The organism is Flavobacterium sangjuense, assembly GCF_004797125.1.
GTDB lineage: Bacteria > Bacteroidota > Bacteroidia > Flavobacteriales > Flavobacteriaceae > Flavobacterium > Flavobacterium sangjuense.
Genome location: NZ_CP038810.1, coordinates 1326445 through 1441787 on the forward strand (window position 1 = coordinate 1326445; position 115343 = coordinate 1441787).

Here is a 115343-nt window from a genome sequence, read left to right on the forward strand (position 1 = left end):
CATTAGGATATTTTATCGAAACATAGCTTGGAGTATAAACAATATCAGGGTCAACAATAGAAACAGCAGCTGCCGAAAGTTTGTCCTCAAATGTTTTGGGTGTTGTGTTAAAGGTTTCAGCATCTTTTTGGCTACAAGTAGAAAGAGCCAATAAAGTAAGCAAAAAGTGTACTGTTTTCATATTTTAAGGGTTTAAATTTATAACGAAAAATCCTTACTTATAGTATTTTAATTTGGAACAAAATTTTTCCATAAAGAATTGGGCAGAAGACGATAAGCCACGTGAAAAGCTAATGCTGAAAGGCAAAGCTTCATTGAGTGATGCTGAATTGGTTGCTATTCTCATTGGTTCGGGAAGCCGGAATGAAAGCGCAGTAAGTCTGAGCAAACGAATCTTGTCAAGCGTTGATAATAACTTAAATGCTTTAGGTAAATTATCCTTAAAGCAACTAATGGAATTCAAAGGAATAGGAGAGGCGAAAGCGATTTCTATAGCTGCCGCTTTAGAATTGGGAAGACGTCGCAGAGCAGAAGAAGTTGTAGAGTTTCAAAAAATAACCTCAAGCAAAGCCGTTTTCGAAATCATGCAGCCCATAATCGGTGAGTTGCCACACGAAGAATTTTGGGTTTTGTATCTTAACAATTCCAACAAAGTAATTCATAAATCACAGCTTTCAAAAGGCGGGATTACAGGAACGGTGGTTGATGTGCGATTAATATTCAAAACTGCTTTGGAACAAGGAGCAATTTCCATAATTTTGACACACAATCATCCTTCGGGCAAACTGCTGGCCAGTGATGCTGATAAGGATATTACCAAAAAACTAAAAGTGGCCGGAGAACAATTGGATATCAAAGTGCTCGACCATATTATAATTACTGAAACTGGTTATTTCAGTTTTCAGGATGAAGGGATTTTTTAAATGAAAAACATAACAGACATTTTCTTCGATTTAGATCACACGCTTTGGGATTTTGATGCCAATTCCGTTTTGGCTTTTGATAAGATCTTTACAGCACATCATCCAACTATTGATACCAATGCGTTTATTGAAATTTACGCACCCATAAATCAAGCGTGTTGGAAGTTGTATCAGGTTGATAAAATTACGCATCAGGAACTGCGTTATAATCGCTTGCGCCAATCGTTTGATGTTTTGAATTATAGTATTTCTGATGGAGAAATCAATAAAATCTCAGATGATTATATTGCCTTTTTGCCAGATAATAATCAGTTGTTTGAAGGTGCCATTGAAGTATTGGAATATTTGACTCCAAAGTATAATCTGCATATTATTACCAATGGTTTTGCCGAAGTTCAGGGAAAGAAAATTAATAATTCTGGTTTGGCAGATTATTTCAAAACCATTACCAATTCGGAAATGGCAGGCATGAAAAAACCACACGCTACTATATTTGAATATGCACTATCTTTGGCTAATACCAAAAAAGAAAATGCTATCATGATTGGTGATTGTATCGATGCCGATGTGCGTGGCGCGATAGATTTTGGAATGAAAGCTATACTGTTTGATGAAAAAGGAATCTATACTGACCAAGGATTACATACTATAAATCACTTATTAGAATTAAAAAAAATATTGTAAAATGAGAAAGATTGTATTGCTGTTTATTTTAATCTCGAGCTATGCCTTTTCGCAAAGCGTTAATGATTATCAATATGTGATTGTGCCTGTAAAGTTTGATATTTTTAAAAAAGATGATCAGTACGGGCTGAATACATTAACCAAATTATTGCTGCAGAAATATGGTTTTAAAGCGTATTTAAGCAATGAAGAAATCCCGCTAAATGTAGAGCGATGTAATTTTTTATATGCTAATGTTCTAGAAAAAAATGGTGTATTTAGTACTAAAGTTAAAGTAGTTTTGAAAGATTGTCAAGAGAAAGTAATTTTTGAAACTCAATTTGGCGAAAGTCGTGAGAAAGAGTTTGCAAAAGCTTATAATCTGGCATTGCGTGATACCGGAAAATCGTTTGATAAACTTGATTATAAATATAATGGAGGAAACAGGAATGTTGCACAGGCAGCTCCAGTCATAAATCAAGTGGAGGCTGAAACTCCAGTCAATTCAGATTCAATCGCAAGTACCGATGTGTTCTACTTTGCTCAACCAACTGCAAATGGTTTCCAAGTTGTAAATAACGAGCCAAAAGTCATACTTCGTCTGTTCAATACATCACAAAAAAGCGTCTTTATTGCTGAAAAAGAAACAATAAAAGGTGTAGTGATTTTTAAAAACGGACAATGGTTTTTTGAATATTATGAAAATGGCAAGTTGATTTCAGAATCATGGAATCTTAAATTCTAATAACCATACTTGTCTTTCCAGCGATTCTTTAAGAAGTTGCGCAATTCGTTCTCACGGGCATTGTTTCCGGGTTTGTAGAAAGCTGTGTTTTTGATTTCATCGGGTAAATATTCCTGTGCCGAAAAATTGTTTTCATAACTGTGTGAATATTGATATTCTTCACCATAACCCAATTCCTTCATTAGTTTTGTTGGTGCATTTCGCAAATGAATTGGCACCGATAAATCTCCGGTTTGTTTTACCAATTGCTGTGCTTCGCCGATTGCCATATAACTCGCATTGCTTTTAGCAGAAGTGGCCAAATAAACCGCACACTGACTTAAAATAATTCTACTTTCAGGATAACCAATGGTTGAAACCGCCTGAAACGTATTATTCGCCATGATAAAAGCCGTTGGATTGGCATTACCAATATCTTCGCTGGATAGAATCAGCATTCGTCGCGCAATGAACTTTACATCTTCGCCACCTTCAATCATTCGGGCCAACCAATACACCGCACCATTTGGATCACTCCCACGAATGGATTTTATAAAAGCCGAAACAATATCGTAATGCTGCTCTCCAGTTTTGTCATAAAGTACCGTGTTTTGTTGTACTAACTCTAAAACTTTATCGTTGGTAATCGTAATTGGGCCTTCAGGGCTTGCGTTTACGACCAGTTCAAAAATATTTAATAGCTTTCGTCCATCGCCGCCTGAAAGTCGGAGTAGTGCTTCGGTTTCTTTTAGTTTTATTTTTTTGGATGCTAAAATGCTGTCTTCTTTCATTGCCCGGTTTAATAAAGCCAATAAATCGTCTTTTGAAAACGGATTTAAAATATATACCTGACAACGTGACAAAAGAGCGGGAATAACTTCAAAACTTGGGTTTTCGGTTGTTGCTCCAATTAGGGTTATCCAACCTTTTTCTACAGCAGCCAAAAGCGAATCCTGTTGTGATTTGCTAAAGCGGTGAATCTCATCAATAAACAGAATTGGATTTTTTGCAGTGAATAAACCGCCACTTAGTTTGGCTTTGTCAATCACATCACGAATATCCTTTACACCGCTATTGATAGCACTTAACTCATAAAACGGACGATTACTTTGTTTGGCAATAATCTGTGCCAAAGTTGTTTTTCCTGTTCCCGGTGAACCCCAAAATATCATTGAAGGAATTACACCATGGGCAATTTGTTGGGTCAATGAACCGCTTTCACCAACAAGGTGTAATTGGCTAATATAATCGGCTAATTGTTGTGGCCTGATGCGTTCGGCAAGTGGTGCTTCCATGTTGTAAAAGTAAATATTTCTGCCAAAATATCATTGTTTTAAATTTGGCTGTATTTTTGACAATAGCAAAAAACAATTTTAGCTTTAGCAATGAACGATTATCATCATTTTAAGTTTACACCTTCGGTTTGGTTAGTGCCTGCATTGCTGCTTATTCTGATCTGGTCGGTTTTCTTTTTGGAGCATGGTTATAATGTTGATTTGTCTTCACACGGAATTTTGCCAAGAACAGTTTCGGGTTTGCAAGGCGTAATTTTCAGTCCGTTTCTTCACGGAAGTTTGAATCATATAGCCAACAATTCCATTCCGCTATTTATATTGACCACAGCGTTGATTTATTTCTACAGAGATATATCATTAAAAGTATTGTTCTATGGTGTTTTGCTTTCGGGTCTTATAACTTGGGTAATTGGTAGAGAATCGCATCACATTGGCGCCAGTAGTTTGATATATGTTCTGGTTTCCTTTATTTTCTTTAAAGGAATGATGACACAATATTATCGCTTGATGGCTTTGTCAATGGCGGTTGTTATGTTTTATGGCGGAATGATTTGGTATGTTTTTCCGGATATAGACAAAACCATTTCCTGGGAAGGACATTTGGCAGGATTGATTACAGGTTTCTTTTTTGCCATCAAATTTAAAACACCCGATTATAAAAAGGACATACAATACAATTGGGAAAAACCGGATTTCAATCCGGAAGAAGATGCTTTTATGAAGCACTTTGACGAAAACGGAAATTTTGTCAATACGCCAAAACCTGAGGAGGAAATTCAGGAAGAAGATGTTGTAAAATATATTTATCAGTTTAAGGAAACTCCCAAAGAATAATTACTGTCTTTGTCTTACAGTTTCATAAAGAAAAGCACCACAAGCCACAGAAACATTCAGCGAACCTATACTTCCAAACATAGGAAGTTTGGCTTTTTCATCTACGATTTTTAAAACTGACGGATTGATTCCTCTGTCTTCGCTTCCCATGATAATAGCCACGGGTTCGTTTAGCGAAATATCGTAAATGTTTTGGTCTGTTTTTTCGGTGGCAGCAACAGTTTTTATTCCGCTTCCCTGAAGGTGGAAAATTGCATCTTTGATATGTTCCACTTTGCAAATAGGCACATTGAATACTGCACCTGCAGAAGTTTTTACGGTATCACCATTAACTGGAGCAGAACCCGCTTTTTGAACAATGATTCCGTCAACTCCGGTACATTCAGCCGTACGGATAATGGCACCAAAGTTTCGGGCATCACTCAGTTGGTCCAAAATTAAAAACAACGGAGTTTTACCTGATTCCAGGACTTTTTCAATCAAAGTTTCTAAATCATGAAAGGCGATTGGAGAAATTGTAGCAACGGCACCTTGATGATTATTAGAAGTTAATCGGTTTAGTTTTTCAACGGGAACGTATGAGAAGTTGATGCTTTTTTGTTTCATCACTTTCATTAATTCCTTCATTAAATCACCTTGTGTGTCTGATTGAATAAATACTTTGTCAATAGCTGCACCCGATTGAATTCCTTCTATAATTGCTCTAATTCCGAAGATTTGATGTTCTTTTTCCATGGCGCAAAGATATAAAAAAACCACCCCGTTTTTGGAACGAGATGGTTTTATAAAAAATTTAGAATTAAAGTTTTCCTAGAAGATGTCCCAAAACAATTTAGTTTCTACAGCATCTCCACCAATTGCAGTACTAGCATTTTGATAGCTGGCTGCATTTAGTGTTTGTTCTATAATTGGATAAGTATAACGCACCGGAATTCCAGAAACCGCATCAGGTGGAGCGATTAATGTTGGAAAATCCAACCTTCTCCATGATGTCCATCCTTCAAAGCCGTTGTTGTAAAGAGCAACCCAGCTTTGAATTCCGATTTTTTGTCTCCAAGTTCCAGTTGCTGTTGTGTAAGCTACATCTGTACGAGCAAGATAAGTTGCTGCTTCTGCAACACTTCCGCCCCAATCTAGGATAGAAGCAGTTATGCCAGCATTGTAATGAGCTTCTGCATTTGCAGGAGTTCCATACATAGATCTTTCAGCTGCTTCCGCTAATAAAAATTCCGCTTCAGAATAATCTAAAATAGCTCCCGGATAATCTGGCACTTGAATCGTACTTGTGATGTGAGTTAGATTTGGAAAAGAATTTTCCAGACCATTATCTCCACCAATATATTCTACATCAGGAGTTGACGGATCGTCCATGTTATCATCAAAATAACGAGCGCGTCTTGGATCGTTTTGAGAATTCATAAAATCTACAAGAGTATTTGCAGGAACAAAGTCGGAACGACCACTGGCTACTAAATCTACATACAAAGGATTAGTATTTGGAGTAGCAGTTAAGTATGTCATTTTTGCACTATCTGCATTAGAAGCAAAAACAAATGGCGCAGCACTTGATACTGTTGCTGTTGCTAATGCGGTTTCAGTAGGAATATCAGCAATAACTAACCCCATTTTTAGTTTTAAGGTATTAGCAAATTTTATCCATTTGCTTACATCTCCAAAGTACATTCTATCGCTTTGATCAAAACTACCGGCTGAGTCGTCTAAATTAGAAATCGCAGTATTTAATCGGCTAATTAAATCCTTATAAATAGTTAAACCATCGTCGTATTTTGGTTTTTTAATGTTGATGTCCAAAGCTTCAGAATAAGGAACATCTCCAAAAGTTTCTACCAAAATAGAATACGTATAAACGTTTAATACTTCGATAATCGCAAGTTTGTTTTGTTTTACAAGTGGATTGTCGGTTGGAAGCTCAGGAGCATTTTCTATATTAATGGCACCTTGATCCAAATCTTTCAAAACATCTTTATAAAGAAATTGCCAATGTTGTTCCGGAATTGTTCTAGTGGTTAAATCATAGTTACTTTCATCTGTATAGGTTACTTCTGTCCAATGTTGGTTGATTAACCTAAAGATGTTATTGTTTACATTAGTATTAACCATTTGGTCAACTAATGCTTTTTGAGCACTCGTAAACAGCGCTTCGCCGGGAACGTCTGAAGGATCTTTTACGTTCACATTTAATGAATCAAGGTTATCACAAGAAATAATAAACGATGATGCAACTAAAATTAAAAATATTTTTTTCATAATTTATTTTTTAAAATTGTAATTTAACGTTGAAAGCTATATCTCTTGTTGACGGTAAAGAGCCTGTTGAATATCCTTGTAAATTACCTGCACCTAAACCAGATTCCGGATCTGCATCGGGTAAATTTTTACTGATAATCCAAAGATTTGTTCCGATGATACTAAACGTTACTCCATTGATAAAAGTGTTTTTTAACACTTTTTCACTTAGGGAATAAGAAATAGAAGCTTGTCTTAATTTTACATAACTAGCGTCATATACAAATGCTCTATCCGGCAAACCTCTTCTGTATCCAAATGCACCAAATCTGTCGGCGCGAATTCTGGTTTCGTTAACACTGCCATCAGGATTAACACCAGGATTAATAAATCCACCACCGTCAGCAAGGCTGTTTCTTACCGGATTGCCTAAATCGTTGGTGAAAACAGTATCGTCATAAAGTCCGGTTGCTAAACCATAATATCTATCAAGTGAAAAAATATCTCCACCTTTTTGAACATCAATTAAAAATTCAAAAGAAAGATTTTTATAAGTAAATCTATTGTTAAGTCCACCAATCCAATCTGGATTTGCATCCCCAATAACATGGTCTGAAGTATCTGTTTTTATATATTGACCATTGCTGTCATCTACCACCCTTTGACCATCAATATAAGTATAATCTGTGCCATATATTACTCCGTAAGGCTGACCTACTTGTGCATTGATAGTTACACCACCTTGAAAAGAACCTAACTGTAAATTGTCAATTCCATCCAAAAGGGATATTACTTCACTTTTGTTTTTTGACCAGTTAAGATTTACATCCCAAGAGAAATTTGCTGTTTTTACAGGAGTACCATTAAGAGAAACTTCAATACCTTTATTTTGAATTTCCCCAGCGTTTATAAGTTGGTATAAATAACCTGTTGAAGAAGTAACACGCAGTGGTATAATTTGGTCTAGAGATTTTGAATTGTAATAAGAAAGATCAAAACCTAGTCTCTTTTTAAACATTGAGACTTCTAAACCAGCTTCAATACTTTGGGTTTTTTCTGGTTTTAAGTTTGGATTGTTTTTAGTGTCTTTAATAGAAGCAGATGCTGATCCAAAGGCGGTATTCACAGCATAAGTATCTAAAACTCTATCAAAACCTGGGCTATTTCCAACCTCAGCATAATTTAATCTAACTTTTCCAAAAGATAACCAACTAGGTTTTACAAATTCTGAAAACACAAAACTGGTTGAAACAGAAGGATAATAGTATGTGCTATTATTAGAAGGCAAAGTTGATGAATGATCTCTTCTAAGAGTTCCTTCTAAAAAAAGATAATTGTCATATCCAAATGAAGCACTTCCATAAAGTCCATCAACTCCAATAGTTTCATCTCTTTCAACTGGAGCTAAAAGTGGACTGGCAGTATTTTGCAATGAATATAATCCAGGAATTGAAATACCTCCATTTGTAGCTGCCCAAATAGATTGATAATAGCTTCTACGAACGTTTAATCCAACAACACCTTTCAGATTTATTTTTGTGGTTAAATCTTTATTATAATTTAACATTAAATCATAATTATATTCACCGAAAGAAATGTTTTTTCTTGAATAACCGGAACCAGCAGGATTTCTATTTGAACTATAGTCACTACCTTCTCCAATTCCAAAGTCCGTAGGGACACTTCCAACAGCACGTCTCTCTTCTTGTAATTCATCGTAGGTGTCAACCGATATTCTTCCATAAATATCTAACCAGCTGTTTAATTTGTAATTTAGAGAGGCATTTCCAATAAATCTATTTCTTTCATCATTTTGAAAATTTTCATAACGTTGAAAATATGGATTGTCCCAAAAAATAGGAGTTGGGTTTTGATAAGAATTTGGATTCCAAGTAACGTTTCTACCAGTATCAAAATAGGCGTTTGCTAATGATTTAATATCAACATTGGTTTGCCACCATTGACGGAAGTTACCAGCTATGTTATCATTGTAACCAGTATTGTTTCTTCCAATAGTATTTGTTTTTGTAAAATTGGCATATCCTGCTACAGTTAATTTTTCATTTATTAAAATAGAGGAGTTTAAAGTGAATGTGTTTCTTTTTAAACTACTGTTTGGTAACAATCCACTTTGATCAAGATTAGTTGCTCCGAATCTCAAATATCCTCCATCAAAACCTTTGTCAACGGAGAATGAATTAGTATAAGTTTTTGGTTTTTCAAAAAAACTAATAGGGCCTTTTTTAGCATTTACCCATGGTGTAGCTTGAAGATAATTCGGTGATTCCGGATAAAAAGCGTCCCATTGATATACCAATAAATTTGGATCGAAAGCTTGACCATAAGAAGCATCTTCGGTTAAAGGAGTTACCAAGTCTAAATTCCCATCACCATCAATATCGATTTGATCTAAATAAGAATCTCCGTCAGGTCCATAATACGGACCATAACCACCACCATATTTATTTTGATATTTTACAAAAGTACTTTTGTCAATAGAGCCCGTAGTTAAACTAGAATTAACTGTGATAGAATATCCTTTTGCTTTTTTACTTCCTTTTTTTGTGGTAATCATAATGACTCCATTAGCGGCTCTTGAACCATATAAAGCACTTGCAGCTGAACCTTTTAAAACGTTTACAGATTCTATGTCTTCAGGATTTATATCAGAAGCAGCGTTTCCATAATCAAAGCCATTACCAGTTTGCTGTTGATCTCTACTGTTCGAATTATTGTTGCTTACAGGTACTCCGTCAATTACAAAAAGAGCTTGATTGTTTCCAGTTAAAGAAGCATTACCTCTAATGACAACATTTGTAGAACCACCAAAATTTGTAGTTCTTTTTATTTGTAACCCAGAAACTTTACCAGAGAGAGCATTTGCAAAATTGTCGCTTTTTACAGCGGCAATACTACTGCCGTCTACTTTCTGAGTAGCATATCCTAAGGATTTTTTTTCCCTTGAGATACCTAAAGCAGTTACAACTACGCCTTCGAGTTCAACAGCATCTTCACTCATCTTTACATTAATTGTTGTTGATGAAGCCACAATTTCCTGCGATTTCATCCCAACAAAATTAAAGACTAGTGTTTGTGTTGGGGTCGCATTAACGGCATACTTTCCGTCAATGTCGGTTTGAGTACCCAACGTTGTTCCTTTTACAAGAACATTTACCCCAGGAATCGGTAATCCGCCATTGTCAGAAACAACTCCGGAAACAACCCTGTCTTGTGCAAAAGAGATTTGCACCAATAACGCTATGAATAGCGTCAAGAATCCATTTAACTTTGTTTTCATTTTGTAATTTGGTTATAATTAGTCTTTCAAAATTCTTAAAAATTTCCCAAAAAACCTAATGGAAAGTTAAAATTCATTGTTAAAGTTTATAAATAACTGGCAGTTAGTTTGAAATAGCTAAAAAAAGGGTAAATCATTTAATAATCAGCAATTAAGAATCGATGAACTACGTGTTTTATTAACAAATAACGCGGGATTTTATGCATTAAAAATTAGCTTTGAAACTAATATGAACTATTGAGTTCGATAATTTGATGGCTTGATTGTTATTGCTACCATTGGCATAAACAAAATTGAAAAGTCCGTTTTTAGAAAGTAGACCAAAACCGAATCCAAAACCAAATAGATTTTCGTTGCTTTCTGAAGTTTTGTCTTGAAGATATCCGTAGTCAATAATCGAATGAACATACAAATTTGAAGTAAGTACGTATCGGTATTCGGATAGAATTGAACCAAATAAATTTCCTTGTAAACTATTTTCGTTAAAACCACGAATCGAATTTATTCCGCCAAAGCGTTGTAGCTCGTTTACGATGTAGTTACCGCTTTGTAAATAGAAATTTTGAGATTTGATGTTTACGATGTTTTTCTGATTCAGATAGAAATTGTGCTTTGCGAACAAGCTTCCAAAAAATTGATTATCAGAAATGAGTTTTGTATTTCTTTTCCCAGTGCCTATCTTTAAATCAAAAGAAGTTTTCTCGGGAAAAAGAAAATCATCATTTTTGAAATCAACATATTCTAACGCTGTTGTTATGTATGAATTGTCAAAATCACTCAAGGTTAAAGAATTCACATTTTGAATGTCGCTCGATTCCGTTGATTGATAACCAAGATACAGGCGGGTATTATAATTAAAATAATACCCCAGGTTTATGGCTGTTTTTGTGTTTTGAAAAGTACTGTCCTGTTTGAATATGTTTAATTCTGCTTTTATTCCCAATGGGCTTTTAAAAATATACGGCAGTTCAACGCCAAGATTAAATGTTTTTTGATCCTGACCATCGCTTTTCCAATACAAGGATAATTTTTCTCCGGAATTCAGAATGTTGTTCAGAACCAAATCCACATAACCGCTAAAAATTACTTTCTTGGTTTCGTCGTTAGTGAAGCCTACATAGCCATCAAAAGTATTGGGTTTTGTTTTTTCTAAATAGACATAAATTTTGGTCGAGTCTTTTGTGAAAAGAATTTCGGGATATTTTGTTTGCTTAACAAATCTGAACTTTTCAAAATCATTGTATAGCTTATCTAAATTCTTTTGATTAAAAATTTTATTCCGATACAATCGGATGAGATTCTTTTTATGTCCTTCGGGAAATTTATCATAGCCGTTAATCACAATATCGTTTACCTGTCTTTTGATTTCTGTTGTAATTGACAAGTCAGCGGTCAGGAAGTCTTTTGATTTTTGAATATTGACCAGTTTTACTTTCGCCATGGAAAAACCATTGGTTTCCAATTTTTTTAAAGTTGTATTTAAAAAGGGCTCGGTTTCTTCGTAAGGAATGGTTAAAGTGTCGTTTTTGATAGTGTAATTTGCAGCGATATTTTCTTGTGATTTTATACCTATATATATGCGCGCATAATTTATTTTTTTTCCGAGGCTGTATTTGAAGCAAAAAGTGGAGTCGTTTAGCTTGAAATTTTCGGCAAGCTGACATTCCAAAAATCCTTTTTTGGTAAGCTTTTCGTAAAACAAATTATTTTCATCCAAGACTGATTTGGCATTTTTATGTTCCAAAACATAGCCAATACTGTCAACAATTTTAGTTTCTTTTTCGTTTTGCCCGATAATTTTCAGATGGAATTCCTGAGCGGAAATGTTTCCGCTGACGATAATTATGAAAAAAAAGAGAAGAATCTTTTTCAAATGTGCTGATTATTTGCTTCAAAATAACGCAAAAAATCTGTTTTTATTGTTGTTAATCGTCGCGAATAATTATTTGTTTGAAATCGCCATTTGCGGGGCTTCAGTTTTTAAAGGGATGTGCAATTTAATGGCGATTCTTTATCTCATTAAAAGACAAATATTTAATTGATAAAAAAATTAATTAATTACGATTTGTTTCATTGAAAATAATTACTACATTTGCAACCCCTAAAAAAGCGGGAATTTAATAAATAAAAGAAAAATTAGTATTTAATTATGCCAACAATTCAACAATTAGTAAGAACAGGAAGAACTCAGATCACTAAGAAGAGTAAATCGGTTGCTTTAGATTCTTGTCCTCAAAGAAGAGGTGTTTGTACGCGTGTTTACACTACTACTCCAAAAAAACCAAACTCTGCAATGCGTAAAGTTGCGCGTGTACGTTTGACTAATGGAAATGAGGTGAATGCTTACATCCCAGGAGAAGGACACAATCTACAAGAGCACTCGATAGTATTAGTGCGAGGCGGAAGGGTAAAAGATTTACCAGGAGTTAGATACCACATTGTGCGTGGTGCGCTTGACACATCAGGTGTAGCAGGAAGAACACAAAGAAGATCTAAGTACGGTGCTAAACGCCCAAAAGAAGCAAAAAAGTAATTTAAAAACTTTTAAAGTAAAGACATGAGAAAAAGAGCGGCAAAGAAAAGACCACTTTTACCAGATCCAAAATTTAACGATCAGTTAGTAACACGTTTTGTGAACAACCTAATGTGGGACGGTAAGAAATCGACAGCTTTCAAAGTATTTTATGATGCTATGGAAATTGTAGAAACAAAAAAGAACAATGATGAAAAATCATCATTAGAAGTATGGAAAGATGCTTTAACAAACGTTATGCCTCACGTAGAAGTACGTAGCCGTAGAGTTGGTGGAGCTACATTCCAAATCCCAATGCAAATTCGTCCGGACAGAAAAATCTCTATGGCCATGAAGTGGATGATACTTTATGCACGTAGAAGAAACGAGAAATCGATGTCAGGTAAATTAGCTTCTGAAATTTTGGCTGCGGCTAAAGAAGAAGGTGCTGCTGTTAAAAAGAGAATGGATACTCACAAAATGGCAGAAGCAAATAAAGCATTCTCTCACTTCAGATTTTAATATTTAAGAAATGGCAAGAGATTTAAAATTTACAAGAAATATCGGAATTGCGGCTCACATTGATGCTGGTAAAACAACAACAACGGAGCGTATATTATTCTATACAGGAAAATCACATAAAATTGGTGAAGTACACGATGGTGCTGCAACAATGGACTGGATGGCACAAGAGCAGGAAAGAGGTATTACCATTACTTCTGCTGCAACAACTTGTGAATGGAGTTTCCCAACTGAGCAAGGTAAACCATTACCAACTTCTCAGGATTACCACTTTAATATTATTGATACACCGGGACACGTTGACTTTACCGTAGAGGTAAACCGTTCATTACGTGTATTGGATGGATTAGTTTTCTTATTTTCTGCTGTTGATGGTGTTGAGCCACAATCAGAAACTAACTGGAGACTTGCTGATCAATATAGAGTTCCACGTATGGGATTCGTAAACAAAATGGACCGTCAAGGTTCTAACTTCTTAATGGTTTGTCAACAAGTTAGAGACATGTTAAAATCTAACGCTGTTGCTATTACTTTGCCAATCGGTGAAGAAAATGACTTTAAAGGAGTTGTAGATTTAGTAAAAAACCAAGCTATCGTTTGGCATGATGCAACTCAAGGGGCAACTTTTGATATCGTTGACATTCCTGCTGATATGTTAGCTGAAGTGAAACAATACAGAGATATCCTTATCGAAGCAGTTGCTGATTATGATGAAAACTTGCTTGATAAATACATGGAAGATCCGGATTCTATCACTGAAGACGAAATCAACACAGCTTTAAGAGCAGCTACAATTGACATGGCTATCATTCCTATGATTGCCGGTTCTTCTTTCAAAAACAAAGGAGTTCAGTTCATGTTAGATGCTGTATGTAAATATTTACCATCTCCTTTAGATAAAGAAGGTATTGAAGGGATTCACCCTGATGATGCTGAATTATTAGAAGAAGATCAAACTAAAATCTTACGTCGTCCTGATGTAAAAGAGCCGTTCGCAGCTTTAGCATTTAAAATCGCTACTGACCCTTATGTTGGTCGTTTAGCTTTCTTTCGTGCGTATTCAGGTCGTTTAGATGCTGGTTCATACATCTTGAACACTCGTTCAGGAAACAAAGAAAGAATTTCTCGTATCTACCAAATGCACGCTAACAAACAAAACCCAATCGATTATATCGAAGCAGGTGATATTGGAGCGGCAGTTGGATTTAAAGATATCAAGACTGGAGATACAATGTGTGATGAAAAACACCCAATCATTCTTGAGTCAATGAAATTCCCGGCACCGGTAATTGGTATCGCTATCGAACCAAAAACTAAAGCTGACGTTGATAAAATGGGTATGGCTTTAGCAAAATTAGCTGAAGAAGATCCAACGTTTACAGTTAGAACTGATGAAGCTTCAGGTCAAACGATTATTTCAGGTATGGGTGAGTTACACTTAGACATCCTTGTAGATCGTATGAAACGTGAATTCAAAGTTGAAGTTAACCAAGGTGAGCCTCAAGTTGAGTACAAAGAAGCATTTACTAAAACGGCACAACACAGAGAAGTTTACAAAAAACAATCTGGAGGTCGTGGTAAATTTGGTGATATCGTATTTAGATTGGAGCCAGCTGACGAAGTTGACGGAAAAGTGCCTGTAGGTTTACAATTCGTTAACGAAGTTAAAGGTGGTAACGTTCCTAAAGAATATATTCCTTCTGTTGAAAAAGGTTTCAGAGAAGCTATGAAAACTGGTCCATTAGCTGGATACCAAGTTGATAGTTTAAAAGTTACTTTATTAGACGGATCTTTCCACCCAGTGGATTCTGATGCTCTTTCTTTCGAATTAGCAGCTAGAATGGGTTATAGAGAAGTAGCAAAAGCTGCTGGAGCTGTTATTCTTGAGCCTATCATGAAAATGGAAGTTATTACACCGGAAGAAAACATGGGAGATATCGTTGGTGATATCAACCGTCGTAGAGGTCAGGTAAATGACATGGGTGACAGAAATGGTGCGAAAACTATTAAGGCTGATGTGCCTTTATCTGAAATGTTTGGTTATGTAACTACATTAAGAACATTGTCTTCAGGTAGAGCAACTTCTACAATGGAATTCTCTCACTACGAACAAACTCCTTCTAACATTTCAGAAGAAGTAATCAAAAAAGCAAAAGGTAACGCTTAATTCTTATCAAGATGAGTCAAAAAATTAGAATAAAATTGAAATCTTACGATCACATGTTGGTTGATAAATCAGCAGAGAAAATCGTAAAAACTGTGAAAAGCACAGGTGCTGTTGTAACAGGTCCAATTCCGTTGCCTACGCACAAAAAAATATTTACTGTATTACGTTCTCCGCACGTTAACAAAAAAGCAAGAGAGCAGTTCCAGGTAAGTTCATACAAAAGATTGCTAGATATCTATAGTTCTTCTTCGAAAACTATCGATGCTTTAATGAAACTTGAATTGCCAAGTGGAGTTGAAGTAGAAATCAAAGTATAATTATACTTGAATACAAAACAAGGATTAAGTGTTGGATTCTGTCTGACACTTAATTCTTTTTAAAAAGAAAAAATAAATTTATTAATTAATAATTAGTTTAATATGTCTGGGTTAATAGGAAGAAAAATCGGCATGACTAGCTTATTCGATGAGAACGGGAAGAACATTCCTTGTACTGTAATCGAAGCTGGACCTTGTGTCGTTACCCAAGTCAGAACCAATGAGGTTGACGGGTATGAAGCACTTCAACTTGGTTTCGATGACAAATCAGAAAAACACGCCACTAAAGCTGACTTAGGTCACTTTAAAAAAGCGGGAACTTCTGCTAAAAGAAAAGTCGTTGAATTCCAAGGTTTCGAAAGTGATTTTAAATTAGGTGACAATGTTACCGTGGAAGTATTCAGCGAAGGAGAATTTGTTGATGTACAAGGTGTATCAAAAGGAAAAGGTTTCCAAGGGGTTGTTAAACGTCACGGTTTTGGTGGTGTTGGACAAGCAACTCACGGACAACACAACCGTTTGAGAGCGCCAGGTTCTGTAGGAGCATCTTCTTATCCATCACGTGTATTCAAAGGAATGCGTATGGCAGGAAGAATGGGAGGAGACAATGTGAAAGTACAAAATCTTAGAGTTTTAAAAGTAGTAGCTGAAAAGAACCTACTTGTTGTTAAAGGAGCTATTCCTGGATGCAAAAACTCTTATGTAATCATTCAGAAGTAATGGAAGTAAAAGTTTTAGATATCAACGGAAAAGAAACTGGAAGAAAAGTTCAACTTTCTGATTCAGTTTTCGCAATTGAGCCAAATAATCATGCGGTTTATCTTGATGTTAAACAATATTTAGCAAATCAAAGACAAGGAACGCACAAAGCTAAAGAAAGAGCTGAAGTTGCAGGTTCTACTCGTAAGATTAAAAAGCAAAAAGGTACTGGTACAGCTCGTGCCGGTAGTGCAAAAAACCCTTTGTTCAAAGGTGGAGGAACTGTTTTTGGACCACGTCCAAGAAGTTATTCTTTCAAATTGAATAAAAGTTTGAAGAGATTAGCAAGAAAATCTGCTTTCTCTATTAAAGCACAAGAGTCAAATATAGTAGTTGTTGAAGACTTCAATTTTGAAACGCCAAACACTAAAAATTTCATCAATGTTTTGAAAGCTTTAGGGTTAGAAAACAAAAAATCTTTGTTTGTGTTGGGTGAATCAAATAAAAATGTATATTTGTCGTCACGTAATTTAAAAGCATCTAGCGTAGTAACTAACTCAGAATTAAGCACTTACGCAATTTTAAATGCAAATAATTTGATTCTTTCTGAAGGTTCTTTAGAAGGAATTGTTGAAAATTTAAACAAATAACAGGTCATGAGTATCATAATTAAACCTATCATAACAGAAAAAATTACCAAAGAAGGTGAAGTTTTCAATCGTTTTGGTTTTGTTGTTGACAAAAAAGCCAACAAGGTTCAAATTAAGAAAGCTATCGAAGCTGCTTATGGAATTTCTGTTGTTGATGTAAACACGATGAACTATAGAGCTGACAGAACTACTAAATATACAAAAAGTGGTTTAATCAGTGGAAAAACGAATAGCTACAAAAAAGCTATCGTACAAGTAAAAGAAGGAGAAACAATAGATTTTTACAATAATATCTAATAGAAAATGTCAGTTAGAAAATTAAAACCTATTACCCCTGGTCAGCGTTTTAGAGTTGTGAATGGTTTTGACGCCATCACGACTGATAAGCCGGAGCGTTCATTGATCGCACCGATAAAAAACTCAGGTGGTAGAAATAGTCAAGGAAAAATGACCATGCGTTATACAGGCGGTGGTCACAAGCAAAGGTATCGTATGATTGATTTCAAGAGAACTAAAGACGGAATTCCGGCTTCAGTGAAATCAATTGAATATGATCCAAACAGAACGGCGTTTATTGCTTTATTAGCTTATGCTGATGGACAAAAAACGTATATCGTTGCTCAAAACGGATTGCAGGTTGGTCAGACAGTTGTTTCTGGTCCAGACGCATCTCCGGAAATTGGGAACACGTTGCCATTAAGTAAAATTCCTTTGGGAACAGTTATTTCTTGTATTGAGTTACGTCCGGGTCAGGGAGCAGTTATTGCTCGTTCGGCAGGAACATTTGCTCAATTAATGGCGAGAGACGGAAAATACGCTACAATCAAAATGCCATCAGGTGAAACAAGATTAATCTTGTTAACTTGTTCAGCAACTATTGGAGCTGTATCAAATTCTGATCATCAACTTATTGTATCTGGTAAAGCAGGTAGAACAAGATGGTTAGGAAGAAGACCAAGAACAAGACCTGTTGCGATGAACCCTGTTGATCACCCAATGGGTGGTGGAGAAGGACGTTCTTCTGGAGGTCACCCACGTTCTAGAAAAGGACTACCAGCTAAAGGTTACAGAACTCGTTCTAAAGTTAACCCTAGTAATAAGTATATTGTAGAACGTAGAAAGAAATAATTTAAGATATGGCACGTTCATTAAAAAAAGGACCTTTTGTTCATTACAAATTAGATAAAAAAGTTCAGGAAAACATCGCAGGTGGAAACAAAGGAGTAGTAAAGACTTGGTCTAGAGCTTCTATGATTACTCCGGATTTTGTTGGACAAACAATCGCAGTACACAATGGTCGTCAGTTTGTACCAGTTTACGTAACAGAAAACATGGTAGGTCACAAATTAGGAGAGTTTTCACCAACAAGATCTTTTAGAGGTCACGCTGGAGCAAAAAATAAAGGTAAAAAATAAGAAGCAATGGGAGTTCGTAAAAGAGAAACAGCAGATGCGAGAAAAGAGGCTAATAAGTCGATTGCTTTCGCGAAATTGAATAACTGCCCTACTTCACCTAGAAAAATGCGCTTAGTTGCGGACTTGGTAAGAGGTCAGAAAGTTGAAAGAGCGTTGAATATTTTAAGATTCAGCACTAAAGAAGCTTCAAGAAAATTAGAGAAACTATTATTATCTGCAATCAATAACTGGGAGCAAAAAAATAGTGAAGGTAATGTAGCTGAAGCAGGCTTATTTGTAAAAACAATCACTGTAGATGGTGGAATGATGTTGAAAAGACTTCGTCCGGCTCCACAGGGAAGAGCACACAGAATTAGAAAACGTTCTAACCACGTTACAATAGTATTAGGACAATTAGATAACACACAAGCAAATTAATTAAGATGGGACAAAAGACAAATCCAATAGGAAACAGACTTGGGATCATCAGAGGATGGGATTCAAACTGGTATGGTGGAAATGATTACGGTGACAAAATCGCTGAAGATTATAAAATCAGAAAGTATATCCACGCTCGTTTATCAAAAGCTAGTGTATCAAAAGTAATCATCGAGAGAACTTTGAAACTTGTAACCGTTACTATCACAACTGCCCGTCCTGGTATCATTATCGGAAAAGGTGGTCAAGAGGTAGACAAGTTGAAAGAAGAACTTAAGAAAGTTACTGACAAAGAGGTTCAAATCAACATCTTTGAAATTAAAAGACCTGAGTTAGATGCATATTTAGTTGGAACTAGTATTGCACGTCAAATCGAAAGCCGTATTTCATACAGAAGAGCTATTAAAATGGCTATCGCAGCAGCAATGCGTATGAATGCAGAAGGTATTAAAGTTTTGATTTCTGGTCGTTTGAACGGAGCTGAAATGGCACGTTCTGAGCAATTCAAAGAAGGTAGAATTCCTCTATCAACTTTCAGAGCCGATATTGATTATGCTTTGGCTGAAGCACATACTACTTATGGTAGAATGGGTATCAAAGTATGGATCATGAAAGGTGAAGTTTATGGAAAAAGAGATCTTTCTCCACTTGTAGGCATGGATAAAAAACAAGCTGGTCAAGGTGGTGGAAAAGGAGATTCTCCAAGAGGTGACAGAAAACCTTTCAACAAGGACAGAAAACCTGCGGGAGACCGTAAAAGAAAGTAATTTTTTAAAAAGTAAAAGAAAATGTTACAGCCTAAAAGAACAAAATACCGTAAGGTACAGAAGGGTAAAATGAAAGGGAATGCTCAAAGAGGGCACGAACTTTCAAGTGGAATGTTTGGAATTAAATCTGTACATGAAAATGGAATGTTTTTAACTTCACGTCAAATCGAAGCTGCACGTATCGCTGCAACAAGATATATGAAAAGAGAAGGACAATTATGGATCAATATTTTCCCGGACAAACCAATTACCAAAAAACCTCTTGAGGTACGTATGGGTAAAGGTAAAGGTGCGGTCGAATATTGGGCTGCAGTTGTAAAACCAGGAAGAATCATGTTTGAAGTTGGTGGAGTTCCGCTATCAGTTGCTAAAGAAGCTTTGCGTCTTGCAGCTCAAAAACTTCCAGTAAAAACTAAGTTTGTCGTTGCTAGAGATTTCGAAGCATAATCTAAAATTAATTATGAAACAATCAGAAATTATAAATCTATCCGCAGCTGAGTTACAAGAAAAACTTAGTCAATTAAGAAAAGCGTATGCTGACCTAAAGAATGCTCATGCTATTTCTCCGATTGCAAATCCACTTCAAATTAGAAGTGCTAGAAGAGCGGTTGCCAGAGTGGCAACAGAGCTAACTAAAAGAGAGTTACAATAATTGTATTCTGCTAAAATGGAAGATAAAAGAAATTTAAGAAAAGAAAGAATTGGTGTGGTTACATCAAACAAAATGGACAAGTCTATTGTTGTTGCACAAGTAACTAGAGTAAAACACCCATTATACGGTAAGTTCGTATTGAAAACTAAAAAGTTTCATGCACACGACGAAACAAATGACTGTAACATTGGTGATACAGTAAAGATCATGGAAACAAGACCTTTATCAAAAACTAAATGTTGGAGATTAGTTGAAATCATTGAAAGAGCTAAATAATTATGGTACAACAAGAATCAAGACTAAAAGTCGCAGATAACACAGGAGCAAAAGAAGTTTTGACTATCCGTGTATTAGGAGGAACGAAACGTCGTTATGCCTCTGTTGGAGATAAAATTGTAGTTTCAATCAAAGACGCAACACCAAACGGTAACGTTAAGAAAGGTGCTGTTTCAACTGCAGTTGTAGTACGTACTAAAAAAGAAGTGAGAAGAGCCGATGGTTCTTATATCCGTTTCGATGACAATGCATGTGTTCTTTTGAATGCTGCAGGAGAAATGAGAGGAACTCGTGTTTTTGGTCCGGTTGCAAGAGAACTTCGTGAAAAACAATTCATGAAAATTGTATCATTAGCACCTGAAGTGCTTTAATTCGTAGTAAGATGATAAAGCTAAAAGTAAAATCAGGAGACACTGTAAAAGTTATCGCTGGAGACCACAAAGGGTTAACAGGTAAAATTACACGTGTATACAGAGAGAAAAATAAAGCGATCGTTGAAGGCGTTAACATGGTATCGAAACATACGAAACCAAGTGCTAAAAACCCTCAAGGCGGAATCGTTAAGAAAGAAGCTCCTATCCACATCTCAAACCTTTCTTTGGTAAGCGGTGCTGATACAGCTAAAAGCGGAGCGAAAAAAGATTCAAAAAAAGCTAATAAAGCATAGTTATGGCATATACACCTAGACTTAAGCAAGAGTATAAGGACAGAGTAATCGCTGCCCTTAAGGAAGAATTCGGTTATAAAAACGTAATGCAGGTCCCTAAATTGGAGAAAATCGTTTTAAGCCGTGGAGTTGGAGCAGCAGTATCTGATAAAAAACTTGTTGACTATGCAGTTGATGAGTTGACAAAAGTTACTGGACAAAAAGCAGTATCTACAATCTCTAAGAAAGACGTTGCGTCTTTCAAATTGAGAAAAGGTATGCCAATTGGAGCAAAAGTAACTCTTAGAGGAGAGAGAATGTATGAGTTTTTAGATAGACTTATCACATCATCTTTACCACGTGTTAGAGATTTTAATGGTATCAAAGCTACTGGTTTTGACGGAAGAGGTAACTACAACCTTGGTGTTACTGAGCAAATCATTTTCCCTGAAATTGATATTGACAAAGTAAACAAAATATCAGGTTTGGATATTACATTCGTAACGTCTGCAAACACAGATAAAGAAGCAAAATCATTATTAGCAGAATTAGGTTTACCTTTTAAAAAGAATTAAGACATGGCTAAAGAATCAATGAAAGCCCGTGAGGTTAAGAGAGAAAAAACGGTAGCAAAGTATGCTGAGAAAAGAAAAGCTTTATTAGAAGCTGGAGATTACGAAGCGTTGCAAAAATTACCTAAAAATGCTTCACCGGTTCGTTTACACAATCGTTGTAAATTAACAGGTAGACCAAGAGGTTATATGCGTCAATTCGGTATTTCACGTGTTACATTCCGTGAAATGGCCAACCAAGGATTAATACCGGGAGTTAGAAAAGCTAGCTGGTAATTAGTTTATTTCAGCAGATAATTGTACATTTGCCCGCTTTTAGCAGGTAACGTACAATTATCTGCTGTTAAAATAGAGTTTAATGGCTTCAGGTTCAGTAGAATAGTTCTATTTGAAAACCGTTGCCGCAATTTAATAAATATGTATACAGATCCTATTGCGGATTATCTTACGAGAGTTAGAAATGCAGTGATGGCAAACCACAAAGTGGTTGAGATTCCGGCATCTAACCTTAAAAAAGAAATCACAAAAATTTTATTCGATCAAGGGTATATTTTAAGTTACAAGTTTGATGACACTACCGTTCAAGGTACCATCAAAATCGCTCTTAAGTATGATAAAGATACTAAAGACTCTGTAATTAAAGATATCCAAAGAATTAGTAAACCAGGTTTACGTAAGTACGCAGGTGCTTCAAAATTACCTAGAATCCTTAACGGTTTAGGAATTGCTATTGTTTCAACTTCAAAAGGTTTAATGACCGGGAAACAAGCTAAGCAATTAAATGTTGGTGGAGAAGTAATTTGTTACGTATACTAATTAAAAACAGAAAACATGTCAAGAATAGGTAAAAATCCAATTTCGATTCCTGCTGGTGTTACTGTTGAAGTTAGTGATACAGTAATTACAGTTAAAGGAAAATTAGGTCAACTTACACAAGATTACGCAGACGTAACTGTAAAAGTTGAAGAAGGTCAATTAACAGTTGAAAGACCATCTGATAGTAAAGATCACAGAGCAAAACACGGATTATACAGATCATTAATCAGTAATATGGTTACAGGTGTATCTGAAGGTTTTACTAAAGAATTAGAATTGGTTGGAGTTGGTTACAGAGCTTCGAATCAAGGTCAAAAATTAGATTTAGCTTTAGGTTTTTCTCATAATATCGTTTTAGAAGTTGCTCCTGAAGTAAAACTAGAAACAATCTCTGAGAAAGGTAAAAACCCAATCGTGAAGTTAACATCTTTCGACAAACAATTAGTAGGTCAAATCGCTGCGAAAATCAGAGGTTTCCGTAAACCAGAGCCTTACAAAGGTAAAGGAGTTAAGTTTGTTGGTGAAGTATTAAGAAGAAAAGCAGGTAAATCAGCTTAAAAAATAGCGTTATGTCATTAACAAAATCTGAAAGAAGACAAAGGATACAATACAGAATCAGAAAGATTGTAAGCGGAACCGCTGCAAGACCAAGATTATCTGTATTCAGAAGTAATAAAGAAATCTATACACAACTAATTGATGATGTGAATGGAGTTACTTTATTAGCTGCTTCATCAAAAGATAAAGGAGCGGATACTAAAGGTACCAGCATTGAAGTAGCAGCTGCAGTTGGAAAACTAGTTGCAGAGAAAGCGTTAAAAGCCGGAATTACAGAAGTAACATTCGATAGAGGAGGTTATTTATATCACGGTCGTATTAAATCATTAGCAGAAGGCGCAAGAGCGGCTGGGCTTAAATTCTAATATATTATGTCTAAATACAAAAATGTAGAATTAGTAAAACCTAGTGGTCTTGAATTAAAAGATCGTCTGGTAAGTGTAAATCGTGTTACCAAAGTAACAAAAGGAGGAAGAGCATTTGGTTTTTCTGCGATTGTTGTTGTAGGTGATGAAAACGGAGTAGTTGGTCACGGATTAGGAAAATCTAAAGATGTTTCTGAAGCTATTGCAAAAGCAGTAGAAGATGCAAAGAAAAACTTAGTTAGAATTCCTTTGAGTGGACAATCAGTTCCTCACGAACAAAAAGGAAAATTTGGTGGAGCTGCAGTATTTTTGATGCCGGCATCTCATGGTACCGGAGTAATTGCAGGTGGAGCTGTTCGTTCAGTTCTTGAGTCAGTTGGTATTCATGATGTATTATCAAAATCACAAGGTTCATCAAACCCTCACAACGTGGTAAAAGCAACTTTTGATGCTTTATTACAAATGAGAAGTGCTGTTACTGTTGCAAAACAAAGAGGTATTTCTTTAGAGAAAGTTTTTAAAGGTTAATTCAAGGAAATTATGGCTAAATTATTAGTAAAACAAGTTAGAAGCAAAATCAACTGTCCACTTACACAAAAAAGAGGATTAGAGGCTTTGGGTCTTCGTAAAATGGGACAAACTGTGGAGCATGATTCAAATCCTGCTATCCTTGGAATGATAAATAAAGTTAAACACTTAGTTTCCGTAGAGGAAGTTAAATAACAAATACAGTTATGAATTTAAGTAACTTACAACCTGCTGAAGGTTCTACACACAATCAAAACAAAAGATTAGGTAGAGGAGAAGGTTCTGGAAAAGGTGGTACTTCTGCAAGAGGTCACAAAGGGGCTAAGTCTCGTTCTGGTTATTCTAAAAAGATTGGTTTTGAAGGAGGTCAAATGCCACTTCAAAGACGTGTACCTAAGTTTGGTTTTACAAACATCAATCGTAAAGAATACCAAGGAGTAAATCTTGATGCACTTCAATTATTAGTTGATAACGGAATTGTTACCGATACTGTAGATTTTACAGTATTTGTTGAAAACCGTTTGGCTACTAAAAACGAAACTGTAAAGATTCTTGGTAGAGGTGAACTAAAAGCAAAATTAAAAGTAACAGCACATAAATTTACTGCTACTGCAAAAGCTGCTATCGAAGCTGCTGGTGGAGAAGCCGTAACCTTATAATTATAGAACAATGAAGAAATTTTTTGAATCATTTATAAATGTTTGGAAAATAGAAGAACTAAAGAACAGAATTGTTTTAACGCTGCTGTTACTTTTAGTTTACAGATTTGGTGCGCACGTTACGCTTCCGGGTATTGATGCTACTCAATTGCAGGACTTAGCTGGGCAAACAGATAAAGGTATCGGATCGATACTTGACATGTTTACCGGTGGAGCTTTCTCAAAAGCGTCAGTATTTGCGTTAGGTATCATGCCATACATTTCTGCTTCAATTGTTGTTCAGTTAATGGGTATTGCCATTCCGTATTTGCAAAAACTGCAAAAAGATGGTGAAAGTGGCAGAAAGAAATTAAATCAAATTACAAGATGGTTAACCATCGCGATTACTTTAGTTCAAGGTCCTGGTTATATCTATAACCTATACAGAACTTTACCAAGTAGCGCTTTCCTTTTAGGATTTGATTCGTTCTCTTTCTTATTTTCATCGGTTTTAATTTTGACTACAGGTACTGTTTTCGCTATGTGGTTAGGAGAAAAAATTACAGATAAAGGAATTGGAAATGGTATTTCATTATTAATTATGGTAGGTATTCTTGCTAGATTACCACAAGCATTATTTCAAGAGTTTACTTCAAAAGTTACCAATAATAATGGTGGACCAATGTTGTTAGTAATTGAAGTTATCGTGTGGCTATTAGTAATTGTTGCCTGTGTGCTATTAGTTATGGCGGTTAGAAAAATCCCGGTTCAGTATGCGCGTCGTACAACAACAGGAGATTTCGAACAGGACATGATGGGTGGAAACAGACAATGGATTCCGTTAAAACTGAATTCTGCTGGGGTAATGCCAATCATCTTTGCTCAGGCAATTATGTTTATCCCTGCTGCAGTAGCCGGACTTTCAAAATCTGAAACGTCTCAGTCTATTGCAGGAACATTCAGTGATATGTTCGGTCTTTGGTACAATATTGTTTTTGCATCGTTGATTGTAATTTTTACATTCTTTTACACGGCAATTACTGTCCCAACAAATAAAATGGCAGATGATTTAAAAAGAAGTGGTGGATTTATTCCCGGTGTTAAGCCTGGAGTTGAAACAGCAGACTTCTTAGATAAAATCATGTCTCTAATAACATTCCCTGGTTCATTATTTCTTGCTTTAATTGCTGTGTTCCCAGCGATTGTTGTTAGTGCTAGTGTTCAACAATCTTGGGCAATGTTCTATGGTGGAACTTCGCTTATAATTATGGTCGGAGTTGCCATTGACACTATCCAACAAGTAAATTCTTATTTGTTGAATAAACACTATGATGGATTGATGAAAAGTGGTAAAAATAGAAAAGCAGTAGCTTAGTTTTTATGGCAAAACAATCAGCAATAGAACAAGACGGATCAATAATTGAAGCATTGTCAAATGCAATGTTCCGTGTGGAATTAGAAAACGGACATGTTGTAATTGCTCATATTTCTGGAAAAATGCGTATGCATTACATTAAATTGTTACCTGGTGACAAAGTAAAACTAGAAATGAGTCCTTACGATTTGTCAAAAGCAAGAATTACTTATAGATACTAAAGATATTCAAAATGAAAGTAAGAACATCAGTTAAGAAACGTAGTGCCGAGTGCATCATCGTTCGCAGAAAAGGAAGATTATACGTAATCAACAAAAAGAATCCTAGATTTAAACAAAGACAAGGATAATTATGGCAAGAATAGCAGGGGTAGACATCCCAAAAAACAAAAGAGGAGTTATCGCTTTAACCTACATCTTCGGAGTTGGTAAAAGTCGTGCAAGCGAAATATTAGCAAAAGCTAATGTTAGTGAAGACATTAAAGTTCAAGATTGGAATGACGAGCAAATCGGAGCAATCCGTGATGCTGTATCATACTACAAAATTGAAGGTGAGCTTCGTTCAGAAGTTTCATTACACATTAAGCGTCTAATGGATATTGGATGTTACAGAGGAATCCGTCACAGATCTGGTCTTCCGTTAAGAGGACAAAGAACTAAGAACAACTCTAGAACAAGAAAAGGGAAAAGAAAAACTGTTGCTAACAAGAAAAAAGCAACTAAATAATAAGTAATATGGCTAAAGCAACAACAAAAAAACGTAAAGTTATCGTTGAATCAACAGGTGAAGCTCATATTAGTGCAACCTTTAACAACATCATCATTTCTTTGACTAACAAAAAAGGTGAGGTTATTTCTTGGTCTTCAGCAGGTAAAATGGGTTTCAGAGGTTCTAAAAAGAATACTCCGTATGCAGCTCAAATGGCAGCAGAAGATTGCGGTAAAATTGCATTAGAAGCTGGACTTAAAAAAGTAAAAGTATATGTAAAAGGACCAGGTAACGGGCGTGAGTCTGCTATCAGATCTATACATAATGCAGGAATTGAAGTAACTGAAATCATTGACGTTACTCCAATGCCACACAACGGATGTCGTCCTCCTAAAAGACGTAGAGTATAATTATAGTATAATCAAGATAGATTAAAGATTATCGGAGGATTCGACCTGAATTCATAATCTCTATCTTAAAACAATTTAAAATGGCAAGATATACTGGTCCAAGTACAAGAATTGCTCGTAAATTTGGCGAAGCAATATTCGGAGAAGACAAAGCCTTCGAAAAAAGAAATTATCCTCCTGGACAACACGGGATGGCTAAAAAAAGAGGTAAAAAATCTGAGTACGCTGTCCAATTGATGGAAAAGCAAAAAGCTAAATATTCTTATGGAATTTTAGAAAAACAATTCAGAAATTTATTCGAAAAAGCAGCAGCTTCTAAAGGTGTAACTGGTGAAATCCTTTTACAATTATGCGAAGCAAGATTAGATAACGTAGTTTTCAGAATGGGAATTGCTCCATCAAGAAGAGCAGCTCGTCAAATCGTTTCTCACCGTCACATCACTGTGAACGGAGAATTGGTTAACATTCCTTCTTATCACTTAAAACCAGGCGACAAAGTTGCCGTTCGTGAAAAATCTAAATCTGTTGAAGCAATCAATAGTTCATTAGCGAATTCTTCTCACGTATATGAGTGGATTACATGGAATAATGACACTAAAGAAGGAACTTTCGTTTCTGTTCCGCAAAGACTTCAAATTCCAGAAAATATTAAAGAGCAGTTAATCGTCGAATTGTACAACAAATAATAATTGACATTAGTCTAAATTATGGCAATATTTAATTTTCAGAAGCCCGATAAAGTTATCATGATCGATTCAACCGATTTTGAAGGTAAGTTTGAATTCAGACCTTTAGAACCAGGATACGGATTGACAGTTGGTAATGCACTTAGAAGAGTTTTACTTTCTGCGTTGGAAGGTTATGCAATTACATCTATCAGAATTGATGGTGTTGAGCATGAGTTTTCTACTATTTCAGGAGTTGTAGAAGATGTTACTGAAATTATCCTAAATCTAAAACAAGTACGTTTCAAACGTCAGATTGAAGATGTAGATAATGAAACAGTTTCTATCTCAATTTCAGGAAAAGATCAAATTACAGCTGGTGATTTCCAAAAATTCATTTCTGGTTTCCAGGTATTGAATCCGGAATTGGTTATCTGTAACTTAGATAGCAAAGTAAATCTTAATATGGAATTAACTATCGAGAAAGGTCGTGGTTATGTTCCTGCAGAAGAGAACAAAAAACAAAACGCAGCAATCGGAACAATATTTACTGACTCAATTTTTACTCCGGTAAAAAATGTAAAGTATGCTATTGAAAACTTCCGTGTGGAGCAAAAAACAGATTATGAAAAATTAGTTTTCGAAATCAAAACTGATGGTTCAATCAATCCAAAAGATGCTTTAACAGAAGCTGCCAAAGTTTTAATTCACCACTTTATGTTGTTCTCTGATGAGAGAATCACGCTTGAAGCTGATGAAATTGCTCAAACTGAGTCTTATGATGAGGAATCATTACACATGAGACAATTGCTTAAAACAAAACTTGTTGATATGGATTTATCTGTAAGAGCATTGAATTGTTTGAAAGCTGCAGAAGTTGATACACTTGGAGATCTTGTATCTTTCAACAAAAATGACTTAATGAAGTTCCGTAACTTCGGTAAAAAATCACTAACTGAGTTAGATGAATTGGTTGCCAACAAGAATTTAACATTCGGAATGGATTTAGGTAAATACAAATTAGATAAAGAATAAATTACTTCATATTTTGCTCTCCGGCATCGGATTGTAGCAAGATGAAGGCTAAAAAAACACGTCATGAGACACGGAAAAAAAGTAAATCATTTAAGCAGACAGACTGGACATAGAAAAGCTATGTTGGCAAATATGGCTTGTTCTCTAATCGAGCACAAACGTATTATCACTACTGTTGCTAAAGCTAAAGCGCTTAAACAATTCGTTGAGCCATTAGTAACAAAATCAAAAGAAGATACAACTCACAATCGTCGTGTATGTTTCGCTTACTTACGTAGCAAATATGCAGTAACTGACTTGTTCAGAGATGTAGCTGCAAAAGTTGGTGATCGTCCGGGAGGTTATACTCGTATCATTAAAATGGGTAACCGTTTAGGTGATAATGCTGATATGGCAATGATTGAATTAGTTGACTTTAATGAACTATACAACGGAGGTAAAAAAGAGGAGAAAAAAGGTAGAACACGTCGTCCTAAGAAAACGGCTGCGCCTGTTGCAACTCCTGCTGCTGCACCAGTTGTAGAAGAAGTAGCTCCAATCGTAGAAGAGGCTGCACCAATCGTAGAAGAAGTTGTTGAAACTCCTGCTGCAGAGGTTGTAGAAACTCCAGTTGCTGAAGTGGAAACTCCAGAGGTTGTTGAAGAGGCTCCTGCAGTTGCAGAAGTTGAAGAGACTCCAGCTGACGAGGCGCCAGAAGCACCAGCTACTGATGAAGAATCAAAAGAAGAGCAAGCATAATAAATGTAGCTTTATAAATTAAAAGAGGATAAACAAACGTTTATCCTCTTTTTTTATGGGTGAAATCAATTCACAGATTCTTATTTATATTAAAAAATAATTCATGAATTATTTTTTAATAGTTCTTATATCGTCAGAATGATAACAAGATGTTAAAGTGAGGGAAATCTCTAATTTTGAGGGAATTATTTTATAACTTGCTCCCTGTTTGAATTCATTTTTGATTTAATTCACTTCGCTTATCAAAGTAAAATATTCATGAGTAACCAAAAACTACTTTATTTTTTTAATAGACATAATTTAACCTTGCTGGTTGTTTTGATGTCTGTTTTTTGCTTCTCTCAAAATGAAACAAATAATTGGTCTTTTGGTGTAAATGCCGGATTGGATTTTAGCAATGGAGATGTAGCAGTTCTAAATGACAGGGCTATGGTTACACCTGCCGGATGTGCTAGTATTTCAGACAATGACGGTAATTTGTTGTTTTATACCAATGGACAGACAGTTTGGAATAAAAATCATCAAATAATGCTAAATGGAGAAGGTTTGTCCGGAGAAATAGATGGGATTCAATCTCCTTTAATTGTCCCAAAACCAAATGACACTTCCACGTATTTCATTTTTTATACAAGACAGGCTGTGCTGACAAGTCCGGTGTATTATTTACCCGGAATATATTATGCAGAAGTTAAGTTTGATGAGGCAAATCCCTTTGGTTATGTTACAGTGAACAAGGATGTCAGGATTGCTGAAATAGAAGCGACAAACAGAATTGCAGCAATTCATCATCCTCAGAGTGATACCATAAGGGTAATTTGCATGACAAAACCAGATCCGGTATTTGGAGTCATGATTCCTGATGGAGAATTTATATTCAGAATATTTAATGTAACGCCAACCGGTGTGAATTTAACTCCTGTAAAAAGACCAATAGATCGAAGTATAACCAGACTTGGAGCAATGAAAATTGCGCCCGATGGAAGTTATTTAGCTTTCGCCGATAGTGCCAGTCAAAAAGTATACTTCTATAGCTATAATAATGAAACCATTAGTTTCGAACCATATTTTACACTGCCAACAGTTCCTGCATTTGGCGTGTTTATCAATCCTTATGGCATTGAATTTTCACAAGATTCTAAAATGTTTTATTATTCAGGAGATGGTTATGTAGTGCAGTTTCAATATAGAAATATAGGAGGAGTGGATCCGGCAGAATATTATTTGATGCCTATAGAAAATCCGGGATCAATTCAGCTGTCCAGAAATGGTAAAATATACATTGCTCAGGGAAATTCAAGTAATCCTAATGGAAAGATATCGGTAATAAATAAGCCCGAAAAAATAGGGGAGGAATGTCTTTTTATCGCAGAATCAGTCGAGTTTGGAGATGCAGCTTCTACCAAAGGATTGCCAATGTTTGTAGCTTCCTATTTGAGAAGCCGAATTATTCCGTCTAAAGACGATTGTGTTGATGTTGCCTTTAGTTTTGAATTGGATGCCTACAGACAAATACTATCTGTTGAATGGGATTTTGGAGACGGAGCAACTTCAACCGATTTTAATCCAACTCACCTTTTCAGCACACCGGGAATCCATAAAGTGAAAGCAAGAATAATAATGGATAATAATCAGGCGGTTACTTTGTATAAAGATGTTGAAGCCTATCCGTTACCACAGCTGGCACCAAATCAAACACTTACTCAATGTGATACCGACGTAGATGGGATTTCGGTTTTTAATCTTGAAAATATAAAAGATTTAGCCGTTCATGCGGATCCTGATTTTATCTATACTTTTTATCACAGTTTGGATGATGCCAATAACGATATTAATCGAATTCCTGATTCACAGCATTATACCAATGTTTCAAATCCAGAAGAGATTTTTGTAAAAATAGTCAGCTCCAAAGGCTGTGTAACGATAACCAACTTTTACCTCGAAAATTATCAGGCAAATGCATTGCCAATAAGCGACATCTATGTATGCGAAAGTTCAGATGATGTTTTGAATAATTCGGAAGGTAAATTTAATATAAGAGCAAAAGAATTAGATATAAGAGCTGAATTAGCAATTCCGGCGGAGTTTACGATAACTTTTTATGCTAATCTGACGGATGCACAAACTAAGATTTCGCCTTTGGATAGGTATCATACATCAGCAACAACAGTACTTTGGGTTCGAATTGAAGATGATAGCCACAATTGTTTCGGAGTTATGCCGTTTAATGCAATTGTAAATTCAATTATTGATCTGGATATAGAAAGTCAATATACTATTTGTGATCCTAGCGTGCAACCTCCAATAATTCTCGATGGAGGAAGTAGCAATTATTCCTGGATATGGAAAAATCAAAGTGGAAGCATTATTTCTACCCAAAGATTTTTTCAACCAACACAGGAAGGTAATTATTCTATTACTGTTCAAAAACAAGAAAACGGAATAAGTTGTTCGCTCACAAAAGAGTTTAGAGTAATAAAAGTAGCAGCTCCTGAATTTTTAGAAGTTAGAGCCAATAACGGACAAGTTTTTGTTTCTGTAAACGGAAATAGTACTTATCAATTTTCATTGGATGGGATTAATTATTTTGGTTCAGGGAACTCCTATACATTTTCAAGTGTTGCCGCAGGTATTCACACTGTTTATGTAAAAGACATACACAATTGCGAAAAAAGTATTACTACTCAAATTTATATGATGACAATTCCTAATTATTTCACACCAAACAATGATGGAATAAATGAAGAATGGAAAATATTTGGTTTGTCAAAGAAATTTTATTCTGGTGTCGAAATTCAAATTTTTGATAGATATGGAAAGCTTCTGTATAATATGGATATGAATGGGAATGAATATGGCTGGCCGGGAATTAGTGATAAAAGGTTGTATCCTGCAGATGATTATTGGTACAAGATTTCATTAACCGATTTGGAAAATAAGTTGATTATTAAAACCGGACATTTTAGCTTAATCAGATGATTTTAAAATAAAACCTAAAAATTCTCTATTGTGAGAATTTTTTTTTGGTGTATTTTTGCAACATCAAACAACAACTACAACACACAACTACACAATGCAACACACAACAAGACCACAGGCCATTTTACTTCTAGCCGACGGAACCATCTTTCACGGTAAATCAATTGGAATTTCGGGGAAGACTTTTGGAGAAGTTTGCTTCAACACAGGAATGACCGGTTATCAGGAAATTTTTACCGATCCGTCTTATTTCGGGCAAATCATGGTAGCAACCAATCCGCACATTGGAAACTATGGCGTAAATGAAAATGAAGTAGAATCTGAAAAAATCATGATATCAGGATTGGTTTGTAAAAATTTCAGTTTCAACCATTCGCGTCCCGATTCTGAAAGCAACCTGTATGACTATTTCGAAAAGCAAAACTTAATCTGCATTTCAGATGTTGATACAAGAGCTTTGGTGAGTTACATCCGTGACAACGGCGCACAAAATGCGGTTATTTGTACCGACGGAACTTCTGTAGAAGAGTTGAAAAAACAATTGTCAAATGTTCCCGACATGAAAGGGTTGGAGCTGGCCTCAACGGTGTCAGTAACCGAACCTTATTTTTTTGGTCACGAAAATGCAACCTATAAAATCGCGGCACTGGATTTAGGAATCAAAAGAAATATCTTGAGAAACTTAGCGAAAAGAGATTGCTATATCAAAGTGTTTCCATACAATACCTCTTTCGAGGAATTAGAATCTTTTAATGCTGACGGTTACTTTTTATCAAATGGTCCGGGCGATCCGGAACCGTTAGAAGGAGTAATTGGTGTTGCTCAGCAATTGATTGCATCTGACAAGCCGTTATTCGGAATTTGTTTAGGGCATCAGATTATAGGTTTGGCAAACGGAGTTTCTACTTATAAGATGTTTAACGGTCACAGAGGAATTAACCATCCGGTTATGAATGTCCTGACAGGAAAAGGAGAAATCACTTCGCAAAACCACGGATTTGCAGTAAACAGAGAAGAGCTTGAAAAGCATCCCGATTTAGAAATTACCCATTATCATATCAATGACAATACCGTAGCAGGAATGCGAATGAAATCCAAAAATGTTTTCTCGGTGCAATACCATCCTGAAGCAAGTCCCGGTCCACATGATTCGTCGTATCTTTTTGATGATTTTATAACGAATATCAAAAAAGCGAAAAGCCTACTTGAAGTATAACTTTTCGCCTTTTACTGTTAAGCTGTATTTACCGGAATTAATCTTTGGAAGCATATTTTTCATAAAGGCTATCAAATTTTCCATTGTTTTTTAGGAAAGCACTATTGACAGCTAACCAGTTATCATACATTTTATCTTTGGTAATTTGAATATCATTAAAAACAGCATAAAACAAATTCTTTTTGATATTGTAGCTTTTAACAGCATAGTTATATGCGGCAACACTTTCAGTTGTTTCTGGTTGTGCTGAGTTTTTTAATGCTTGTAGTGCATTATACTCATCTACATAATTGTTAAATAAGTCACTCAATTTTTCTTTTTGGCCAGCAATATAATTAGCATATTCAATGTTGGCATCATTAAGGGAAGTATCTTTATATTCGCTTTTGTATTCGCTGGTTTTTGCCACAACTTCATCACGCGTAAATGTAATCAAGTTCAGACAGTCTGAAAATCCTTTTTTATCTTTTGCATTTATTACATAAGTAAGTTTTTCATCCATAACATTCATTTTATAAAACAATATGTTTTGATACGCATTGTACTCTAATATATTTTTAGACTTGTTATTTTTGAAATGCATTTTATAACACATTGCAAAACTCTTTTTGTCTTGTTCGTATTTTTTAAGCTCTTGATAATAAGCAATAAGATGTCTTTCTTTAGTAGCAATATTTTCACCTATTTCAGGCAGTGATAAGGTGCTTTGGTAATCATAATCATTTAAAATCAAACTCCCATTTTTTAGACAGTCAATTGTTCTTTGATTCAATTTTATAAAACTGTCTCTCAATAAAGTATTGCCTTCAAATCCTTTATTAGTGGTCATTAGGATTGTATTAATGTTTTCTAATTTTTCGATAATTCTGACCGCTGTTACTTTAGTTCTCGAATACAATTGTGATTCAACTATAGAGACAGAATAATCCATCAATGATTTTTTAACGTACAATTCGTTTTTGGCAAAATCATCCATATAAGCTTCTATGGTACGATAATTTTGAGAGTTTGATATTGCTGGTACTAGCCCAACTAATAGAAAGAAGCAAACTTGAATTAGTAGGTTGCTTTTGGTGCTGTTTTTAAGAGTAGAATTTTTCATGAGGCAAGTGTTTTATTTTTATGTAAAATTAGCACCAACATAAAAGGTGGTTGTTACACGATATTATTTTAGACTTATATAATTATAATTATTGCGTGCAGTTCAACGATTCTTGCAAGCTAAAACGATTGCGTTTATAAGTTCTGCAAATAATTGCACCTCTATTTTTTAAATTCCTTAAATTTGTGAACCAATTAAAAATCTTAAACTAAAATAAAAATGAGCATAATTATCAAAGTTCACGCAAGACAAATTCTTGACTCAAGAGGAAATCCAACAATAGAAGTAGATGTAGTTACCGAAAATGGTGTTTTAGGACGCGCTGCTGTTCCTTCCGGAGCTTCAACCGGTGAGCACGAAGCGGTTGAATTACGCGATGGTGGAAAAGCCTATATGGGCAAAGGAGTTTTGAAAGCAGTTAAGAATGTTAACGAAATTATCGCTCCCGAATTAATGGGCGTTTCAGTATTTGAGCAAAATCACATCGACCAATTGATGATTGAACTTGATGCAACTCCAAACAAATCAAACCTTGGTGCTAATGCTATTTTGGGTGTTTCTTTGGCTACAGCCAAGGCAGCGGCAAACGAATTAGGTTTACCTTTATACAGATATGTTGGTGGCGTTTCTGCTAACACTTTACCGGTTCCAATGATGAACATCATCAATGGTGGTTCGCATTCTGATGCGCCGATTGCGTTTCAGGAATTTATGATTATGCCGGTAAAAGCAACATCGTTTACACATGCGATGCAAATGGGAACGGAGATTTTTCACAACCTTAAAAAAGTATTACACGATAGAAATCTTTCGACTGCAGTAGGTGATGAAGGTGGATTTGCTCCAAACTTAGCCGGCGGAACCGAAGATGCTTTGGATACAATTAAAAAGGCGGTAGAAAATGCAGGTTATAAATTTGGTGACGAAGTTATGATTGCTTTAGACTGTGCCGCTTCTGAGTTTTATGTAGACGGAAAATACGACTATACTAAATTCGAAGGCGCAACAGGAAAAATAAGAACGTCAAAAGAGCAAGCAGAATATTTAGCTTCTTTGGCTGCAAATTATCCAATTATTTCTATTGAAGACGGAATGTATGAAGACGATTGGGATGGATGGAAATACTTAACCGAATTGGTTGGAGACAAAACCCAATTAGTAGGTGACGATTTATTTGTAACCAATGTGGAGCGTTTGTCGACCGGAATCCAAAAAGGAATTGCCAACTCAATCTTGGTGAAAGTAAACCAAATTGGAACCTTGACAGAAACAATCGCAGCCGTTAATATGGCGCACAATGCCGGATATACTTCGGTAATGTCACACCGTTCAGGCGAAACTGAAGACAATACGATAGCCGATTTAGCCGTAGCATTAAACTGTGGTCAAATCAAAACCGGTTCGGCTTCGCGTTCGGATCGTATGGCTAAATACAATCAATTGTTGAGAATAGAAGAGGAGTTAGGCGATACTGCTTATTTCCCTGGAGTGAGAGCTTTTAAGCAAAAATAATTCTAAAGATATTTAAAATTTACACCTGACAGGTTTTTAAAACTTGTCAGGTTTTTTGTTTTTAGCCATGACCTTTTAGCAAATAGATTTTTAAAATAACACCTTCAATATTGTAAACAAATCTATTGGATTTCAGCCAACGGTATATATGAATATTTTCGTTTTTTATTGTGAATAATAAAAAAAATGAGTAATATTATAATGAATAATTTTTTTTTAATATAAAATATATTACTTTTATGCAATCGATTACATATATTTGAAATTAATTAGCAAGAAACTTAAAATCATTAACAACTAAAAACAAAAATATTATGAAAAAAAGACTACTTTTAATTTTACCAATGCTATTATTTACATTGGTTTCTAATGCTCAGGATCACGTTTGGGATTTTGGAAATGATACAACAAATTGGCCAGTTAACCCAGGTTATAATTCAAGCAGTCCTGCAACTACTACTATTGACGGTTTGACCCTTATTTCAGGAGGTTCAGCTATAGGAGCTATTTCTGCTGCTTCTAATACTGCTTTTAGTGATGGTTTTACTAATGTAAATATGATGACTGTTCAGGTGGCTACAGGAGCTCCATTGCCTACAAAACGAGGGTTGTCTTTTCCGGTTGATGGACCTTGTACAGTAAAACTTTGGGTATATACATCTTCAACAAACAGAAGAGCTTCTATATCTGATGGGACTACTGAGTTAGCTTTCTACCTTTCTGCTTCTCCTTCTCCTTATAAAACTATTTTGACAGCATATTATACAGGCGGGCCTGGTACTATTTATGTATATACTAATAATACTATGAATTTTGCTAAGCTTTCAGTACAAACAGGGCTTGGCATTGATGATATCAAAGCTGATGCATTACCTGTTTTTTACACCAACGACAATCAGGTTTTTGTATCTAATGTAAAATCAAATACAACAGTTTCTATTTATTCTATTACAGGTGCATTAGTTAAAACAATTAAAACAAGTAATGATACTAGTTTTGAACTTAGAACTGGTTTATGGATTGCTAAAGTAAAATCAGAAGAAGGTGAAAAAACAGTAAAATTAGTAGTGAAATAATATTGATTTAAAAATTTTTCTGATTATACGGAAACACCCGATAGGTTCTAAATCGATCGGGTGTTTTGTTTTATTATTCTACCGCTTTTACATTATCATCCGGAATTCGGTCAATCAGATAATTGTATGGATCGATGCCCGCTTTATATGGTTTGACTTTTGTTTTAAAAACAAAGGTGTTTAATTTTTTGGTTATTTTTAAACGTTTATAAACCAATGGTTTTCCCAATACATCTTCTTTGTCCGACTCGGCAAAAACGCCAATGTCAATATAATCAGCAATAGACGTAGCCGTTTCTTTTCCCAAAGCATTGGAACGGAATTTCTCGGAAGTGGTTTCAATAGTCACTTCATATTCTGCACCTACTTTTTTTGATGTCACTTTCAACGTTCGATTAGAGAATAAAGTGATGTTTTCAAACAAATCCGGAATCAGGTAACTCAGACTGTCAGGTGTAACTTTTCTAAATTCATTCACGGCATCAATTGATGTTGGATAGGCTGGGTTTTTGTATGCAAATTTTTCAATTAAATTATGCAAAGCAGCATTCAAATTTTTCTCCCCTATCATTTCTTTGAAATAATACAATACCACACTAGCTTTATTGTAGTGAATGTATTGTTGGCTCTCCGTTTTTATGATTGGATTTTCACCCTCAAATTCGCTGCTTCTGCCTCGTAAATAATCATTCATTTCATATTCCAAGAACTTTTTCATTTTGTCTTTGCCATATTCTTTTTCCATCACCATCAAAGCTGAATACTGTGAGAAACCTTCGCTCATCATTTCACTACCCTGCATATTGGAACCACAAATCTGATGCGCCCAATATTGATGTCCCATTTCGTGTGCCACGACATAAAAGACCATATCAATATCATCTTTAGTAACATCGCGTAAATCAGTAATGAAACCAATTCCTTCGCTATACGGCATAGTGCCCGGGAAAGCCTGAGCAAAACTGCCATATCTCGGAAATTCTAAAATGCGGCATTGCTTGTGATAGTATGGACCAAAGTTAGTGGTGTAATATTCCAATGCTTTCTGCATGCTTTTCATCATGTTTGGGACATTGACAGCGTGTTGTTTGTCGTAATAGACTTCGAGGTCAATACCGTTCCATTTTTTGCGCACCACTTGATAATCAGCTGAAATGAAGGAATAGAAGTTCAGTGATTTTTGGTCGAGTTTGTAGCTGAAATATTTTCTGCCATTAGCTTCCCAACTTTTTAGCAACGAACCTGGAGCTATTGCGGTTTGGTCTTTAGAAGTGCTGATGGTAGTGTTTACTTCAACCCAATCCGAGTCGCTGCTGATGTAAGTATTGCTTCGGGCAGCTAAATCGTTTTCATCCAGTTTTGGCATACGATCGCGCTTTGGTAACTTGCGTTTAATACGTAGGTTTTTATCGGATATCTCATAATCTCTGTTATAGCCAAAAGAAGGTAAAATATCTTTGTTGTTAAAGAATGTTCCGTTTTGAGTCAGTTGTGTAAAGCTTACTTCGTTCTCAAATCCTTTGGTGATACTGGATAAATTGACAGTGATTTTTATCGAATCATTCGATGCTAATGGTTTGTTTAGCTTGTAAATTCGATAGTTTAAATCGTCATCTTTCAACTTTAATTTCGAATTTGGAATTGTGAGCTTAATGCTGTCAGTCAGTAGAGGCAAAGTAAAATGCAATTCACTAATAGGCTTATTTGATTTGTTTTTTGCCCAAGCTTCGACTTTGGCGTGCATGTTTCTTTCGGACGGAAAAATATCAATAGTGTAGTTGAATTTATAAAAACGCGGCTGATTCAGCGTTTCATACTTTTTGTATTTGGTTTCATAGCTTACCTGACTGTTTTCGACTTCCTCTGATGATTCATACGTGTTTAACACTTTGGTATTATAAAAAACAAAGCTTCCACAAAGTATAAAGGCTAACACACCTATCGCAAGACCAACTTTACTTTTCTTAAATTGTAATCTGGCAGCGTGTAAGCGGTGTTTGAAATCAACTTCTTTACCTCTAACATAAAAGGCTAAAACCACAAAGCAAAGCACTACACAGAATAATCCCCAATACAAATTGAACCAAATTGTTGAAGGAATGAAAGGGCCGTAGCCATTCATATCAGAGTATGTAATGTCTGGTTTAGCATTGAATTTTACCATATTGGTGCTGATTTCTAATAAACCCCAAACAAATCCGTTAACAACAATAAACATCACAAACGCAAAATAAGCCACATACCTATTATTAATCAGATAATGGAATAACAACGACAAAATAACCAAGTAGGAGTAGCTCAAAAGTTTGATAACCAATAACGATTTGATGTAGACATCAAGGTCATAACGAGTATAGCCATGCAGGGTTTGCGCAATTACTCCAACCACTATTGTAACCACCAATACCGTAGCAATAGCAAAAATAATTGCCAGGACTTTGGAAGCAAATAAACTAATCGTTTGAATTGGCGTAGCATCCTGAATTTCGTTAATCTTAGCATCGCGCTCTTTCCAAACTAAAACACCGGTATAAAACGTTATAAATCCAATCATGAACAGCATAAACGAACCTTCAATAATGTCCACTATATCATAAGTTACCGGATATTGGACAGCACCATAACGACCTGAAAAACTGGTCAGATTGGTAATCAATAAAATCATTCCGATAGAAACAATAATTATAAAGGTTGGGTTTTTTATTACCGCTTTAATCTCAAATTTCACCAAACTCCAAAAAGTGGAAAACGAAAAAACTCCGGCTTTGGTTGGCAAAAAATCTGTATTTGAAATAGAAGGAATTGCATCTTTTTTGCTGATTTTTTCTTTTTTGGCTTTAACGTTTTTGGTGTTAAATGAAAAACGATAGTATACAAGAATTAGTATCCCAATCATAATAGTCAACCAAACGGCTCGGTTAATCAGTAATTCACCGTGAAGTGAAACCGCACTAGTGTTCTTTTCATCCACCGTTAGATATTTGGTCATAATTTCAAAAGGCTTTGCGCCAAAAGGATCCAAAATATTGGCCAACCATTCCTTTTGAATGTCTCGGGTGAAAATTTCGGAAACCGCGTAGAAAACCAATATCAACATTGAACCAATAAAAGAAATAATGTTGCTTCGGAAGATTATTGCCAGAGAAAACAGCATAACCCCGGAAATAATTACATTAGGAATACCAAAGTTGATAATGCCATATAAATGTCCGGACCAATCGGTTTCACCAAAACGTTCCGCCGGAGCCATGTCAAAAATTGGAGCAAGAAAAGAACCTAAAAGTGCTCCCACAGAAATCCCTAATAATGGAATTACAGAAACCATTGCAGCTCCAATAAATTTTCCGAAGAAATAATCTCTTTTTTTGATTGGAGACGTAAAGATAAATTGGTACATGCCATATTGAAAATCGCGGTTGGCTGTGGCGTTCATAAAGGCAGTTGTCATCAAAAGGCAAATGGTTGAGAACACACCATAATATTGTTCAATAACAAAAGGCGCATTTTTGTGTGTGTTTCCAACACCGCCACCAATAGTAACATGCTCAGAAGCTACGGCAAAAAATACGAGTAAGCCGTTGATGAAAAAAAAGATCCATACCATTGGCGTTTTTAGCCAATATTTGAGTTCGAATTGTATAAATTTCCACATAAGATTGTCGTTCTAAAATTTATACTAAAGCATTGAGTTTGGCAAAAAATACGTCTTCAAGATTTTCTTCGGCTTTCACAAAACCAGCTACCGGATTTTCAGAAAAAATATGAATCAAAGGTTGTCCGCCCACAAGTTTGTTGGAAATGACCTGATGTTCTTCCTGATATTTGGACAATTCCTGTTTCGGAACTTTTTTCTCCCAGACTTTGCCCCGCACTTCTAATAAAGCATCATCGGTATTGCCGGCAAAAAGCACTCGGCCTTTATCCACAACTGCCATTTGTGTACACAATTCGCGTACATCCTGTACAATGTGAGTGGAAAGAATTACGATAGTGTTTTCACCAATTTCACTCAAAATGTTATAGAATCTGTTTCGTTCTCCCGGATCTAAACCTGCTGTAGGTTCATCTACAATTACCAGTTTTGGAGAACCAATCAAACATTGTGCAATACCAAAACGCTGGCGCATTCCACCACTATAGCTGCTTACGGCATTTTTGCGATGTTCCCAAAGATTAACTTTCACAAGCAACTGTTCAATCATTTGCTTTCTGTCGGCTTTGTTTTCAAAACCTTTTAGTAAGGCTAAGTTGTCAAGTAAATCTACTGCGGTTGTTCGAGGATAAACACCAAATTCCTGAGGTAGATAACCCAATATTTTGCGTACGGCTTGTTTGTCATTCAATACATCAATATCGCCCAAAGTAATGGAACCACTATCGGCATCCTGAAGCGTTGCTATGGTTCGCATTAGTGAAGATTTTCCGGCACCGTTTGGTCCAAGTAACCCAAACATTCCTTTTGGTATTGTTAGCGAGACATTATCTAAAGCATGTACGCCGTTGCTGTATTTTTTGTCTAAATCTTTAATGAGTAATTCCATAGTAGCTGATTGGTTTTGAGTGATTTTTGACCGATTAGACGGCTCGATATGTAATTTTGTTACAGTATAGTTTTAACAATACTACAAAAAATAAATGGGAAATCTTAATAGAATTCTGATTTTTAGGTTTAAATTTTTAGGTATGTTTTCTGCATAAAACTTACCAATTCCATTTTTTATTTTGAATCGAGAATAGTACTTTTGCACATGCAACACAACGTACTTATTTTAGATTTCGGTTCGCAATACACACAACTTATTGCGAGAAGAGTTCGGGAATTAAATATATTCTGCGAAATCTTCCCTTACAATCATTTTCCAACTGATTTATCGCCCTACAAAGCAGTCATCCTTGGCGGAAGTCCTTATTCTGTTCGCTCAGAAGACGCTTTGCAAATCGATTTGTCCAATATTCGAGGCAAATTGCCGCTGCTCGCGGTATGTTATGGCGCCCAATATTTGGCACATTTTTCAGGTGGAGAAGTAGCCGCTTCCAATATTAGAGAATATGGAAGAGCAAATTTATCCTATATTAAAGAAGAAGTTTTCTTTGAAAATGTAAATGTGAATTCACAAGTTTGGATGAGCCACAGTGACACCATCAAACACTTACCAACTAATGGTGTGAAATTGGCCAGTACCAAAGATGTCGAAAACGCAGCTTATAAAATCGATGGCGAAACAACTTATGCCATTCAGTTTCATCCCGAAGTTTATCATTCTACAGATGGGAAACAAATCCTTGAGAACTTTTTGGTTAAGATTGCACACGTTCCACAGAACTTTACACCAAACGCTTTTGTAGAAGATTGCGTTAAAGAATTACAGGAAAAAGTAAAAGGTGACAAAGTCGTACTTGGACTTTCAGGCGGTGTAGATTCTACGGTAGCGGCGGTTTTGCTGCACAAAGCTATTGGCAAAAACCTCTATTGTATTTTTGTTAATAATGGTTTGCTTCGTAAAAATGAATTCGAAAATGTTCTGCACCAATACAAAGACATGGGTTTAAATGTAAAAGGTGTCGATGCTACAGCCAGATTCATGACTGCATTAGATGGACTTGAAGATCCGGAAGCAAAAAGAAAAGCCATTGGTAATGCTTTTATCGAAGTTTTTGACGAAGAAGCACATTTAATTGAAGATGTAACCTGGTTGGCTCAAGGCACCATTTATCCTGACGTAATCGAATCGGTTTCGGTAAAAGGACCATCAGCAACCATCAAATCACATCATAACGTTGGCGGTTTACCTGATTATATGAAGCTCAAAATAGTGGAGCCTTTGCGTATGTTATTTAAAGATGAAGTGCGTAGAGTTGGTAAAACATTGGGCATCGACCCGGAACTTTTGGGCAGGCATCCATTTCCAGGACCAGGATTATCGATTAGAATTTTGGGTGCCATCACACCTGAAAAAGTTAGAATACTACAGGAAGTTGACGCTGTTTTTATCAACGGATTAAAAGAGCACGGATTGTACGATAAAGTATGGCAGGCCGGAGCGATTTTACTTCCTGTAAATAGTGTTGGAGTGATGGGTGATGAGCGTACTTATGAGAAGGTAGTGGCGCTGAGAGCTGTAGAATCAACCGATGGGATGACAGCGGATTGGGTTCATTTACCGTATGAATTTTTGATGAAAATCTCAAACGAGATTATAAATAAAGTAAAAGGTGTAAATAGAGTAGTGTATGATATAAGCTCCAAACCACCAGCAACAATCGAATGGGAATAGTTTTTGTTAACACAAAAAAGTTAATGAAAAAATTAGCAATTTATATTGTGTTAAAAAAGATTTGTTAACTTTAGACGTTAAATAAACATTAAGTAAATGAAAAACCGTATTCTTTTTTCAATATTTCTAACTATGTTTTCCTTTGTTTTTACAGTTTCTGCAAAACAGGAAAAATATACGAAACATACTGTTGCCAAAGGAGAAACTATCAATATGATAGCTCAAAAATATAAGGTTACTCCCTATGATATTTATAGTTTAAATCCAGATTCTCAAAACGGAATTCAATTGAACAGTGTTTTGTTGATTCCGGCCTCAGCTTCGGTAGTGGTTATCCATTCATCTCAAAATGCAACACAAACCAGCAATCCAAATTCACATTTAGTGCAACCCAAAGAAACGTTGTACAGCATTTCAAAACAATATGGAGTTACTATTGATGCACTAAAAGCGGCAAATGGAGATTTATTAAATAATGGTTTGAAGATTGGACAGAATATTAAAATCCCAACTTCGGGTAGCGGACAAAATGTTGCTGCTTCAAAACCTGTAGAAACTCCGAAAGTAGTTGCTCCTGTAGTTTCAAAGCCTGCCGTTGTAAAAGCAGCACCAAAGGTTGAAGCACCAAAAGGAGAAACCACCTATCACATCATTGAACCAAAGGAAACAAAATATGGTATTTCTAAAAAGTACGGAATGACCATTCCCGAATTGGAACGTTTAAATCCGGCAATTGTGAATGATTTTCCTATTGGTTTTAAACTTGTTGTTTCAGGCAATGTTGTAAATCAAGCTGTTTTAGAAACACCTAAACCAGCAGTTGAAACACCAAAACCAGTAGCCGAAACAGCGACAGCTGAAACGACAAGTACTAAAAAATATTTAGAAGAATATGTGGTTAAACCAAAAGAAACCATTGCAACTATTGCCAATGATTATGGAATATCCGAGCAGGAATTGATTTCTCTAAATCCCGAATTGAAAAGAGGAATTAAATTAGGAATGATACTCCGTGTGCCCAAAGGACAGCGAAAAGAACCTGTCAAAAAAGAACAGGGAAATTTACTAAAAACAATCAACACTAATGCGAGGAAACAACTCGCATTACTTTTGCCTTTTAATATTTCAAAAATTGAAAGCGACACTATAAATTCGACACAAGCCAGATTGAAAAAAGATAAATTCCTGAATTTGACTTTGGATTTCTATTCGGGTGCTTTGATGGCGATTGATTCAGCTAAAGTTTTAGGGATGAATGTCGATATCAAAATTTTAGATTCTCAGGAAACTAAAAACTCATCCAACGTAGCTACTTTGGTCCAACAAAATAATCTTCAAAGCATGGATGCTATTGTCGGACCATTTTATCAATCTAATGTCGAAAAATTAGCCGAACTGCTTGAGCCAACAAAAACTCCGGTTATTTCTCCACTATCAAAAGAAAGTGGAAAAAAATATACCAATTTGTACCAATCGATGCCTTCAGCAGAGTTGTTGCGAAGCTCAATTTTTGACTTTATGAAAGCCAAAAGCGGCAATATTATCGCCGTTGTTGATAACAAAAAAGGAAGTGTAAAACAGTACATTCAGGAAATGCAGCCCAATGTTAGAATTGCGGGTTTGAGCCCTAAAGGAACTTTTGTTGCCGATAGTTTAAAAGTCCTGTTCCAAAAAGACAAACTCAATTATGTGGTTTTAGCTTCTGAAAGTACTGGAATGATTCTGGCCACAACTTCTGCAATGTTAGCGGCACAAAAAGAGTATCAGGTGCAGCTTGTGATTTTGGAACAAAACGACACCTTTGATTTTGAGGAAATTTCATTAACGCGATTAACCAAATTGAAACTTCTCTATCCATCACTTTCCAGACCAAACGAAACTGATGAAGCCAATCAGTTTGATGCAAAGTATAAAAAGATAAATAAAATTATACCCAACCAATACGCCATTCGAGGTTTTGATGTAACGTTTGATACGTTACTACGATTGTCGCAGGACAAAACTTTTGAAGAGACCATTCAGGTTTCACCATCAGAACAAATAGAAAACAAATTTGATTATGTTCAAAATGCAACTTATGGTTATTCCAATAACGGAATTTACATTTTGTATTACGACACCGATTTAACCATAAAAGAAGCATTGTAATGGCAACATCAATCGTTAGATATTTAGGCGAATTGCGAACTTCGTCAATGCACATGCAATCCGGAACCGAAATCATTACCGATGCACCACTAGACAATCACGGAAAAGGAGAAGCATTTTCGCCAACCGATATGGTAGCGAATTCACTTGCAACCTGCATGATTACTATCATGGGGATTAAAGCCCGCGATATGGATATTGAATTGAAAGGAACAACTGCAGAAGTAACCAAAGTTATGGCTGCTGATCCAAGAAGGATTTCTGAAATTCACATTCACTTTGAGATGAACCATGCTGCTGATGATAAAACCAAAACCATTTTGGAAAGAGCAGGACTGACTTGTCCGGTTATGTTCAGCCTGCATCCAGATATCAAAAAGGAAATTACTTTTAATTGGAAGTAGAAAAAGAAAATAGAGAAGAGAACATAGAATATAGATTTCTTTTTTCAGCATAATTGTCTTTTCTCTTTCATCTTTTTTCTATTCTCTTTTTTAAATGAATCCACAACAACAACTTCTCATCAAACTCGCCCATACCAAAATGCCTTTCGGCAAATATGAAGGCTATTATCTTATCGATTTGCCCGAGTATTATGTGGTTTGGTACAGCCAAAAAGGTTTCCCAAAAGGACAGCTTGGCGAACAACTGCAACTCGTTTATGAACTTAAGTTAAACGGTTTGGAAGAATTGGTTCGGAATATTAAAAAACAATATCCGAAACCAATTTAATTCATTATTTTTGCCTCGTTTTTTACAACAATTACAACACAACAACTACAAAAAAAATGAATCAAACAAAATACATTTTTGTTACCGGCGGTGTGACTTCTTCTTTGGGAAAAGGAATCATCGCAGCATCTTTGGCCAAGTTACTACAGGCTAGGGGTTATCGAACGACCATTCAAAAATTTGATCCTTACATCAATGTTGATCCGGGAACTTTAAATCCGTATGAACACGGAGAATGTTTTGTGACAGATGATGGAGCAGAAACCGATTTAGATTTAGGACACTATGAAAGATTTTTAAACGTTCCCACTTCGCAAGCTAATAACGTTACTACAGGTAGAGTATATCTTTCGGTAATTGAGAAAGAACGAAGAGGCGAATTTTTGGGAAAAACTGTCCAGGTTGTTCCTCATATTACCAACGAAATTAAAGAACGCATGCAGTTGCTTGGGAAGTCAGGCGATTTTGATATAGTGATTACTGAAATTGGTGGAACGGTCGGAGATATTGAGTCCTTACCTTATATCGAATCGGTGCGTCAATTGGTTTGGGAATTAGGCGAGAGCAACGGAATCGTAATTCATTTGACATTGGTTCCTTATTTGGCTGCAGCCGGAGAATTAAAAACAAAACCAACACAGCACTCGGTTAAAACTTTGATGGAAAGCGGTATTAAAGCGGACATTTTAGTTTGTAGAACCGAGCACGAATTGTCGGATGAATTGCGTCAAAAATTAGCCTTGTTTTGCAACGTAAAACGCGAAGCGGTGATTCAGTCTATCGATGCTTCAACGATTTATGAAGTGCCAAATTTGATGCTTGAAGAAGGTTTGGATGTAGTCGCTTTAAAGAAATTAAACCTGCCTAAAAAAGCAGCTCCGGATTTGAAAAACTGGAATACTTTTCTACACCGATTAAAGCATCCGAAACAAACCGTAAATGTTGGTTTGGTTGGAAAATATGTAGAATTGCAGGATTCTTATAAATCAATTTTAGAATCATTTATTCATGCTGGTGCGGCAAACCAAACCAAAGTGAACGTGATTTCTATTCATTCTGAATATTTAGATGCCAAAACGGCAGATGAGCAACTAAAAGATTTGGACGGCATACTAGTTGCACCGGGATTTGGCGGTCGTGGAATTGAAGGAAAAATTGATACGGTTCGTTATGCACGTGAAAATAATATTCCGTTTTTCGGAATTTGTCTTGGAATGCAAATGGCGGTTATCGAATATTCGAGAAATATTTTGGGATTGAAAGATGCCAATTCAACCGAGATGAATGAAGAAACACCAAACCCTGTAATTTCGATTATGGAAGAACAGAAAACCATCACCGATAAAGGAGGAACGATGCGTCTTGGTGCCTGGAAGTGTGATATTGCTGCAGGAACTTTGGCACACCAAATATATGGAAGTGCCCAAATTCAGGAGCGTCACCGTCACCGTTATGAGTTTAATAATGAATACAGAAAACAATTAGAAAAAGCAGGATTAACTTGTTCAGGGATAAATCCGGAAACTGGTTTGGTTGAGATTATAGAATTGGAAAACCATCCGTTTTTTATTGGAGTACAATACCATCCTGAATATAAGAGTACGGTTGCGAATCCACACCCAATTTTTGTTAGCTTTGTGGCCGCAATGGTAAAACATAAAAATAAATAAAGGAACCGAAACAGGTTCAGCAGTACTTATGGAAGAAAAGAAATTTGATTTTAATACGATTATTGGTTTTGGTTTAATATTCGTTATCATCGTTTGGATGATGTATAACAACAGAGACAGCGAATTAAAAGAGCAACAGGAAAAAGCCAAAACCGAGAAAGCAGCAAAAGCAGCTGTGGCGGTAACTCCAAAAGAAACTACTAAAACCATAACAGATACTGCTGTTGCCGATTCAGTTAAAATTCAGAAACTTCAAGGTACTTTAGGAAGCTTTGCTTACTCAGCAACTTTGCCTTCTGCTACAGCAAATTTCACGACTTTAGAGAATGATTTGGTAAAGCTTAAGATTGCTAACAAAGGTGGTTATGTTGTTGAAGCCATTTTGAAAAAGTATGAAAAATTCAAGAAAAATTCAGGGCAATTAGTTGAATTGATAAAAGATAATAATGCCAGTTTTAATCTTCAATTGCAAACCAAAGACAATCGTGTTTTAAATACTAAAGACTTATTTTTTGAGCCAACTTTGACAAAAGTAGGAGCCAACCAAATCCTTTCTATGAAGTTGAAAGCCGGAGCAAATGAGTATTTGGAATACAAATATGTTTTGGCACCAAACCAATATTTAGTTGATTTCGATATACATTCTCAAGGATTAAATACGGTTCTAAATGCTTCAAAACCTATCGACTTGCAATGGGATTTGAAAAGCTACCGCAACGAGAAAAGTATATCCTATGAGAACCGTTATGCCGAAATTTATTTCGAGTATGAAGATGGGAAAATCGACTATGTTGGACAAGGAAAAGACAAAGAGGAAAATCCGGAAAAGGCAACTTTTATTGCTTACAAGCAGCACTTTTTCTCAACTATTTTATTGACCAAAACACCATTTGAGAAAGCAAAACTGCATTCGCATGATTTGGTGAATGATGATAAAAAAGACACCATTTTCACAAAACAATATAAAGCAACAATTCCGTTAGCATTTACAAATGGAGAGTTAGATTATAAAATGAATTGGTATTATGGTCCAACGGATTATAAAACTTTAAAAAATTACGACAGGAATCTTGAAAAAATTGTTCCGTTAGGATGGGGAATTTTTGGTTGGATAAACAAGTTTATTTTCATTCCGCTATTTGGATTTTTAAGCTCATTTATGGGATTGGGAATTGCGATTATTATCTTCACTATTTTGATCAAAATTGCAATGTCGCCTATTACGTTTAAATCATTTTTGTCACAGGCGAAAATGAAAGTTTTGCGTCCTGAGATTATGGAAATTGGAGAAAAATTCAAAAAAGATCCAATGAAAAAACAACAGGAAACAATGAAACTTTATAGCAAAGCTGGTGTGAATCCAATGGCTGGTTGTATTCCGGCATTGATACAAATTCCGTTTATGTATGCCTCGTTCCAGTTTTTCCCATCGGCATTTGAGTTGAGACAAAAAGGATTCCTTTGGGCGGACGATTTATCGTCATTTGACCAAATATTCAAATTGCCGTTCAATATTCCATTGTATGGTGATCACGTGAGTTTGTTCCCGATTTTAGCCGCGATTGCGATTTTCTTCTACATGAAAATGACTTCAGGTGATCAGGCAATGGCACAACCACCACAAGATGGTATGCCGGATATGGCTAAAATTATGAAAATCATGATTTATGTTTCACCGGTAATGATGTTGATTTTCTTCAACAGTTATGGTTCCGGATTGAGTTTGTATAACTTTATTTCTAACTTAATTACTATCGGAATTATGTTGGTTATCAAAAGATATTTTATCGATAGCGATAAAATTCATGCTCAGATTCAGGAAAATAAAGCCAAGCCAAAAACGGAAAGTAAGTTCCAAAAGAAAATGAGAGAAATGATGGAACAGGCTGAAGCTCAAAAGCAATTGCAAAACAAAAAGAAATAATATTTCAGTAATACATTTTCAAAACTCTGTTTAAAAACATATCTTTAAACAGAGTTTTTAATTTTAATAAACTATGAAAGTACTAATAATTGGTCACGGAAATATGGGTAAAACCTATGCCAATAGTTTTATCAGTTCGCGATTTATCAAACCCGAAGATATTTTTGTTTTGGTCAGAAATGCTGATTTTTCTACCATCGAAAGTGCTATTCCAAAAGCTAATTTTTCGAATTTGGTTTCCGATAAAATAGGCGATTTTGACATTGTAATTTTAGCCGTAAAACCACAGGATTTTACTGTTTTGGCACAGTCAATAAAACCGTATTTGAAAGACAGTCAGATTATTTTTTCTGTCATGGCCGGAATTACACTTTCTAAGTTAGAAAGCCAACTTTCGTGTTCGAAAATTGTGCGCTCTATGCCCAATATTCCAACGCAAATCGGAATGGGAATGACGGTCTTTACTGCTTCAGCTAATGTTGACAGAAAGGAATTGTTTATTATTCAAAACTTGATTAACACTACCGGAAAATCAGTTTATGTCGAGAATGAAAAACTGATTGATGCTGCCACAGCAATTTCAGGAAGCGGACCGGCTTATGTTTTTTATTTTATGCAATCCATGATAAAAGCAGCAGTCGATTTAGGATTTAACGAGTCGGAAGCAGAGTTGTTAGTCAACCAAACTTTTATGGGTTCAGTGGCGATACAAAACAGTTACTCATTATCGAACGAAGAATGGATTGCCAAAGTGGCTTCAAAAGGCGGAACAACTGAAAGTGCGTTGCGAATTTTTGAAAAAGGAAGTTTAGAAAAAACAATAGTTGAAGCAGTAAAAGCCGCCAATGACAGAGCTTTAGAATTAGGGTCATAAAAAAAGCGCAGTATTTATCTGCGCTTTTCTTTTTCATCACAATTTAAAATTATAAAGTAGGTAAAAGTACTTTACTCAATACATGGATTACTCCGTTTGAAGCCTGAACATCAGTTGCTATAATGTTGCATTCTCTGTTGTTAGCGTCTCTTAATCTTGCCCCACCACTTAAAAGAACAGTAAAGGTTTGAGATGGAGTTAAAATTGGGGTCACAACTTGTCCTTCAGTTAGAGAAGATGAGCGTACATTAGCAGGACTAACGACGTGATATGTTAATACTTTAGTTAAATTGGCAGCCGATACACCTGCAATTCCTCCTGGTGCTAATTCAGTATTTAAAGAAGTGAAAGCAGCGTTATTGGGAGCAAATACTGTAAATGGACCGGTACCTGAAAGAATACTCACAAAATCAGGTTGCCCTGAACTAGTCAATGCTCCGACCAAAGAGGTAAAATCAGGATTAGCAATAGCATGATTCACTACAGTTGGTAATCCAATAACATTTCCAACAACATGAACAACACCGTTGCTTGCATCTATATCAGCAGTTGTAACAGTCGCTCCACCATTCGAAGCTCCACCATTTAGAGTAACAACTCCACCGGATTTTTGTATAAACATACTTATGGTTGGTGAACTTGCTGTAGTATTAATAGGAGACAATGTTGAAGCATAACCCGTTACTATGTCAGCACTTTTAACTTCTGCGCCAATTACATGATTTAATAAAACATTTTTGAGTACATTAACATCTACATTATTAACTGTAACAGAAGGACCAAGAGATGTAAAGAACGTTTGAAAAGCAGAATTAGTTGGTGCAAATACGGTAAATTGACCACTACCATCCAAAGTAGCCGTTAGACCGGTTCTGTTCAAAGCAGTAACCAAAGTTGAGAAATCTGAGTTTCCAGATGCAATGTCAACGATTGTTGGTTGACTATCGCTATCACTATCACTACTACATGAGAAGATAGTTAGCGAAAAAATAGCAATTCCGATAATTTTTGTTAAATTTTTCATAGCTTTTTTGTTTAATGTTTACACAAAGCTAAATCATTTTTGTTTAACAAAAAACAATAAAGATTAAACAAAATAATATTTATGAAAAAATTAACTATTTTGTTTAACCTCTTAATCAGTAACTTAAAGCTGTGTAATCAATATTTTCTAACAGTTTATTTTTTTTGGTTCGCTATTTGGTTAAACAGAAAAGTTTTGATTTAAATAATTTTTTGAGATGTTTTACGTTATAAGTAAAAAACTATTTTTGTTGAAGCATGAAACAAATAGAAAACATGAAATACATAATTACAATATTGTTAACCTCACTCACATTGTGCGCTCAGGATTTTAACAAATTAGATGAAAACGGCAAAAAAAATGGTTTGTGGAAAGGCGTTTATGAAGCATCAAAACGACCTCGTTACGAAGGAACTTTTGAACACGGAAAAGAAATCGGAATGTTCAAATTTTTTGATGACACCAAAGCAGGAACAGTAATCGCCACAAGAGAATTTAATGCTAAAGACAATTCATGCTATACTATTTTTTACAATCAAAATAAAAGTAAAGTAAGTGAAGGAAAAGTGGTCAACAAGCAATTTGAAGGCGAATGGAAATATTACCATGAAGATTCACCATCCATCATGACTCTTGAAATTTACGCAAATGGCAAACTAAATGGTGTTCGAAAAGTGTTTTATAAAAGCGGTGTAATAGCTGAAGAGACAACCTATAAAGATGGCTTTAAAAACGGAGCTTATAAAAGTTATGCTGAAAACGGAATAGTGATGGAAGAATCAAATTATAAGAATGGTTTGTACGATGGACAGGCAATTTATAGAAATCCGACCAATGAAATTTCGGGGCAGGGAGTTTATAAAAACGGTAAGAAAGTTGGCATATGGAAAATGCTCGTCAAAGGAAAAATGAAAGATGTTAATATGAACTTCCAAAACAAAAACTTTAAAAAACCGGTTATGCCAAAACAGGGTGACGTTAAAGTTGAAGTTAAAGATGCTGAAAAACCCAATCCTGATTTAGATAGTGAAATCAAAAACAAATTAGGAAGATAAATAGGTTTTGTCTACGATTGAATTGTTTTAACTGATATTATAATATTAAATTATACAGATTTTGCGGTAACTTTGCCGCAAATTTTTTTTGCAATAAAATGAAACGAGTTGTTGTTGGACTTTCGGGTGGTGTTGATTCGAGTGTTGCTGCTTATCTTTTAAAAGAACAAGGCTATGAAGTCATTGGTCTTTTTATGAAGAACTGGCACGATGATTCTGTCACTATTTCTAATGAATGTCCGTGGCTCGAAGACAGTAACGATGCACTTTTGGTTGCCGAAAAATTAGGTATCCCTTTTCAAACCGTTGATTTAAGCGAACAATACAAAGAAAAAATCGTTGACTACATGTTCAACGAATACGAACAAGGACGAACTCCAAATCCGGATGTATTGTGCAATCGCGAAATTAAGTTTGATGTTTTTATGAAAATTGCTTTAAGTCTTGGTGCCGATTATGTAGCAACCGGACATTATTGCAGAAAAGGGGAAATTGAAGTTGGCGGAAAACCGGTTTATCAATTGCTTGCCGGAAAAGATGGAAACAAAGATCAGTCTTATTTCCTTTGCCAATTATCGCAGGAGCAGTTGGCTAAGTCTTTATTTCCAATTGGAGAATTGACCAAACCGGAAGTTCGTGAAATAGCTACAAAATTAGATTTGGTTACAGCAGAAAAGAAAGACTCGCAAGGTTTGTGTTTTATTGGAAAAGTTCGTTTACCCGAATTTTTGCAACAACAATTGCAACCCAAAGAAGGTTTGATTTATGAAATTGAGGCGAATAGTTCACTATATAATCAAGAGCAGCCAATCTTTAATTCGTTAGAAGAAAAATTAGCATTTGAAAGCAAGGGAATTTCATATACTTCTGAAAGCGGAAAAATTGTGGGCAAACATCAAGGAGCACATTACTTCACCATTGGGCAACGAAAAGGTTTGAATGTTGGCGGAACAAAAGAAGCACTTTTTATTATTGCGACTGATGTAAAAACCAATGCGATTTATACTGGTCAAGGTGCAAATCATCCTGGCTTATTCAAAAAAACATTGAGAGTGCAACCTTCAGAAATTCATTGGATACGCGAAGATTTAGCATTGAAAAATGGTGAAACGATGCAGGTTATGGCTCGTATTCGTTACCGTCAGGCATTGCAGAAAGCGACTTTATACCAATTTGAAAGTGGTTTGTATGTTTCTTTTGATGAACCACAATCGGCGATAACGGAAGGTCAGTTTGTAGCGTGGAATATTGATGACGAATTAGTTGGTTCAGGAGTAATTTCATAAATTAGCATTCTCAATGAGTAAATGCTATGAACAAACTTTTCTTTATTGTCCTTTTTCTTTTAAGTTTTCATGGATATTCTCAGGAAGACGCTTGGGTTTATTTTAATGATAAACCAAATGCAGCTGTTCAATTAAATACACCTTTAAATTTTCTTACCCAAAGAGCTTTAGATAGAAGAACAAATCAGGGAATTGCATTAAGTGAAAACGATGTGCCAATTCACCAACCTTATATTGATGGAATTACGGCTGCAAACGGAATTACGGTTAAAGCAAAATCAAAATGGTTTAATTGTCTTCATGTTCGTGGAAGTGTTAACGATATTAGTGCATTGACTTTGTTACCCTATGTAAATCGTGTACGCTTTGCAGATGCTTCGCTGAATTCGAAAAGACCAACCCCAAGAACCATCAATTCGGTCAATAAGCAACTGGATGTTTTGATTAATTTTAATTACGGAAATTCCAATAATCAAATACAAATGCTAAACGGGCATTTACTGCATCAGGCGGATTATACCGGAACAGGCAAAATAATTGCGGTTCTGGATTCCGGATTTATAAATGTTAATTCAACGGCGCCTTTCCAAAGGTTATTCGATAATAATCTGATACTCGGAGGTTATAATTTTGTCAGTCAGAATACCAACGTTTATTCGCTACATAATCACGGAACCATGACGCTTTCCTGCATGGGAGGTTATGTTGATGGTGAACTTGTCGGAACAGCGCCGGATGCGCAATATTATTTATTTGTTACCGAAGATATATCACAGGAAAATCCTGTTGAAGAAAGTTATTGGGTTGAAGCAGCAGAAGAAGCAGACAGGCTTGGGGCAGATGTTATTACGACCTCTTTGGGCTATTATAAGTTTGATAATCCAAATTACGGACATAATTATGATGAATTTACAGGTGACACAGCTTTCGCTTCAAAAGGAGCAAATATTGCTTTTAGTAAAGGAATCGTAGTTGTTGCCAGTGCAGGTAATTCAGGGAGTAGTGCGGAACCGTTGAATCATGTTGCCGTTCCGGCGGAAGCACTAAATGTTTTAGCTGTTGGCGCTGTAAAATTCGATGAGACTTATGCGACTTTTAGCTCAGTCGGACCTTCATTTGATGGAAGGATAAAACCAGATGTAATGGCACAAGGACAAGCTTCAGTGGTTGCTAATACGAGTGGGAATATTCAAACTGCGAGCGGAACTTCCTTTTCTTGTCCAATCTTGGCGGGAATGATAGCTAGTTTTTGGGGAGCAGTTCCAAATTTAACCAACCAACAAATAGTAAATTTTGTTAAGCAATCTGCCGATAGATTTGCTAATCCAACAAACCAATTTGGTTATGGAATTCCCGATTTTCAGTTGGCATTAACTAATGCGCTTTCTGTAAATCAAAATGCAACAGGAAGATTTTTGGTGTATCCAAATCCGGTTTCTGATGAACTTTTTATTTCGTTCCCGGCTACTTTTAGTGAAGCTAAAATTAGTTTTTACAATGCGTTAGGTCAAATTGTTCTTGAGAAAAGCATTCAAAAAACGGATGTATCACTTTCATTGGAAAACATCAATTCCGGGATTTACTACTTTAAAATAAATAGCAATTCGTTTGTTCAAACTGGAAAAATCATTAAAAATTAATACTGAACTCAATTCAGCATAAATGAATAAAATCACCCAACTTTTCAATATAAAATACCCAATTGTTCAAGGAGGAATGATTTGGAATAGCGGTTATAAATTGGCCAGTGCCGTTAGCAATTCAGGAGGTTTAGGATTGATTGGTGCAGGTTCGATGTATCCCGATGTTTTGCGTGAGCACATCCAAAAATGCAAAAAGGCAACATCCAAACCTTTTGGTGTTAATGTTCCGATGCTGTATCCAAATATTGAAGAAATCATTCAAATTATTATTGAAGAAGAAGTAAAAATTGTCTTTATGTCGGCAGGAAACCCAAAAACCTGGACAAGTTATTTAAAGGAAAGAGGAATTACGGTAGTGCATGTTGTGAGTAGTTCAAAGTTTGCTTTAAAAGCGCAGGAAGCTGGAGTTGACGCAGTTGTTGCTGAAGGTTTTGAAGCTGGCGGACATAATGGGAGGGAAGAGACTACTACGTTTACTTTAATTCCGATGGTTAAAGAACAAATAAATATTCCGTTAATAGCAGCAGGAGGAATTGCTTCAGGAAGAGGAATGCTTGCCGCAATGGTTCTTGGTGCAGATGGTGTCCAAATGGGTTCGCGATTTGCAGCGTCGTTTGAAAGTTCCTCTCATGATAATTTCAAGAAAACTATTGTTGGGATAAAGGAAGGTGACACCCAATTAACCTTGAAAGAATTAGCTCCGGTGCGATTGATAAAAAATAAATTTTATAACGACATTCAGGATTTGTATTCAAAATGTCCAACACCTGAAGATTTAAAAGCATTATTAGGTAGAGCCAGAGCCAAGAAAGGTATGTTTGAAGGAGATTTAGAAGAGGGTGAATTAGAAATAGGCCAAATAGCAGGATTAATTCACGAAATTAAATCCGTAAAGGATATTATTGATGAGGTAATTCAAGAATTTGAAACCGCCACAAAAGAAATACAAAGCACTACATTTTAATCGTTTTAGCACTACATTTTAAATCGTTTTGTTTCTACAATTAGTTGTTAATAGGTTTGCAATTGCAAGTAAACTTATTAACAATTTTTTATTTTTAAAAGAGAAATCAGAATATTAATAACTCAGATTTTTTTTTTAAATATTTTGTAAAATGTTATTTTTCAATAAGATAAATCAAATTTTTGTAGTTGAGTTATTTAGATTACTGTTGATTAATTTGTTTATAACATTTTAATAAGTCAAATCCTGTTTCTATTATTATGAGTAATATAGTGGAAGTATTTTTTTGCTTAGGAGTATACTGTTGAATATCAGATTAAATCATTTTTACTTTATAAAGAATGTAAAAATTTAAAGATAGCTTAAAAGAGTGTACAGTCAATCAGTAAAGAATTATCTAAAATTGAATTGCTTATGAGAATCACTACTCTTATTAAAAATTATTCTGTCTACGTTTTTTTATTACTATCTCTTTTAGGGTATAATGATTCTGTATATTCTCAATGTCCTACTGTAACAAATCCCACCCAGTCTTTTTGTGATACACAATCTCCAACTGTTGCTAGTCTTGTTGCTACAGATAATGGTGGTGGTATCAGATGGTATGCCAATGCTACAGGAGGAGCTCCTTTGTCAAGCTCTATAAGTTTAACAAATGGTGAGGATTATTTTGCAGATTCTATTATGGGACCTTGTAGTACAAGGCAAAGTGTTGTGGTTACTGTTTATTCAGCGCCGACTGGTGCAAATTTTCAGGGAGTTTGTGTAACTAGTGCTAACTTAGCAACGCCATCCAATCCTCAATTCGTAATATCGGGTAATGGTTTAAAATGGTATACAGTACCAAGTGGAGGAACTGCTTTGTCTCCTACAGCGGTTTTGTCAGATAACACTATTTATTATATTAGTCAAACAAATCCAGATACAGGATGTGAAACTTCAAGGCTTCAATTATTTGTAAATGTTGGAGTTGTTCCAGTTCCAACTGGTAGTGCTGTTCAGGAATTTTGCAGCATCACTTCTCCAACTGTAAATGATTTAGTGGCTTCAGGTAATAATAATTGGTATTTGACATCAGCATTTGGAATTCCTTTGGATTTATCAACTCCACTTGTAAATGGGCAACATTATTATGCTACTACAGTTGATCCGCCATGTGAAAGTAGTGATCGGTTCGATGTTTTAGTTAATATTTATGAACCAAATGATGCTGGTAATAATGGCAACAGAGGAATATGTATAGATCAGGTTTCTTCGACAGCACCATTTGATTTATTTAATTTATTGGGAGGAACACCTGATAATACAGGCGTTTGGACAGGTCCAATTACTACAACCAATGGTTCTCAAGGTACCCTTGATGTATCAACAATGACTTTGGCAGGAAGTCCTTATGTATTTACCTATACAGTTTCTTCGGCTTTATGTGCAACGGATACTTCAACAGTAACGATAACTATAAATCCACAGCCAACAGTTGTTGTAACCAGTCCACCGGTTTGTGCAGGAACATCAGCGACAGTAACAGCCACGCCAACACCTGCAGGAACCTATACTTATACCTGGACCGTTCCATCGGGAGCAACCAACCCAGGAAACGTAGCAACATTCACCACAACCACCGCAGGCGTTTATAGTGTTGTCATAACAGATACCACAACGACTTGTCCGAGTTTACCGGGACAAACCACAGTTGTTATCAATCCGGTACCAACAGTAGCTGTAACCAGCCCACCGGTTTGTGCAGGAACACCGGCAACAGTAACGGCAACACCAACACCGGCGGGAACCTATACTTATACCTGGACCGTTCCATCGGGAGCAACCAACCCAGGAAACGTAGCCACATTTACTACGACCACCTCAGGCGTTTATAGTGTTGTCATAACAGATACTACAACGACTTGTCCGAGTTTACCGGGACAAACCACAGTTGTTATCAACCCAACACCGACAGTTGCTGTAACCAGCCCACCAGTTTGTGCAGGAACATCAGCGACAGTAACGGCAACACCAACACCGGCTGGAACCTATACTTATACCTGGACCGTTCCATCGGGAGCAACCAACCCAGGAAACGTAGCAACATTCACTACAACCACCGCGGGTGTTTATAGTGTTGTCATAACAAATACCACAACGACTTGTCCGAGTTTACCGGGACAAACCACTGTTGTTATCAATCCGGTACCAACAGTTGCAGTAACCAGCCCACCGGTTTGTGCGGGAACACCAGCGACAGTAACGGCAACACCAACACCGGCTGGAAGCTATACTTATACCTGGACCGTTCCATCGGGAGCAACCAACCCAGGAAACGTAGCAACATTCACTACAACCACCGCAGGTGTTTATAGTGTTGTCATAACAGATACCACAACGACTTGTCCGAGTTTACCTGGACAAACCACTGTTGTTATCAATCCGGTACCAACAGTTGCAGTAACCAGCCCACCGGTTTGTGCGGGAACACCAGCGACAGTAACGGCAACACCAACCCCTGTAGGAACGTATACGTACACCTGGACCGTTCCATCGGGAGCCACCAATCCAGGAAACGTAGCAACATTCACTACAACCACCGCAGGTGTTTATAGTGTTGTCATAACAAATACCACAACGACTTGTCCGAGTTTACCGGGACAAACTACAGTTGTTATCAACCCAACACCAACAGTTGCTGTAACCAGCCCACCGGTTTGTGCAGGCACACCGGCAACAGTAACAGCCACGCCAACTCCGGCAGGAACCTATACTTACACCTGGACCGTTCCATCGGGAGCAACCAACCCAGGAAACGTAGCCACATTTACTACGACCACCGCAGGCGTTTATAGTGTTGTCATAACAGATACCACAACGACTTGTCCGAGTTTACCGGGACAAACCACAGTTGTTATCAATCCGGTACCAACAGTAGCTGTAAGCAGCCCACCGGTTTGTGCAGGAACACCGGCTACGGTAACAGCCACGCCAACCCCTGCAGGAACGTATACGTACACCTGGACCGTTCCATCGGGAGCAACCAACCCAGGAAACGTAGCCACATTTACTACGACCACCGCAGGCGTTTATAGTGTTGTCATAACAGATACCACAACGACTTGTCCGAGTTTACCGGGTCAAACCACGGTTGTCATAAATCCGGTACCAACAGTTGCTGTAAGCAGCCCACCGGTTTGTGCGGGAACACCAGCGACAGTAACGGCAACACCAACCCCTGCAGGAACCTATACGTACACCTGGACCGTTCCATCGGGAGCAACCAACCCAGGAAACGTAGCCACATTTACTACGACCACCGCAGGCGTTTATAGTGTTGTCATAACAGATACTACAACGACTTGTCCGAGTTTACCGGGACAAACCACTGTTGTTATCAATCCGGTACCAACAGTTGCAGTAACCAGCCCACCGGTTTGTGCGGGAACACCAGCGACAGTAACGGCAACACCAACACCGGCTGGAAGCTATACTTATACCTGGACCGTTCCATCGGGAGCAACCAACCCAGGAAACGTAGCAACATTCACTACAACCACCGCGGGTGTTTATAGTGTTGTCATAACAGATACCACAACGACTTGTCCGAGTTTACCTGGACAAACCACTGTTGTTATCAATCCGGTACCAACAGTTGCAGTAACCAGCCCACCGGTTTGTGCGGGAACACCAGCGACAGTAACGGCAACACCAACACCGGCTGGAAGCTATACTTATACCTGGACCGTTCCATCGGGAGCAACCAACCCAGGAAACGTAGCAACATTCACCACAACCATCGCAGGCGTTTATAGTGTTGTCATAACAGATACCACAACGACTTGTCCGAGTTTACCTGGACAAACCACTGTTGTTATCAATCCGGTACCAACAGTTGCAGTAACCAGCCCACCGGTTTGTGCGGGAACACCAGCGACAGTAACGGCAACACCAACCCCTGCAGGAACCTATACGTACACCTGGACCGTTCCATCGGGAGCAACCAACCCAGGAAACGTAGCCACATTTACTACGACCACCGCAGGCGTTTATAGTGTTGTCATAACAGATACTACAACGACTTGTCCGAGTTTACCGGGACAAACCACTGTTGTTATCAATCCGGTACCAACAGTTGCAGTAACCAGCCCACCGGTTTGTGCGGGAACACCAGCGACAGTAACGGCAACACCAACACCGGCTGGAAGCTATACTTATACCTGGACCGTTCCATCGGGAGCAACCAACCCAGGAAACGTAGCAACATTCACTACAACCACCGCGGGTGTTTATAGTGTTGTCATAACAGATACCACAACGACTTGTCCGAGTTTACCTGGACAAACCACTGTTGTTATCAATCCGGTACCAACAGTTGCAGTAACCAGCCCACCGGTTTGTGCGGGAACACCAGCGACAGTAACGGCAACACCAACACCGGCTGGAAGCTATACTTATACCTGGACCGTTCCATCGGGAGCAACCAACCCAGGAAACGTAGCAACATTCACCACAACCACCGCAGGCGTTTATAGTGTTGTCATAACAGATACCACAACGACTTGTCCGAGTTTACCGGGACAAACCACAGTTGTTATCAATCCGGTACCAACAGTTGCAGTAACCAGCCCACCGGTTTGTGCGGGAACACCAGCGACAGTAACGGCGACACCAACACCGGCTGGAACCTATACTTATACTTGGACCGTTCCATCGGGAGCAACCAACCCAGGAAACGTAGCAACATTCACTACAACCACCGCGGGTGTTTATAGTGTAGTCATAACAGATGCCACAACGACTTGTCCAAGTCTGCCGGGTCAAACCACAGTGGTTATTAATCCAACACCGACAGTTGCAGTAACCAGCCCACCGGTTTGTGCGGGAACACCAGCGACAGTAACGGCAACACCAACCCCTGTAGGAACGTATACGTACACCTGGACCGTTCCATCGGGAGCCACCAATCCAGGAAACGTAGCAACATTCACTACAACCACCGCAGGTGTTTATAGTGTTGTCATAACAAATACCACAACGACTTGTCCGAGTTTGCCTGGTCAAACTACAGTTGTTATCAACCCAACACCAACAGTTGCTGTAACCAGCCCACCGGTTTGTGCAGGCACACCGGCAACAGTAACAGCCACGCCAACTCCGGCAGGAACCTATACTTACACCTGGACCGTTCCATCGGGAGCAACCAACCCAGGAAACGTAGCCACATTTACTACGACCACCGCAGGCGTTTATAGTGTTGTCATAACAGATACCACAACGACTTGTCCGAGTTTACCGGGACAAACCACAGTTGTTATCAATCCGGTACCAACAGTAGCTGTAAGCAGCCCACCGGTTTGTGCAGGAACACCAGCGACAGTAACGGCAACGCCAACTCCGGCAGGAACCTATACTTACACCTGGACCGTTCCATCGGGAGCCACCAATCCAGGAAACGTAGCCACATTTACTACGACCACCGCAGGCGTTTATAGTGTTGTCATAACAGATACCACAACGACTTGTCCGAGTTTACCGGGACAAACCACAGTTGTTATCAATCCGGTACCAACAGTTGCAGTAACCAGCCCACCGGTTTGTGCGGGAACACCAGCGACAGTAACGGCAACACCAACCCCTGTAGGAACGTATACGTACACCTGGACAGTTCCATCGGGAGCAACTAATCCGGGTAATGTAGCAACATTCACTACCACAACTTCAGGTGTTTATAGTGTTGTCATAACAGATACAACTACGACTTGTCCAAGTCAACCTGGTCAAACTACAGTTGTTATTAATCCTTTGGCAGATGCTGGGAATGATGGGACATTGGATATTTGTTCCAACCAAAATTCTGTAGATTTATTCAATTCATTATTAGGAACACCACAAACAGGAGGAACTTGGTCACCAGCATTAGCAAGTGGTAATGGGACTTTTGATCCTGCGGTAGATACTTCGGGAGTTTATACTTATACAATTACGGGTATTGCACCTTGTATTAACGATACTGCTACAGTGACGGTTGCAGTTACTCAAGGCCCGGAAGCAGGAAATGACAATTCACTTGTGATTTGTATAAACAACCCTGCTCAGGACTTATTTTTATTATTAGGCCCAAATGCAGAACCAGGAGGTACATGGTCACCAGTAATGGCGAGTGGAACAGGATTCTTTGACCCGGCAGTTGATCCACAAGCAGATTATACTTATACATTGTCCGGAACTGCACCTTGTTCAAATGATGATGCTACAATATCGGTAACAGTGAACCCAATTCCGGATGCCGGAACAGATGGAGCTAAAACATTTTGTTCGAATGGTTCTTCAGAAGATTTATTCCTTTCCCTTGGAGGAACACCACAAGCAGGAGGAATTTGGTCACCAGCTTTAGCTAGCGGAACAGGGTTTTTTGACCCAACAGTTGATACTGCAGGAGCTTATACTTATACCGTTGGAAGTACTTGTATTACGCCTTCATCCGCAATAGTAACCGTTTCTATAACTCAAGCACCAAATACAGGTGGAGTAGGACAAACTTTGAACACTTGTACGGATGTAACTTCTCTTGATTTATTCACTGGTTTAGATGGGACTCAAGATGCCGGAAACTGGAGTGATGATGATGCTACCGGTGCATTGGTAAACAATATTTTCAACCCATCAACAGTTGGAGTAGGAACCTATCATTTCACTTATACAGTATTGGGAACTTCTCCTTGTGCAGATGGGACTTCAATGGTAACAGTGATTGTAAATCCATTACCAAATGCGGGTAATGCAGTTACGATTGCTCCGGTTTGTACTTCGGTTGGAACCATAGATTTAAATACTTTATTAACGGGTCAGGATGCTGGCGGTACATGGTCGGTGACTACACCAGTAGATATTAGTGCTTTTGCAGCCGGAACTTATACCTATACTTATTCGGTAACAAATTCATGTGGAATAGATACTCAGGACGTACAGTTTACAGTGCTGCCAAATCCGATAATAGCTTCTTCCAATATTGTCATTTTTCCGGTTTGTATTGGTTTAGATGTGACCGTGAATTTAACCGGAATGGTAGATGGAACCTACGCATTGAATTATGATTTAAACGGAAGCAATACACTTACGAATCAAAATGTAACAGTAGTAATTTCGGGTGGTAATGGAAGCTTTACGATTCCGGCAGCAAACGTTCCTAATATAGGTACAACCACAATTACTTTTTTCACAATTCAAGATACAACGACTACTTGTCTGGTTGCTTTGAGCAATGCGGTAGGAACAATTACTATCAATCCGATAGTTCAAATTGACAATACCAATATAGCTGTTTCTACTATTTGTATTGGAAGTGTAGCAACCGTTGTAATTTCAAATGCGACAAATCTTCCTGACGGAGTTTATCAATTTAATTATAGCATTCCAACAGGAACTCCAATAACAGGTAACTCAGGAGACGTTACTATAACAGGAGGCATCGGCCAGTTTACTGTTCCGGCTTCTGTTTTTGCAACAGTTGGAAGTTATACTATTACGATTAACAGCATTACTACTACAACTGGTTGTTCTAACATAGCGGAAGATGCAAATACTACTTTTGATGTTGTTGCTCCTTTAACTGCAGGGACATTTACAGGTCTAACTTCTGTTTGTCCATCAGTTGGAATAATTGATTTATTTGCACTTTTAAATGGTGAAAGTACTGGTGGAACTTGGACGGATAGTGCATCTGCAATCGTAACATCTCCAATAAATATTAGCAGTTTCACTGCAGGAACTTACAGTTATACTTATACCGTAACTAACGCCTGTGGTACGGATACAGAAGTGGTTCAATTTACAGTTTATGCTGCTCCACAATTAACAACGCTGAACATTTCGACTTCGCCAACATGTATCGGAACCAATGCCGTTGTAAATCTTAACGGAATGGTTGACGGAACCTATACTTTAAACTATGATTTAAGCGGAAGCAACACTCTAGCCGGTCAATCGGTTGTGGTTACTATTGCTGCAGGAATTGGAAACTTTACGATTCCAACAGCATCGATTCCAAATGTCGGAACCACAGTAATTACATTTACCAGTATTACTAATAATGCAACGACTTGCACAAGCATATTGACAAATGTTACCGCACAACTAATCATTCGACCTTTGGCTGATATTGATAACGCGAATTTAAGTATTGCTAATGTCTGTTTAGGAAATGGTATAACAGTAAATATAACCGCTGCAATAAATCTACCGGATGGTGTTTATCAATTTAATTATTCTATACCAGGTGCTACTCCGGTAGCTGGAAATTCAGGAGATGTAACTATAACTTCCGGAGTTGGACAATTTACAATTTTATCAACGGTATTCACTACAGCAGGAAATTATACACTAACGGTTTCCGGAATAATAGCCGCAACGGGTTGTACCAATGCTGCTGAAAATGCTACAGCTAACTTCACTATTATCCCAATTCCAAATGCAGCCGGAGCCAGAGTTTCAGCTCAGGATACCTGTCCTAATTCAGACAGTAATGTTACCATAGCCGGAATTAGTAATTTACCTGATGGAACTTATTCATTAACGTATCAATTGTCAGGAGCAAATACAGGAACGGATACTGTTTCGGTAACGTTTACAAATGGTGGTGCAACATTTACCATTCCAGGTGCAAGCATAGTAAATAACGGACAGACAACAGTTCAAATTACCAGCCTAACTTCTCCAAGTAATACTTGTGGATTAAATGGGACAGCTGCACTAACAGGTAATTTCGATGTCATATCAGACCCAGCACCGGTGTTAAATGATAGAGGTGATCTTTTCTGTGGAACCAATGTTCCGGCACCAACCATTGCCGATTTATCAGCAAATATTGTTGGGACGCCAACCATGATTTGGTATGATGCACTAACAGGCGGAACAGCATACAGCCCTTCTGACTTATTGATAAACGGTACAACATATTATGGCGCTGTAGTTTCCGCAACAGGTTGCGAAAGTGTACGTCTTCCGGTTACTGTTGATTTAACAATTTGTGATGTGATAATTCCGGATGGATTCTCACCAAACAATGATGGAATAAACGACACTTTTGAAATTCCAAACCTTGCTATTTTATATCCAAATTTCAAATTAGAAGTATACAACCGCTATGGAAGTTTAATCTATACAGGAAACAGAAACAAAGAAAATTGGGGTGGAACAACTACTGAAAGTGGATTGAATTTAGGGGATAAATTACTGCCAACCGGTGTTTATTTCTATATACTGAATTTCAATGACGGAACAAGAAAAGCTATTCAAGGTAGAGTATATCTAAACAGATAGGAGAAATGAGTGCAACTATGAAACATAAAATTATTAAATATCTCTTAGTACTGCTTGTTGTTTTTTTAACATCAAAAATGCGAGCGCAACAAGATCCACAGTTTACTCACTATATGTATAATATGAGTGTCATGAATCCTGCTTACGCAACAGATAATGCTGATGTGATAAATATGGGAGGATTGTATCGCGCGCAATGGATTGGAATTGAAGGAGCACCAACAACACAAACCTTTTTTGCCCACAAACCACTATCCAAAAGAGTAGAAATAGGTATTTCAGTTGTTCATGATGAAATAGGAGATGTGGTCAAAGAGAATAATATTTTTGCCGATTTTGCGTATGTTTTACCATTAGGTGAAACTACTAAATTGTCTTTTGGATTAAAAGCCGGAGTTACGTTGTTCGATACAAATTTCAACGGATTTGTGCTTACAGACCCAGCTCCCGATCCGGCGTTTCAGAATAATATAAGTCAAACGTTTCCTAACATCGGAGCAGGAACGTATTTGTTTGGGTCCAATTATTATCTTGGATTTTCAGCACCAAATTTAATGACCTCAAGACATATAGAAACCATAAACGGGCATGCCGGAAGTGGCGTAGAATCGGTTCACTTTTTTATGACTGGTGGTTATGTATTTACATTTAACGGAAATGACAACTTCAAACTGAAACCGGCATTTATGGCAAAAGGAGTTGAAGGCGCACCGGTAGCAATAGATTTAACAACCAATGTGTTAATCAATAATAAATTTGAATTGGGAGCAGGTTATCGTATGGGAGATTCCGTTAGCGGTTTAGCAAGTTTTTATATCACACCAACACTCAGAATTGGATATTCTTATGATTATACGCTTTCCAATTTGAGGGATTTCAATTCGGGTTCGCATGAAGTCTTTTTACTATTTGATTTGGATTTAGGTAAACTTTCTTCGGGTAAAGGTTACGATAAATCACCACGATTCTTTTAAAATGAAAATGATGAAAAAATTCTACTACATACTTTTTGTTTTTTGCAGTATCACCACTCTTTTTGCCCAAAAAAAAGTCAGTGTTAAACAAGCCAACACTTTGTTTGCAAGTAAGTCTTATGTCAAAGCTGCCGAAGCTTATGAACAAATAATTCAGACGAAACAAACCAAACAAGTGTTGCAAAATTTAGGAGATTGTTACTACTACAATTTCCAAATGACCAATGCGGTTCGTGCCTACGGACAATTATTTTTCACCTTTAAAGACAGTGTTAAAAAGGATGTTTTTTTCAGATATGCCAATGCACTGAAAGGAACGAAAGATTTTGAAAAAGGTGATGCCATGATGTCGGAGTATTTAGGGTTTGACCAAAATACTCCAAAATTCATGAAGAACATCACCCGAAATACACCAAATAGTTTCAAGTTGCAAATCATGTCAAAAAACAAAACCAATGGCGATTTCGGAATTTCTTTTTATGGCGATAAAGTAACGTTTGCTTCCACACGAAATGCACAAGAGAAAGCCTATGGTTGGAACGACAAACCTTATTTGGACTTGTTTTCTGCTTCTGTTGACAGCCAGGGGCAATTGGTAAAAGTTGAACCTTTTTCTGCCATTATCAATACAAAGAAACACGAAAGTTCGGCATCATTCAGCGCTGATGGGAAAACAATGTATTTCAACAGAAGTGGTGAAAAACAGGTTAAAATTGGCGATGAAAGAGTAGCCATGATTAAAATCTATAAGGCCGAATTTGTAGATGGCAAATGGACTAATGTAACGATGTTGCCATTCTCTAGCGATTCTTATTCAGTCGAGCATCCATTCCTGACAAAAGACGGAAAGAAACTTTATTTCGCGAGTGATATGCCAGGAACATTAGGCAATATGGATATTTATGTTGTGGATATAGGTGAAGATGGTGCTTACAGTCCGCCAAGAAATTTAGGCCCAACTATCAACACCAACCAAAGGGAACAGTTTCCTTTTGTAACCGAAGACGGAACGCTTTATTTTGCTTCTGACGGACATCAGGGCAATGGAAATTTAGATGTTTTCATGAGTTTAAAACTCAGTGATACCGAATTTGATAAACCACTCAATTTAGGCTCGACGATTAACAGCGAAATGGATGATTTCAATTTCATTCTGGATGAGAAAAATGACAAAGGTTATTTTGCTTCTAATAGAACCGGTGATGATAATTTATACACTTTCATTCAGGAAGAAAACAAATTGCAGTATTTGGTTGAAGGAGAAGTTAGAGATTTAAAATCAACCGAACTTTTGCCTGGCGCAACGGTAAAACTATTTGATGACAAAGGCAATCTTCTGGAAGAAATTTTGGTAGGTAAAGATGGTACATTCACTTTTAATACGGAGCCAAACAAGAAATACAAAATCATGGCTTTCAAGGATTTTTATATTCCGGCTGAAGCCGAATTTGACACCAGTCAAAAAGGTAAAGTGTATATAGATTTGCAGATGAAAGTCGAGTCGTATTATGATGCGGAAGACATCATCAATAAAAAAGACGACGGAACAGTGCTTATCGAATTGGAAAATATTTATTTCGATTTGGATAAATGGAATATCAAACCACAAGCAGCGCAAGTGCTTGACGTCTTGGTAAGCTTGTTAAAAAAATATCCATACATGGAAATTCAAATTGGTTCACACACCGATTCGCGTGCGTCGGCTGTTTATAACCTGAGGTTGTCAAACAAACGTGCCGCATCAGCATTAGAATACCTGGTACAAAATGGAATAGAGCGAAAAAGGCTGCGTTCTATAGGTTATGGCGAAACCAAACCTTTGATTATCTGCCCTAAAAATGACTGTACCGAAGCAGAGCATGCCACAAATCGTAGATGTACATTTATGATTTTGAAATAGGAGTTAGTTGTTGTTAAATATTTGAATTTTTTGAAAAATGCACACTTGATCGGGGTGCATTTTTTTTGTCAACTATTCATTGCGAATCTGTATTTTTGTATGACTCAATTAAAAACTATGAACAAGCTTCTTCCTTTTGTATTCTTATTCGTTATTTCAAATCTAACCGCACAGCAACGACCAAAATTGGTAGTTGGTATTGTGGTTGACCAAATGAAAACGGAATACCTGTATCGCTTTCAAAGTGATTTTTCCGAAAACGGTTTTAAACGATTGATGAATGATGGTTTTACGTTTTACAATATGCATTACAATTATATGCCAACTTATACCGCGCCGGGACACGCTTCAATCTACACAGGAACAACACCGGCGATGCACGGAATCGTGAGTAACGAATGGTATAGCAGAAGCGCAGGAAAAGAAGTCTATTGTACCGATGACGCTTCGGTTAAAACGCTTGGCGATGGCACCAAAGAAGAAGGAGAAATGTCGCCTAAAAATTTGCAAACGACAACAATTACAGATGAGCTTCGTTTAACAACCAACTTCAAAGGGAAGGTAATTGGCATCAGCATGAAAGACAGAGGTGCGATTCTTCCTGCCGGGCATTTTGCCAATTGGGCATTTTGGTACAGCAAAACGGGAAGCTTTATTTCGAGTACTTTTTATGGTTCAACAATGCCGGATTGGGCAACCGAATTCAATGCACAAAAAGGTTATATGAAATATATTAACCAAGGCTGGGATTTATTAAAACCAATCGCAACTTATGATGAAAGTCTGGATGATGATAATCCATATGAAGGCAAATTATACAAAGTAGACAAACCTGTTTTTCCATACGATTTAAAAGCAATGCTCGAAAAAAACAACCCAAGTATTTTGCGAGCAGTGCCTTTCGGAAATGATTATGTTGCCGACTTTGCCAAAACAGCCATCGAAAAAGAATCGTTAGGAAAAGACAACGTTACCGATTTTTTAGCGGTTAGTTTTTCTTCTACTGATTATGTTGGACACATTCTTGGTCCGCGTTCAATCGAATTGCAGGACACCTATTTGCGTTTGGATTTGACCATTGCTGACTTGCTGACATATTTGGATAAGACTGTCGGAAAAGGAAATTATTTGGTTTTCCTGACAGCCGATCACGCCGGAGCTGAAAATGCACAATTCCTAAAGGATAGCAAATACGATGTTACCAATCTTGTTGGCAAGGAACTCGATAAAAATCTGGAGAAATTTTCAACGGATACTTTTGGCGAAAATTTAGTGTTGCATTACGATAGCTTTAATCTGTTTTTTAATAAAGAAAAAATCAAAGCTAAAAATTTAGATTTAGTTACCGTGAAAAAGGCATTTAAAGACTTTTTAATGACGCAAAACTATGTAAAACGCGTTTATACCGAAGAAGAGATTTTAGCCAATTCAGGAGCCGATTATCATTTGAATTGTATTGCAAAAGGCTATGATGTAACTCAAAATGGCGACATGATTGTTTTGGATAAACCGGGTTATATTGAATACGGACCAACCGGAACTTCACACGGAACGACCTATAGTTATGATACGCATGTGCCGTTGTTGTTTTATGGCTGGAAAATCCCAAAAGGCGAAAGCCACGAGAAAAAAGTAATCACTCAGATTGCACCAACCTTATCTCAAAAACTAAAAATCACACTTCCCAACGGAACAGAATCACAAGTATTAACTGAGATTTTGGATAAATAGTTTCATCATTTTTTCATTCACACTAAAGGTCTAAAATTCTAAAATTAAGGATGAGTACGTTTGTAATTAGTAAAAGATACAACGGTGATTATAAGTTTGTTTTTGCCTCCAGAAAAGGGAAAACAATTTTTACCAGTATCGCCTGTAAACATAAATCGGATTGTGAAAGCATGATTTTAGCAATCAAAGAAAACATGGCATTGTTTGCTTTTACAAAAGTCAGAAAGGCATCTAACAAGTATTTTTTTAGGTTATCTAAAGACGGTTTGGTCTTGGCTAATAGCCGAAAATTTTCAACAGAGCTTATGTTGCAAAAAGGAATTGATGAAATTATTACTTATGCCCATAAAGCTGAAATACTGGACTTTTCAGAAAATGACTTTGCCTTTTCTGACGATAGCGCTGTTTTTGAAGAAGGAGCGCAATAGTTACATACTTTCCCCAAACGTCAATAAATTGTGGTCTGGATCAAGTAGCGAAAATTCTTTTTGTCCCCAAGGTTTGGCTTCTAAATAGCCATTGGGATGAATACGTACTTTTCTGTCCAATAAGTTTTGGTAAAAATTATCAATTCCATCAACCCGAATATAAACCTGTCCATAGTTTTCGGTTTGATCAAGTGCTGCAAATTCAAAAAAGTGAATCTGGATGTTGTCTTTTTGAACCATAAGATAACCATCATGATCAGCGCTTCCAAATAGCCGGAAACCCAATTGGTTTACATAATAGTCAAGCGTAACGGCTTTATTGCGCATGGGAAGTTTTGGATTGATTTGTGTAAGCATAATAATTAATTTGATTATCCGAACTATCGGGTTAACGGTTTGGCACTATTCGCTTTTGTCTTATTCTTTCAATTCTTTTAGTGACTAAATTAGTTAAGAATAGAGAAAACCCTACCGTTAGTATTGATAAAGTTATTCCCAATAGACTACCGGTGATTGGAATATTCAGAGACTTTAGTATAGTAAATAGCAATATATGAGAGATATAAATCGGATAGGATAATTCGCCTATGTAGGCATCCTTTTTCCAGTTTTTTGTTAAAATGAAAACAAAGGGTAAGGTAATGAAGAATCCAAATAAATAGAGTTTGTCTTTATGTGGTATGGGTAGAAAACTATGAAAAAGCGTAGCTCCAATAACGGAAAGCCAAATGAGTTGCAGATAGATTTTTTTTATTGATAGCGTATCTAATTTTTTGTATGCATGATAAGAAACAATTCCCAAAAGGAAAAAAACCAATTCAGTTGGAAAAAAACGATAGGTCCATGGATCGTTTTTCAGGTTAAAATGGTAGTATAAGACAGCTCTAAGAAGCAACGAAAGGAGGATTAACGGAATGATGATGTTGAGTTTTCTTCGTACAAGAAACGGGGCAATAATGTAAAAAGCTATTTCAACTCCGATAGTCCATGCTTGTGGAACCATTAAAAAATTATAAAGTGCAGGAGTATGACGATGAAAATTAGAAGTAAAAAAGAGATTTCCGCTGGCAGTATCTAATGATAAAAACATAACAGTATCCTGCAAAAAAAGGAATAGATTGGTAAACACAAAATAAATAAAACTACCAATACTCATAACGTTCCAATAGTCCGCATAGTAACTAAAACTACCTAAATCATTTCCTTTCGAATAAATTGATACAACGACAGAGTATAGAATAGTTAAAAGTAGTACAGTCCAATATATTGGGAACAATCGCAAAAGCCTGTTCGATATGAATAATTTGTATGAGCTGTTTTTCCCTACGTATTTTTCATTAAGGATTAAAGTCATATAAAATCCTGAAATGATATAAAAAGCCTGAACAGCTAGTGCTCCACCAACAAGTTGAAATCCAAAAATTGAACTGGAATGTCCAAGCACCACTGTTATTGCCAAAAGAAATCTTAATAAACCCATGTCTTTTATGGTAAAAGTATTGTCACGGTACTAATATACAACTCTACAAAGATTATAGGTAAAACTATTTTACCAAGAGTTATTATTGTATTGCGATTTTGAAAGGTCATTATTTACCAATAACCAACGGAACAGTATAAAGCACCCTGACAATTTGATCCTTCACTTTTCCGGGATTCCACTTTGGCAGGTTTTCTAATATCCGAATTAATTCCTTGGCTTTATCAGCATCAACGCCACGAAGGATTTTCACATCGCTAAGCGAACCATCTTTTTCTATTACAAATATGGCATATACTTTTCCTTTTACTTCTGCGGGATATGTTTTTAAGTAGCTTTCATTTACAAGCGATTTTAATTTATCCAATCCACCCGGAAATTCAGGTTTTGTATTAAGTCCGGCAACGTTGTAAATATTATTGTCCTCGACCTTTTCGGCAGTTTGTGAAAAGTTAGCAATGGAATAAAATAGAAGAAGTAATGTGATTATTTTTTTCATGGGATGTTTAGTGCTTTTGTAGTTGTTTCTAATTAATTACTATCAAAATTTTGTTGTTGCTGAATATCAATTTGGGTTTGCATGTTTTGTTGATCAATTATTGTTTGATTTAATACGTTTTGTTGATGAATTTGATCAAGATGCTGCTGATTAATTAATGATTGATTTTGTATATCAGAACTGTCATCAGTTACGCTCCTTTTTTTCGATGGATTGATACTTCTATATATTGCAATTACCACAAATAGTATGATAAATAAGTAGATGATAAAATTTTCCATTTTTTCTTTTTTAGTTTAGATGTCGCGGATTTATAATCCGTGCTAAATTCTCAGTTATGTAATGTATGGAATGCAATTCCGTGCTAACGGGTAGCAGTATTTATTTATTATTTTCAACAACTTTTTTTATTTTCTCTGTCCATTCATCTTTAAAGAACTCATGATTCTCAAAAACCTCATTTAATTTCTCAAGATTTTCTTTTAGTCTTGTTTCATAAAATGAGTTCAGTTTCTCGGTAAACAAATCTTTCATTTCTTCTGATATTTCAGAAATTTCTATTCGTTTGCGTATAATGTTAAAAGAGTCAACAATCAAAATGATTTGACCAGATTCATAAAAAGATTTAAATGATTTTATTTGTCTTTCAAGAATTCTGTAATCTTGTTCTCTTATAATCCTGATGCAGAATTCATTAAAACCATCAAATCCCACGTACTTATGCTCAACCTTATCTATTTTTATTCTATGATAAAAGCTACCAAACTCATTTTCAAGCTGGTTAAGTAACATTAAAATTATGTCACTTTCATTTTTAAGTTTTTGCTCAACGTTCGATTCAGTTTGTCTAGTTAATGCAAGATAAAGTAGGATGGAAGAGATTATTCCAATTACTGGTGCAGTAATTCCGCCGATTGAGCTACCAATGCCGTTTTCTTTGGATAAATTAAAAGAATCAATAAAGGCGGGCAGATTAAATAGTAAGACACTTAAAAAACAAACTACAATCATTATGATTGAGAATACAAGTATTTGAATATTGCTTTTGTTTTTCACCTTGTTCGTGTTAATATTGCTGCCAACTCATTTATATCAGCAAGTCACATTTACAAAATCTAATTTACTAAAAAAACCACGCTACATATAATTCTCACAATAAAACTTACAAACAATAAAAAAATCCCGCCGAAGCAGGATTATATTTATAAGTCAACCAAAATCTGATTTTGCAATAAATCATCAAAGGTTTCGCGTTCTCTGATTAAATGTCCTTTGCCATTTTTCCATAAGACTTCGGCAGGTTTAAAGCGCGAATTATAGTTAGACGCCATCGAGAAACAATACGCACCGGCATTTCTGAAACAAAGTATATCGCCTTCGTGGATTTCGGCAATTCTTCGGTTGTTGGCAAACGTATCGGTTTCACAGATATAACCCACAACGGTGTAAAAACGCTCTTTGCCTTTTGGCTTGGAAATGTTTTCTATATAATGTTGTGAACCATAAAACATCGGACGAATCAAGTGATTGAAGCCACTGTCAATTCCCGCAAAAACAGTCGATGTGGTTTGTTTTACAACATTTACTTTTGCCAAAAAGAAACCTGCTTCGCTTACCAAGAATTTTCCCGGTTCAAAAGCCAATGTGAGTTCGCTGCCATATTCTTTTTCAAATGCCAGAAAACGTTTGGTTAGTTTTTTACCCAATTCTTCTACATTGGTTTCGATATCGTCTTTTTTATAAGGCACTTTAAATCCGGAACCAAAATCAAGGAATTCTAAATTTTTAAATTGTTTGGCGACATCAAATAAAATTTCCGAAGCATACAAAAACACTTCAATATCCAAAATGTCTGAACCTGTATGCATATGAATTCCGTTGATGTTCATCTTGGTATTTTCAACGATACGCAGCACATGTGGAATCTGATAAATGGAAATCCCAAATTTACTATCAATATGACCTACAGAAATATTCTCGTTTCCACCAGCCATCACATGAGGATTGATACGAATGCAAACCGGAACTTTTGGATGTTTGGCACCAAAATGCTCCAAAATAGAAAGGTTGTCAATATTGATTTGAACGCCCATTGCAGCAACTTCTTCAATCTCTTCAAAGGAAACGCCGTTTGGCGTAAAAATGATTCGGTCAGGAGTAAAACCTGCATGCAAACCCAGTCGCACTTCCTGAATGGAAACGGTATCCAATCCCGAACCCAAATTCTTGAGCAGCTTTAAAATTGAAATATTCGACAAGGCTTTCATCGCATAATTGATGCGAAGTTTTTCTACTTTGAAAGCATTGGTTAAACGCTTGTACTGAAATTCAATTTTCTCGGCATCGTAAACATATAACGGATTTCCGAATTGTTCTGCTAAGTCAAGTAATTCTTTGGGTTGCATGATTTTAATTTTAAGGCAAATATAGTTTATGATGTCAGTAATGACAATAGTTTTATGATTTTATGCAGATTTTGATTTGATTACAAGTTTGGTAAATCGCCATTTCCTTTGGTTGGTAAATTGGTGTAGCCCATCAAATAATTATCAACTTCTCTTGCGGCTTCACGTCCTTCAGAAATAGCCCAAACGATTAAAGATTGTCCGCGTCGCATATCACCGGCAGTAAAAATATTCTGGATATTGGTTTGATAGTTTTTGGCTTTGTAATTGTTTCTGGCATCAATCTCAATTCCTAGTTGATCGCTCAAAGTCTTTTCTGGACCGGTAAAACCAAGTGCCAATAAAGCCAATTCGCAAGGCCATATTTTTTCGGAACCTTCTTTTTCAATGAGTTCAGGGCGTTGTCCCGGAGTCATTTTCCAAGCCACTTCAACCGTTTTTAATCCGGTTAATTCTCCTTTGTCATTAGAAATAAATTCTTTGGTGTTGATAAGCCAGTTTCTATCGCAGCCTTCTTCGTGTGAAGAAGATGTTTTTAATTGCAAAGGCCAAAATGGCCATGGCGTTGTTTCGCTTCTGTATTCCGGTGGTTTTGGTAAAATTTCAAAATTCGTCACCGATTTTGCACCTTGTCTGTTAGAGGTACCAACACAGTCAGAACCCGTGTCTCCACCGCCAATAACAATAACGTTTTTACCTTTTGCAGTTATTTGATTTGGAATAGTTTCTCCGTACAATGCTTTGGTTTGTTGTGTCAAAAAAGTCATGGCCTGTACAACACCTTTGCTTTCAATGCCTCTGGTTGGCAAACTTCTTTTATCGGTTGCGCCGCCACATAAAACGACTGCGTCAAACGAATTGAGTTGTTTTATGCTATAATTTACGCCCACATTGACATTGGTTTTAAACACAATTCCTTCGGCTTCAAGAATAGCGATGCGTCTGTCGATGATGGCTTTTTCTAATTTAAAATTTGGAATGCCATAACGAAGCAAACCGCCAATAGCATTGTCTCTTTCGAAAACGGTAACCAAATGACCGGCACGGTTTAATTGCTGTGCTGCTGCCAATCCGGCCGGACCGGAACCAATTACGGCTACGGTTTTTCCGGTTCTGATTTGAGGTGGTTGTGGTTTTATCCAACCTTCGGCAAAACCTCTTTCCACTATGTTTTTTTCAATATTTTCAATAGCTACAGGTTCGCTGATAATGCCTAACACACATGATTTTTCGCATGGTGCCGGACATAATCTTCCTGTAAATTCAGGGAAATTATTTGTTGATTGTAAAATTTCTAAAGCACTTTGCCATTCTTCCTGATGCACCATGTCATTAAAATCGGGGATTAAATTCCCCAACGGACAAGCACTGTGACAAAAGGGAATACCACAATCCATGCATCTTGAACCTTGCTCTTTTATTTTTTGCTTGGGTAACGGAATTGTAAATTCGTTATAATTTGAAACCCTTTCCTGAACAACCAAATTACTCTCGTCGGCTCTGTCGTATTCTTTAAATCCACCTAACTTTCCCATCTCAATTTGCTATTAATGCTGCTATTTGTTTTTCTTCTGATATTCTTTGCAATGCTTTTTTATAATCGGTTGGCATTACTTTGATAAAATATTTCTGCTGATTTTCCCAATCATCGAGCATCACTTTCGCCAACGGACTATTGGTGAAAAGCGAATGTCTTTTTATTAATCGTTTAAGTTGAGCCAAATCATTTTCATCCAAAGTTTCCAGCGCAACCATTTCCATATTGCACAAGCCTTTTTCAAATTCTTTTTTCTTGTCAAAAACATAGGCAACGCCACCGCTCATTCCAGCGGCAAAATTCCGTCCTGTTTTTCCTAAAACGACGACAGTTCCACCAGTCATATATTCACAACCATGATCTCCAACGCCTTCCACAACAGCAGTTGCACCTGAATTTCTAACACAAAAACGCTCACCGGCCATTCCGTTTATGTAAGCTTCTCCCGTAATTGCGCCGTATAATGCAACGTTACCAATAATGATATTCTCTTCAGGTTTGAAAGTCGCAGTAGGAGGAACTTTGATAATCAGCTTTCCGCCGGAAAGTCCTTTACCCAAATAATCATTGCAGTTACCGTGAATTTTAAACGACAAACCATTCGTAGCAAACGCCCCAAAACTTTGTCCGGCTGAACCTTCAAAATCTATTAGAATAGTGTCTTCGGGTAAACCTTGTGCGCCATATATTTTCGAAATTTCATTACTTAATATGGCACCAACAGAACGATCTGTATTTTTAATTTTGAAGTTAATTCGGGTTCTTTCTTTTCTGTAAATAGAAGGAATTGCCGCTTTTATAATTTCAAAATCGAGTACGTGTTCTAAATGATGGTCTTGCGACATTGTATTGTGATTCGGAACTACTTTAGCTTTTTCCGGTTTGTAAAGAATGGTCGATAAATCCAAACCACTAGCTTTATAATGTTTGATGGCTTTGTTGACGTTCAGTTTTTGAGATTGTCCAACCATTTCTTTTAATGTTCTAAAACCAAGTTGTGCCATTATTTCGCGCAATTCTTCAGCGATGAAATACATGAAATTAATGATGTGTTCCGGTGTTCCTTTGAAGTTTTTACGAAGTTCAGGATCTTGAGTCGCGATGCCGACAGGACACGTATTCAAATGACAGGCACGCATCATAATGCAACCCGAAGCTACTAATGGCGCCGTAGCAAAACCAAATTCTTCTGCGCCAAGCAAAGCAGCAATGGCAACATCACGACCTGTTTTTAATTGTCCGTCACATTCAAGAACGACGCGGCTTCGCAAATCATTCAGAATTAAAGTCTGTTGTGCTTCTGCCAATCCAAGTTCCCATGGAATTCCGGTGTGTTGCAATGATGTTAATGGTGCGGCACCGGTTCCACCATCGTAACCCGAAATCAGGATTACATCGGCTTTGGCTTTGGCAACACCGGCAGCAATTGTTCCTACACCAACTTCGGAAACCAATTTTACATTAACCCGTGCTTCGCGATTCGCATTTTTTAAATCAAAAATCAATTGAGATAAATCTTCAATCGAATAAATATCGTGATGTGGTGGCGGAGAAATCAGTCCAACATAAGGCGTTGAATTTCGTGTTTCAGCAATCCACGGCACTACTTTTTCGCCAGGTAATTGTCCACCTTCACCAGGTTTTGCCCCTTGTGCCATTTTGATTTGAATTTCCTTAGCGTTGGTCAAATAATTGATAGAAACGCCAAATCTTCCCGACGCTACTTGTTTAATAGCACTATTTCTGGAATCTCCGTTAAGATCTTTTTGATATCGTTTTGCATCTTCGCCACCTTCACCTGAATTGCTTTTTCCGCCAATTCTGTTCATGGCAATGGCCAAATTTTCATGTGCTTCCTGGCTAATTGAACCATAAGACATGGCTCCGGTTTTGAATTTTTTTACGATTTCTGTCCAAGGCTCTACTTCATCAATCGAAATCGGATCGTAATTGTTAAATTCAAATAAACCACGAATAGTCATGAGGTTTTCACTTTGTTCGTTGACCATTTTGGAATATTCCTTATAGCTTTCCGGACTGTTTAATCTAACCGCTTGCTGTAATTTTGCAATGGTCGTTGGATTGAACATATGTTTCTCACCATTTCTTCGCCATCTGTAAATGCCTCCAATTTCGAGTGGTAATAAATTGGATATTTCTGAATTTGGAAATGCCTTTTGGTATCTTTTTTTGACTTCTTTTTCAACTTCCATCAAACCAATTCCTTCAATTCGAGAAGGCGTATTTGGGAAATACTTTGAAGTAAAGGTTTTATTTAATCCCAGGATTTCAAAAATTTGAGCCGCTCTGTACGAATGCAAAGTTGAAATTCCAATTTTATTCATGATTTTCAGAATTCCTTTGGCAATCGCTTTGTTATAGTTTTTAATAGCGTAGTCTGCTTTTACATTGGTAATAAAACCTTGATTTACCTGCTCATGAATAATTTCGTTTACCATGTATGGATTGATGGCGCTGGCACCATAACCAAATAATAGCGCAAAATGATGCGGTTCTCTTGGCTCAGCAGATTCGATTAAAATCCCAAATTTAGAGCGTACTTTAAGAGTATTTAGTGAATGATGAATATACGAACAAGCCAATAGCATCGGAATAGGTGCCATTTTTTCGCTCACATTTCTATCTGAAAGAATTACAATATTGCAGCCTTCCGAAACCGCTTTGAAAGTGGCCTGTACACATTTTTCTAAACCGCGCTCCAAACCATTGACTCCTTTTTCAATTTCATACAAAGTTGAAATCGTAACCGATTTGAAATCGACATGATTGATGTTTCTGATTTTATCCAAATCCTCGTTGGAAATAACCGGATTTTGGATTTTTAGTTTTTTACAATGCTTTGGTTCAATATCAAATATGTTGAAATCGCCACCAATGGCAAGACTAATATCGGTGATAATTTCTTCCCGAATTCCGTCTAATGGTGGATTGGTAACCTGGGCAAATTGCTGTTTGAAGTAGTTGTATAATAATTGAGGCTGGTCTGATAAAACAGCAAGCGGCGTGTCATTTCCCATTGAGCTGATCGCTTCTGCGCCTTGTTCACCCATCGGGTTTATGATGGTTTTTAAATCTTCAATGGTGTATCCAAACAAGCGTTGTCGGGTTTCAAATGGTACCGTTTCAACCGGAATAGGATTATTAGTGTATGGTATTTTAGCCAGTTGCAACAGATTCTCGTTTAACCATTTTTTGTACGGACGTTTGGTAACTACGGCTTTTTTTACTTCGTCGTCTTCAATAATTCGGCCTTTGTTCATGTCTACGAGGAACATTTTTCCAGGCTCTAATCTTCCGTGTTGTACTACGTCTTCGGGTTTTATATCGAGTACGCCAATTTCGGATGACATAATTACAAAACCACTTTTGGTTACTGTATATCGTGACGGGCGCAAACCATTTCGGTCTAATAAAGCACCAATTACATTTCCATCGGTAAACGGAATTGAAGCTGGTCCATCCCAAGGTTCCATGATACACGAATTGTATTCATAGAATGCTTTTTTGTCTTCTGACATAGTTTGGTGTTTTTCCCAGGCTTCGGGAACAACCATCATCATGACTTCGGGTAAAGAACGACCGGTCATCAGTAACAATTCGATAACCATATCCATCGAAGCGGAATCTGATTTTCCTTCTAAAATAATAGGGAATAATTTTTTAATGTCATCACCAAAAACATCGCTTTTCATTAATTCTTCACGGGCACGCATACGGCTAATATTCCCACGAAGTGTATTGATTTCTCCGTTGTGGCACATATAGCGGAATGGTTGCGCCAATTCCCATGAAGGAAAAGTATTGGTTGAAAACCGTTGATGCACCAAGGCAAGTCGGGTAACCAAGTCGTCATCCTCTAAATCAGTGTAATAGCGACTGATATCTTCTGGCATTAAAAGCCCTTTGTATATTATGGTTGTAGTAGATAAACTGGTAAAATAGAAGCGATAGCTTTCTGAAATTTTGGAATTTATAATGACATGTTCGGCAATTTTTCTGGCGGCAAATAGTTTGGCATTGAATTGTTGTTCGGTGAGATCTAAGTCACCTTTACTCACAAATACCTGTTTGATAGTTGGTTCTTTTTCCGCGGCTATTTGGCCAAGGTTGGAAACATCTACAGGAACATCACGCCAGCCAATGATTTTTAGGTTTTGCTCGCTAATAGCATTTTCAAATGCTGTTTTACAGAAAGCAACCTGATTGACACTTTTAGGCAAAAAAACCATTCCGACCGCGTATTCTCGTGGTTCCGGAATTTCGAAAGAGCAAACTTTTTTAAAGAAATCATGAGGAATGTCAAACAGAATTCCGGCACCATCACCGGTTCTCCCATCTGCACTTACGGCACCACGATGTTCTAATTTTATTAAAATATCGAGCGCTTTGTGAATTATATCGTTGGTTTTTATTCCGTTTAAATTGCAAATAAATCCTGCGCCACAATTGTCATGCTCAAATTCGGGCAAGTAAAGGCCTTGTTCTTCGACTTTCATTATTGATAAATTTTTACTAAATTATCAAAATGATTAAATATAAAATAACAAATCTAAACAAAGTGTTAACTTTTATCAATATAATAATTAAATCGTTGTCAAATTATCGATTTGCTATTTTTTGATAGTTATTTTACTATTTGCACAAAATAGGGTAAAGGAAATTACTTAATAAACTAAGGAAGTATTAATACAAACTAGAAAACTTATCCGGTTTTGCTTCGTGCATAATCGCATACACTTTTTCAAAGACATCTTCTACAGAAGGTTTTGAGAAATAATCACCATCAGTTCCGTATGCCGGACGATGTTCTTTTGAAGTCAGCGTTTGAGGTTGGCTATCCAAATATTGGTAGCCATTATGTTCTTCTATAATTTGCTGCAAAAGATAAGCAGATGCGCCACCAGGAACATCTTCATCAATCACTAACAGGCGGTTTGTTTTCATAACTGATTTTACGCAGTCTTTATTGATGTCAAATGGCAACAACGATTGGGCATCGATAATTTCTACATCAATACCAACTTCCAGTAATTCTTTTGCTGCCTGTTCTATAATTCGAAGTGTTGAGCCATAAGAAACAATGGTAATGTCACTACCGGTTTTGATGGTTTCTACCACTCCAATCGGAGTTTTGAATTCACCTAAATTGGTTGGCATTTTTTCTTTTAAACGATAACCGTTCAAACATTCAATTACCAAAGCCGGTTCATCAGTTTCTAACAAAGTGTTATAAAAACCAGCTGCTTTAGTCATATTTCTCGGTACCAAAACGTGAATACCACGAATTGCATTGATAATCATTCCCATTGGTGAACCCGAATGCCAGATTCCTTCCAAACGATGGCCACGAGTTCTGATAATCAAAGGCGCTTTTTGTCTGCCTCGCGTTCTGTATTGTAGTGTGGCCAAATCATCACTCATGATTTGAATCGCATATAACAAATAATCTAAATATTGAATTTCGGCAATTGGGCGCAAACCACGCATTGCCATTCCGATTCCTTGTCCGAGAATGGTAGCTTCACGAATTCCGGTATCGGCCACACGAAGTTCTCCGTATTTTTCCTGCATGCCTTCCAATCCTTGGTTAACATCACCAATGTTTCCGGCATCTTCACCAAAAACCAATACTTCAGGATATTTATTGAATATCGCATCAAAGTTATCACGCAATAACAAACGCGCATCGACTTCGTCGGCAGCATCGTCATAAGTGGCTTTTACTTCAGTGACATTCAGTATGTTTTTATCCGATTGAGAATATAAATGAGAGCTGAATTTTGGTTGGATTTTGTCCAGGTAATTTGTTATCCAGGTTGCCAATTGTGCTCTGCCATTTTCATTAACAAGCAATCGCAAAACTTTACGGGCAACAGCTAAAATTTCTTTACGGATAGGTTCTTTTATGGCTGCTAAATCAACAGCCTGTTTTTCGATAAAAACTTTATTAGCACTTGAACTTGCTATGCTGTTTAACAACGAAATTAATTCCAGTTGCTCTTCTTTCATCGGAGAAATAAAAGCTGCCCAAGCCACTTTTTTACCTTCTAAAACTTCTTTTTTGGAGTTGGCCTGAATGGCATCTAATTCTTCGGCTGTAGCCAAATCATTTTGAAGTAACCAAGTTCTCATTTGCGCCACGCAGTCAAACTCGGTTTCCCAAGCTAAACGGTCAGCGTCTTTATAACGTTCGTGTGAACCCGAAGTTGAATGTCCTTGTGGTTGTGTCAATTCCTGCACGTGAATCAAAACCGGAACATGTTCTTCGCGGGCAATTTCGGCTGCTTTTTCGTAAGTTGCTACTAAAGCAGGATAATCCCAACCTTTGACAGTTAAAATTTCGTAACCGTTATTATGTTCATCACGCTGAAAACCTTTTAGTATTTCAGAAATATTTTCTTTAGTAGTTTGATGTCTGGCATGTACCGAAATTCCGTATTCGTCATCCCAAACACTGATTACCATTGGAACTTGCAAAACGCCGGCTGCATTGATGGTTTCAAAAAACGGTCCTTCCGAAGAGGAAGCATTACCAATGGTTCCCCAGGCAACTTCATTTCCGTTGTTAGAGAAATTGGTAAAATTTTCCAATCCACGAACGTTTCTATATATTTTTGATGCTTGCGCTAATCCCAAAAGTCTTGGCATTTGACCGGCAGTAGGCGAAATATCTGCGCTTGAATTTTTTTGTTGGGTCAGGTTTTTCCAATTCCCGTTTTCATCGATGGAATGTGTGGTAAAATGACCACCCATTTGTCTTCCGGCACTCATTGGATCGTGCTCTAAATCGGGATGACCATATAAACCGGCAAAAAATTGTTGAATAGTTAACTCACCAATTGCCATCATAAACGTTTGATCACGATAATAACCGGAGCGGAAATCACCGTTTTGAAATGCCTTAGCCATCGCTAATTGCGGCACTTCTTTTCCGTCACCAAAGATTCCGAATTTTGCTTTTCCGGTTAGCACTTCCTTTCGACCTAAAAGACTACATTCTCTACTTATTGTGGCAATTTTGTAATCATTTAAAACTTCTTGTTTGAAGTCTTCAAATGTAATTTCGGTTTTGGAAGTGGTTTCAGACATATAAAAGGAAATATTTCGTGACGAAACAAATTTAAATAAAAAGAAGCAATAAATTTATATTATGACCCGAAAATATATTTTAATTATCTGTAATTTATATGTTATAAAAAGAAGTTTCAATGAAAAATATTCAACAAAAAGACAAGTATTCAGATAAATATTCAATATAAGAATAGTTTAACTTGCGTTTAAAACCATTTTCTGGTAAAAAGTGTAATCAGTGTTTCCGGTCTGAAAGCTACGATAAATCTGATTCTTTCGCCGTAATTTTGTTGGCCAATTTCCCAACCGTTATTGGAATAAACAGGAAAATATAATTCGAAATAGTCGGTTACGAGATTTAGGCGTATTCCGCCGTCGTAAACAAATTTTGGTGCAATGTTCGCGTTTTTGATAAAACCGATATCGCCATACGCCTCAATCCAAGTCCAAATGCTATAACCGGCATTAACGGTTGTCATCCATCTGTTTGCTGTTCTGGTTTCAAGCATTGATTTGAAAAAACCATCAGAAACAATAGATTGCTGACTAAATAATCCTTTGGTTTCGGAACGACCTAAATATTCGCTTTCAAAAAGATAATCGGTTGGTCTGTCTAAGCCAAAGTCAAAATAGGTTGACTTCGTTTTGTTGTGCAAAAAGGTTCCGGCAAACAGACGAATATTTAGCGAACGATTGTTGTCAAAGAGTCTTCGGTATTGAATTTCTCCCGCAAGTTTTCCAAAATCGGGAGCGTATTGAAAATCTCCCATAAAAGAAAGATGGTTGGTGACTTCCGTTTTTGTGTTGATATATTTTGTGTTGAAAACAGCATAATTTTCACTTTTATCTGCTACCGTAAATGCTGTTTTTTCCTTACTGACAATGACTTCTTTTACAATAAATAATTCTTTTCTATTATCTCTGAAATCGTCAGGTCTGATATTGAAAAATATTGTTGGTGCCAACTTAGTATAATATGCATCAGGCGCATAATGCAGGTATTGACCGCTCATCATATAGCGGATAAAGTACAAATTACTATCGCGATTGAATTGATTGAAATACAGATAACCTTTACCTGAAAGGCTTTGTGCTTTGGTAGAAACTGTCGGATTTAAATCGAAATTGAAAGGTTTGTCTAGGATTGTTTTATTATGAAGGCGTATTCCGGGTAAAAGCCCATCATATAAATTGTATTCTAAAGTCGGAATATAAACTACTTGATTGTAATAAGGATCTTCTAAATCTTTAAAGAAAATGAATTTTATCGGACGATTAGTAACGCGCAAACTGCTTAAGGAACGCCAGTTGTTTCTCAGATTATATTCGGGAACTTCATTTTTGTAATTGATAACAATTTTCTCAGCATTATTTCTCGGAATAGTATAAATGCTATCTTTAATAACGGTGTCAAACCATTTTTTGAAGACGACATTTTTATCTTTTATGCCATACACAGAAATAGGTACATTGGTTTCGGTTTTGTTTTTTAAAGAAAAACTAACACTGTCTTTGGTTCGGGTAAGTTTGTCGAATTTAAAATCGATAATGTCACGGGAATCGATTATTTTATCAAAAAACCAATCTATTTTTTTAGGGGAATTGGTTGTTAAAATACTTTCAAAATCTTTTGCCTGGGTTTGCTTTGTTTTATTTAAGGCAACGAATTCCTTAATGCTATTTGGCACACTATTGTTTTCCAAATAACTGTCAAGATATCTCAAACTCAATCCGGCTCTGTATTTTGAGGCAATTTTTTCGTTGAATTTTATCAAAGTGTTTTTTGGATTACTCAAAGCCTGATCCAAATTTTTTCGTGCCATCAGCATGTACAAATAGCTGTACTGACCATTAAAATTTAGGCTTACCAGATTATAACCTCTCAACAATTTTAACTTGGCAACACTTCCCATCATTTTGCTGTCAGGATGATGTTCTTCTATATATTTCATCATAACATAGACCTGAATTCCGTCATAAATCCAGTTGTCTTTTCGCGGATCAAGTTGTAAAGTGTTGTGCAGATAATTGTTTAAGTAGGTTTTTAGAAACTTAATTTCATATAAAAACTCATCGGGAAAAGGGCTGATAAAAAGTGGTAGTTGATTTAATCCGTAAAAAGGATTTCTGTCATAATCAGCCTGAGCAACAGTGACTTTTGATTGTGGAAATTTACCCAGATTTTCGGAAACATAATTTACAATTCTATCAATAATAATGGCTCTTTGAATATCGTTTAACCTATCGTCTTTTAAATTGGAAACGACTTCAATACTGCCGTTTTTATAGATTTCGAAATCCTTTTTTCCATCGACAAACAGATTGAAATCCTGGCGGTTTTTCCCTGAGAAATGATAGTTGTTTAAACCATTTGTAGTTTCTCTTTGTGTTTCATACAAATCTGAAAACAAATCAAATTTTTGTGGCACTTTGACAACAGCATCATAGTCCGAAAGCGCGTTGGCACAATCGTCTAAATTTAAATTGTCATACTTGGCAAACCCTTTTTTTTCGTATCGCGCCGGAATAAGAAAGCAGTTTTTGAGATACATTTTGCCGTTTTCGCCATAGCCATATTTTGTAAATTTATCGCTCGGAATTTTCACAGTATAACTCAGCGTAAAGCTTGCTTTTTGATTGGGCAGCAACTTTTCTTTAAGCCGAATTTGAATAACATCAGGATAGTTTTTATCTCTTTCCCAGGTCAACAAAGTCTTACTTCCATCAGCGATAGTAATGTTATTGGTTCGGCCTCTTTCTTTTTCTTTGGCCAAATGAAAACTTCTTCCAAACTCATCGGAAAAACGTGCTGCCAAAGGAGTGTTCTTTGATGTGTAACCATTCATCCAATCGTTTAAAACGATATTAGTCAGTGTGTCGTTGGTTTGATTGAAGTAGATCAATTCCTGATTGACCGTCAATTCCTTCTTTTCATTGTCGACTTCCACAATCATTTTGGAATTGTGTTGCGCAAAAGAGATAAAGCTGAAAAGAAAAAGTATGTAGTGTAGTTTTTTCAAGGTTTTGATTTGGGTTTAAAAAAGGCGCTGAAAACTACCTTCGTAAATTCAATCGCACCGGCTTTGTTCATATGGCCACAGGTTGAAAAATATTTATCATCAGTTACGGCGTTTTCAAATCTATGGATTTCGGGATAAACCGAATTGATATGATTGAAATAATCCCTGTTGATAGTACTCATGCACATTGGTGTTGTTATCGCAATTAAATTGATATTATTTTTTTTGCAAATGGCTTTGATTTCTTCGTAGCCAATATTCCTTTTTGGATAATATTTCGATAAATCTGCAGGAACCATTTTTCCCGGGATTGATTTCAAAGGATTAAACCCATCATTATCCAAAGCATTTGTTTTCTTATGAACAAGTGAAAAGTACATTTCCCTAAATCCAACACGCGCATCATAATGCAGATACCTGTAAAACGGGATATAAACCAGTTTTTTATACTCAGGTATATCGTTGTAATGATCCTGGATAATTTGTGATTGATGCAAATAAGGCATAAACAAAGAACGTATGGCTTCGGAATGATCATTTGTGTTAATATTCAAATCTACCTGTAGGATGAGATTTTTAATCTTATAGTTGCGTTCGACCATCAACTTTAACATCAATGCTGATTCTTCCAGTCGGGAACGCGTAATTCCAAAGTTGAACGTTTTATAGCCTTGCTCATTAAATATTTTTGGTACCAAATGATTGTTGACGCGGGAAGAACCGAGGAAAACAACATCATAATTTTTGTCTTTTGAATTGTATAGATAACTGATTTTATTTCGGTCATCATTTTGCTTGTAAACCAGGGTATACAGCACATCAAGAATTCCCATTACAAGGATTAATATTGCCAATGCTTTTACTATGAATATTAAAAACTTCTTCATTAGAACTGAAAATAAATAAACTCCTTATAATCCGAAAATACTCCCAAAGCCACAATAGCAGCCAGGCATAAGCCTAATTTCAGCCAACTATATTTCCCGGATATTGGTTCAATTTTAGTTCGGCTGTTCCATTCGACAATTACAAATACAAATAGCATTAACAAAAGCTCATAACTATAGCGTTCGATACTGAAATATTGCTTTGAAAAATGCATATCGGTAAACATTCGCTTGATGTAAAATAACGCATCATGAATTGTTTTTGCACGGAAAAATATCCAGGCGAAACACGTAATTATAAATGTGATGAGAATATTGAAAATAATTCTGAGCGACGAAAAATTTAATCCTAATTCAAACTCTTCGATGTTGTTTCGGTTTCTGTTTAATAACAACAAGGGAATAAAATACAGTGCATTGATAAATCCCCAGGCGATAAATGTCCAGCTTGCACCATGCCAAAATCCACTAACCAAAAAAATGATAAAAGTGTTTCTGACTTTAAACCATTTTGAGCCTTTGCTTCCACCTAGTGGAATGTATAAATAATCGCGAAACCATGTCGTTAACGAAATGTGCCAACGTCGCCAAAATTCGGCGATATCTCTTGAAAAATAAGGATAATTGAAGTTCTTCAGTAAATCAATCCCGAAGAGTTTTGACGTTCCTAAAGCAATATCGGAATAACCTGAAAAGTCGCCATAAATCTGGAAAGCAAAATAAACCGCACCCAAAATCAGCGACAGCGAATTCATCGAATTGTAATGATTGAAAATTTCGTTAGTGTAGTTTGCACACGTATCAGCAATAACCACTTTTTTGACCAAACCCCAAATGATTTGGTAGATTCCTTCTTTGGCTTTTTCGAAATCGAATTCTCTTTTTACTTTTAATTGCGGTAAAAGATGCGTCGCTCTTTCAATCGGTCCGGCAACCAGCAAAGGGAAATAGCTCACGAATAATGAATAATCAACAAAATTGTGTTCAGCCTTAATTCGTTTGTAATAAATATCGATGATATAGGACAAGCCATGAAAAATATAAAATGAAATTCCGACCGGAAGTACTATTTTCAATATAATTGGACTGACATTAAATCCGATTGTACTAAACAAATCAGCAAAGGATTTGGAAAAGAAATTGTAATATTTGAAAAAGCCAAGTACACTAAGGCAAATTATTATTGTCAGCCAAAGCCAAAACTTCCGTAACCTTTGTGAGGAATTGTTCTCTAACCGGATTCCGGCAAAATATACCAGCAACGTTGAAAAAAGTAACAGAAATAAAAATCGCCAATCCCAACACGAATAAAAATAATAACTCGCCAGTATAAGAATATAATTTTGGGAAGTCTTTGATTTATTCGGCATAAACCAATACAACAGAAAAACTATTGGCAGGAAAATAGCAAAATTTAAAGAGTTGAAAAACATGTTAAAAGTAAATTAGCTGGTATTGCTATCAGCTGAAATCGAAATGCTGAACGCTTAAAAATTTGGACTCAGATTGTATTTTTTGTAGAAATTATCCAAAGCTTCAACTACTTCATCTTCAGTATCCACAATTTTAATCAGGTTCATGTCATCCGGATTAGCATTGTGTTCTTTTTCAATCATCACCGTTTTTATCCAGTTTATCAATCCCGACCAATATTCTGAACCAACCAATATGATTGGGAATTTTCCAATTTTTTTGGTTTGGATAAGCGTTACCGCTTCAAATAATTCGTCCAAAGTTCCGAAACCACCAGGCATTACAACAAAACCTTGCGAATATTTTACAAACATGACCTTGCGTACAAAGAAATAGTCAAAATTCAGGTTTTTATCTTTATCAATATACGGATTGTAATGTTGCTCAAAAGGCAGTTCAATGTTCAAACCAACTGATGTTCCTTCGCCATTATGAGCGCCTTTGTTTCCGGCTTCCATGATTCCGGGACCACCACCTGTGATAACGCCATAACCGGCTTTACTGATTTTATAGGCAATTTTTTCGGCCAACAAATAATATTTATTATCGGGTTTTGTTCGTGCTGAACCAAAAATAGAAACACAAGGCCCAATTCTGGCCATGCTTTCGTATCCATTCACAAACTCGGACATGATTTTAAAAATCGCCCAGGAATCGTTGGTTCTAACTTCGTTCCAGGTTTTTTGTTTTAATTTTTCCTGGATTTTATCATCTTCATTTAGAAAATCTTCTCTCATTTTATTCTGTTTTTTTAATGTAAAAGCAAACGCGCTAAAGTAATTCTTTTTTCAAAAACTCCGCGGTGTAGCTTTTCTTATTCTTTATAATTTCTTCAGGTGTTCCTTTGGCAACCACTTCACCGCCGGCTTTTCCGCCTTCAGGACCAATATCGATAATGTAATCCGCTAATTTGATTACATCCATATTGTGTTCAATAATCAAAATCGAATTGCCTTTGTTTACCAATTTATTAATCACATCCATTAGCACGCGAATGTCTTCAAAATGCAAACCGGTCGTAGGTTCATCCATAATGTAGAAGGTGTTTCCAGTATCTTTTTTGGATAATTCGGTAGCCAGTTTGATACGTTGCGCTTCACCGCCGGAAAGCGTTGTGCTTTGTTGTCCCAAAGTGATATAACCTAAACCAACATCCTGAATTGTTTTAACTTTTCGATAGATTTTTGGTATGTTTTCAAAAAACGGAACTGCTTCATCAACGGTCATGTTCAACACATCCGAAATTGATTTTCCTTTGTATCGAATTTCCAAAGTTTCTCTGTTGAAACGCTTGCCCTGACAGGTTTCGCATTCTACATAAACATCCGGAAGGAAACTCATTTCAATCGTTCTCACGCCTGAACCTTCGCAGGTTTCGCATCTTCCGCCGGAAACATTAAAGCTAAATCTTCCCGCTTTATAACCACGAATCATGGCTTCAGGTGTCATGGTGTACAAGCTTCTGATTTCCGAAAAAACATCGGTATATGTCGCCGGATTCGAACGTGGCGTTCTACCAATCGGACTTTGATCAATGTCGATTACTTTGTCGATATGTTCTAAACCTTCAATCTTTTTATACGGTTGCGGTTTTTTGACGCCATTGAAATAATAGGCATTCAAAATAGGATAGAGCGTTTCATTAATCAATGTTGATTTTCCACTTCCTGAAACTCCGGTTACGCAAATTAGTTTTCCTAAAGGTAATTCGATGGAAACATTTTTAAGGTTATTTCCGGTTGCTCCAGTCAATTTTAAGAATTTGCCATTGCCTTCGCGACGTTTTTTTGGAACTTCAATTTTCTTTTCACCATTCAGATACATTGCCGTCATGGTGTGTTCTTTCAAAAGTTCTTTTGGAGTTCCTTTACTGATGATTTCACCTCCAAATTTTCCGGCTTTTGGGCCGATGTCAATCACATAATCAGCACGTTCAATCATGTCTTTGTCATGCTCCACCACCAAAACAGAGTTTCCAATATCGCGTAATTGTTCTAACGAATGGATTAGTTTTTCATTGTCTCTTTGGTGCAAACCAATACTTGGTTCGTCCAAAATATAAAGCACACCAACCAACTGCGAACCAATTTGGGTTGCCAATCGGATGCGCTGGGCTTCACCACCCGAAAGCGATTTGGAACTACGGTTTATCGATAAATAATTCAGGCCGACATTCACCAAAAAGCGCAAACGGTCTTTGATTTCTTTGACGATTTCCGTCGCGATGATTTTTTGTTTTTCAGATAGATTTTTGTCTAATTCGTCAAACCAAGCCGATAATTCCGAGATATCCATAGTCGATAAATCGAAAATATTTTTCTCGTAAATTCGGAAATACATCGCTTCTTTTTTCAGACGCGAACCTTCACATTCCGGACAAATTACTTCGTCCATAAATTCTTTTGCCCAACGCTTTATAGAAGTCGATTGACTTTCGTCGTATTGATTTTTGATGAAATGCGATATTCCTTCAAACTCAATTTTGTATTCTTTGGTGATGCCTAAAGTCTTTGATTCTACAGAGAATTTTTCCTTTCCGCCATGCAGAATAACTTCCATAGCTTCTTCCGAAATTTTCTCTATTGGGTCAGTTAAAGTGAATTCGAATTTTTCGCCAATGATTTCCAATTGCTTGAACATCCACGAACTTTTATATTCGCCAAGCGGAGCAAAACCGCCATTTTTGATAGATAGTTTTGGATTTGGAATAATCTTTTTCAGATTTATTTCGTGAACGGTTCCCAAACCTTTACATACTTCGCAGGCACCTTTTGGTGAGTTGAATGAAAACAAATTCGGCTCTGGATTTTGATAAGATATTCCGGAAGTCGGGCACATTAAATTCCGACTGAAATAACGCACTTCATTGGTATCCTGATCCAAAATCATCAATACATTTTCGCCATGATACATCGCTGTTTTGATGCTTTCGGTCAGGCGTTTTTCATTCTCTTCAGTATTCTCAATCACCATTCTGTCGATGACAATTTCGATATCATGGGTTTTATAACGATCGAGTTTCATTCCGGGAAGTAAATCCTGAACTTCACCATTGACACGCACTTTTACAAAACCTTGTTTGGTAATCTGCTGGAACAATTCGGCGTAATGACCTTTTCGGGCACGAATAATTGGTGCCAAAATATTGATGCGTTTTCCTGTAAAATTTTTGATAATCAATTCCTTGATTTGGTCATCCGAGTAGGAAACCATTTTTTCTCCGGTCACATAACTATAGGCTTCTCCGGCACGAGCATACAACAAACGCAGGAAATCATAAATTTCGGTAATCGTTCCAACCGTTGAACGCGGACTTTTACTGGTAGTTTTTTGTTCGATGGCAATTACGGGAGAAAGCCCATCAATTTTATCTACATCAGGACGCTCTAATCCGCCAAGGAATTGACGCGCATAAGCCGAGAATGTTTCGATATAACGACGTTGTCCTTCAGCATAAATGGTGTCAAATGCTAAAGACGATTTTCCCGAACCTGAAAGCCCGGTAATAACCACCAGTTTTTCTCTGGGAATCGTGATGTCTATATTCTTCAGATTGTGCACTCGGGCACCAAGAACTTCAATCGTATTTTCGGTATCTAGCATAGCAATTTGGCAAAACGCAAAGATACTATTTTAGAAGGAATTTTTAACTAGTCAGTTGAGAAGTTATTGTTAAAAATAAGAGGATAATTGGAACTTTAGGCCTAGTCGTAAAATAGGCTGCATTACTTTATCAGGATTCTATTTTACATAACGTTTCATGCATTACTCATGCATTATCCATGCCTTTATGATGCTTTTACTAGGGAGTAAGCATGTAGAAACTAATCAATAATCATTTCTTTTAAACGCTGACGATAGTTTTCGAGGACATCGATTTTGGATAAGAAACCAACATATTTTCCTTTGTGAATGACCGGTAAAATGTTCGCTTTGGATGTTTCGAACAACGTCATTATTTTTTCGGGTTTGTCTTCAAATAGAATTAACTCTTTGGGCTGGCTGATAATTTCAGACATGCTCATAAATTTTACATGGTTTGGATTAAAAATAAAAGCTTTGACTTCATCAAAATCGATAAGGCCAATCAATACTTTATTCTCATCAATAACCGGAATTATTTTTTGGTCGGTGGAAGAAAAAATAGTTACCGCTTCAGCAGGCGAATCTTGTAGCGTGAGCGTTCTGTAATTCTGTTGCACCAAATTATAAAAATTGATGCTTTGCAAAATATTTTTGTCTTTATCGCTGGTAAAAACATCACCTTTGTCAGCCAATGCTTTTACATCCATAGAATGTTTTTCAAACTGCTTTGAAACCGCGTAACTCACAGAAGAAACGATCATCAATGGCACCATTAAATCATAACCTCCGGTAATTTCACCTATAAGGAAAATGGCAGTTAAAGGCGCATGAAACAAGCCACTCAGAATTCCCGCCATGCCCACAATGGTAAAATTAGCTATTGGCAAATGATGTGTGAAGTTTAGAAGATTAACTGTTTTGGCCACAAAAAAACCAAGATACGAACCCACAAAAAGCGAGGGTGCAAAATTTCCTCCGTTACCACCGCTACCCAAAGTTAATCCGGTGGCAAAAGCTTTTAGCAACATCGTTACGCCAACAAACGCCAATAGAATCCATTCGCTGCTTTTGAACGGTTCGAGCATGGTGTTGTTTAATAAAATGTTTGGGTTTTTGGATGCTAATGTTTTGATGCTTTCGTAACCTTCACCAAAAAGCGTTGGAAAAAAGAAAATCAAAACCGCTAAAATAGTAGCACCAAATAAAGCTCTGCGATAGCCTTTGTTCCTAAAAGTCCCGAAAAAATTTTCAATTCGTTGAAAGTTTCGGGCATGATAAATAGATGCAAAGCCTGCTAAGACTCCAAGTAAAATATAAAAAGGTGTGTTGTGATAATCAAATTTTAATGTCTGCTCAAAATTCAGAATGGTATCCGGACTCAAAGTAACTTTAGACATCAGCGCACCGGTTGCTGCTGATATTATAATAGGAATAAAAGCTGAAATCGAAACATCGGTCAGCACCACTTCGATAGCAAATAAAACTCCTGCAATGGGCGCATTAAAAGCAGCTCCGATTCCGGCTGCGACACCGCAGGCTAAGAGTAAAATTCTATCCTTTTGTGACAAATGATATTTCTGCGCGAAGTTGGAACCAAATGCCGCACCGGTAATTACAATCGGGCTTTCCAATCCGGCGGAACCACCAAGACCAACGGTTAAGGAACTTGTTACGATTTGGGCATACATTTGTTTTTTTGGAACGATACCGCCTTTTTTCGCTACAGCATAAAGTATTTTGGAACTTCCTTTTTCCAAACTGTTACCAAGGAAATTGCGAATTACAAAAACGGTCAGTAAAATTCCGGCAATTGGCAGTAAACTATTGATATAGGGAAGCTTTAAAAACCCATTGATATCATTAGCCCAAAGGAAAATATTGTGTGCAAAACTTTTAAGAATAATTACGGCGATGGAACACGTAATTGCCACAAGAACACTCGCCAGGTAGATAAAATTCCGCTCGCTCAGCCTGTCTTTCAGAAGGTGCATCAAGTTTTCTATTCTTCTGAAAATACTCCTGAAAACAATTTTAAAAAAAGAAGCTTTACTCGTTGGCATTTATTCAAATCTTTGAATCAGCTAATATAAGACATATTATTACTTCCTAAAAGGGCAAAAATGTAATATTGTCCATTTTAGGAAGTAATTTTTAATGCTGATTATTATTCTTTGAGTTTGGTTAATTTCCAGTGAATGGTGTCCAATTCATAATACATTTCAGTACTATGGTCTGGCCCGTCAACTCCAACATAAACTTTACCATTACGTTGATTTTCAAGGACAAAATTGTGATTTTCAAATAAGCTGTCTTTTGGAAAATCCTTAATGATTTTAGTTGTTTTGTTTTTTGAATCCTTTACAAAGATTTGTGTTTTAAAGATTTCATTTCCGGGAGAATTGTCACGATTTTTCACATGAGCTTTGAATCTGAAATATTTTTTACTAACCATACGATATCTTAATTCATTTTGCCAAGGATGCTTGCCATATTGTACTTTCTCGCCAAAGTAATTGTAAATAGGACTTTCGTATATAGCAACCTTGTTTTTGTAAATGCCATTGGAATATGCTTTTCCAAATTCGGGTTGCAATACATATTTTCCTTCTGTATATTTCGTAATGTACTTTGTTTCCAGTTGATAAAGCACTTGCTTATCATTTAAGGTATCCTTAAAAACATAAGTATTAGTGTTATCCAATGCGGCAATAGTGCATTTTTTCAGATGACTGAAACGAGAGGCTATTTTGTCTAGTAACTCTTTTTTACTGACTGGTTTAATTCTTTTGAATTTTTTCTTTTTCCTGTCAATAGTGTAATATTCATTCATTGGAAGATTCTTAGAATTACTGCCACTAATTGATCCATACCAATCACCAATAGAATCTAAATCATAGATTGTTTTTCCGTAATCCCTTTTAAGGACGACCCAATCATTATGGTTTTTTTCATATTGCAGCTTTGTGATAGTAACAATGCTTTTATCCAAATGGCATAATATGGTATCGTCTTCCTTATTTTTCAGGACTAAAAGACAGCTATCCGTTTCTTTATTGGCATACAATGTTGCATTTTTTCTAAACGGCGTATTTTCTGAATCCCAATAAGGATAATAGGTAAGATTGTATTTCCTAATGATTTCACTTGTATGTAAAGTTTTCTTTTTACAAGCTGTTAAGCATATAGGTATAAAAACAACTACTACTAAAATTTTAAAATTTTTCATCTCAGTTTATAAATTCAATAATTTAATGTCGCCATTTGCCGTGATAACATAATAACGATTGTTACGGATGATAGTGTTTTTAGGAAGCTGATCTTCTTTAAGTTTAATGCGAATTGTAATTTCATAAAATGCCTGAATGGTTGGTTCGGTAATATCAGGATTAAAAACAAAATTATGATCTTTTACCATAGCAGCATTGTAATATTCGGTGGTGTTTTTCTTGATGGTATGAACGATGCCTTTTGGATCAAAACTAGCATCAGCCTGTGAAAATGCCTGATAACTTCTGTAGCTTTCCATTGGATAGCTTACATTAAAACCTTCTTGAATTATTTTTTCTTTTTTATTCAAATCGGTGTTCATTATCAGCGAATAATTGGCCATATAATCCTTGAATTGCTCCATAGCTTTTTTCTGCATTTGAAATCGGATGCCGTCAAAGTTAGTGGTTACATAATCTACTTTTGCCAAATCATAAATTTCATTTTTTCCGCAAATTGATACAATTCGGTCAAAGTCGTTGTTGTTTTTGAATTTGATTAAAATATTCTTCTTCAATTCAAAACCCGATGGTTGTTCATTATAGGTTTTTGGATTGAAAATTTTCTTTTCTACTGCATAATCGTAGGTTGGTACAAAAGAAATCATATCAGTAGCGACTTCGATTTCCTTGTTCAGGCCATTTAATTCCCGGATAACATTTCCAATGCGTTCATCAACTAAATTCGTAGCTTCTTCAGCGGTTTTTCCTAATTGAAGAATACTAAAGGTAGCAATTTGCGCTGTGGCTCTTTCGTTAAAGATACCTTTAATCGTAATTACCATTTCGTCCTGACTGCTTGATGTAGTCTGAATAGTGTTTACCCGATTTATGGTGTATTGATTGTTCCCATAATTGGCGTTGCCTTCTTTTTTGTCATAATTAGCGTTTCCGGAAATTTGAGCATTTGTAAAATTAATTACTGCCATCATAAGGCAAGTTGCGGTGATAAATTTTGTCTTCATTTTTTTTATGTTTTAATGATTAATGATGCAATGTTACGGTCAAGCCGAAATGTAGTCGTGGCAAAACCGCTTTCAAGTGGCTGTAAAGTTTTTTAGTTACATTTACAGTGCTTTTGCAGTAACTTTTCAGTGTTGTAAAAAAGTGGTATACTACATTTGAATCGAATTTTAGAATGACAGAACTCGAACATTTTCAGCGATTAAAACAATTAGTGCTTTTGAAATATCAGGAGCATTATCCCTTTTTTCAGGGAAGCTGGAAAACGTTTAGTGCTCAGGATATTCAGAATCTTATCGGTTTAATAGAAGAAATAAACAGGCAGACTATAAGTGAGAAATGGATTTATACTCATTTAAAACCTGAGGTAAATCAAAAGATTCCGAGAAAAGACATGCTCAATATATTGACAGAGTTTGTTGGACTTTCAGGCTGGGATGAATTTGTGTTTGAAGCCTCTTCCGAAAACGAAGCAATATCTAAAACTAAAAAGAAGCTATCTAAAACATGGTTACTGATTTTGTTGCCGGTTATAGCAATCGCAGTCTGGTATTTTGGCTTTTATTCATCGGCTAAGCCAAAAACCAATACGATTGAATTGAACAACGAATTCACCAATGAAAAGATAAAATCAGATGAGGTAAAAGTGGTTCAGGTTGAGGATACTGTTGAAAGGAATTTGGAAGTAAAAGACGGGAAAGTCAATGTGAAAACATCCGGAGATAAAGAAACGAAACTGGTAATTAAAAGTCCGTTCTACCGACCTAGAACCATAACGTTAAATGCTGCCAATAATGGTTCTGTTGTGCCGCCACCAAAGATTACACTGACACCCGATGATTATGCTATGATGCTTAAGGCTTTTATGATTTCGGATATCAAGGATTGGCAAACGAGAAAAGAACAACTGAATAAAATTTTGGCTGACGATTTGGAAGTAATCGTAATGCTGAAAAATAATTTGGGTTCCGAATATTATGATAAAAATGAATTCTCCCAAAAACTGATTGTACCAACCGCAACAGTAAAACGAATGAAAATTATTGAAGTAAAAAATGATGCTGATGACAGAATTCAGTTTATTAGAATTAAACAGGAATAAAATGAGGACTATTTATTTATTTATTGCAACACTGATGTTTGGGCATACTGTTCTGGCACAATCTGCTAATGATAAAAAGACAGCAGAAGTTGTTTCACAAGTCCGTCTTTCCCAAAAATATGCGGTTAAAATGTTGGAAGATTATCGTGAAAACGGCAAAAGCAAAGTAGAAGATTTGTTTGCCTATTTTCAAATGCTGACCGATGCTTCACTTACCGATGATTTGAAAAAAGAAGTTGTAAAAAACATCAAAAACAGTTTTCAAAACCAGAATCCTGAAGTAATCGATTTTACTTCGGAAACCAATGATACAATCAAATTGGATTCGCTTATTGACAAATTATTGTTCTCAGAACCGATTGTTTTTAAAGTGTCTGATGCAGAACAAAATAATTCGGAAACTGGGTTGAGCTGGAAAACAAATTATACGATTACGCGAGTAAAATCGGGCGTAAGCCAAAACATTAAAGTCAGTCAGTTGGTTTATCTGTTTGAACAAAACAAAGTCTTTGGCACTTCTTCAAAAAACGTAACGGTTTCTTTTTTAGGGAAGATGGAATAAGCTAAAATCCAGCTGCTTTATCATCGCCACGAAAATCAGCTCCGCCTTCTAATTTCCGGTCGGGTTGGACTAAAATGGCATCTACTTTTCCTAAAACAGGAGCAAATTTTTCATTGATGTTGTATCCTTTAGACATGAGATTTTCCAAAGTGGTTTTATCGAATTTATTGGGTTCCACCATGATATCATCCGGCAGCCATTGGTTGTGAAATCTTGGAGCGTCAACGGCTTGCTGCATCGTCATTTTAAATTCATATACATTCAAAATCGTCTGCAATACCGAAGTTATAATGGTAGAACCACCAGGTGAACCCAACAGCATCAATAGTTGACCATTTTTTTCAACAATGGTTGGCGTCATCGAACTCAGCATTCTCTTTTTTGGTGCGATGCTGTTGGCTTCAGCACCAACTAAACCATAGAGATTTGGAACGCCGGGTTTTGATGAAAAATCATCCATCTGGTCGTTTAAAAAGAACCCCAATTCGTCACAATACAATTTGGAACCATAAGCATCGTTTACGGTTGTTGTAACCGCAACAGCATTTCCTTCGGAATCAACAATAGAGTAATGTGTGGTTTCCATACTTTCATAAACGGAAACATTTCCGTGGCTTACATCAGCAGAAGAAGTCGCTTTGTCAAAAGAAAAACTTTTCATTCGGTCTTTCAGATAGGTGTCATTCAGCAATTGTTTTTGTGGAATTTTGACAAAATCGGGATCGCCAAGAAAATAGTTTCTGTCGGCATAAGCTCTGCGTTCTGCTTCCACCAAAAGCTGGATGTAGTGTGGTGAATTATATCCGAATTTCGAAACATCATAAGGTTCAATCATTTTCATAATCTGCGCCAAAGTAATTCCTCCGCTTGAAGGTGGCGCCATAGAAATAATATTCAGTTCTTTGTATCGAAAAATTATCGGCTTGCGCCAAACGACTTTATAATCGGCTAAGTCTTTCAAAGTGATAATGCCGCCTTTTTGTTTTAGAAATGACACTAATTTTTTAGCTGTATTTCCTTTGTAAAACTCGTCTTTTCCGTTTTTCAGGATTTCTTTCAGCGTATTGGCTAAAGCCAAATATTTGATAGTGTCACCAACCTGAAACGTTTTATTGTATAGGGTTTTATCACCACTAATTTTTACGATAACTGCGCGATATTCATCGAGTTTGGCTTTCTCTTTTTCGGTGACGACGATTCCTTTTTCAGCCAAATCAATTGAAGGCTGGAATAAAGCAGCCAAAGGTAATTTGCCAAACTTTTTATGCACTTCAAAAATACCGGCAACGCTTCCGGGAATTCCAACAGACAAAGCGCCATTGGTACTCAACTGCGGAATAACATTTCCGTTTTTGTCCTGGTACATGTTTTTGCTGGCTTTCTGTGGTGCTTTTTCGCGAAAGTCTAACGAACCGACATCGCCATTTGCTTTTCGGTACACCATAAATCCGCCACCGGAAATGTTTCCGGCATAAGGATAAGCCACGGCCAAAGCCAATTGTGTAGCGACCATAGCGTCAAACGCATTGCCGCCTTTTTTGATAATGTCAACGCCAATTTTGGAAGCTTCTTCCCGAGCCGAAACGACCATCGCTTTTTCGGCAACGAGTCCTTTTTGTTGGGAATAAACCGTAACGGAAATTAGTAGAAATAAAAGAAAAATCTTTTTACTCACACCTTTAAAATTTGTTTTTTGGTGTTCGTGAACCTTCGGTTTCATATTAACTATTCAGTTCTTTTAATTTTTCAGCACAATGCTGACGCAATTCTTCAAAAAACAAAGTGAATTCCTGTTCAAATTCGGTGTAGTATTTATGAAGTTCCACCATTGATTCGTGCATGTCCACCCGGTTTTTGGTGCGGTGATCCATTTGGAACATTATCATTTCCAAACCGGCAATTGTCGAATAACTCACCAACCAGTTTCTGGCAAACATATAGGGAATCATGCCTTTTATTCTTTCGGTAAGGATTTCGTAATTGTCTTTTAGAAGATGGTAAAAAGTATCAGCGTAATCTTCGAGATCTTCATCACAATATTTTTTCCAATTTTTAGCCAAAAAATGATCATAGAAAATATCCATAATCACACCCGAATAATGTCCGTATTTTTCGTGTAAACGGTGTTTGCTCTGCCTATAAATAGGATGCATATCGGTAAAACTATCTATCGAACGGTGCAGCAGAATTCCCTTTTGAATTTCCATTGGATAAACATCATAACTGTGTCCACGAATGCTATCCGCCATAAAATTTCCGATTTTTAATAAATCGTTGTCACCGGAAAGATAAATGTGGGCTAGGAAGTTCATTTTTGTTTTTTAGGCGCTGAGTTTCTAAGGTTCTGAGGAACTAAGAATTGCTCTGTGTTGTTTTGTAAATATAGAAAAAGTTTACCTTTTTAGCACAAGCATTTAAAAACTTAGTGCCTTAGTGCCTTAGTACCTTGGTAACTTTTTTATATTTGTACTCCTAAACAAAATACAAAATGACTTTAATAAAATCTATATCGGGAATTCGTGGTACCATTGGTGGCAAAGTGGGTGATAATTTAACTCCGGTTGACGCAGTGAAGTTTGCTTCGGCTTATGGAACCTTTCTTAAAAAAACTATTAAGAAAGATAAGCTGAAAGTTGTAATTGGCCGCGACGCACGTATTTCGGGACCGATGATTCACAATTTGGTTATGAATACCTTACTTGGATTAGGTATTGATGTTATCGATTTGGGATTATCAACGACACCAACTGTAGAGATTGCCGTTCCGATGGAAGCCGCTGACGGTGGAATTATCCTTACTGCTTCGCACAATCCGAAACAATGGAATGCGTTGAAATTATTGAACGCCAAAGGCGAATTTTTAAGCGGAAAAGAAGGTGAATTGATTTTAGAAATTGCAGAATCGGAAGCTTTTGATTTTTCGGATGTGGATTCTTTGGGAGAAATTACCGTGAATGATGCTTATATGGATATTCATATTGATGAGGTTTTGGAATTACCGTTGGTAGATGCCGAAGCTGTTGCCAAAAGAAAATTCAAGGTTGTTGTTGATGGTGTGAATTCTTCGGGCGGCATTATTATCCCGAAATTATTGGAGCAAATGGGAGTGGAGTGCGTGAAATTATACTGTGAACCAAATGGACATTTTCCACATAATCCCGAACCTTTGAAAGAGCATTTGGGTGACATCTGTAAATTGGTTGTAGACGAAAAAGCCGATTTCGGAATTGTTGTTGACCCTGATGTTGACCGATTAGCTTTCATTTCAAACGATGGCGAAATGTTTGGTGAAGAATATACTTTGGTTGCCTGCGCCGATTATGTGTTGAGCAAAACTCCGGGAAATACCGTTTCAAATATGTCATCTTCCCGTGCTTTGAGAGACATCACAAACAAACACAACGGAAGTTATCAGGCGAGTGCTGTTGGCGAAGTGAATGTGGTTGAACTGATGAAGAAAACCAATGCTATTATTGGTGGCGAAGGAAACGGCGGAATCATTTATCCTGAATCGCATTACGGAAGAGATAGTTTGGTTGGAGTGGCTTTGTTCTTAACGCATTTGGCAAATCTCGATATGACTGTTGCCGAATTACGTGCTTCATATCCACAATATTATATGAGCAAAAACAAAATTGAACTGACACCACAAATTGACGTTGATGCGATTTTGGTTGCGATGACAGAGAAGTATAAAAACGAAGAAATCAATACGATTGACGGAGTAAAAATTGACTTCGCTGAAAATTGGGTTCATTTAAGAAAATCGAATACAGAACCTATTATCAGAATTTATACCGAAGCTGGAACGCAGGCTGAAGCCGATAAATTGGCATTGAGAATTATTGACGAGATAAAAGCTGTTGCAGGATTATAAATAAAAACCCTTTCAAATTAGAAAGGGTTTTTGTTTATTTCTTATTCATCTCCATATAATCCAAAACTAAATTACAAGTTGCTTTTAGCCCGGTTTTAAAGGCGCTATCATCTATTATAAATGAAGGCGTATGATGTGGGCCGGAAGCTTTAACATCAGCTCCTTTTGGCATGCCACCAATAAAAAAGTACATGCCCGGCACTTTTTGTTGGAAGAAAGAGAAATCTTCGGCACCGGTAACGGCAGGCGCTAAATTGACATTTTCTTTGCCTGCCGCTTTTTGTAGTGAAGGCAGCATAGCAGCAGTTAGTTTTTCGTTATTAAAAGTAACCGGATAGTAATGTTCGTATGGTAGAATAACCTCTGCAGTTGCTCCGGCAGATTCAGCAGTTTTTTCAGCAATTTGCCTGATACGCGCATAGACTAGTTTTTCGTCATCGTCAGTAAAAGTTCTTACGGTGCCTAACATTTCAACATTTTCCGAAATGATATTATCCCGATTTCCTCCATGAATAGAACCAATAGTAACCACAGCAGGATTTTGTGTGATATTGACATTACGGCTGACAACAGTTTGTAAATTATTGATGATTTGAGCCGCCACCACAATTGGGTCAACGGACAACCAAGGATAAGCGCCGTGTGACGGTTTTCCTTTTACGGTTATTTTGACTGTGCCCACAGCTGCCATAAAACCACCGGGACGATAATTAATTTTACCTACTTCAGTTTGGGCGCTCATATGCAAACCAAATATAACATCCACTTTTGGGTTTTCGAGTACACCTTCTTTTATCATTAATGCTGCACCACCTTCTTCTCCTGCAGGAACACCTTCTTCGGCTGGCTGAAAGATGAATTTCACGGTACCTTTAAGTTCTTTTTTCATCCCTGATAACATCTCAGCAACACCCATTAATATGGCTACGTGTGCATCGTGTCCGCAGGCGTGCATTACGAAAGTTTCTTTTCCGTTGTACATGGTTTTTACTTTGGAACAATAAGGCAAATTATTTTTTTCTTCCACAGGCAGTGCATCCATATCGGCACGAAGTGCTACTACCGGTCCGGGTTTGCCTCCTTTTAAAATTCCGACGACACCTGTGATTCCAACTCCGGTTTTTACTTCAATGCCTAACGATTGCAAGTGTTTGGCAATTAAAGCTGCAGTTCTTACTTCATGGTTTCCCAATTCAGGATGTTCGTGAATATCGTGTCTCCAGGCAATAACTTTGGATTCTATTTTATCGGCAGCGGTGCTGATAGCGTTTGCATGGTTTGTTTTTTGGGCATTTATATTGGATAGAGAAAATAGACAAATAAATAAAAGTAGGAGTGAAGTAAAGTAATTGGTTTTCATGGTTGTAAAGTTTTGTAGGCTAATATATTAAAAAAAGGCATTCCTTTCGAAATGCCTTTGAGGAACTTGTTTATTATACTTATTTCTGTGGTGTTTCATCAAAGTTTATCATCCAGTGAATGCCGAATTTATCAACGAACATTCCGAAGTAAGCGCCCCAAAATGTTTTGTCCATAGCCATTATGATAGTTCCACCGGCTGAAAGTCCGTTGAAAAGTTTATCTGCTTCGGCTCTGCTTTCTGTGTTAAGTGACATAGAAACATTGGTTCCAATAACCACATCGCCACTTTGTGAAGTACTGTCACTTCCCATCAAAATACTACCATTTCCAATTGGTAATGAAACATGCATGATTCTGTTTGCATCTTGTGCTGATGGTGGCGGACAATTCGAATCATCTGAAGGTGGCATGTCGCTGAATTTTCCAATGTATGGAAATTCGCCGCCAAAAACTGATTGATAAAATAGAAATGCTGCTTCGCAATTTCCATTAAAAATTAAATAGGGATTAATTGATGCCATTTTTTTAGGTTTAAAAGGTTTTTTTGTTTTATAAGGGATTAGGGATAAGTTAAAAGGGATAAGTTATGTAAAGTTCACTTATCCTTATCTCTATTCCCTTATCCCTTATTTTCAAGATATTTTTTAAAGTTGTCTAATATTGATTGCCATCCACCTCTTTGCAGTTCAATGGAATGAATGTTTTCGGGCTCAAAGTTTTCGGTGATGATTACTAGATTATCCAATACGTCAAACTTAACCGTTACTTTTCTTCCGTCAGCAATGGTGTAAACGAATTTTTTCATTGGAACAACTTCTGAATAGATTCCGGTAAAATCAAAGCTCACAGAGCCGTCTTTCGCAGCCATAGTTGCGGTAAATGTACCACCAACTTTTAAATCATTTTCTGATTTTGGGCAATGCCAATCGTCTGAAGCATTGTTCCAATTGACGATATGTTCCGGTTTTGTGAAATAATTCCATGCTTTTTCTAATGATTCTTTTGTTGAGACTCTAACAGTAATCGAGTTCGTTTCGTTTTCTGCAATTTCTTTTACCTTTTGCAAAGCTTTTGGAAAAGTTTCACTGAAATAATCAGCAAATTTTTCTACGACATCCATAGTCGCTGTAACCGTTGTGATACCCTCTTTTTCAGTTAAATCATAACGTTCTTCAGAACCAGACCATTGCTGCGTTTCCGGAGTATTTGGCATTTCCCTGAACTCCTTTATTTCACCAAGATGCACAAAAGACATAATGTCAAAAGGTTTTTTGATGCTGATTTTCGAATTCATTCCGCCACCGCTTGGTGACATGAAATGAATTTTGCTGCCTTCATTCCAATCAGAAATCGTGAAAGAGCCTTCGCAAAAAGCACTGGTCCAGTTTTCGTAGTTTTCTTCATCCCAAAGCGAATACCATACTTTTTCTTTGGATGCTTTGATATCAATTGAAAAGTTTATTTTTTTCATGACATTTAATTATTAATGTTGTGGCATTTTACTAAAATCCATATAGAGCACATTCCAGCGATGGCCGTCTAAATCACAGAAACCGCAACCATACATCCAGCCTTGATTTTCGGCTGGTTCGGCAAAAACAGAACCGCCGGCAGCTTTTGCATTTTGAGCAATCGCGTTTACTTCTTCACGACTTTCGGCATCAATAGAAATCAGGATTTCGCTTGATTGTTTGGTATCGGTAATTTGGTGTTGGATAAAATTCTGAAACATACTTTCTCCAAAAAGCATTACCACAAAATTGCCTTCACCGACGAGCATGCAAGCTGAATCAGGTGTTGTTCTTTCTTCAAGAAAAGTAAATCCAATTTTACTAAAAAAGTCTTTCGATTTCAATGCATCCTTAACCGGAAGATTGAGCCAAATTTGTTTTGTCATACTATGTCGTTTAAAATTATTCTAACATTCGCTCACGAATGTACTTCACAGGTGAACTTCCAAAGCTTAAGAATTTTTCATGGAAATCCTTGAGGCTATACTTGTCGCCCATTTTCTTTTTATAATCATCTCTCAACTGTTGGATTGCTGTAGCGCCGCTGAAATAAGAACAAAGCTGCACTTGAGAAACGGTTGCTCTGTGGTATTTCTCCTCAACCTGTTGATCGGTTTGGAAACACTCTTTGGACAATAATTTTACGATGTCTTCTTTAGGTTTGTTCAAACATTGAATATCGTAATCAATAATCACATTTGCTAACTCACGAAGTTTCCAAACACCCAATGCCAATTCGATTTCAGGCTCGTGATTTCCCCAGCCGTTTTCTACCATCATACCTTCGGTATATACAGCCCAACCTTCAATCATAGCGCCATTTTGGAAAACAGAGCGCAATACATCCGGTGATTTTTTGTTATTGTAAATCCCCTGTAGGCAATGACCCGGAACCGCTTCGTGGATAGATAATATCTGAGAAGTATACGTATTGGTTTCGCGCAAAGCACTTTCAGCTTTCGCTGGCGGATATAGCGTTAAGTCATCAATATTGTAATAGGTTGTACCCTTTTTTTGATATGGTGGGACAAACTCAGCGCTGGCCATTGCAAATCCTCTGGCGTACTCTGGCATATACCTAACCTTGATTGGTGGAGAAACAGTATCAAAATCGAATAAGTCTTTTTCGATAATGAATTTTTTCAAATCAGTTACTTGTTTTTTCAGCGTTGGATAAAAGTTAGCCGGTGTAGCATGATTGTCCTGCATTTTGCTCAAGACTTTTCGGATTACGTCAAGGCTGTCTTTTGGTTTTGCTTGTGTTGGATAATATTTGCCCCAGACTTTACTTGCTGTTTCATACATTTTTTTGTGCCACATTTTCTTATCGGCAACAGCCTTTTCATAAATCTGTTCCGGAGTAAAATCGGTAACTAGGTCGTATTTGAATTTTTCGGCAAACAGTTTTTTACCAATTCTGTAATCTTTGAATTTGAAGTTTTTATCGCCATCAATTTTTTGCAATCCACTTATATAACCATTCATGGCGGCAATCGCTTTGGTGATGTTTTTTTGCAGCGCCTCTTTTTCTGTCGAACTTAAATGTGATGCCGCAATCGAATCGGTAAGCGACTTGCCAAATAATCCGATTCCGCCTTTGTTTTGGTTGATAGCCATTTCCAAATGCTCTTTGGTTGGTTGTTTCAAATTCTCTAAAGCCGCTTTATAATACGCATCAGAATTCTCCAGATATTTAGTCAGGATTTTCAAGCGCTCATCCAAAGGCGCATATGGTTGATTGATGATATAATCACATGAGCCACTAATGTTATACACAGAAGCATCCCATTCCTGTTGTTTGAAAACGGTAGTGTACCAAATATCGCTTTCCAATTGGTTTTTGATGATGTTGCTGCTGATTTTGTTATTATCACTTAATTGGTCATAATCCAAAGCGTCTAAATCGGCTAACCATTTTTTAGAAAAAGCAACATTGTTTTCAAAAGCAGCTGCGTTTGGCACAACTAATTTGTCATAATATTTTCCATAACCCTGAGCTATAGAACCCGAAGGATATTGTTTCCAGTAAGCATCTAAAAATTTGGTTTCAAATGACGCGAAGTTAGCATCAGTATTGTCGTTGTTTTCTTTTTTATCAGATTTACAACTAACGAACGTAATGATAAGCAAAACAAGAAGTCCAGCAAGTGTTTTTTTCATGAGTTTGGTTGGTTTAAATTTAGGATTACGAATTTACAAAAATATATTCAGTAGTCTATTAAATCAACTTTACCTTTTTTAAAACATTTCCGATGACATTATTAACCTCTTCAGAAATTTGAAGTTTGTAGTTCAAAAACACATATAAAGCACCAACCAAAATCGATTTTAATCCAATATTGATAATCGCGTGGAAAGGGAAATCCCAGAAGTAAAATAGCAGGAAGCAAACCGCTAAGATGCCAAGCGATTGTAGTGTTTTATGGGTAAACGGATACAAATCCAACTTTTTGACAACGAATATAAGTTTGATAGTGTTGTAAATCGCAACGGTTATCAAAGTGGCAAAAGCAGAACCTTCAATACCATAAAGCGGAATGAAAACCGCATTAAGCACAATCATCAATACAACCGTAAAAATTCCAAATAGCACAACGGTTCTGTAGTACTTGGTGTTAACGATAATAGAGTTGTTGTTGCCCAATAATACATCGTAAAATTTGGATAAACCAATAAGAAAAACAGCCAAAATTCCACCACTGTAATCTTGCGGAATCAGCTTATATATTTCATGTATATTGACAAAAATTAATATCATGATCAATCCACCAACAACCTGGAGATTGATGGCACTTTTTTTATACAGGTCATTGAGTTCGTCATGTTTGTTTTCGGTCATTAATTTGGCCGTAATCGGAGCAACAATCTGTGTCATGGCGCGGCTTGGAACCGCAATTACCGTAGAAATAAATATGGCAACAGAATACAATGCGTTCTCAGAAACCGGAAGATATCGCGCAATCATGACTTTGTCAAAATCTACGAGCATCACCGCTATACCGCCCGAAACAATTATAAACGAAGAATACTGTACAATTTCCTTGATATTTTTTGGAACAACAAATCGCAAAACAGGCATCTTTATCGATAATGCATAGAGCTTCATGGCCACCAGCTGAGCGAAATACGCCAAAGCGGCACAATACACGAAAGTATCTTTGGCAATATATCCGAAATGAACGGAAACAAGCAACGCCATTATAATCATCCGCACCAAAACTTCACTGATAAAATTTCCTGTCACCGACTTCATATGAACTTTTGCCCAGGCATAAAACACCTCAAAATACGCCATGAATAAACCTATCACCGGAATCAGCCAGAAGAAAGGTCTTAATTCAGGGTTTTCGGATATCCAGGCATGTGAAATTCCATCGTAGAAGAAATAGAATCCAAGTCCAACAGGAATGATTAAAGCCAATGGAAGAAACAGTATAAACGTTAAAAACTCGTCGCGCTCTTTCTGATTTTTATAAGAAGAAAAGAATCGGATTAATGTATTCTGCGCGCCAAAAGCCATCAGCGGCATCATAATATTAGCGCCCGAAAGTACGGTGGCTACAATTCCGTAATGCAGTTTTCCGAGAAAGTTGGTATACAAAAACAACGCATTAATAGCACCAATTCCGAACCCAAGGAACGTGATGATGGTGTTTTTAATGGATTGACTTTGGACGATTCCCATATTCGAATTATGAGTTATGAATTATAAGTTATGAGTTACGAAGTTAGCGGTTTTTGGCTATTCTCCGCAGTTAGCATTGTAATAATCTACTAAATCTTTCAGCTCACTGAAGTTGTATTCGTGATTTTTTATTTTTTCAACCGCTACATCACAATCCTTCATATACTCTGCAAATGATTTTATGTAATTGTCCCTGATTTTTGTTGGATAAGGTTCGTTTTCCCTTTTTACATAATAGGTTAGCTTTTCATTTTCGGTTGGAATGCCGGAAGAAGTTGTAGTTGATGGAATGCCTGCAGTTCGTCCTGTGTTGCCTATAGGAACACTTTTAGAAGTAGTTGATGTTGTTGTTCCTGAATTTCTATAAACCCTTCTTTTTTTGTAAAGCTTGACATCGCCTTCTGTAACGACTTCATATAATTCGGCATAACTGTTTTTGGTAACTTTCAGATATTCGTAATGTATAACTTCATCATCAGAAACAATCGTTATTCCTTGAGCCTCTTTAACCGTCCAGGTTTCGTCTTTATCTTTTTCTTCAATCTTAAAAATGATAACTTCTTCCTGAGAGGTAAAAATGGTTTTCAGTCGGCCGATGCCTTCAATAGAAGTGCTGTCATTGAAATGGATAATCGCTTTTTGAAATTCGGTCTTTTTAGAAATCGGGATGCCAATACCAATTGATGGCGTTATTGTTTGAGAGTGATTAGAATAAGTAACAAAAAACAATAAAAGGAATAACAGTTTTTTCATATTATGAAATAAGTTTTGCCAGTTTTTCAGTCAAGCTTTTTCTGGAATATTGTTGCAAACCAACGGCGTGCACTTTCAGGTTTTGATTTTGATATTCCTCATAGTATTTCAAAAGTAAGGCTTTTAGTTTTTCCTTTTCATAATAAGTAAAGAACACGCCGGTATTGGTAGAAGTAATAATTTCGGCAAAATCAGAGTCTTCAGGACCGATTGCAATTATTGGTCTTTCGGAAACCATATACTCAAAAAGTTTTCCGGGAATGATGCTTTTAGTGTCTTCGGAATTGATTTCGATTAGCAATAAAACCTGTGATTTTCGTTGGTGTTCGACGGCTTCCTGATGCGAGACATAACCAAGGTTTTGAACGTAATCATTCAACTTGAATTCGGAAATTGTGTCTAAAACTTCCTGACTTACAGCACCAATTAATTTCAAACAAAAATCGTTTTTGAAATCTTTATTTTCTTTGATAAGTTCCTTTAAGGCTTTCCATAAAATCCTCGGATTTCTTTCCGAAAGAAACGAGCCAATATGTGCCAAAGTGAAGTTGGAGTCCAGAGTTTGCTTTTCGATTTTTTCTACATCGTATCCGTTTGTAATCACTTCAATTGGTTTGGATGTGATTGCTTCAAATTCGGTTTTTGTGGTTTTACTGGTAACGATTATAGTGTCGGCCGAGTTCAACACTTCTTTTTCTAACGCTTTGTGTTTTTTGGCTGCAGATGAAGATAGTTTCAACGCTTTGTGATAACCAATGGTTGTCCATGGATCGCGGAAATCGGCGAACCATTTTACGTTTAAATCCTTTTTTAATTGTAAGCCAATTAAGTGCAAACTATGCGGCGGACCGGAAGTTACTATGGTGTCAATATTGTTTTCTTCGATGTATTTTTTCAGGTACTTTACAGATGGTTTTACCCAAAGATAACGCGCATCGGGAATAAAAATATTGCCACGAACCCAAAGTAAAGTTTTTTCTAAAAAGGATTGTTTCTTCTGATTTGGAATAATTCCGGAACTGATTTTTTTGGTTTTGTTTTTGCCAAAAAAAGAAGCCAAACCATAAGGTTCAAAGATTTTGTTTCTTAGAATTATTGCCTTCTCTGAAACTTCGCTTTGCAAACCGTTATCTATAATCGGATAGGTTGGATTTTCGGGAATGTAAACAATTGGCTGAATGTTGAAATCGGGCAAATACTTGACAAACTTTAACCAACGCTGCACTCCGGGTCCACCGGCTGGCGGCCAATAATAAGTGATGATTAAAAGTTTCTTAGGTGCTGACATTACGTCTTTTTTCGGTTATCAAGATAAACGCCACCGATAATCACGATGAACATTAGGATAGAACTGAACAACGCAATCGTACTTCCTGTTTTTACAACTTGTGGTTCAAACTTGAATTCGATGGTGTGTTTTCCTTTTGGAATCAGCATTCCACGTAAAGTATAATCTACTCTCTGAATATCGCTTTCTTCTCCATCAATGGTAGCTTTCCAACCATCTTTATAATAGATTTCAGAGAAGACAGCAAAACCATCATTTGAATTATTTGAAGTGTAAATTAAATGGTTTGGTTTGTATAAGTCTAATTTTATAGTAGCCAAACTATCAGTTTTGAAAACTGGTATAACCCCAGATTTTTTGAAATTTTCTTTGTTTCTAATGGCTACATTTTTAGTATCTATTTTTCCTAAGGCATTAATTTCTTCATCGGCATTGTTGACAGTTTTCAGTTCTTTTACAAACCACGCATTTCCATTATGAAACGGATTCACAATTGGAATATCACCTTTTTCGGTACCAACAATCAAATATTTGATATTAAACGCATTGATGATAGGAATGCTTTTGGTAATTGAGAGTGTTTGTGGGTCGATGATGCTTCCCAAATCGCCCATGCTTTTTTCGAAATGATGCTCATAAACTTCCTTAAAGCGTCTTGGCATAACTGCGCTATAACCTCCAATTGATTTATGGAAATACGAAGAACGCGGACTATAAATACCACCGGCTAATTCATAAACCCTAAAGTGGGTTGTGTCCTGAAGTATCAGTGAATCGGCTTGTGTTGGCTGATAAGGGTTGTCTATTTCGTAAGCACTTCTGAACTGTTTTCCATCGTTGCTTAGATAATTTTTATCTACAAAGAACAAATCGCCAACCATAAATAATCCAACCAAAATCACCGCTGTATTGGCTGCCAGTTTGTTTTTGGTATACAAATAAAGTGCACCAAACGAAATAGCAATCAAAAATCCGGAACGCAATAAATCGGCTGAATACAAATCTTTTCGGTCTTCTCTTAGTGCATCTATGAATTGAGTTCCAAATGATTTGTCAGGATGTTGTTTTAGCGCATCAATTAATTGGTGATCAATTTCACCTGCAAAGTTGAACATGCTTTTACATACAAATAGCAACACTATAATTCCTAAAGTTGTAGCTCCGGTTTTCCATAAGCTTTTCCAACGGTTTTCTTCATTGGTAAAGAAAGACTGTAAACCCATAATTGCCAGAGCAGGAATGCATAATTCCAATAACACCTGTATAGAAGAAACCGCTCTAAACTTATCATACATCGGGACATAATCGATAAACAAATCCGTCAGGAATGATAAATTTTTCCCCCAGGAAAGCAGTAAAGAAAAGATTGCTCCGGCAACAAAAGCGTATTTTATTTTGCGTTTATCATGGTATAATGCCAAGACAAAAAAGAAGAAAACCACAGCGCCAATATAAGCCGGTGCAGCTACTTGAGGTTGATCACCCCAATAGGTTACAGCATAATTATCGGTAAGCTCCCGTGCTTCTTCCGGAGATGCACCATAGTTGAGCATGAAATTATACACATGTGAATCTTCGGTAAGTTTTTCGCCATTTCCACCACCAAATAATCTCGGTGCAAATAAATTCAGACTTTCCACAATACCATAACTATATTCGGTGATATAGCTTCTGTCCATCGCGATGTTGCTTTCTTTTTTAGAACCATCAGCATTTAACGTTAACTCGCTTTTGCCACGCGTACTAAAATCAGCATATTCTTTGGTTGCCATCAAACTCGTCGCATTCACTCCAACAGCCAAAATAACCGCAACAGCAAATGTTCCGATGATTTTTGGCAATGATTTTAAATCCTTTTCTTGGTATAGTCGGTATAAAAAGTAGCCGCTCATCACTATCAAAAGCAATAACAAATAGTATGTCATCTGAAAGTGATTGGCCGTAATTTCGAGAGCAACGGCGAGCATCGTTAAAATTCCGCCATGCAAATATTTCTTTTTGAAAACCAAAATAAAACCAGCGACTACAAGAGGCATATACCCAATGGCGTGCGCTTTGGCGTTATGTCCGACGCCAATAATGACAATCAAATACGTCGATAATCCAAAAGCGAGCGCGCCAAAAAATGCTTTTAAAGGATCGACTCTAAAGACCAGCATCAACGCATAAAATCCTAAGAAATAAAGAAATAAATAATCTGCCGGACGAGGCAAAAACCGAATAGCATTATCCAGCATTCCGATATAATCATTAGGATAATTAGCACCCGATTGATACGTTGGCATACCACCAAAAGAGGAATTTGTCCAATAGGGTTCGGTGTGATTTTCGGCCCTGAAATCAATTTGCTCTTTTGCCATTCCCGTATATTTTGCAATATCGGATTGGTATATTTTTTTGCCTTGCAAAATAGGGTAGAAGTAAACTAATGAGATAACGATAAAACCAATGATGGCTAATAGATGCGGGTAGAACTTTTGAAGTTGCTTCATGTAATTTGGTTGATGGTTTATAGTTGGCTGTTATCTAAAACAGCAACACTAAATTATTCTATTTCTTCAAAATCAACATATTCACCAACGATTTTTTTCTCTTTTGGCTTTTCGGTTGCTTGATTTTGAGTGGTATTTTGGTTTTGATAATTTTCTTGCTGTTGCTGAAATTGCTGTGATGCTTTTTCAACTACTTTTTTGGCTAAGACAGGTAAAAACAAACGTGCTAAAAACTTCACTACATAATAGAAAATGATAATGAATAAAATAACGTCTATAAGTCCCTGAAAAGATGCGGTTTCCATTGAATAAATAATTTTTGTCAAAAATACTAAATTCCATAATTTAAATTTCGCTTTGACTTCTTAAATAAATAATAAATTATACTACTTTTGAAAGGATAAGTTATAACGTTTAAATTTCTTCACGTATGATGAATATAAAAACATTTCTTTCGGTAAGTTTTTTGTTGGTTTCGGCTACACAATATGCACAGTATACCGACATAATTAATTCCAATAGACCGGGAAAATCGATGTCGGCATTTTCAGTAGGAAAGACTGTTATTCAGGCAGAAGCGGGATTGTATGGCATAAGAGAAGAACACAATTTATCGCGTTATGAAGCCAATGGTTTCGGAACGGAAATCGATGTAAGATACGGTGCTTTTTTTGACCAATTTGAATTTGCTTTAAATACACAATACCAATACGATTGGTATACAGCGCCATTAGTTGAAGATACTCGCGGCGGATTTAAGCAACTTACCGTTGGTGCAAAATACCTGGTTTATGATCCTTTTATCAAACAAGACAAACCGAATATCTATAGTTGGAAAGCCAATCACAAATTCAACTGGAAGCAATTTATTCCGGCTGTTGCAGTTTATGCCGGAGTCAATTTTAATTTGGGAAATAATCCGTTCACGTTTCCAACAGATAAAGGCATAAGTCCAAAAGTGATGGTTATAACTCAGAATCATTTTGGAAGTAAATGGGTTTGGGTTAACAATATTATCGCTGATAAGTACATGACCGATTATCCGACTTTGGGAATTATATCTACTATGACAAGAGGATTTAATATGCGTTGGTCTGGGTTTCTGGAATTTCAGGGATACAAAAGTGATTGGTATGCTGATACTGTTTTTAGGATTGGTGCTGCTTATTTGGTTCGCGAAAACATTCAATTGGATCTTTCTTTTAGCAAAAATGTGAAAGATACACCGTCGTTGCTTTTGGCAAATGTTGGAATGGCGT

The 115343-nt window shown here is 36.7% G+C and carries 98 protein-coding genes and 1 pseudogene (2 of these 99 only partly in view); 60 read left to right on the forward strand and 39 right to left on the reverse strand.

Annotated elements, in window-relative coordinates; all coding sequences use genetic code 11:
* Nucleotides 1-181: the 5' end (the start) of a DUF1287 domain-containing protein gene (locus GS03_RS05835; protein ID WP_136151621.1), read on the reverse strand. 431 nt of this gene lie to the left of the window's left edge; 181 of the gene's 612 nt are visible here — the first part of the coding sequence; it begins with the start codon at nt 179-181; its stop codon lies off the left edge, out of view.
* Nucleotides 182-233: 52 nt separating this feature from the next.
* Between GS03_RS05835 and radC the strand changes: the two genes are divergently transcribed.
* From radC to GS03_RS05850, 3 genes are read left to right on the forward strand one after another with little or no spacing between them, the layout of a single operon-like run.
* On the forward strand, nt 234-923 hold the full coding sequence (gene radC, locus GS03_RS05840) for a RadC family protein (RefSeq protein ID WP_136151622.1): 690 nt from the start codon (nt 234-236) through the stop codon (nt 921-923).
* Nucleotides 924-1607: a YjjG family noncanonical pyrimidine nucleotidase gene (locus GS03_RS05845; RefSeq protein WP_136151623.1), complete on the forward strand. Its 684-nt coding sequence runs from the start codon at nt 924-926 to the stop codon at nt 1605-1607.
* A 1-nt stretch (nt 1608) separates the two neighbouring features.
* A complete protein-coding gene (locus GS03_RS05850; RefSeq protein WP_136151624.1) occupies nt 1609-2331 on the forward strand; it encodes a hypothetical protein in 723 nt (240 codons plus the stop codon).
* Here GS03_RS05850 and GS03_RS05855 read toward each other — a convergent pair.
* Complete coding sequence (locus tag GS03_RS05855) at nt 2328-3605, reverse strand: replication-associated recombination protein A (protein WP_136151625.1); 1278 nt, start codon at nt 3603-3605, stop codon at nt 2328-2330. The two genes, GS03_RS05850 and GS03_RS05855, sit on opposite strands and share 4 nt — an antisense overlap.
* 90 nt (nt 3606-3695) lie before the next feature.
* On the opposite strand from GS03_RS05855, the gene GS03_RS05860 reads away from it, so the two are divergent.
* A complete protein-coding gene (locus tag GS03_RS05860) occupies nt 3696-4439 on the forward strand; it encodes a rhomboid family intramembrane serine protease (protein ID WP_136151626.1) in 744 nt (247 codons plus the stop codon).
* Here the strand turns inward: GS03_RS05860 and rlmB are convergent, their stop codons facing one another.
* From rlmB to GS03_RS05880, 4 genes are all read right to left on the reverse strand, one after another.
* The gene (rlmB, locus tag GS03_RS05865; RefSeq protein ID WP_136151627.1) at nt 4440-5174 is read right to left on the reverse strand and encodes a 23S rRNA (guanosine(2251)-2'-O)-methyltransferase RlmB; all 735 of its coding nucleotides are present in this window, start codon (nt 5172-5174) and stop codon (nt 4440-4442) included.
* A gap of 75 nt (nt 5175-5249) precedes the next feature.
* Entirely contained in the window at nt 5250-6707 is a 1458-nt protein-coding gene (locus GS03_RS05870) for a SusD/RagB family nutrient-binding outer membrane lipoprotein (RefSeq protein ID WP_136151628.1), read from the reverse strand.
* Nucleotides 6708-6717: 10 nt separating this feature from the next.
* A complete protein-coding gene (locus tag GS03_RS05875) occupies nt 6718-9984 on the reverse strand; it encodes a SusC/RagA family TonB-linked outer membrane protein (RefSeq protein WP_136151629.1) in 3267 nt (1088 codons plus the stop codon).
* A 205-nt stretch (nt 9985-10189) separates the two neighbouring features.
* On the reverse strand, nt 10190-11857 hold the full coding sequence (locus GS03_RS05880) for a BamA/TamA family outer membrane protein (RefSeq protein ID WP_168710273.1): 1668 nt from the start codon (nt 11855-11857) through the stop codon (nt 10190-10192).
* Nucleotides 11858-12133: 276 nt separating this feature from the next.
* Between GS03_RS05880 and rpsL the strand changes: the two genes are divergently transcribed.
* From rpsL to carA, 34 genes and pseudogenes are all read left to right on the forward strand, one after another.
* Nucleotides 12134-12517, forward strand: a complete 384-nt coding sequence (gene rpsL / locus GS03_RS05885) for a 30S ribosomal protein S12 (RefSeq protein WP_007136570.1) — start codon at nt 12134-12136, stop codon at nt 12515-12517.
* A gap of 24 nt (nt 12518-12541) precedes the next feature.
* On the forward strand, nt 12542-13018 hold the full coding sequence (gene rpsG, locus GS03_RS05890) for a 30S ribosomal protein S7 (RefSeq protein ID WP_136151630.1): 477 nt from the start codon (nt 12542-12544) through the stop codon (nt 13016-13018).
* Nucleotides 13019-13028: 10 nt separating this feature from the next.
* Entirely contained in the window at nt 13029-15185 is a 2157-nt protein-coding gene (gene fusA, locus GS03_RS05895) for an elongation factor G (protein WP_136151631.1), read from the forward strand.
* 11 nt (nt 15186-15196) lie between these two features.
* Complete coding sequence (gene rpsJ, locus GS03_RS05900) at nt 15197-15502, forward strand: 30S ribosomal protein S10 (RefSeq protein ID WP_136151632.1); 306 nt, start codon at nt 15197-15199, stop codon at nt 15500-15502.
* 102 nt (nt 15503-15604) lie between these two features.
* A complete protein-coding gene (rplC, locus tag GS03_RS05905) occupies nt 15605-16222 on the forward strand; it encodes a 50S ribosomal protein L3 (RefSeq protein WP_136151633.1) in 618 nt (205 codons plus the stop codon).
* Nucleotides 16222-16851, forward strand: a complete 630-nt coding sequence (rplD, locus tag GS03_RS05910) for a 50S ribosomal protein L4 (protein ID WP_136151634.1) — start codon at nt 16222-16224, stop codon at nt 16849-16851. The genes rplC and rplD overlap by 1 nt, the downstream gene beginning before the upstream one ends.
* 6 nt (nt 16852-16857) lie before the next feature.
* On the forward strand, nt 16858-17148 hold the full coding sequence (gene rplW, locus GS03_RS05915) for a 50S ribosomal protein L23 (RefSeq protein ID WP_136151635.1): 291 nt from the start codon (nt 16858-16860) through the stop codon (nt 17146-17148).
* A gap of 6 nt (nt 17149-17154) precedes the next feature.
* Nucleotides 17155-17979: a 50S ribosomal protein L2 gene (gene rplB / locus GS03_RS05920; protein WP_136151636.1), complete on the forward strand. Its 825-nt coding sequence runs from the start codon at nt 17155-17157 to the stop codon at nt 17977-17979.
* 8 nt (nt 17980-17987) lie between these two features.
* Nucleotides 17988-18266, forward strand: a complete 279-nt coding sequence (gene rpsS, locus GS03_RS05925) for a 30S ribosomal protein S19 (RefSeq protein ID WP_007136562.1) — start codon at nt 17988-17990, stop codon at nt 18264-18266.
* 6 nt (nt 18267-18272) lie between these two features.
* A complete protein-coding gene (gene rplV / locus GS03_RS05930) occupies nt 18273-18683 on the forward strand; it encodes a 50S ribosomal protein L22 (protein ID WP_136151637.1) in 411 nt (136 codons plus the stop codon).
* 5 nt (nt 18684-18688) lie between these two features.
* Nucleotides 18689-19450 (forward strand): 30S ribosomal protein S3, encoded by a 762-nt coding sequence (rpsC, locus tag GS03_RS05935; RefSeq protein ID WP_136151638.1) that lies wholly within the window; start codon nt 18689-18691, stop codon nt 19448-19450.
* A 21-nt stretch (nt 19451-19471) separates the two neighbouring features.
* The gene (gene rplP, locus GS03_RS05940; RefSeq protein ID WP_136151639.1) at nt 19472-19897 is read left to right on the forward strand and encodes a 50S ribosomal protein L16; all 426 of its coding nucleotides are present in this window, start codon (nt 19472-19474) and stop codon (nt 19895-19897) included.
* A gap of 13 nt (nt 19898-19910) precedes the next feature.
* On the forward strand, nt 19911-20102 hold the full coding sequence (gene rpmC, locus GS03_RS05945) for a 50S ribosomal protein L29 (RefSeq protein WP_136151640.1): 192 nt from the start codon (nt 19911-19913) through the stop codon (nt 20100-20102).
* Nucleotides 20103-20117: 15 nt separating this feature from the next.
* Nucleotides 20118-20378: a 30S ribosomal protein S17 gene (gene rpsQ, locus GS03_RS05950; protein ID WP_121312857.1), complete on the forward strand. Its 261-nt coding sequence runs from the start codon at nt 20118-20120 to the stop codon at nt 20376-20378.
* A 2-nt stretch (nt 20379-20380) separates the two neighbouring features.
* A complete protein-coding gene (rplN, locus tag GS03_RS05955; protein WP_007803649.1) occupies nt 20381-20749 on the forward strand; it encodes a 50S ribosomal protein L14 in 369 nt (122 codons plus the stop codon).
* Between the two features lie 11 nt (nt 20750-20760).
* The gene (rplX, locus tag GS03_RS05960; protein WP_136151641.1) at nt 20761-21045 is read left to right on the forward strand and encodes a 50S ribosomal protein L24; all 285 of its coding nucleotides are present in this window, start codon (nt 20761-20763) and stop codon (nt 21043-21045) included.
* A 2-nt stretch (nt 21046-21047) separates the two neighbouring features.
* The gene (gene rplE, locus GS03_RS05965) at nt 21048-21599 is read left to right on the forward strand and encodes a 50S ribosomal protein L5 (RefSeq protein ID WP_136151642.1); all 552 of its coding nucleotides are present in this window, start codon (nt 21048-21050) and stop codon (nt 21597-21599) included.
* Between the two features lie 3 nt (nt 21600-21602).
* Entirely contained in the window at nt 21603-21872 is a 270-nt protein-coding gene (gene rpsN / locus GS03_RS05970) for a 30S ribosomal protein S14 (RefSeq protein WP_136151643.1), read from the forward strand.
* Between the two features lie 141 nt (nt 21873-22013).
* Nucleotides 22014-22412, forward strand: a complete 399-nt coding sequence (rpsH, locus tag GS03_RS05975; RefSeq protein ID WP_136151644.1) for a 30S ribosomal protein S8 — start codon at nt 22014-22016, stop codon at nt 22410-22412.
* A 15-nt stretch (nt 22413-22427) separates the two neighbouring features.
* Nucleotides 22428-22970 (forward strand): 50S ribosomal protein L6, encoded by a 543-nt coding sequence (rplF, locus tag GS03_RS05980; protein ID WP_136151645.1) that lies wholly within the window; start codon nt 22428-22430, stop codon nt 22968-22970.
* Between the two features lie 11 nt (nt 22971-22981).
* Nucleotides 22982-23335, forward strand: coding sequence for a 50S ribosomal protein L18 (rplR, locus tag GS03_RS05985; protein WP_136151646.1), 354 nt, complete (start codon nt 22982-22984; stop codon nt 23333-23335).
* A 3-nt stretch (nt 23336-23338) separates the two neighbouring features.
* Nucleotides 23339-23863 carry a 30S ribosomal protein S5 gene (rpsE, locus tag GS03_RS05990; protein WP_121312864.1) on the forward strand — a complete coding sequence of 175 codons (525 nt, stop codon included), beginning with the start codon at nt 23339-23341 and terminating at the stop codon, nt 23861-23863.
* Between the two features lie 12 nt (nt 23864-23875).
* A complete protein-coding gene (gene rpmD / locus GS03_RS05995) occupies nt 23876-24058 on the forward strand; it encodes a 50S ribosomal protein L30 (protein WP_136151647.1) in 183 nt (60 codons plus the stop codon).
* An 11-nt stretch (nt 24059-24069) separates the two neighbouring features.
* Complete coding sequence (rplO, locus tag GS03_RS06000; protein WP_136151648.1) at nt 24070-24522, forward strand: 50S ribosomal protein L15; 453 nt, start codon at nt 24070-24072, stop codon at nt 24520-24522.
* A 10-nt stretch (nt 24523-24532) separates the two neighbouring features.
* Nucleotides 24533-25876, forward strand: a complete 1344-nt coding sequence (secY, locus tag GS03_RS06005) for a preprotein translocase subunit SecY (protein ID WP_136151649.1) — start codon at nt 24533-24535, stop codon at nt 25874-25876.
* A gap of 5 nt (nt 25877-25881) precedes the next feature.
* Complete coding sequence (gene infA / locus GS03_RS06010; RefSeq protein ID WP_026714631.1) at nt 25882-26097, forward strand: translation initiation factor IF-1; 216 nt, start codon at nt 25882-25884, stop codon at nt 26095-26097.
* Nucleotides 26098-26108: 11 nt separating this feature from the next.
* Entirely contained in the window at nt 26109-26225 is a 117-nt protein-coding gene (gene ykgO / locus GS03_RS06015; RefSeq protein ID WP_073361285.1) for a type B 50S ribosomal protein L36, read from the forward strand.
* Nucleotides 26226-26227: 2 nt separating this feature from the next.
* Entirely contained in the window at nt 26228-26602 is a 375-nt protein-coding gene (gene rpsM, locus GS03_RS06020; RefSeq protein ID WP_136151650.1) for a 30S ribosomal protein S13, read from the forward strand.
* 8 nt (nt 26603-26610) lie between these two features.
* The gene (gene rpsK / locus GS03_RS06025; protein ID WP_136151651.1) at nt 26611-26994 is read left to right on the forward strand and encodes a 30S ribosomal protein S11; all 384 of its coding nucleotides are present in this window, start codon (nt 26611-26613) and stop codon (nt 26992-26994) included.
* A gap of 80 nt (nt 26995-27074) precedes the next feature.
* Entirely contained in the window at nt 27075-27680 is a 606-nt protein-coding gene (gene rpsD, locus GS03_RS06030; RefSeq protein ID WP_136151652.1) for a 30S ribosomal protein S4, read from the forward strand.
* A gap of 21 nt (nt 27681-27701) precedes the next feature.
* Nucleotides 27702-28694: a DNA-directed RNA polymerase subunit alpha gene (locus tag GS03_RS06035; protein WP_136151653.1), complete on the forward strand. Its 993-nt coding sequence runs from the start codon at nt 27702-27704 to the stop codon at nt 28692-28694.
* 63 nt (nt 28695-28757) lie between these two features.
* Nucleotides 28758-29231, forward strand: a pseudogene (rplQ, locus tag GS03_RS13400) (50S ribosomal protein L17); the annotation flags it as partial.
* Between the two features lie 459 nt (nt 29232-29690).
* Nucleotides 29691-32408, forward strand: a complete 2718-nt coding sequence (locus GS03_RS06045; RefSeq protein ID WP_136151655.1) for a T9SS type B sorting domain-containing protein — start codon at nt 29691-29693, stop codon at nt 32406-32408.
* 94 nt (nt 32409-32502) lie between these two features.
* Entirely contained in the window at nt 32503-33624 is a 1122-nt protein-coding gene (gene carA / locus GS03_RS06050; RefSeq protein ID WP_136151656.1) for a glutamine-hydrolyzing carbamoyl-phosphate synthase small subunit, read from the forward strand.
* Between the two features lie 37 nt (nt 33625-33661).
* Here carA and GS03_RS06055 read toward each other — a convergent pair whose 3' ends face one another.
* Entirely contained in the window at nt 33662-34726 is a 1065-nt protein-coding gene (locus GS03_RS06055) for a hypothetical protein (protein ID WP_136151657.1), read from the reverse strand.
* Between the two features lie 219 nt (nt 34727-34945).
* Here GS03_RS06055 and eno point away from each other — a divergent pair, with 219 nt between their 5' ends.
* Nucleotides 34946-36238: a phosphopyruvate hydratase gene (gene eno, locus GS03_RS06060; RefSeq protein ID WP_136151658.1), complete on the forward strand. Its 1293-nt coding sequence runs from the start codon at nt 34946-34948 to the stop codon at nt 36236-36238.
* Between the two features lie 314 nt (nt 36239-36552).
* On the forward strand, nt 36553-37314 hold the full coding sequence (locus GS03_RS06065; protein ID WP_136151659.1) for a T9SS type A sorting domain-containing protein: 762 nt from the start codon (nt 36553-36555) through the stop codon (nt 37312-37314).
* Between the two features lie 73 nt (nt 37315-37387).
* Here the strand turns inward: GS03_RS06065 and GS03_RS06070 are convergent, their stop codons facing one another.
* Together GS03_RS06070 and GS03_RS06075 are read right to left on the reverse strand one after the other, a co-directional pair.
* A complete protein-coding gene (locus tag GS03_RS06070; RefSeq protein WP_168710274.1) occupies nt 37388-40918 on the reverse strand; it encodes a M1 family aminopeptidase in 3531 nt (1176 codons plus the stop codon).
* Between the two features lie 67 nt (nt 40919-40985).
* Nucleotides 40986-41855 (reverse strand): ABC transporter ATP-binding protein, encoded by an 870-nt coding sequence (locus GS03_RS06075; protein ID WP_136151661.1) that lies wholly within the window; start codon nt 41853-41855, stop codon nt 40986-40988.
* 207 nt (nt 41856-42062) lie between these two features.
* Between GS03_RS06075 and guaA the strand changes: the two genes are divergently transcribed.
* From guaA to proC, 7 genes are all read left to right on the forward strand, one after another.
* Nucleotides 42063-43589 carry a glutamine-hydrolyzing GMP synthase gene (gene guaA / locus GS03_RS06080; RefSeq protein ID WP_136151662.1) on the forward strand — a complete coding sequence of 509 codons (1527 nt, stop codon included), beginning with the start codon at nt 42063-42065 and terminating at the stop codon, nt 43587-43589.
* Nucleotides 43590-43685: 96 nt separating this feature from the next.
* Entirely contained in the window at nt 43686-45737 is a 2052-nt protein-coding gene (locus GS03_RS06085) for a LysM peptidoglycan-binding domain-containing protein (RefSeq protein WP_136151663.1), read from the forward strand.
* Entirely contained in the window at nt 45737-46141 is a 405-nt protein-coding gene (locus tag GS03_RS06090; RefSeq protein WP_136151664.1) for an OsmC family protein, read from the forward strand. The genes GS03_RS06085 and GS03_RS06090 overlap by 1 nt, the downstream gene beginning before the upstream one ends.
* 94 nt (nt 46142-46235) lie before the next feature.
* Nucleotides 46236-46469, forward strand: coding sequence for a DUF3820 family protein (locus GS03_RS06095; RefSeq protein ID WP_136151665.1), 234 nt, complete (start codon nt 46236-46238; stop codon nt 46467-46469).
* A 56-nt stretch (nt 46470-46525) separates the two neighbouring features.
* Nucleotides 46526-48139 (forward strand): CTP synthase, encoded by a 1614-nt coding sequence (locus GS03_RS06100; protein WP_136151666.1) that lies wholly within the window; start codon nt 46526-46528, stop codon nt 48137-48139.
* Nucleotides 48140-48167: 28 nt separating this feature from the next.
* Complete coding sequence (yidC, locus tag GS03_RS06105; protein ID WP_136151667.1) at nt 48168-50063, forward strand: membrane protein insertase YidC; 1896 nt, start codon at nt 48168-48170, stop codon at nt 50061-50063.
* A 73-nt stretch (nt 50064-50136) separates the two neighbouring features.
* Nucleotides 50137-50937: a pyrroline-5-carboxylate reductase gene (gene proC, locus GS03_RS06110; RefSeq protein ID WP_136151668.1), complete on the forward strand. Its 801-nt coding sequence runs from the start codon at nt 50137-50139 to the stop codon at nt 50935-50937.
* A gap of 49 nt (nt 50938-50986) precedes the next feature.
* Here proC and GS03_RS06115 read toward each other — a convergent pair whose 3' ends face one another.
* The gene (locus GS03_RS06115) at nt 50987-51961 is read right to left on the reverse strand and encodes a fasciclin domain-containing protein (RefSeq protein WP_136151669.1); all 975 of its coding nucleotides are present in this window, start codon (nt 51959-51961) and stop codon (nt 50987-50989) included.
* 275 nt (nt 51962-52236) lie between these two features.
* On the opposite strand from GS03_RS06115, the gene GS03_RS06120 reads away from it, so the two are divergent.
* The 9 genes from GS03_RS06120 (at nt 52237) to GS03_RS06160 (ending at nt 71245) form a co-directional block, all read left to right on the forward strand.
* Nucleotides 52237-53016 carry a toxin-antitoxin system YwqK family antitoxin gene (locus GS03_RS06120; RefSeq protein ID WP_246034185.1) on the forward strand — a complete coding sequence of 260 codons (780 nt, stop codon included), beginning with the start codon at nt 52237-52239 and terminating at the stop codon, nt 53014-53016.
* A 98-nt stretch (nt 53017-53114) separates the two neighbouring features.
* Nucleotides 53115-54302: a tRNA 2-thiouridine(34) synthase MnmA gene (mnmA, locus tag GS03_RS06125; protein ID WP_136151671.1), complete on the forward strand. Its 1188-nt coding sequence runs from the start codon at nt 53115-53117 to the stop codon at nt 54300-54302.
* Between the two features lie 26 nt (nt 54303-54328).
* On the forward strand, nt 54329-55942 hold the full coding sequence (locus GS03_RS06130) for a S8 family serine peptidase (protein ID WP_136151672.1): 1614 nt from the start codon (nt 54329-54331) through the stop codon (nt 55940-55942).
* 22 nt (nt 55943-55964) lie between these two features.
* Nucleotides 55965-56909 carry an NAD(P)H-dependent flavin oxidoreductase gene (locus tag GS03_RS06135; protein ID WP_136151673.1) on the forward strand — a complete coding sequence of 315 codons (945 nt, stop codon included), beginning with the start codon at nt 55965-55967 and terminating at the stop codon, nt 56907-56909.
* Nucleotides 56910-57323: 414 nt separating this feature from the next.
* Entirely contained in the window at nt 57324-66212 is an 8889-nt protein-coding gene (locus GS03_RS06140) for a gliding motility-associated C-terminal domain-containing protein (RefSeq protein ID WP_136151674.1), read from the forward strand.
* A 17-nt stretch (nt 66213-66229) separates the two neighbouring features.
* Nucleotides 66230-67186 carry a PorP/SprF family type IX secretion system membrane protein gene (locus tag GS03_RS06145; protein ID WP_136151675.1) on the forward strand — a complete coding sequence of 319 codons (957 nt, stop codon included), beginning with the start codon at nt 66230-66232 and terminating at the stop codon, nt 67184-67186.
* 10 nt (nt 67187-67196) lie between these two features.
* Nucleotides 67197-69086: an OmpA family protein gene (locus GS03_RS06150; protein ID WP_136151676.1), complete on the forward strand. Its 1890-nt coding sequence runs from the start codon at nt 67197-67199 to the stop codon at nt 69084-69086.
* Between the two features lie 117 nt (nt 69087-69203).
* Nucleotides 69204-70817 (forward strand): alkaline phosphatase PafA, encoded by a 1614-nt coding sequence (gene pafA / locus GS03_RS06155; protein ID WP_136151677.1) that lies wholly within the window; start codon nt 69204-69206, stop codon nt 70815-70817.
* Nucleotides 70818-70867: 50 nt separating this feature from the next.
* Nucleotides 70868-71245 (forward strand): DUF1508 domain-containing protein, encoded by a 378-nt coding sequence (locus GS03_RS06160; RefSeq protein WP_136151678.1) that lies wholly within the window; start codon nt 70868-70870, stop codon nt 71243-71245.
* Here GS03_RS06160 and GS03_RS06165 read toward each other — a convergent pair whose 3' ends face one another.
* From GS03_RS06165 to GS03_RS06245, 17 genes are all read right to left on the reverse strand, one after another.
* Nucleotides 71246-71602 (reverse strand): bleomycin resistance protein, encoded by a 357-nt coding sequence (locus tag GS03_RS06165; RefSeq protein ID WP_136151679.1) that lies wholly within the window; start codon nt 71600-71602, stop codon nt 71246-71248.
* 31 nt (nt 71603-71633) lie between these two features.
* Entirely contained in the window at nt 71634-72725 is a 1092-nt protein-coding gene (locus GS03_RS06170) for an acyltransferase family protein (protein ID WP_136151680.1), read from the reverse strand.
* A gap of 109 nt (nt 72726-72834) precedes the next feature.
* Entirely contained in the window at nt 72835-73224 is a 390-nt protein-coding gene (locus GS03_RS06175; protein ID WP_136151681.1) for an energy transducer TonB, read from the reverse strand.
* A 32-nt stretch (nt 73225-73256) separates the two neighbouring features.
* Nucleotides 73257-73505 (reverse strand): hypothetical protein, encoded by a 249-nt coding sequence (locus tag GS03_RS06180; protein ID WP_136151682.1) that lies wholly within the window; start codon nt 73503-73505, stop codon nt 73257-73259.
* Between the two features lie 100 nt (nt 73506-73605).
* Nucleotides 73606-74280: a hypothetical protein gene (locus GS03_RS06185; RefSeq protein WP_136151683.1), complete on the reverse strand. Its 675-nt coding sequence runs from the start codon at nt 74278-74280 to the stop codon at nt 73606-73608.
* Between the two features lie 146 nt (nt 74281-74426).
* A complete protein-coding gene (lysA, locus tag GS03_RS06190; protein WP_136151684.1) occupies nt 74427-75629 on the reverse strand; it encodes a diaminopimelate decarboxylase in 1203 nt (400 codons plus the stop codon).
* Between the two features lie 80 nt (nt 75630-75709).
* On the reverse strand, nt 75710-77164 hold the full coding sequence (locus GS03_RS06195) for a glutamate synthase subunit beta (protein ID WP_136151685.1): 1455 nt from the start codon (nt 77162-77164) through the stop codon (nt 75710-75712).
* Nucleotide 77165: 1 nt separating this feature from the next.
* Entirely contained in the window at nt 77166-81683 is a 4518-nt protein-coding gene (gene gltB / locus GS03_RS06200; RefSeq protein WP_136151686.1) for a glutamate synthase large subunit, read from the reverse strand.
* 187 nt (nt 81684-81870) lie between these two features.
* Nucleotides 81871-84276 (reverse strand): alpha-ketoacid dehydrogenase subunit alpha/beta, encoded by a 2406-nt coding sequence (locus GS03_RS06205; RefSeq protein ID WP_136151687.1) that lies wholly within the window; start codon nt 84274-84276, stop codon nt 81871-81873.
* Nucleotides 84277-84464: 188 nt separating this feature from the next.
* Nucleotides 84465-87278: a gluzincin family metallopeptidase gene (locus tag GS03_RS06210; protein ID WP_317128594.1), complete on the reverse strand. Its 2814-nt coding sequence runs from the start codon at nt 87276-87278 to the stop codon at nt 84465-84467.
* The gene (locus tag GS03_RS06215; RefSeq protein ID WP_136151688.1) at nt 87275-88165 is read right to left on the reverse strand and encodes a hypothetical protein; all 891 of its coding nucleotides are present in this window, start codon (nt 88163-88165) and stop codon (nt 87275-87277) included. The genes GS03_RS06210 and GS03_RS06215 overlap by 4 nt, the downstream gene beginning before the upstream one ends.
* Nucleotides 88165-89598: an MBOAT family O-acyltransferase gene (locus GS03_RS06220; protein WP_136151689.1), complete on the reverse strand. Its 1434-nt coding sequence runs from the start codon at nt 89596-89598 to the stop codon at nt 88165-88167. Before GS03_RS06220 ends, GS03_RS06215 begins: the two co-directional genes overlap by 1 nt.
* Nucleotides 89599-89652: 54 nt before the next feature.
* Nucleotides 89653-90375: an LOG family protein gene (locus tag GS03_RS06225; protein WP_136151690.1), complete on the reverse strand. Its 723-nt coding sequence runs from the start codon at nt 90373-90375 to the stop codon at nt 89653-89655.
* Nucleotides 90376-90409: 34 nt separating this feature from the next.
* Nucleotides 90410-93241 (reverse strand): excinuclease ABC subunit UvrA, encoded by a 2832-nt coding sequence (gene uvrA / locus GS03_RS06230; protein ID WP_136151691.1) that lies wholly within the window; start codon nt 93239-93241, stop codon nt 90410-90412.
* Between the two features lie 221 nt (nt 93242-93462).
* A complete protein-coding gene (locus tag GS03_RS06235) occupies nt 93463-95283 on the reverse strand; it encodes a chloride channel protein (protein ID WP_136151692.1) in 1821 nt (606 codons plus the stop codon).
* Between the two features lie 104 nt (nt 95284-95387).
* Entirely contained in the window at nt 95388-96449 is a 1062-nt protein-coding gene (locus GS03_RS06240; RefSeq protein ID WP_136151693.1) for a hypothetical protein, read from the reverse strand.
* Nucleotides 96450-96455: 6 nt separating this feature from the next.
* Nucleotides 96456-97454 (reverse strand): SIMPL domain-containing protein, encoded by a 999-nt coding sequence (locus GS03_RS06245; protein ID WP_136151694.1) that lies wholly within the window; start codon nt 97452-97454, stop codon nt 96456-96458.
* A gap of 173 nt (nt 97455-97627) precedes the next feature.
* On the opposite strand from GS03_RS06245, the gene GS03_RS06250 reads away from it, so the two are divergent.
* The gene (locus tag GS03_RS06250; protein WP_136151695.1) at nt 97628-98554 is read left to right on the forward strand and encodes a hypothetical protein; all 927 of its coding nucleotides are present in this window, start codon (nt 97628-97630) and stop codon (nt 98552-98554) included.
* 1 nt (nt 98555) lies between these two features.
* On the forward strand, nt 98556-99116 hold the full coding sequence (locus GS03_RS06255; protein ID WP_136151696.1) for a hypothetical protein: 561 nt from the start codon (nt 98556-98558) through the stop codon (nt 99114-99116).
* 1 nt (nt 99117) lies between these two features.
* Here GS03_RS06255 and ggt read toward each other — a convergent pair whose 3' ends face one another.
* Entirely contained in the window at nt 99118-100836 is a 1719-nt protein-coding gene (gene ggt / locus GS03_RS06260; protein WP_136151697.1) for a gamma-glutamyltransferase, read from the reverse strand.
* A 1-nt stretch (nt 100837) separates the two neighbouring features.
* A complete protein-coding gene (locus tag GS03_RS06265) occupies nt 100838-101428 on the reverse strand; it encodes an acyl carrier protein phosphodiesterase (RefSeq protein WP_136151698.1) in 591 nt (196 codons plus the stop codon).
* 176 nt (nt 101429-101604) lie between these two features.
* Between GS03_RS06265 and glmM the strand changes: the two genes are divergently transcribed.
* Nucleotides 101605-102993 carry a phosphoglucosamine mutase gene (gene glmM, locus GS03_RS06270; protein ID WP_136151699.1) on the forward strand — a complete coding sequence of 463 codons (1389 nt, stop codon included), beginning with the start codon at nt 101605-101607 and terminating at the stop codon, nt 102991-102993.
* Nucleotides 102994-103027: 34 nt separating this feature from the next.
* On the opposite strand, the gene GS03_RS06275 is transcribed toward glmM, so the two are convergent.
* From GS03_RS06275 to GS03_RS06320, 10 genes are all read right to left on the reverse strand, one after another.
* Nucleotides 103028-104353, reverse strand: a complete 1326-nt coding sequence (locus GS03_RS06275) for an amidohydrolase (protein WP_136151700.1) — start codon at nt 104351-104353, stop codon at nt 103028-103030.
* A gap of 79 nt (nt 104354-104432) precedes the next feature.
* A complete protein-coding gene (locus GS03_RS06280; RefSeq protein ID WP_136151701.1) occupies nt 104433-104876 on the reverse strand; it encodes a VOC family protein in 444 nt (147 codons plus the stop codon).
* 98 nt (nt 104877-104974) lie between these two features.
* Nucleotides 104975-105826: an SRPBCC domain-containing protein gene (locus tag GS03_RS13445; protein ID WP_317128595.1), complete on the reverse strand. Its 852-nt coding sequence runs from the start codon at nt 105824-105826 to the stop codon at nt 104975-104977.
* A gap of 12 nt (nt 105827-105838) precedes the next feature.
* Nucleotides 105839-106252 carry a VOC family protein gene (locus GS03_RS06290; protein ID WP_136151702.1) on the reverse strand — a complete coding sequence of 138 codons (414 nt, stop codon included), beginning with the start codon at nt 106250-106252 and terminating at the stop codon, nt 105839-105841.
* A 16-nt stretch (nt 106253-106268) separates the two neighbouring features.
* Complete coding sequence (locus GS03_RS06295) at nt 106269-108026, reverse strand: DUF885 domain-containing protein (RefSeq protein ID WP_136151703.1); 1758 nt, start codon at nt 108024-108026, stop codon at nt 106269-106271.
* Nucleotides 108027-108084: 58 nt separating this feature from the next.
* Nucleotides 108085-109551 (reverse strand): lipopolysaccharide biosynthesis protein, encoded by a 1467-nt coding sequence (locus GS03_RS06300; protein WP_136151704.1) that lies wholly within the window; start codon nt 109549-109551, stop codon nt 108085-108087.
* 57 nt (nt 109552-109608) lie between these two features.
* The gene (locus tag GS03_RS06305; RefSeq protein ID WP_136151705.1) at nt 109609-110304 is read right to left on the reverse strand and encodes a hypothetical protein; all 696 of its coding nucleotides are present in this window, start codon (nt 110302-110304) and stop codon (nt 109609-109611) included.
* A 1-nt stretch (nt 110305) separates the two neighbouring features.
* The gene (locus tag GS03_RS06310; protein WP_136151706.1) at nt 110306-111592 is read right to left on the reverse strand and encodes a glycosyltransferase family 4 protein; all 1287 of its coding nucleotides are present in this window, start codon (nt 111590-111592) and stop codon (nt 110306-110308) included.
* Nucleotides 111592-114084 carry a YfhO family protein gene (locus GS03_RS06315; RefSeq protein WP_136151707.1) on the reverse strand — a complete coding sequence of 831 codons (2493 nt, stop codon included), beginning with the start codon at nt 114082-114084 and terminating at the stop codon, nt 111592-111594. Before GS03_RS06315 ends, GS03_RS06310 begins: the two co-directional genes overlap by 1 nt.
* A gap of 53 nt (nt 114085-114137) precedes the next feature.
* Nucleotides 114138-114389: a DUF4834 domain-containing protein gene (locus GS03_RS06320; RefSeq protein WP_136151708.1), complete on the reverse strand. Its 252-nt coding sequence runs from the start codon at nt 114387-114389 to the stop codon at nt 114138-114140.
* A gap of 125 nt (nt 114390-114514) precedes the next feature.
* Here GS03_RS06320 and GS03_RS06325 point away from each other — a divergent pair, with 125 nt between their 5' ends.
* Nucleotides 114515-115343, forward strand: partial view of a transporter gene (locus tag GS03_RS06325; RefSeq protein WP_136151709.1) — the 5' portion only. It continues 134 nt past the right edge of the window; only the first 829 of its 963 coding nucleotides appear in the window; it begins with the start codon at nt 114515-114517; its stop codon lies beyond the right edge, outside the window.

Excerpts from the sequence above, each read along its gene's own strand:
- GS03_RS05845 (WP_136151623.1), top strand. The coding sequence starts at position 924 with ATGAAAAACATAACAGACATTTTCTTCGATTTAGATCACACGCTTTGG.
- GS03_RS05850 (WP_136151624.1), top strand. The coding sequence starts at position 1,609 with ATGAGAAAGATTGTATTGCTGTTTATTTTAATCTCGAGCTATGCCTTT.
- GS03_RS05855 (WP_136151625.1), bottom strand. The coding sequence starts at position 3,605 with ATGGAAGCACCACTTGCCGAACGCATCAGGCCACAACAATTAGCCGAT.
- GS03_RS05860 (WP_136151626.1), top strand. The coding sequence starts at position 3,696 with ATGAACGATTATCATCATTTTAAGTTTACACCTTCGGTTTGGTTAGTG.
- rlmB (WP_136151627.1), bottom strand. The coding sequence starts at position 5,174 with ATGGAAAAAGAACATCAAATCTTCGGAATTAGAGCAATTATAGAAGGA.
- GS03_RS05870 (WP_136151628.1), bottom strand. The coding sequence starts at position 6,707 with ATGAAAAAAATATTTTTAATTTTAGTTGCATCATCGTTTATTATTTCT.
- GS03_RS05875 (WP_136151629.1), bottom strand. The coding sequence starts at position 9,984 with ATGAAAACAAAGTTAAATGGATTCTTGACGCTATTCATAGCGTTATTG.
- rpsL (WP_007136570.1), top strand. The coding sequence starts at position 12,134 with ATGCCAACAATTCAACAATTAGTAAGAACAGGAAGAACTCAGATCACT.
- rpsG (WP_136151630.1), top strand. The coding sequence starts at position 12,542 with ATGAGAAAAAGAGCGGCAAAGAAAAGACCACTTTTACCAGATCCAAAA.
- fusA (WP_136151631.1), top strand. The coding sequence starts at position 13,029 with ATGGCAAGAGATTTAAAATTTACAAGAAATATCGGAATTGCGGCTCAC.
- rpsJ (WP_136151632.1), top strand. The coding sequence starts at position 15,197 with ATGAGTCAAAAAATTAGAATAAAATTGAAATCTTACGATCACATGTTG.
- rplC (WP_136151633.1), top strand. The coding sequence starts at position 15,605 with ATGTCTGGGTTAATAGGAAGAAAAATCGGCATGACTAGCTTATTCGAT.
- rplD (WP_136151634.1), top strand. The coding sequence starts at position 16,222 with ATGGAAGTAAAAGTTTTAGATATCAACGGAAAAGAAACTGGAAGAAAA.
- rplW (WP_136151635.1), top strand. The coding sequence starts at position 16,858 with ATGAGTATCATAATTAAACCTATCATAACAGAAAAAATTACCAAAGAA.
- rplB (WP_136151636.1), top strand. The coding sequence starts at position 17,155 with ATGTCAGTTAGAAAATTAAAACCTATTACCCCTGGTCAGCGTTTTAGA.
- rpsS (WP_007136562.1), top strand. The coding sequence starts at position 17,988 with ATGGCACGTTCATTAAAAAAAGGACCTTTTGTTCATTACAAATTAGAT.
- rplV (WP_136151637.1), top strand. The coding sequence starts at position 18,273 with ATGGGAGTTCGTAAAAGAGAAACAGCAGATGCGAGAAAAGAGGCTAAT.
- rpsC (WP_136151638.1), top strand. The coding sequence starts at position 18,689 with ATGGGACAAAAGACAAATCCAATAGGAAACAGACTTGGGATCATCAGA.
- rplP (WP_136151639.1), top strand. The coding sequence starts at position 19,472 with ATGTTACAGCCTAAAAGAACAAAATACCGTAAGGTACAGAAGGGTAAA.
- rpmC (WP_136151640.1), top strand. The coding sequence starts at position 19,911 with ATGAAACAATCAGAAATTATAAATCTATCCGCAGCTGAGTTACAAGAA.
- rpsQ (WP_121312857.1), top strand. The coding sequence starts at position 20,118 with ATGGAAGATAAAAGAAATTTAAGAAAAGAAAGAATTGGTGTGGTTACA.
- rplN (WP_007803649.1), top strand. The coding sequence starts at position 20,381 with ATGGTACAACAAGAATCAAGACTAAAAGTCGCAGATAACACAGGAGCA.
- rplX (WP_136151641.1), top strand. The coding sequence starts at position 20,761 with ATGATAAAGCTAAAAGTAAAATCAGGAGACACTGTAAAAGTTATCGCT.
- rplE (WP_136151642.1), top strand. The coding sequence starts at position 21,048 with ATGGCATATACACCTAGACTTAAGCAAGAGTATAAGGACAGAGTAATC.
- rpsN (WP_136151643.1), top strand. The coding sequence starts at position 21,603 with ATGGCTAAAGAATCAATGAAAGCCCGTGAGGTTAAGAGAGAAAAAACG.
- rpsH (WP_136151644.1), top strand. The coding sequence starts at position 22,014 with ATGTATACAGATCCTATTGCGGATTATCTTACGAGAGTTAGAAATGCA.
- rplF (WP_136151645.1), top strand. The coding sequence starts at position 22,428 with ATGTCAAGAATAGGTAAAAATCCAATTTCGATTCCTGCTGGTGTTACT.
- rplR (WP_136151646.1), top strand. The coding sequence starts at position 22,982 with ATGTCATTAACAAAATCTGAAAGAAGACAAAGGATACAATACAGAATC.
- rpmD (WP_136151647.1), top strand. The coding sequence starts at position 23,876 with ATGGCTAAATTATTAGTAAAACAAGTTAGAAGCAAAATCAACTGTCCA.
- rplO (WP_136151648.1), top strand. The coding sequence starts at position 24,070 with ATGAATTTAAGTAACTTACAACCTGCTGAAGGTTCTACACACAATCAA.
- secY (WP_136151649.1), top strand. The coding sequence starts at position 24,533 with ATGAAGAAATTTTTTGAATCATTTATAAATGTTTGGAAAATAGAAGAA.
- infA (WP_026714631.1), top strand. The coding sequence starts at position 25,882 with ATGGCAAAACAATCAGCAATAGAACAAGACGGATCAATAATTGAAGCA.
- ykgO (WP_073361285.1), top strand. The coding sequence starts at position 26,109 with ATGAAAGTAAGAACATCAGTTAAGAAACGTAGTGCCGAGTGCATCATC.
- rpsM (WP_136151650.1), top strand. The coding sequence starts at position 26,228 with ATGGCAAGAATAGCAGGGGTAGACATCCCAAAAAACAAAAGAGGAGTT.
- rpsK (WP_136151651.1), top strand. The coding sequence starts at position 26,611 with ATGGCTAAAGCAACAACAAAAAAACGTAAAGTTATCGTTGAATCAACA.
- rpsD (WP_136151652.1), top strand. The coding sequence starts at position 27,075 with ATGGCAAGATATACTGGTCCAAGTACAAGAATTGCTCGTAAATTTGGC.
- GS03_RS06035 (WP_136151653.1), top strand. The coding sequence starts at position 27,702 with ATGGCAATATTTAATTTTCAGAAGCCCGATAAAGTTATCATGATCGAT.
- GS03_RS06045 (WP_136151655.1), top strand. The coding sequence starts at position 29,691 with ATGAGTAACCAAAAACTACTTTATTTTTTTAATAGACATAATTTAACC.
- carA (WP_136151656.1), top strand. The coding sequence starts at position 32,503 with ATGCAACACACAACAAGACCACAGGCCATTTTACTTCTAGCCGACGGA.
- GS03_RS06055 (WP_136151657.1), bottom strand. The coding sequence starts at position 34,726 with ATGAAAAATTCTACTCTTAAAAACAGCACCAAAAGCAACCTACTAATT.
- eno (WP_136151658.1), top strand. The coding sequence starts at position 34,946 with ATGAGCATAATTATCAAAGTTCACGCAAGACAAATTCTTGACTCAAGA.
- GS03_RS06065 (WP_136151659.1), top strand. The coding sequence starts at position 36,553 with ATGAAAAAAAGACTACTTTTAATTTTACCAATGCTATTATTTACATTG.
- GS03_RS06070 (WP_168710274.1), bottom strand. The coding sequence starts at position 40,918 with ATGGTATGGATCTTTTTTTTCATCAACGGCTTACTCGTATTTTTTGCC.
- GS03_RS06075 (WP_136151661.1), bottom strand. The coding sequence starts at position 41,855 with ATGGAATTACTCATTAAAGATTTAGACAAAAAATACAGCAACGGCGTA.
- guaA (WP_136151662.1), top strand. The coding sequence starts at position 42,063 with ATGCAACACAACGTACTTATTTTAGATTTCGGTTCGCAATACACACAA.
- GS03_RS06085 (WP_136151663.1), top strand. The coding sequence starts at position 43,686 with ATGAAAAACCGTATTCTTTTTTCAATATTTCTAACTATGTTTTCCTTT.
- GS03_RS06090 (WP_136151664.1), top strand. The coding sequence starts at position 45,737 with ATGGCAACATCAATCGTTAGATATTTAGGCGAATTGCGAACTTCGTCA.
- GS03_RS06095 (WP_136151665.1), top strand. The coding sequence starts at position 46,236 with ATGAATCCACAACAACAACTTCTCATCAAACTCGCCCATACCAAAATG.
- GS03_RS06100 (WP_136151666.1), top strand. The coding sequence starts at position 46,526 with ATGAATCAAACAAAATACATTTTTGTTACCGGCGGTGTGACTTCTTCT.
- yidC (WP_136151667.1), top strand. The coding sequence starts at position 48,168 with ATGGAAGAAAAGAAATTTGATTTTAATACGATTATTGGTTTTGGTTTA.
- proC (WP_136151668.1), top strand. The coding sequence starts at position 50,137 with ATGAAAGTACTAATAATTGGTCACGGAAATATGGGTAAAACCTATGCC.
- GS03_RS06115 (WP_136151669.1), bottom strand. The coding sequence starts at position 51,961 with ATGAAAAATTTAACAAAAATTATCGGAATTGCTATTTTTTCGCTAACT.
- GS03_RS06120 (WP_246034185.1), top strand. The coding sequence starts at position 52,237 with ATGAAATACATAATTACAATATTGTTAACCTCACTCACATTGTGCGCT.
- mnmA (WP_136151671.1), top strand. The coding sequence starts at position 53,115 with ATGAAACGAGTTGTTGTTGGACTTTCGGGTGGTGTTGATTCGAGTGTT.
- GS03_RS06130 (WP_136151672.1), top strand. The coding sequence starts at position 54,329 with ATGAACAAACTTTTCTTTATTGTCCTTTTTCTTTTAAGTTTTCATGGA.
- GS03_RS06135 (WP_136151673.1), top strand. The coding sequence starts at position 55,965 with ATGAATAAAATCACCCAACTTTTCAATATAAAATACCCAATTGTTCAA.
- GS03_RS06140 (WP_136151674.1), top strand. The coding sequence starts at position 57,324 with ATGAGAATCACTACTCTTATTAAAAATTATTCTGTCTACGTTTTTTTA.
- GS03_RS06145 (WP_136151675.1), top strand. The coding sequence starts at position 66,230 with ATGAAACATAAAATTATTAAATATCTCTTAGTACTGCTTGTTGTTTTT.
- GS03_RS06150 (WP_136151676.1), top strand. The coding sequence starts at position 67,197 with ATGAAAAAATTCTACTACATACTTTTTGTTTTTTGCAGTATCACCACT.
- pafA (WP_136151677.1), top strand. The coding sequence starts at position 69,204 with ATGAACAAGCTTCTTCCTTTTGTATTCTTATTCGTTATTTCAAATCTA.
- GS03_RS06160 (WP_136151678.1), top strand. The coding sequence starts at position 70,868 with ATGAGTACGTTTGTAATTAGTAAAAGATACAACGGTGATTATAAGTTT.
- GS03_RS06165 (WP_136151679.1), bottom strand. The coding sequence starts at position 71,602 with ATGCTTACACAAATCAATCCAAAACTTCCCATGCGCAATAAAGCCGTT.
- GS03_RS06170 (WP_136151680.1), bottom strand. The coding sequence starts at position 72,725 with ATGGGTTTATTAAGATTTCTTTTGGCAATAACAGTGGTGCTTGGACAT.
- GS03_RS06175 (WP_136151681.1), bottom strand. The coding sequence starts at position 73,224 with ATGAAAAAAATAATCACATTACTTCTTCTATTTTATTCCATTGCTAAC.
- GS03_RS06180 (WP_136151682.1), bottom strand. The coding sequence starts at position 73,505 with ATGGAAAATTTTATCATCTACTTATTTATCATACTATTTGTGGTAATT.
- lysA (WP_136151684.1), bottom strand. The coding sequence starts at position 75,629 with ATGCAACCCAAAGAATTACTTGACTTAGCAGAACAATTCGGAAATCCG.
- GS03_RS06195 (WP_136151685.1), bottom strand. The coding sequence starts at position 77,164 with ATGGGAAAGTTAGGTGGATTTAAAGAATACGACAGAGCCGACGAGAGT.
- gltB (WP_136151686.1), bottom strand. The coding sequence starts at position 81,683 with ATGAAAGTCGAAGAACAAGGCCTTTACTTGCCCGAATTTGAGCATGAC.
- GS03_RS06205 (WP_136151687.1), bottom strand. The coding sequence starts at position 84,276 with ATGTCTGAAACCACTTCCAAAACCGAAATTACATTTGAAGACTTCAAA.
- GS03_RS06215 (WP_136151688.1), bottom strand. The coding sequence starts at position 88,165 with ATGAAGAAGTTTTTAATATTCATAGTAAAAGCATTGGCAATATTAATC.
- GS03_RS06220 (WP_136151689.1), bottom strand. The coding sequence starts at position 89,598 with ATGTTTTTCAACTCTTTAAATTTTGCTATTTTCCTGCCAATAGTTTTT.
- GS03_RS06225 (WP_136151690.1), bottom strand. The coding sequence starts at position 90,375 with ATGAGAGAAGATTTTCTAAATGAAGATGATAAAATCCAGGAAAAATTA.
- uvrA (WP_136151691.1), bottom strand. The coding sequence starts at position 93,241 with ATGCTAGATACCGAAAATACGATTGAAGTTCTTGGTGCCCGAGTGCAC.
- GS03_RS06235 (WP_136151692.1), bottom strand. The coding sequence starts at position 95,283 with ATGCCAACGAGTAAAGCTTCTTTTTTTAAAATTGTTTTCAGGAGTATT.
- GS03_RS06240 (WP_136151693.1), bottom strand. The coding sequence starts at position 96,449 with ATGAAAAATTTTAAAATTTTAGTAGTAGTTGTTTTTATACCTATATGC.
- GS03_RS06245 (WP_136151694.1), bottom strand. The coding sequence starts at position 97,454 with ATGAAGACAAAATTTATCACCGCAACTTGCCTTATGATGGCAGTAATT.
- GS03_RS06250 (WP_136151695.1), top strand. The coding sequence starts at position 97,628 with ATGACAGAACTCGAACATTTTCAGCGATTAAAACAATTAGTGCTTTTG.
- GS03_RS06255 (WP_136151696.1), top strand. The coding sequence starts at position 98,556 with ATGAGGACTATTTATTTATTTATTGCAACACTGATGTTTGGGCATACT.
- ggt (WP_136151697.1), bottom strand. The coding sequence starts at position 100,836 with ATGAAACCGAAGGTTCACGAACACCAAAAAACAAATTTTAAAGGTGTG.
- GS03_RS06265 (WP_136151698.1), bottom strand. The coding sequence starts at position 101,428 with ATGAACTTCCTAGCCCACATTTATCTTTCCGGTGACAACGATTTATTA.
- glmM (WP_136151699.1), top strand. The coding sequence starts at position 101,605 with ATGACTTTAATAAAATCTATATCGGGAATTCGTGGTACCATTGGTGGC.
- GS03_RS06275 (WP_136151700.1), bottom strand. The coding sequence starts at position 104,353 with ATGAAAACCAATTACTTTACTTCACTCCTACTTTTATTTATTTGTCTA.
- GS03_RS06280 (WP_136151701.1), bottom strand. The coding sequence starts at position 104,876 with ATGGCATCAATTAATCCCTATTTAATTTTTAATGGAAATTGCGAAGCA.
- GS03_RS13445 (WP_317128595.1), bottom strand. The coding sequence starts at position 105,826 with ATGAAAAAAATAAACTTTTCAATTGATATCAAAGCATCCAAAGAAAAA.
- GS03_RS06290 (WP_136151702.1), bottom strand. The coding sequence starts at position 106,252 with ATGACAAAACAAATTTGGCTCAATCTTCCGGTTAAGGATGCATTGAAA.
- GS03_RS06295 (WP_136151703.1), bottom strand. The coding sequence starts at position 108,026 with ATGAAAAAAACACTTGCTGGACTTCTTGTTTTGCTTATCATTACGTTC.
- GS03_RS06300 (WP_136151704.1), bottom strand. The coding sequence starts at position 109,551 with ATGGGAATCGTCCAAAGTCAATCCATTAAAAACACCATCATCACGTTC.
- GS03_RS06305 (WP_136151705.1), bottom strand. The coding sequence starts at position 110,304 with ATGAAAAAACTGTTATTCCTTTTATTGTTTTTTGTTACTTATTCTAAT.
- GS03_RS06310 (WP_136151706.1), bottom strand. The coding sequence starts at position 111,592 with ATGTCAGCACCTAAGAAACTTTTAATCATCACTTATTATTGGCCGCCA.
- GS03_RS06315 (WP_136151707.1), bottom strand. The coding sequence starts at position 114,084 with ATGAAGCAACTTCAAAAGTTCTACCCGCATCTATTAGCCATCATTGGT.
- GS03_RS06320 (WP_136151708.1), bottom strand. The coding sequence starts at position 114,389 with ATGGAAACCGCATCTTTTCAGGGACTTATAGACGTTATTTTATTCATT.